The sequence below is a fragment of the Oscillibacter valericigenes genome, from assembly GCF_021531435.1.
Lineage (GTDB): Bacteria > Bacillota > Clostridia > Oscillospirales > Oscillospiraceae > Oscillibacter > Oscillibacter valericigenes_B.
The window spans coordinates 1-112,612 of sequence record NZ_JAFBIS010000008.1 but is presented as its reverse complement, the minus strand read 5'-3'; the positions used below and the strand labels follow the sequence as shown (position 1 = coordinate 112,612).

The window sequence follows — 112,612 nt, the reverse complement described above, 5'->3', positions numbered from 1 at the left end:
GCCCATCTTGCCCAGCACCCGTCCGTCGGGAGACAGGATGCCCTCCACGGCCCAGGCAGAACCGTTGGGGTTGAAGTCCACATCCATAGTGGGCACGCCGTTCAGGTCCACGTACTGCGTTGCAATCTGCCCGTTCTCGGCAAGCTTTGCCAGCAGTTCGGGAGCGCACAGGAACCGGCCCTCGCCGTGGGAGATAGGCACGTTCACGAAGTCGCCTACGCTGACTTTGGAAAGCCAGGGAGAGCGGTTGGAGGCCACCCGGGTGCGGACGATCTTGGACTGGTGGCGGCCGATAACGTTGTAGCTCAGAGTGGGACAGGTGTCGTCGGTGTCGATGATCTCGCCGTAGGGAACAAGTCCCAGCTTGATGAGAGCCTGGAAGCCGTTGCAGATGCCCAGCATCAATCCGTCCCGGTTTTTCAGCAGCTCCATGGTGGCGTCGGCCACCTCGGGGTTGCGGAAGAACGCGGTGATGAACTTGCCGGAGCCGTCGGGCTCGTCGCCGCCGGAGAAGCCGCCGGGGACGAAGATGATCTGACTCTGGCGGGCGGCCTCGGCGAAGCGCTTGGCGGAATCGGCCACGCCCTGGGCGGACTGGTTGTTCAGCACCAGAATTTCCGGCTCCAGCCCCGCCCGCAGGACGGCCCGGGCGCTGTCATACTCGCAGTTGGTGCCGGGGAACACGGGGATGAGGACCTTGGGCCGGGCCGCGCCGGTCTTGGGCGCGGTGCGGATGCCGGCGGGGGCCTCCAGCACGGGAACGGTCTCGGACACGGCGGCGGTGCGGTTGGGATAGATGTCCTCCAGCACGCCCTCGTTGAGAGCCAGCAGCTCGTCAATGGGAGCGCTGTCCTTGCCGATAGACACCACGCTCTCCGCCGTGGTGACGCCCAGCCGGGCGGCGTACTCGCCGGAGATGTCCTCCGTCAGCTCCGCCACGATTGCACCGGGCATGGCGCTGGAGTACCAGATGTCTCCGATGGCGTCAGCGGTGAAGCCAATACGGTTGCCGAAGGACATATTCATGACGGCCTCCGCCAGACTGTTCTCGACAGCCCAGGCGGCCTTCACCTTTCCGGCCTCAGACAGGGCGTGGAAGGCTTCCCACGCGGTCTGCTGGCTGTCGGCAGTGCCGTCACACAGGAACAGGTACACGGGATGGCCCGCCTCCTTGAACTCGGGGGACAGCACCTTGCCCGCCTTGGAGGGGGCGATGGCAAAGGAGATGAGGGTGGGAGGCACATCCAGATCCAGGAAGGAGCCGGACATGGAGTCCTTGCCGCCGATGGCGGCGATGCCCAGATCCAGCTGCGCGTCGAAAGCGCCCAGCAGGGCGGAGAAGGGCTTGCCCCAGCGCCGCGGCTCCTCCCGCAGCTTTTCAAAGTATTCCTGGAAGGTGAGATAGGCGGTGTGGTAGTCGCAGCCCGCGGCTACCAGCTTGGCCACGGAGGTGATGACGGAGCGGTAGGCGCCCGCATAGGGGTCCACGCACATCTGCTCGGCGTCAAAGCCCCAGGCCATGACGGAGCAATCCTCCGTCTCCTGACCGGGCAGAACGGGCAGCAGGGCGGCCATGGCCTGGGCGGGAGTGCGCTGTGTCTTGCCGCCGAAGGGCATCAGGACGCTGCCTGCGCCGATGGTGGCGTCGAACCGCTCGCCAAGGCCCCGCCGGGAGGCGGACTTCAGGCTGGCGGCGATGTCCCGCAGGCTCCTGGCGTCGCTGCGGCCCAGGTCCTTGCGCTCTTTTTCCTCCACCTGGACGGTGGTGTGCTTGTCAGCGCCGTTGGTGTCCAGGAAAGCACGGCTCAGGTCCACGATGGTAGCGCCGTTCCACTTCATGACCATCCGGGGGCTCTCGGTGACCACCGCCACCTGATAGGCCTCCAGGTTCTCCGCCTCGGCAGCGGCGATGAAAGCGGCGGCGTTTTCGGGAGCCACTACGACCGCCATTCGCTCCTGGGACTCGGAGATGGCCAGCTCGGTGCCGTCCAGACCCTCGTACTTCTTCCGCACAGCGTCCAGGCTGATCTCCAGGCCGTCGGCCAGCTCGCCGATGGCAACAGACACGCCGCCGGCGCCGAAGTCGTTGCAGCGCTTGATCATCCGGGTGACCTTGCCGTCCCGGAACAGCCGCTGGATCTTCCGTTCCTCGGGGGCGTTGCCCTTCTGGACCTCAGAGGCCATGGTGGTCAGGGACTTGCGGTTGTGGCTCTTGGAGGAGCCGGTGGCGCCGCCGATGCCGTCCCGGCCGGTGCGGCCGCCCAGCAGGATGACCACGTCGCCGGGGGCGGGACGCTCCCGGACCACGTTCTCGGAGGGGGCGGCGCCGACGACGGCGCCCACTTCCAGGTGCTTAGCGATATAGCCGGGGTGATAGACCTCGGAGACAATGCCGGTGGCAAGGCCGATCTGGTTGCCGTAGGAGGAGTAGCCGGCGGCAGCGGTCTGGGCCAGCTTCCGCTGGGGCAGCTTGCCGGGGATGGTATCCGCCACGGGGACGCGGGGGTCGCCGCAGCCGGTGAGCCGCATGGCCTGATAGACGTAGGCGCGGCCGGACAGGGGGTCCCGGATGCAGCCGCCGATGCAGGTGGCGGCGCCGCCGAAGGGCTCGATCTCGGTGGGGTGATTGTGGGTCTCGTTTTTGAACATCAGCAGCCAGTCCTGCTCCTCGCCGTCCACTGTGGCGGTGACATGGATGGAGCAGGCGTTGATCTCCTCGCTCTGGTCCAGATTGGTGAGCAGGCCCCGCTTTTTCAGCACTTTTGCGCCGATGGTGGCCATGTCCATCAGGGTCTGGGGCCGGAGGGCGGCCTTCTCCTCGCCGTAGACCTCCACCCGGGCGGCCAGATACCGCTCATAGGCGGATTTCGTGGCCTCGTCCAGAATCTCCACCTTGTCGATGTGGGTGGAGAAGGTGGTATGGCGGCAGTGGTCGGACCAGTAGGTGTCCACCACCCGCACCTCCGTGATGGTGGGGTCCCGGTGCTCGTCGTCCCGGAAGTGGGCCTGGAGGAATTTCAGGTCGTCCAGGTCCATTGCAAGGCCCAGCTTGTCAAGCAATGCGGCAAGACCCGCCTCGTCCAGGGCGGTGAAGCCGGTGATGGTCTCTACGGAGGTGGGGATGTCATACTCCATTTTCAGGGTCTCAACTGGCTCCATGGCGGCCTCCCGGGCCTCCACGGGGTTGATGACATAGTGCTTGATCTTCTCCACGTCGGCGGGAGTCACCTCGCCGGAGAGCAGGTAGATCTTGGCCGTGCGGACAGCGGGGCGGTCGCCCTGGGTCATGAGCTGGATGCAGGCCCGGGCGGAGTCGGCCCGCTGGTCGAACTGGCCGGGCAGGGACTCCACGGCGAAGGCGGTGAAATCCCCGGCGGGCAGGGCAGCGGTGGCGTCGTCCACCTGGGGCTCGGAAAACACGGTCTGGACCGCCCGCTGGAAGGTGGCCTCGTCCAGGCCCTCCACATCGTAGCGGTTGATGAGCCGCAGGCCGGTGAGGGCAGAGATGCCCAGCAGGGAGCGCAGCTCGTTCAAAAGGCCCGCGGCCTCCTGCCGCAGGGCGGGTTTCTTTTCCACATAAATGCGACGTACCATTTACTGTTCCTCCATGGCGGCCAGCGCGCGGCGGCCGATGTCGTGACGCAGATACTTACCTTCAAAATCCACCGTCTCCGCGGCGGCGTAAGCGTCCGCCAGGGCCTCTTTCAGCGTGGGAGCCGTGGCGGTGACGCCCAGCACCCGTCCGCCGCTGGTGACCAGACGGCCCTCGCCGTCCAGCTTGTCCCCGGCGTGATAGATGGTGACGTTGGCGGGCGTGGAGGCGGGGAAGGACATCACTTTGCCCTTCTCATAGTGGCTGGGATAGCCACCGGAGGCGAGAATCACGCAGGCGGCGGCGCCATCAAGCCACTCCACTTCCAGATCAGCCAAAGTCTCGTTTTCCACGGCCTGCATGACGGTCAGCAGGTCGGTTTTCAGCAGAGGCAGCACCACCTGGGTCTCGGGGTCGCCGAAGCGACAGTTGTACTCGATGACCTTGGGACCGTTGGGGGTGATCATCAGGCCGAAGTACAGGCAGCCCTTGAAGGGGCAGCCCTCGGCCCGCATCGCCGCCAGGGTGGGCAGGAAGATGGTATCCATGCAGACCTGGGCAACGTCGGCGGTGTAATAGGGGTTGGGAGCGATGGTGCCCATGCCGCCGGTGTTGAGGCCGGTATCGTTGTCTCCGGCCCGCTTGTGGTCCATGGAGGACATCATGGGGCGGATGGCGGTGCCGTCGGTGAAGGCCAGCACGCTGACCTCCGGACCGGTGAGGAACTCCTCAATGACGATCTCGTTGCCGGAGTCGCCGAAAGCCTTGTCCTCCATGATGGTTTTCACGGCGTCCTCGGCCTCAGCAAAGTTCTGGGGGATCAGCACGCCCTTGCCCAGCGCCAGGCCGTCGGCCTTGATGACGATGGGGAAGGAGGCGTTTTTCAGGTATTCCAGCGCGGCCTTGGGGTCGTTGAAGACCTCGTAGCTGGCGGTGGGAATGCCGTACTTCTTCATCAGGTTCTTGGAGAACACCTTGCTGGCCTCGATGCGGGCGGCCTTGGCATCCGGGCCGAAGCAGGGGATGCCCGCCTCATGGAGCCGATCCACACAGCCCAGGGCCAGGGGGTCGTCCGGGGCCACCACAGCAAAGTCAATGGCGTGGGCCTTGGCGAAATCCACGATGGCGGGAATGTCCTTGGCACCGATCTCCGGGACGCACACCGCGTCCTGGGCGATGCCGCCGTTGCCCGGCAGGGCGTAGATGGTCTCCACGCTGGGATTCTCTTTCAATTTCTTGATAATGGCGTGCTCGCGGCCACCGCCGCCGACGACCAGAAGATTCATGGAAGCTGCCTCCGTTCTTAATGATGGAACAATCTCATGCCGGTAAAGCACATCGTCATGTTATATTTATTAGCGGTAGCGATCACATGGTCATCCCGGATGCTGCCGCCCGGCTCGGCAATGTACTGCACGCCGGACTTCCGAGCCCGCTCCACATTGTCGCCGAAGGGGAAGAACGCGTCGCTTCCCACCGTCACGCCGGACTGGGTGGCGATCCAAGCCTTCTTTTCCTCGGCGGTCAGCACCTCGGGCTTGACCTTGAAGGTATTCTGCCACACGCCGTCGGCCAGGATGTCCTCGTACTCGTCGGAGGTGTAGATGTCGATGGCGTTGTCCCGGTCGGGTCGGCGGATGCCCGCCACAAACTGAAGCCCTAAGACCTTGGGATGCTGCCGCAGGTACCAGTTGTCCGCCTTCTGGCCCGCCAGCCGGGTGCAGTGGATGCGGCTCTGCTGGCCGGCGCCCACACCGATAGCCTGGCCGTCCTTCACGTAGCAGACGGAGTTGGACTGGGTGTATTTCAGGGTGATGAGGGAGACGATCATGTCGATCTTGGCGGCTTCGGGCAGGTCATGGTTTTCGGTGACGATGTTGCCCAGCAGCTCCTCGTCGATTTTGAAGTTGTTGCGGCCCTGCTGGAAGGTGATGCCGAACACGTCCTTGTACTCCTGGGGCGCGGGGACGTAATCCGGGTCGATTTGGACGACATTGTAGCCGCCCTTTTTCTTGGTTTTCAAAATTTCCAGGGCTTCGTCGGTGTAGCCGGGGGCGATGACGCCGTCGGACACCTCGGCCTTCAGGTAGTTGGCGGTGGCGGCGTCGCAGACGTCACTAAGAGCTGCCCAGTCGCCGTAGGAGCACAGCCGGTCAGCGCCCCGGGCCCGGATGTAGGCACAGGCAATGGGGCTGAGCTCCGCGCCCTCGTCTACGAAGTAGATCTTCTTGTCCACATCGCTTAGGGGCAGGCCCACGGCGGCGCCGGCGGGGGAGACATGCTTGAAGGAGGCGGCGGAGGGCAGGCCGGTGGCGGCTTTCAGCTCCCGGACCAGCTGCCAGGAGTTGAAGGCGTCCAGGAAGTTGATGTAGCCGGGCTTGCCGTTCAGCACCTTGATGGGCAAGTCAGAGCCGTCCTTCATAAAGATGCGGGAGGGCTTCTGGTTGGGGTTGCAGCCGTATTTCAGTTCCAGTTCGTTCATGGAAGCGCACCTCAATTTTCAGTAATTTGTTTACATAACATTTCTGCCGCCTGGGGGAGCAAGATCCATTCGGCCTGCTCCATTACCCGGCGCTGGAGAATCTCCGCCGTGTCGCCGGGGAGGATGTCCACGGCCTTCTGCAGCAGAATGCGGCCGCCGTCGGGAATCTCATTCACCAGATGGACGGTGGCGCCGGTGACCTTTACGCCGCGGGACAAAGCGGCCTCGTGGACCTTTAATCCGTACATCCCCTTGCCGCAGAAGGAGGGGATGAGGGAGGGATGGACGTTGATGATGCGGTCCGGCCACTGTTTTACAAAATCGGCGGACAAAATGGACAGGAACCCGGCCAGAATGATGACGTCCACCCGGTATTCCGCCAGCTTTTCGTTCAAAGCGGCCTCGAATGCCTCCTGGGTCATCTGCTTTTTGGGGACGGCCACGCCGGGCACGCCGTGGTTGGCCGCCCGGGTCAGGGCATAGGCGTTTTCGTTGCTGGCACACACCAGCACGATCTCCCCGTGGGGAATTTGCCCGGCTTCCTGAGCCAGCAGCAGATGCTCCAGATTGGTGCCGCCGCCGGAGACAAATACAGCGATACGGGCTGTTTTCTGATTCGCTTTCAAAATGGATTCACTCCAGTTGCCGGGCAGAAAGCCCTGGTTTTAGATAAATGTTAGTAGCGAGATAAAGTTCTTTTTGGTACTTTTTCTTTCAAGAAAAAGTATCAGCATAATGTCACCCGCTCCTCGCCGGAGACGATCTCGCCGATGACATAGGCACCGCAGTCCAGGGCGGCGATGGCGCGGTCCACATCCTCTTTCGCCACGATGACGGTCATGCCCACGCCCATGTTGTAGGTGTTGAACATGTCGTGCTCAGGGATATTGCCTTTGCTCTGGAGCATGGCGAAGATGGGGGGCGTTTTGACAGCGGCCTTGTCGATCTTGGCGGTGAGGCCCTCAGGCAGGCAGCGGGGGATGTTCTCGAAGAAGCCGCCGCCGGTGATGTGACTGATGCCCTTCACGTTGGCGGCCTCCAGGCAGCGCAGCACGGGCTTGACATAGATGCGGGTGGGCTCCAGCAGGGCCTCGCCCAGAGTGCGGCCCAGCTCGTCGGAGTAGACGTTCAGGTCGGTGTGCTCCACGTCAAAGACCTTCCGCACCAGGGAGAAGCCGTTGGAGTGGATGCCGGAGGAGGGCAGAGCCAGGATCGCGTCGCCGGGAGCCATGGTGTTGTGGTCGATGACCTTGGCCTTGTCCACCAGACCCACGGAGAAACCCGCCAGGTCGTAGTCGTCGGCGGCCATCATGCCGGGATGCTCGGCAGTCTCGCCGCCGATGAGGGCGCAGCCGGACTGGACGCAGCCCTCCGCCACGCCGGAGACCAGGGTGGCGACCTTTTCCGGCTCGTTCTTGCCGATGGCGATATAGTCTAGGAAAAACAAAGGCTTGGCGCCGCAGCAGATGATGTCGTTGACGCACATGGCCACGCAGTCGATACCCACGGTGTCGTGCTTGTCCATCAGCTGGGCGATGCGGATCTTGGTGCCCACGCCGTCCGTGCCGGAGACCAGCACCGGCTCCTTCATCCCGGCGAAGTCGGGGGCGAACAGGCCGCCGAAGCCGCCGATGTCGGAGACCACGCCAGGAATCATGGTGCGCTTGACATGGGCGCTCATCAGCTTCACGCCCTCGTAGCCGGCCTCGATATTGACGCCGGCGTCCCGGTAGCTGTCAGAAAAACTACGCATCTTCCTCTTTCTTCCTTTCACTGATCTTGCATTCAAAGCGGTCCTTGCCGGAATCCTGGGGGATCGCCGTGGGATAACCGCCGCCGAAGCAGGCGGTGCAGAAGCCGCCCTGGGTGTTGTCCGCCAGCTTTACCACGTCATTCAGGCTGAGGTAGCCCAGGGAGTCCACGCCGATGATCTCAGCGATCTCCTCCACGGTGTGGTGGTTGGCGATGAGCTTGTTCTTGTCGTCGATGTCGGTGCCGTAGTAGCATTCGGAGACGAAGGGCGGGGCGCTGACCCGCATGTGGATCTCCTTGGCGCCCGCCTTGCGCAAAAGGTCGATGGTGCGGCGGCAGGTGGTGCCCCGGACGATGGAGTCGTCGATGAGGACTACCCGCTTGCCCTCCACCACGGAGCGGATGGGGTTCAGCTTGATGTTGACCTCGTTTTCCCGCATGTCCTGGGTGGGGGAGATGAAGGTGCGGCCGATGTACTTGTTCTTGATGAAGCCCATGCCGTAGGGGATGCCGGACTGCTTGGCGTAGCCCATGGCGGCGTCCAGGCCGGAGTCCGGCACGCCGATGACGATGTCCGCCTGGACGGGGTGCTCCAGGGCCAGGAACGCGCCGGCCCGCTGGCGGGCGATGTGGACGCTGGAGCCGTCGATGACGGAATCGGGCCGGGCGAAGTAGATGAACTCAAAGACGCACAGCTTCTTGTCGGCTTTTCCGCAGTGGCTGGTGTCGGATTTCACGCCGTTCTTGTCCACCACCACGATCTCGCCGGGCAGGATGTCCCGCTCGAACCTGGCGCCGATGGCGTCCAGGCCGCAGGACTCGGAGGCGAACACCACGCTGCCATCCTTCAGATGGCCCATGCAGAGGGGGCGGAAGCCGTGGGGGTCCCGGACGGCGATGAGCTTGCTGGGAGAGGAGATGACCAGGGAGTAGGCGCCCTCAATGCGGTCCATGGCGGCGGAGACGGCCTCCTCGATGGAGGGGGCTTTCAGCCGCTCCTGGACGATGATGTAGGCGATGACCTCGGAATCCGTGGTGGTCTGGAAGATGGAGCCCTTGCTCTCCAGCTCCTGCCGCAGCTCGTGGGAGTTGGTCAGGTTGCCGTTGTGGGCCAGGGCCATGCGGCCCTTGTAGTGGTTCACCAGAATGGGCTGGACATTCCGCTTGTTGTCGGTGCCGGTGGTGCCGTAGCGCACGTGGCCCACGGCGATGTTGCCGGTGCCCAGGGCCGCCAGCCGCTCGGGAGGAAATACCTCGCTGACGAGGCCCACATCCCGCCAGGAGGAGAACACGCCGTCGTCGTTGACCACGATACCGGCGCTCTCCTGGCCCCGGTGCTGTAAGGCGTACAGGGCGTAGTAGGCGTAGGAGGCCACATCAGCGGCGGTTTTGGAGTACACGCCGAAGACGCCGCATTCTTCGTGAATGTGGCGTTCGGTTACATTGCTCTTATTCATCATGGGCCAGCAGTCTCTTCATGATCTCGGCGTAAGCGTCTTCCACGCCGCCCATATCCCGGCGGAAGCGGTCCTTGTCCAGCTTCTCATGGGTCTTGGAGTCCCACAGGCGGCAGGTGTCGGGGCTGATCTCGTCGGCCAGAACAATAGTGCCGTCAGCGGTCTTGCCGAACTCCAGCTTGAAGTCCACCAGGGTCACGCCGCACTCGGCCCAGAAAGCCTTCAGCACGTCGTTGACGGCGAAGGAGTACTTCTTGATGAGGTCGATCTCCTCCCGGGTGGCCAGATTCAGGGCCAGGGCGTGGTACTCGTTCAGCAGGGGGTCATGGAGGTCGTCGTTCTTATAGGAGAACTCGATGGTGGGCTGGTCGAACACGATGCCCTCCTCCACGCCGTAGCGGGAGGCGAAGTGACCGGCGGAGATGTTGCGGATGATGACTTCCAGAGGCACGATGGAGACCTTCTTCACCAGGGTCTCCCGCTCACTCAGCTCCTGGACGAAGTGGGTGGGAATGCCGGCCTTTTCCATCTTCGCCATCAGACGGTTGGTCATCTGGTTGTTGATGACGCCCTTGCCCACGATGGTGCCCTTCTTCAGGCCGTCCAGAGCGGTAGCGTCGTCCTTGTAGTCAACGATGACCAGGTTGGGGTCGTCGGTGGCGTAGACCTTCTTGGCCTTGCCCTCGTAGATCTGCTCTAACTTCTGCATGTCGGTGGTTCCTCCTATAAAAATGTATTAGTTGTTTGTCAGTTCAGCCTGTAATTTTGCCTCTTTTTCCGCGATCTGCTTCGCCATATCCTCCCGCGCCGCGTCCAGCTTGGCGGCAAGGGCGTCATCGCTGACGGCCAGGATCTGGGCGGCCAGTACGGCGGCGTTCTTGGCGCCGTTGATGGCGACGGTCGCCACGGGGATGCCGCTGGGCATCTGGACGGTGGCAAGCAGGGCGTCCAGCCCGTCCATGGCGCCGCCCTTCATGGGGATGCCGATGACGGGAAGGGTAGAATTTCCGGCGAAGGCGCCGGCCAGATGGGCCGCCATGCCGGCGGCGCAGATCAGCACGCCGAAGCCGTTTTTGCGGGCGCTTTTCGCAAAGTCCGCCGCGGCGGCGGGGGTGCGGTGAGCGCTGAGAATGTGGACCTCATAGGGGATGCCGAAAGCGTCCAGCTGGCCGCAGGCACCCTTGACCACGGGCCAGTCGGAATCCGAACCCATGATGATAGCAACTTTTTTCATGTCAGGTCCTCCTTTTGTATCACAGCTTTTTCCGCATGACGGTGTGGCGGAAGATGCCGTCGGCGAAATACTCGTTGGAACAGAACACCGGCTTACCGTCGATGTCGAAGTCCACCTCGTCCATGTTCAGCAGGGGAGAGCCCATGGGCACCTGGAAAATTTCCGCCAGGGCCGCGTCAGCCACCACGGGCCGCAGGTCCGTCAGGTCCAGATAGGGGTTCACATCGCAGAACTGCTGGAGGAAGTGGAAGATGGGGAGCTTCAGATCGTTGATGGTGTAGCTGCCCTGGGCCAGGGACTTTTCGATGACGTCCTCGCAGTAGATGGCGGGCTTGCCGTCGGCGGTGCAGAGCCGGGACACCCGGATGATGGGCGTGCCCTCGGGGATCTGGAGCTGGCCGGCGATCTTTTCGTCAGCGGCGCCGTCGGTGACCCGGACAAACGCCACCGCCGCCTCGTGGCCGCTCTGACGGATCATGTCCAGGAACTCCACCTCGATGTCCATGCGGGTCTGGGCGTTCAGAACGTGGCGGTTGATGATGGTGCCGACGCCGTGGCGGCGGGTGATGAAGCCCTCCCGCTCCAGGGAGGCCAGGATGTCCCGCAGCTGGGTGCGGCTGATGCCCAGGGATTCCGCCAGGACGCTCTCCCGGGGAAGACGCTGGCAGGAGGCGAACTCGCCTTCCTTCATGGCGGACAGCAGCTGGGCGCGGATGGTTTTGGACTGAGTGGGCTGACTGCTCATACCATTCACCTCATATCAAAAATAGGTACTACCCATTAAAGGTCGTACCTATTGTATCTGATTTCCCGCCATACCGCAATTAGCAGATTCGACAGATTGAAACAACCTTTTCCAGCGCGCTTTGGTGAGAGCGAAAGAAGGGCGGAAGCGTGCGGATTTTCGTGTAATTTACCAGTGGACAGATGTCCACAGGATGCTATAATGAGGAACATCTATTTTGAGACAGAAGGTGCACCACATGATGAAAATACTCATTTTGGGCGCCAGAGCCCGTTATGAGACGTATCTTCCGGCGCTGCCGTTTATCCGGCAGCAGGAACTGGTCTTTCTGGACAGGGACAGCAGCGAGGAAGAAATTCTCGCCCGGGCGGCGGACGCGGGCATCATCTTCGCGGATGCCATCGCGCCGGTCCCCGGCTCCCTCATCCGCCGGATGCCGGAGCTGAAGCTCATCCAGTCCGAGGGCGTGGCCTATGACAAGATCGACCTTGATGCAGCCCGGGAGCGGGGCATCTGGGTGTGCAACAACAAGGGCTGCAACGCCGGCGCCGTGGCGGAACAGGCCATCCTGCTGATGCTGATGCTCCTGCGCCGCGCCGTCACCGGAGACCGGGCGGTCCGGGAGGGCCGGCAGATGGAGGTCAAGGAGCAGTGTATGGCCGGGGGCCTGACGGAGCTGTCCGCCTGCCGGGTGGGACTGGTGGGCTTCGGCGACATCGCCAAAGCCACGGCGGAGCGGCTGGCTCCCTTCGGCTGTGAAATCTACTATTACAGCCGTACCCGCCGCCCCGCGGAAGAGGAGGCGCGATTCGGCGTGACGTATCTGCCGCTGGAGGAGCTGGCGGCCAGCTGCGACATCGTCAGCCTCCACTGTCCCGTGACGGCGGAGACCCGGAACATGGTGGACGACGCGTTTTTGAACCGGATGAAGCGAACCGCTTATCTTGTCAACACCGCCCGGGGAGAGCTGGTGGACAACGACGCCCTGTGCCGGGCGCTGACGGCCGGCGCCATTGCCGGAGCGGGCCTGGACACCATCGCCCCGGAGCCGGTGACGGCGGACAACCCCCTGGCAAGCCTGCCCGCGCCCGCCGGAGAGCGGCTGGTGCTCTCGCCTCATCTGGGCGGTATCACCGAGGCGGCGTTCCGCCGCAGCCACCTCCACATGTGGCGCAATGCCGAGCGGGTGGCCGACGGCCATGCGCCCGACAACATCGTGAACGGATTGGACTGACAGCATGAAAAACATCATCCTCATCGGCATGCCCGGCACGGGCAAAAGCGTGGTGGGCCGGGCACTGGCGGACCGCCTGCACTACACCTTCGTGGATGTGGACGACCTCATCGTCCGGGCCGCGGGCCAGACCTTGGCGGAGATTCTGCGGAGCCGGGGGCTGGACGCGTTTCTGGCCCTGGAGGGACAAATCGGAGAAGCGCTGACCTGTGAAAACACGGTCATCGCCACCGGCGGCAGCATGGTGCTGTCGGAGGGGGCCATGACCCATCTGAAGGAGAACGGCGTGGCCGTCTGGCTGGAAACGCCCCTCTCCCAAATTTCGGAGCGGATGCCGGAGGACCTGACGGACCGGGGCATCGCCGCCCCGACGGGCATGGACATCCGGCAGATATACAGGCAGCGTGAGCCGCTGTACGCGAAGTACGCTGACCTCATCGTCGCCAGCCGCCCCGGGGAAGACGACACCGCCCATCAGGTGGAGGAAGTCATGCGCACCGTGGGGATGCACCTGTAAAAAACCAACGGGACTGCCAAAAGGCAGTCCCGTTTTCTCATGCGTTGGGCAGTTCCATCTCCATTGGCATGTGGACAAAGCCCATGGACTCGTACAGCGGCATTCCCATGGCGGTTGCGTCCAGAGAGATAGCGGTGACGCCCCGCTTCCGGGCTTCCTCCACCAGCAGCTCCGCCATTCGCCGCCCCAGTCCCCGGCGGCGGTAGTCCGGGTGGGTGTAGATGTTCATCAGATACGCCTTCCGCCCGGAGGGATTGTGATAGGTGGGCATGACCCGGTAAAAGCTGACGCCTCCCGCGCCGATCCAGGTGTCGCCGTCGAATACCAGCCAGGCGGCGTGGCTGCCGTCGGCCAGGGCAGCGGTGTAGTAATCCCGGCTGGCCTGCTCCACAGCGGACATGTCCGTGTCCTCCAGCAGGCGGTTGGCGGCCAGCAAGACCTGAATGCGGGTCCGCACCAGCAGGTCCAGGTCCTCCAGGGTGGCTTTGTAAAAGTGCGGCTCCATAAGCGTTTCCTCCGTTCGTTTGTCCCATCATATAGCGCAGAAAAGAAAAAGTCAAAAATTTTATCGAAAGCCCTTGACTCTGATGTTACGTCAGTGAACTGGAACAGGCCCGCCGCCAGTATGCGGACGAGGCCAAGGCCCGCTGGGGCCATACCGACGCCTGGAAGGAGAGCCAGGCAAAGCCTGCCGAGGTGAACGCCCAGGCGGAGGGCATAAATGACATCTTCCGCCGTGCGGCTGCCATGCGGCAGGGAGACTCCGCGTCTCCTGAGGCCCAGGCCCTGGTCAAGGAATGGCAGGATTTCGTCAGCGCCAACTACTACGCCTGCACCGACGAAATTCTGGCGGGCCTGGGGGAGATGTATACCGCCGACGAGCGGTTCCAAAAGAATCTGGACCGCTTCGGCGAGGGCACGGCGGCCGTTCTCTCCGCCGCCATTCAAGTCTATTGCGGCAAATGAGAAAAACGCTGGCTTTCGCAAGCCAGCGTTTTTTTGTTTAGTTCCGGCGGAAACGGGACAGGAAATCCTTCGTCTCTTGTTTTTGGGGGTTGCCGAAGACCTCCTCCGGGGTGCCCTCCTCGCAGATGACGCCCTGGTTCATGTACACCACATGGTTGCTCACGTCCCGGGCAAAAGCCATCTCATGGGTCACTACCAGCATGGTCATGCCCTCCTGGGCCAGGGCCTGCATGACGTTCAGCACCTCGCCCACCATTTCGGGGTCCAGAGCGGAGGTGGGCTCGTCGAACAGCAGCACTTCCGGGTCCATGGCCAGGGCGCGGGCAATGGCCACCCGCTGCTTCTGGCCGCCGGAGATCTGCCGGGGCCGGGCGTTGATATAGGGGGCCATGCCCACCTTCTCCAGGTACTCCATAGCGTGGGCCCGGGCCGCTTCCTTGCTCTTTTTCAGGACCTTGATCTGGCCCACCATGCAGTTTTCCAGCACGGTCATGTTGTTGAACAGGTTGAAGGACTGGAACACCATGCCCACGTGGGAGCGGTAGGAGGCGGCGTTGACCTTGGGGCCGGTGATGTCTGTGCCGTGGTAGAGGATCTCGCCGCTGGTGGGGGTCTCCAGCAGGTTGATGCACCGCAGCAGGGTGCTCTTGCCGGAGCCGGAGGCACCGATGATGCTGGTGACGTCGCCGGGAGCGACGGTGAAATCAATGTCCTTCAGGACCTCATGGCTGCCGAAGGACTTGGACAGGTGGTTGACCTGTAAGATCATCTCAGGCATGTCCGGCACCTCTCTTCTGATCGTATTCCTTGCTCTTTTCATCGTAGGGGCTGCCCTCACCGGGATAGTTGTACATGCCGGTGGTGTGGGCCAGGGTGTCGGTGGTGGCAAGGTCATAGTTGTCGGAGCCGTCCATCTTCTTCTCCCACCAGCGCAGCAGCTTGGCGCAGACGAGAGTCATGGTCAGGTAGATGGCCATGGTGATGGTGGCGGATTCAAAGTAAGTGTACAGCGCGCCGGCCACGCCCTTGTGGACGAAGAACAGCTCCACCACGCTGATGACGGACAGCACGCAGGTATCCTTGATGTTGATGATGAGGTTGTTGCCGATCTGGGGCATGATGTTCCGCAGGGTCTGGGGCAGGATGACAGACATCATGGTCTGCACATGGGTCATGCCGATGGCCTTGGCGCCCTCGGTCTGGCCGGGGTCCACGGAGAGGATGCCGCCCCGGACGGTCTCCGCCATATAAGCGCCGGTGTTGATGGAGACGATGAAGAAAGCGGCGAACATGGTGCCCATATAGATATTGAACAGCTGGGCCGCGCCGTAGTAGATAAATACAGCCTGGATCATCATGGGCGTGCCCCGGAAGACCTCCACATAGATGCGCAGGAGAACCTGGCAGAACCGCACCACGAACCGCTTGAGGACGTTGTCCTTTTTAGAGACGGGAATGGTCTGCACAATGCCCACGCCCAGGCCAATGACGCAGCCGATGGCGGTGGAGATAATGGCGATGAACAGGGTGTTTCCGGCGCCTTCCAGGTAGGAGGGGCCGTACTTGCCGATCAGGTAGAGGATACGCTCCCAGAAGGACATGCTGCCCACGGAGGTCCCCACAAGCTGGGTAATGGCGTTCTGGACGGATGCCCACATAGAGGCTCAGCTCCTTTTCGTAAAAATGGGATGACCGCAGGAGGCGGCAAGAATGCCGTCTCCCGCGGTGAGAGGGTACGATATGCTTATTCGCTCAGAGGCTGCACAGAGATGGCCTCGTTCATCATGTTGGTGTAGTCATCCTCGGAGAGAGTGGCCAGCACGCCGTTGATGGCGTCCAGCAGCTCGCTGTTGCCCTTCTGGACGGAGATACCGATGTTGATGTCCTCGTCGGAGACCTCAAACTCGCCGTCGGTGCCGGTGAAGTCCAGCAGCTTCAGACTGGGGTTGGAGGCCACGGCTGCCAGGCCGGTAGGCTGGTCGGTGACGATGTAATCCACACGGCCGGAGGTCAGGGCCACGATCATAGCGGGAGCGGACTCCTGGCCGGGCAGGATGTTGGCGTCGGGGATCTGGGGCAGGCAGTTGTCATACCAGATAGTGTTCAGCTGGCTGGTGCAGGTGCCGCCGGCCAGGTCAGCCACGGAAGCGGCGTCGGCGTAAGTGCCGTCCTCGGGGACCACGGTGACGATGGTGGCGTAGTAGTAAGGATCGGAGAAGTCAACCATCTCCAGACGGTCGGCGGTGATGGACTGGCCGCAGATGCCGGCGTCCACGGTGCCGGACTGGATGGCGGGGATGATGGACTCCCAGTCGCTCTTGACGATCTCCAGGTTCCAGCCCAGCTGCTCGCAGATGTACTTGGCGATCATCACGTCGTAGCCGTAGGCATAGTCAGAGGAGCCGGAGATGGGCACGGCGCCGTTGGAGTCATCGGACTGGGTCCAGTTGTAGGGAGCGTAAGCGCACTCCATGGCGACCCGCAGGGTACGGGTCTCGGCGGGCGCTTCGGCGGAATCGCCGCCGCTCTGGGCGGGGGTTTCCTGCTTGGAGCCGCCGCAGGCGGCCAGAGACAGGATCATGGCCATTGCCATGAGCAGAGCTAAAAACTTCTTCATAGTAAGATCACCTTTCCAAAAAATAGTTTTCCGGTACTTCTGTCCGTATCGGGAGGACAAAAATTGGACCGCTTTGTCAAGCGGTCCATGGAAATCCGGAAAGGCGCCCGCGAGGGACGGTCCAACGGCCATTGATAGCGCTTCACAAAGGTTTGTGACAGTCCGGCGGATATTCTCCGACGGCCCAGCGGCGAAAGACCAGGCAGTCTCTCACAGCTTCGGCGGTTTTCCCTTTCCCGTCCGGCGGCTGCCTGGCCTTGCCGGAGGGTACTGATGAAACCCGCGCCTCTATCTGAGCGATTCAATTTTGGCTGTATCCTATCACTCTGCTTGGGCTCTGTCAACGCCTTTTTCCTGAAAAAACAGGAATTTTGTGCAGAACGCAAAAACTTTTTCAAAAAATTCTGCATGGCCTGTCATATAGTGATAGGGAATTACAGGGAACTTTTTCCTCCCAATATCGTCTTTATGGATAAAACAGGCTCAACGAAAGGGGGACAGCTGCGTGAGACGGACGCTGGCGGCCTGCTGTGCCGCCCATTTCCTGGTGGACTTTGCCTGCGCGTTCCTGGTTTTCCGCTTTCTGGGGCGGAGCGGGGAGCTGTCCGCGCTTTTGCTGGCTTATAATTTCTGCGCCTTCGCGGTCCAGATGCCCCTGGGACTGCTGGCGGACCGCTGGGACCGGGACGGCACCCTGGCCGCCGCGGGTGTTCTGACAGTGGCCATGGCCTATGCGCTGACGGCTTTCCCTTGGCTGGCGGCGCTGGCGGCGGGCCTGGGCAACGCCGCGTTCCATGTGGGGGCGGGGCTGGAGACCCTGTCTGTCTCCCGGAAGAAGGCGGGCCCGCTGGGGCTGTTTGTCTCCCCCGGCGCCGTGGGGCTGTTCTGTGGCACGGTCCTGGGAAAGGGCGGGGCTTTCCCCGCCTGGATTGCGGTGATTTTGCTGCTTCTTGCCGCCGCTGCCTTGCTCCTGACAAAAACGCCCCGCCCCGTCGCTGAAACTTCACCGGAGCTGCCGCCTTTTCGCACGGTAGGACTGCCGCTGCTGGCCCTGTTGGGCGTGGTGATCCTCCGCTCCTGGGTGGGCATGGGCCTGACGTTCCCCTGGAAAGGGGAGGGGCACTGGGCGGCGGTGCTGGTGCTGGCGCTGGCGGCGGGCAAAGCCGCCGGCGGGTATCTGGCGGACCGCTTCGGCTTTCGCAAAACCGCCGCTGTTTCCCTGGCACTTTCGGCGGTGCTGCTGCTTTTGGCGCCGGTGCATCCGATGGCGGGAACGGCGGCCATCTTCCTCTTTAACATGACCATGCCCTTGACGCTGTGGGCGTCGGCCCGGCAGCTGCCGTCGTTCCGGGGCTTTGCCTTCGGCCTTTTGACCTTCGGACTGTTCATGGGCTTCCTGCCCGCCGCATTTGGCGTGGGGCTGTCCGCTCCCATGGCGGCGGCAGGGGCGCTGGCGTCTCTGGCCTTGCTGCTCCCGGGCCTCGGAAAGGCGGTGGGAAAATGACCGCCTTTGCCGTCTCCCTGGGCCTGACCCTTTTACTGGAAGTGCCCGTGGCCTATTGCTGGGGCCTGCGGAGCCGCCATGACCTGACAGTGGCGGTGCTGGTAAATGTGCTGACCAACCCGGCGGTGGTGCTGCTGAACGGCTTGCTGTCTGCCGCACCTTGGTGGGCAGTGCAGCTGCCGCTGGAGGCGGCGGCTATCGCCGTGGAGGGCTTCTGCTACCGGCATTGCGGCGAAGACGTCCGCCGTCCGTACCTGCTCTCCCTCTGTGCCAACTGTATTTCCTACGGCGCAGGACTGGCGCTGAACGTGATTTTTTAAGGAGGTATCCGAATGAAAAAGTGGATTTCCCTGTGTCTGCTGGCAGTCTGCCTGCTGACCGTCCCCGCCCTGGCGGATGTGATCTGGGAGCCGGAAAGCTCTTTTTACGCGCTGCACCGTGGGGACTGTGAGCTGGAGCAGCGGGGCTACTGGGTCAACAGCCCGGAAGGCTATATTACCCTGTGGGATGAACCGGGCGGCACGCCCATTGCCAATCTTCCCAATGGAACGCTGCTCTTTATCTATTACCGCTATCAGGGCAGCCGGGGCGATTGGGGCATCGTGGAATATTCGGCGGAGACTCTGCGGGAGGCAGCCCTGGCTTTGGATGAAAGTGAGATTCAGGAAGACCGTTGGTTCGAGGTCTGGGTCCCCATGGAGGATCTGGTGAACCGCTACGACAACCAGAGCTTTCTGGAGGAACACGCTGGGGAACTGCTGGACGAAGAACGGACCCTCTCGGTTTCCGGCCTTCTGTACTGTACCTATGCCTACCCAGAGGGACCGCTGAACTTCCAACAGACGCAGGCGTTCGAGGTGGATGAACTGACGCTCTCGCCCATCTACGTAGATGAATCCGGCCGGGAGTGGGGACATGTGGGCTACTTCTATGGCGACCGGAACGTCTGGTTCTGCATCTCCGACCCGGAAAACCCGGACTTGACCGGACCCAGCCGGGAACCACAGCTCTACCCAGCGGCGACGGAGGCCCCGGAACTGCCTTCCGCGGGGACGGGAATGCCCGTCTGGGTCATCCTGGCGGTAGCGGCTCTCTGCGCCGTCACGGGATATTTGCTGTTCCGGATGCGGCGGAAAAAGACCTGACAGAACAACCGCCGCGTGTTATAATGGGCCAAAAAGCGGGCACGGCGGGGCCGTCCCGGGAAGGAGTTTTTCATGCAGGCTGCCGAATTTGCCATTCTGGACTGGATACAGGCCCACCTCCGCTGCGGTTTTCTGGACGCGGTGCTGCCGGCCATCAGCCGGACGGCCAACCACGGAGAGCTGTGGATCATTCTGGCTGTCATTCTGCTGCTCATCAGGGGCCAGCGGAAATACGGCGCTTCCGTGGCCTGTGGATTGATTCTGGACCTTGTGAGCTGCAACATCATTCTGAAACCCCTGATCGGCCGCATCCGCCCCTTCGCGGTGAATGGGCTGGTGGAGCTGCTGATCGCAGCTCCCACGGACGCGTCGTTTCCTTCAGGCCATACGGCGGCGTCCTTCGCGGCGGTGTTTGCCCTGAAAACGGCGGGCAGCCCCCTGTGGAAGCCCGCCCTGGCAGTGGCGCTGGTGATCGCCTTCTCCCGGCTGTACCTGTATGTCCACTGGCCCAGCGATGTGCTGGGCGGCGCGCTGCTGGGCGCGGCGGTTGGCTGGGCAGGTGCCAAAATCGTAGAAAAATCGGAAAATATCATTGCAAAAAGGAAAGCGGGACGATAAGTCCCGCTTTTCTTCAACATTACAGCAGCCCCTGGCTCACCAGGAACTCCCGCGCCACATCGTCCACGGTCCGGCCCACCACGTCCACCTGGTAGGTCAGCTCCGCCATCTGCTCCGTGGGGATCCTGCCCGCAAGCTGGTTCAAAATGCCCTCCAGCTCCGGGTATTGCTCCAGCACATCCTCCCGCACCAGAAAGGCGCCGTTGTAATCCGGGAAGAAGCTCTTGTCATCCTCCAGAATTTTCAGACCCACCTTGCGGTTCAGGCCGTCGGTGGCGTAGACCACGGTGACGTCGAAGCTGCCGTTTTCCACGGCGGTGTACTTCAGCCCCAGGTCCACGGACACAGGATCATGGAAGTTCAGACCGTAGAACTCCGTGAAAGGTCCGTACTTCATGCTGCCCTCCAGGGTGAAGAAGCCCTGCTCCGCGCCGAAGGTCAGCTGATCCGCCACGGGAATCAGGTCGCTGATGGTCTCCAGGCTGTACTGGTCGGCAATATTCTGGGGCACCGCGATGGCGTAGGTGTTGTCGAAGCCCAGTTTTTCCAGCAGCCGCATCCCGTATTCCTCCTGGGCCACCTGATTGACATGATCGTAGATACTCATGCCCTCCGGCACATCGGTGACGTCCTGGTGGAAGAAGGTGGTCAGCAGGGTGCCGTCGTAGGAGATCATCAGGTCGCAGGTGTGGTTATTGCCGTTCAGGGCGTTGAAATTATTTACCTGGGACATCTGGTCCTGGATGGTGACCGTCAAATCGGTCTGGTCCTCTACCAGCATTTTCACCATGTGGTGCATGAGCTGGGTCTCGGAGTAGTCGCCGTCATAGAGCATCAGATCGCCGCTGCTGCCCCGGCCGTAGGGAAGGAGCAGGCAGAAGGCCAGCAGGATAGCGGCCACGGGGACCCACATTTTCCGGGAGCCGCCCTTGTCCTTGCGCATCTGGTTTTCAAACCAGCCCATCAGCAGGTCCAGCACCACGGCAATGACCATGAGCACGCCGGTGGCGGCCAGGATGAGCTTCATGTCGGAGATGCGGATGGCCTGGGTGATGACGCCGCCCAAACCGCCGCCGCCCACGAAGGCCGCGAACACGGCGGTGCCGATGGCGTTGACCACGGCGATGCGGATGCCGGTGAACACGGTGGGAAAGGCCAGGGGAAATTCCACCATCAGCACCCGGTAGGGCTTGCTCATGCCCATGCCCCGGGCGGCCTCCTTGACGCCGGGGTCCACCTCCTGCAGGCCCAGACAGGTGTTCCGCACGATGGGGAGGAGGGAGTACAACGTGATGCCGATGATAACGGTGAGCTTGCCGGGGTCCAGAAAGACCATGATGATGCCAAGCAAGGCCAGGGAGGGGATGGTCTGCAGCAGGTCCACCGCCCGCAGGATGATGGGCCGGGCGGTCTTGGACACATAGGCCCAGATGCCCAGGGGCAGGCCGATGGCAATGGACAGGAGGCTGGCGGCCAGCACGAGAAAGAGGTGCTCACAAATCAGGGACCAGGTCATTTGCCCACCTCCTTCCGCAGGCCCCGGGGCGTGACCTTCCGCTGGAGCCGGTCGATGACCGCGCCGAACAGGATGGCCAGAACAGCCGCCGGGATAGCGCCCAGCAGGATGAGGGTGTTATTGTTGGAGGCCACGCCCTGATACACGAAAGTACCCAGGCCGCCCCGACCGATCATGGCGGCCAGCACCGTCCAGGAGACGGTGTAGATGGCGGCCATCCGGAGGCCCGCGATGATGGTGGGCATCGCCAGGGGCAGCTCCACCCGCAGCAGAGCCTGAAGGGGCGACATGCCGCAGCCTCGGGCGGCTTCGATGTACTTTGACTCCACCCCCAGGATGCCGGTGTAGGTGTTTTTCAGCACCGGGAACATGGCGTACACACTGAGGGCCACGATGACCGTGGAGGCGGTGTTGCCCCAGAGGATGAACAGCACGCCGATAAACACCAGACCGGGGATGGTCTGGAAGATGGACAAGACCGGCAGAATGACGCCGGACCACTTGGGGACCCGGGACAGCAAAATACCCAGCAGCAGGCCCAGACAAAAGCCGCAGGCCACGGAGACCAGCACATACACCGTGTGGACGCCGATGGCTTTTGCCAGCATGGCGCCGTAGGTCTGAAACAGGGCCGTCATTTGGCATCCCCCCACAGGTTCTCCGCCACCGACCGTGCCACGCTGGTTTTGGTCACGATGCCCGCGATGGTGTCGTCCTCGTTCAGGACTACCACGTAGTTTGCGCCGGAGTCCAGAAGGTAGTCAAAGCTCTCTCTGGCGTCGTCGCCCACCCGGACGGTCCGGGCGGTCTGGCGCACCATGGGTTCGATGCTGTTCAGTTCCCGGCCCCAGCGGCGGATGTCGCCGATGGAGATGGTACCGGCGTACCGTCCCTCCTCGTCGGTGACCAGCAGGGAGTCCACGCTGCTGCGGGCCATGCGCTCGGCGCACTCCATCACGCCACGGTCCTTTTTGACGGTGACAAGGTTCGTCCGCATGAAGTGCTCCACCGTGGAGGGGGCAGGGGCGTCGGAGGCGTGCTTGCCCAGGAAGTTCCGCACCAGGTCGTTGGCGGGATGCTCCAGCATTTCCTCCGGGGAGGCGATCTGGACGATCTCACCGCCGGACATGAAGATGATTGTGTCCGCCAGTTTCAGGGCCTCGCTCATGTCGTGGCTGACGAAGATGACGGTTTTGTTCAGCTTCTGCTGAATATTTTTCACCTCATCCTGCAAGGTCTCCCGGGTCATGGGGTCCAGGGCGCTGAAGGGTTCGTCCATCAGCACGATGGGAGGGGACGCCGCCAGCGCCCGCAGCACGCCGATGCGCTGCTGCTGGCCGCCGGAGAGCTCTGAGGGGTACTTGTCGGCGTACTGCTCCATGCCCACCAGCTTCAGCATCTCCCGGACGATCTCGCCGCACCGGACCTTGTCGTATTTCAGCAGCTTCGGCACCACACAGATGTTCTGAGCCACGGTCATGTTGGGGAACAGGCCGATCTGCTGGATGACATAACCGATGTGCCGCCGCAGCTCCACCTTGTCCTGAGACTGGATGTCCTTTCCGTCGATGGAGATGACGCCGGAGTCGATGTCAATGAGGCGGTTGATGGTCTTCAGCGTCGTGGTCTTGCCGCAGCCCGACGGACCGATCAGCACCACGAACTGCCCATCCTGAATGGTGAAGTTCAGGTCTTTCAGGATGGGCGTTTTGCCGTAGCTTTTGCAGACGTGTTCAAATTGGATCATTGATTACCTCCTTTGGCGCAATGAGGTTGTGGGCGGCCTCCGCAGCGGCGGGGCTGCCCACCAGGACGATCACGTCCCCGTCGTACAGCTCCGCGTAGGGGCCGGGAGACAGGATGACGGTCTGGCCCCGCCGGATGGCCACGATGGTGCCGCCGGTGGACTGCCAGAATTTCAGTGCTCCGATGCTCTGACCAATGAGAGGGGAGCCCTTGGGGATGGGGACCTCGTAGTTGGGGAGGGGTTCCCCCGCGGCGGCGAAGGTGTCCCGGCTCTTCATCAGGGCCGTCACCGTGTCGCTGAGGCGGCGGCTCAGGTCGGCGTATTCCGCCATCAGCTCCTTGAGCTGCTGCCGCAGTGCCCGGACGTCGGCGCTCTCCTCAAAGTTTACGATATACCGCCGGGCGCTGTCGGCGGAGAGGACCACGGCCCCGCTCTGGGGCTTCACTTCCACCACCTTCATGTCCGCCAGCAGACGCAGCGCCCGCCGGATGGTCTCCGGGGAGACGTTGTATTCCGAGGCCATGACGGACCGTCCGTAGATCCGGCTGCCCTCCGGCAGCTCGCCCTTGGCGATGCGGCGGGCCAGGTCCAGCGCGATCTGCAAATATTGAGAGGGAACAACGGTTTGCTTCATGGATACCACCACCTGTTTGAATTACGGAATGCGACCATTATATACTGCCAACTTTAATAAGTAAATAGATATGGCAGTTAATAATTTGTGAACAAATTCCAAAATTCCAAAAAAATCAAATAAAGATGGAAGAAAATAGGCGAAAAATGTACTGAAACCAACCCGCTCATTTTTCGTTCCAAATGCGCCGTCAGGAATAAAACGTGCTATAATCAAATCATTCAGCGGGAAAGGGGAGAACTGCGGATGGATGCCTGCCGGGAGTGTGTGGAGGCGCGGACGGCTCTGGCGGAGGAATTCCGCCGCCTGTGGCCGCTGTTTGTGGCCCTTGGAGATGAAAACCGCCAGCGGGTGTTTCTGGCTCTCCTGGAGGCCGACCAGGTGGGCTTGCGGGCGGAGGAAATTGCAAAGCGCACGAACCTCAGCCGCCCGGCGGTATCCCGCCATCTCCGCACGCTGCGGGCGGCGGGAGCGGTGGAGCTGTACCGGGATGGGACCAGAACATATTACTATCCCAATGCCGCCGCATCCTGCTGGGCGGAGCTGCGGAAGCTGAGCGGCCACATCTGCGCGGTGACGGAGAACGCTACCGCGGAAGGCTATCCCAATACAGAGGAGGAACTGTGATATGGAACTGATGGAAGCGATTCGCCGCCGCCATGCGGTGCGGCAGTATACGGACAGACCTTTGCCGCCGGAGGTGCTGGCGGCTCTGATGGAGGAGACCGTGGCCTGCAACAGGGAAAGCGGCCTGCATATCCAGCTGGTCCACGACGAACCGGAGGCGTTTCAGGGCTTTATGGCCCATTACGGCAAATTCCGGGGCGTCCGGAACTATCTGGCCTTTATAGGGCCAAAGGGCGCGGACGAAAAAATCGGCTACTATGGGGAGCGTCTGGTGCTGAAAGCCGCCCAGCTGGGCCTGGACAGCTGCTGGGTGGCCATGTCGTATCGCAAGGGGAAATGCCCCGTGACCGTGGAAGGCGGTGAAAAGCTGGTCTGTGTGGCGTCGCTGGGCTATGGCGAGACCCACGGCGTGCCGCACAAGAGCAAACCCCTGGAGGAAGTCTGCAAAGCGGACCGGGAGCTGCCGGACTGGTTCCGCTCCGGCGTGGAGGCCGCCCTGCTGGCGCCCACCGCCATGAACCAGCAAAAGTTCCTCCTGACTCTGGAGGGAGACACGGTGCAGGCGGAGTCCACCGGCGGGTTCTACGCCAAGGTGGACCTGGGCATCGTGAAATATCACTTTGAAGTGGGGGCCGGCAAGGACCATTTTACCTGGAAATAAAGAAAAAAGAGCGCGAAAGCGCTCTTTCTTCGTGCTCATATTACCACAAATCGGCTTAAAATTCAAGTCTTGTTCTGCTGTCACCGCCGCCGTATGCTGGGAGACGGAGGTGGGTATCATGGAGTTTTATATCGTTCCTCAGCCGCGGGAGACCATGCAGGCTTTGGCAGAAACAAACCGTAAAACGGCCCGGTACGGCCTGACGTTGATGCCGGAGCAGATGGCGGCTCTGGCGGAAAGCCGGACCCAGGCTCTGCTGGACACCGGCAGAGTGGAGTTGGGAGCGGGTATCCTGCCCCGGCTCATTGAGGTTTTTTGTGATTCGCCGCACCTGCACCAGACGGATTATGCGGAGACACTGGAAGCCTTGCAGACCGTTTTTTACCGCTGCAAAAATGAGGCCGGAGACCTGACGCCGGACGGGTATCTTCTGCGGCTTCTCCGCCGGGCCTTTGACAAGGCGGGAGGCAGCACGGACTATTTGGAGGGGCTTTCCCTTGCGGAGCTGGCCCAGTGGGTACGGGAGGAAAAGCATGGCACAGACTGATTTGATGGTCAGCTTGCCGGAATATGACCGGCAGGCATGGCAGATGAAGCTATGGGAGCTGCTGCGGCTCCAGACGGAACGATACACCTCGGGACAGAGCACATCCGTCCGGTCAGATACCGCGCAGATGCTGCTGCGCTCCATCTGCTTCTCGCTGGAGCAGCTCCATCAGGCCCAGCCGGAGCGGGATCTGCTGCGGAAGCCGTCGGATATTGTCCTGCGGGAGGCGGCGGAGGTGATACGCCGCCAGACGGCCCGGACGCGGCTTCAGTACCGCCGGGCCTGCGGCTGCCTCTACCAGGAGGAGAGCCTGTCGCTGCGGGATACCCTCCGGGGCATCGGCGGGTTTTTCCATGATTACGACCCCCGGTTTTTCGCGGCGGAGGTGCCCTGCGACATCGACTACCAGTTGGCCCATCCCGTGCCGGACAGCCTTGTAGGTGTGGCCTGGCTCCGGGATTACCTGGACCGGCTCCTGACAGAGGATACCATCCTTCGCCGCTTTCCTCCGGAGGCCGTCCGCCGGGTGTTGGCATCGTCCAGCCCGGACCACCGGGAACTGCTGGTGAACCTGTATGAGCCGGCGGCAGATGCCGCGCTGGGGGTGACGATGACGGAAGGGAGCCTCTTTACCCTGGACATCACGGCGGCGGGACAGGAGGCCCTGACCGCTCTGCTGATACCTCTCACGCCCGCCGGACGGCGGCTGGCTTTGGAACGGGCGGGGGAGACCCTGGCCCGCCGCCTGGAGCTGCCTGCCGGGGCTGCCGCGTACCTGCGGGAGACGGCTCTGGCTCTGGCGCCCCGTCTGGACGCTGTGCTGGATTCCGGAGGAGACTGGCAGGCTGTTTTTCCGGCGTTCACATAAACAGAAACCGCATTGTCAAATTGTCTTGCCATAGAGCATCATCCGCCCGCTTTGGCATATTTATATTACCGAAGTCATTTCGGGTGTTATGCGGAAGGGGCGTGATGGAAATAGGCTTGTTGGAGGACCTGGCCGGCCAGTTGGGGTGTATGTACCTTTCAGACCTGCACAGGGCGGAGCGGCGGCGGTTAAGCCGCTGTCTGCAAACTTTCCGCGCGGAAACATACAGCTTGTGGGAATGGAACGACGCGGCGCGGTATCTCACCGGAGCGGAGATCCGCTTTTCCGACCGGAAGGAAGCCAAAAAAATTCTGCTGAACGCCCTGGGCGGATAGCAGGAGCAAGCATAAAAAAGCTGCCCGGTACATTGTACCGGACAGCTTTTTTTGAATATCAGAAATGCTCGATGATGTCCACCAGCTCGGCGCCGATGCGCTTCTGGGCCTCCTTGGTGCCTGCGCCCACATGGGGCATGCAGCTGACGGCGGGGTGAGCGGCCAGTTCCCAGTTGGGGTCCTTCTCGCTGAGCCACACATCCAGGCCCGCGGCCTTCACCTTGCCGCTGTTCAGACCGTCCAGCAGGGCGGCCTCGTCCACATTGGAGCCGCGGGACACGTTGATGATGACCACGCCGTCCTTCATCTTCGCGATGGACTCGGCGTCCACCAGAGGCTTGTCGCCGCCGGGGGCGCAGAGGACGATGATGTCGGACTGGGCCAGCAGTTCATCCATGGAGACGAAGTGCATGGTGTCGCACTCACAGCCCTCGGGCTTGTTGCGGTGGACCACAGACAACACGTTCATGCCCAGAGCCTGGCCCTTGGCGCCCACCAACTGGCCGATGCGACCGTAGCCGATGACGCCCATGGTCTTGCCCATGACCTCAAAGCCCTTGGAGTAGGCCTTCTTCTCCCACTTCTTCTCCCGCATGGTGTGCCCGGCGATGGAGATGTTCCGGGCGCAGGAGAACAGCAGGGCGATGGCCAGCTCCGCTACGGCGTTGGAGGACGCTCTCGGCGTGTTCTTCACGGTGATGCCCGCGGCCTCGGCGTACTTGACGGCGATGTTGTCCACGCCCACGCCGGCCCGGATGATGAGCTTCAGGCGGCTGCCCTTGGCGGCGTCGATCTGGGGCTCCTTGATCTTGGTGGCGGAGCGGATGATGACCGCGTCGAAGTCCCGCAGGGCCGTTCCCAGCTGGTCGGGCTCATAGAACTGCTCCACGATCTCGTAGCCATCCTTGCGCAGCTGCTCCACAGCGCCGGCATCCATACCATCAGTGACCAAAACGCGCATTGACATATTCAATTACCCCTTTTTATTCAAATTTCCCGGCACACCCCAGGGGTGCCTAAAGTGAAAGTCGGAAAACCGCTCCATTGGGGGACAGAGCGCCACGCATTTTTGAATCATTTTTGCCGCAGCGTGTACGCGGCAAATATATCAGGATTAAGCGTGCTCAGCCTCGTATTTCTTCAGGAACTCGACGAGCGCCTCCACGCCCTCCTTGGGCATGGCGTTGTAGATGGAAGCCCGCAGGCCGCCCACGCTCTTGTGGCCCTTCAGGTTGTCGAAGCCAGCGGCCTTGGAAGCGGCAACCACGTCGGCGTCCTGCTCCTTGCTGGGGGTGACGAAGGGCACGTTCATGAGAGACCGGTCCTCCTTGCGGACGGCGCCAGTGAACAGCTTGCTCTGATCCAGGAAGTCGTACAGGATGGCGGCCTTCTCCTCGTTCTTCTTCGCCATGGCCTCCAGACCGCCGTTCTCCAGCAGATACTTGAACACCTTGCCGCAGCAGTAGATGGCCCAGCAGTTGGGGGTGTTGTACAGGGAGTCGGCGTCGGCGTGGGTCTTGTAGCTCAGGTAGACGGGGGTCTTGGGGTCCAGGTCCTCCCGCAGCAGGTCCTCCCGGATGATGACCACGGCCATGCCAGCAGGGCCGACATTCTTCTGCACGCCGGCCCAGATCAGGCCGTACTTGCTCACGTCGCAGGGACGGGACAGGAACATGGAGGACTGGTCGGACACCAGGATCTTGCCCTTGGTGTTGGGCAGGGTGTGATAGGTGGTGCCGTTGATGGTCTCGTTCTCGCAGATGTAGACGTAGTCCGCGTCCTCGGGAATGTCCAGGTCGGAGCAGTCGGGGATGTAGGAGAAATTCTCGTCCTTGGAGGAGGCCACGATCTTGACCTCGCCGTACTTCTTGGCCTCGGCGATGGCCTTCTTGGACCAGGCGCCGGTCTCCACATAGCAGGCCACGCCGTTCTTCATCAGGTTGATGGGCACCATGGCGAACTCCAGCGTGCCGCCGCCCTGAACGAACAGGACCTTGTAGTTGTCGGGAATGCCCATCAGCTTCCGCAGGTCAGCCTCGGCCTCGTCCCGGATCTGCTGGAACACCTTGGAGCGGTGGCTCATCTCCATGACGCACATGCCGCTGCCGCGGTAGTTCATCATCTCGGCGGCGATCTCCTCCAGAACAGGCTCCGGCATCATGGCGGGACCGGCGGAGAAGTTGTAAGTACGACCGTATTTCATAGCAAATTCCTCCATCTTTTCAAATTGAATGGGCGGCGGAGAGCCGCCGCCTGGGAAAAGGGCGACCTCTTCCTTTGATCCTGATTTCAGTATACGACAGGGGAACGGCAGAATCAACCAAATATTCAAATTTTTCAGTCTGGCTAAAAAAATGTTTGGCTTTTGTGCAAAAAGTCAATAAACAATGGGAAAGCCTCGGGGAATTTAAATGGAAGTACTGAAAAAGCCGCCGGACAAATGTGGCGAATCAGTTGAAATTGGATGGAATCTTTACTATAATAAAGGCGTGTGTAAACCTAAGGGAGCGATCCCAAGTTTAGGAAAGAATGAGGAGACGACCATGAGACCGGACGGAACCCGCGTCAAGGGATTGACGCCCATCGTACAGGCCCTGCCATACATCATGCCCAAGCGCTTTGACGCCCAGAACTGGGCCAGCGACTATGTGGATGAAGACATCGTCAAGACCTTCATCCGCCAGAAGCGGCGGGAGGGCCACCGCGTGACCCACATGAGCGTGCTGATCGCCGCCTACTACAAGGCGGCGCTGGAGAATCCCAAGGTGAACTACTTCATTATGAACCGCAAGGTGTACAAGCGGAACCATTTCTGCGTCAGCTTCGTCATCCTCAAGACCCGGGCGGACGGCACGCCGGACGAGACGACTTTGAAAATTTACCTGAACCCGGAGGACGATGTGTTCACCATCAGCCAGCGCATCCAGGAGCATATCGACCGGAACATGGAGGCCGTCCACAACAACAACACGGACAAGTTCGCCAACATCGCCTTTTCCATCCCCGGCCTTGCCCGGCTGGTGTTCGGCCTGGCCTACCGGCTGGACGTGTGGGGCCTGCTGCCGAAGAAGATCATCGACCTCAGCCCCTTCCACACCAGCCTGTTCATCACGAACCTGGCCTCCATCAACACCAGCTACATTTTCCACCACTGCTACGAGTTCGGCACCACCAGCGTGTTCGTCTGCATGGGCAAGCCCGTGCCCGACCCCCACGCCCCGGCGGGGAGCCGGAAGAAGCGGATGCCCCTGGGCGTGGTGATGGACGAGCGCATCGCCACCGGCATCGAATACTCCCGCTTCTTCGCCGCCTTTGAGCGGTATCTGAAAAAGCCGGAGCTGCTGGAGACCCGTCTGGACGGCAAGGCCGTCCCGGTGATGGCGTGAGGAGGGAGACCGTGGAAAACGGATATACGGAGCGGGCAAAGGCTGGGCTCCGGCTGGCGGCCCTGTATGTGCGGTCCATCGGCAAATGGCTGGTGCTGGCGGTGGCTGTGGGCCTTGTGTGCGGTGTGATCGGCACCGCCTTTCATGTGGGCGTCCATGAGGCGACGCTGCTGCGGGGCGAACATCCCTGGCTGCTGTGGTGCCTGCCCCTGGCCGGTCTTGTCATTGTCGGCTTTTACAAGCTGACGAAGACCGAGGGCCAGGGCACCAACGCCGTTATCGACGAGGTGCATCTGGGCAAGGGCCTGCCCATTCTGCTGCTGCCCGCCATTTTCCTGGGCACCGTGCTGACCCACCTGTGCGGCGGCTCCGCCGGACGGGAGGGCGCCGCCCTCCAGATGGGCGGCACCATCGGCTTCCACACCGGACGGCTGTTCCGGCTGGACGACAAGGACCTGCGCATCGCAACTCTGGCGGGCATGGCTGCCTTTTTCTCCGCCCTGTTCGGCACGCCCCTGACCGCCGCCATTTTCTCCATCGTGGTCATCAGCGTGGGCGTCATGTACCACGCCGCCATGTTCCCCTGCCTGACCGCCGCCCTGACTGCCTACGGCGTGTCGCTGCTGCTGGGCGTGGAGCCCACCCGCTTCACCGTGGAGATGCCTGCCCTGGCGGCGGGCACCATGCTGCGCGTCGGCGTGCTGGCGGTGCTGTGCGCCCTGGTGTCCGTCCTGTTCTGCGGCGTCATGCACACGGCGGAGCACCTGATGGACAGGTACTTTCCCAATGCCTGGATGCGGGTCGCGGCGGGCGGCTTTGCCGTCATCGCCCTGACGTACCTCTGCGGCACCACGGACTATAACGGCGCGGGCATGGAGGTGGTCACAGCAGCCGTGGAGCAGGGAACGGCCCATCCCGCCGCGTTCCTGTTAAAGCTGCTGTTCACCGCCGTGACCCTGGCCGCCGGGTTCAAGGGCGGCGAGGTGGTGCCCTCCTTCTTCGTGGGAGCCACTTTTGGCTGCGTGGTGGGGCCGCTGCTGGGGCTGCCCGCGGGGGCTTCCGCCGCTATCGGCCTGGTGACCGTGTTCTGCGGCGCCACCAACTGCCCCCTGGCGTCCACGCTTCTGTCCATCGAGCTGTTCGGGGACGCCGGCCTGCTGTACTTCGCCCTGGCCTGCGTCATCAGCTACATGCTCTCCGGGTACAGCGGCCTGTACTCCAGCCAGACGATTCTGTACTCCAAGCTGAAGGCCCAGTACATCAACGTCCACACCAACGAGCCCAAGCAGGACCCCGGCCTGACCCACGCCGGGAACGCCAACGACTAAAAACAGGCCTCCCGTGGCATACTGTGTAAAAACACGAGCCACGGGAGGTTTTTTTATGCAGTTTACCCAGATATTGGCACAAATCGGACAGACGACCCTGACGGCCCTGCTGTCCATCGTGGTGCTGTTCCTTTTGGCAAAGCTCATGGGCACCAAGCAGGTGTCCCAGATGACCATGTTCGATTATGTGGTGGGCATCACCATCGGCTCCGTGGCGGCGGAGCTGGCGACGGAGCTGGAGGAGCCCGCCAAGCCCCTGACCGCCCTCATTATTTACGGCGTGGTGGCCGTCCTAATTTCCATCCTGACCAACAAATCCGTGAAGGCCCGGGCGGTGGTGACGGGCAAGCCCCTGGTGCTGCTGGAAAACGGCGTCATCTACCGGGAGAACCTGAAAAAGGCCCGGCTGGACCTGAACGAATTCCTGACCTACTGCCGCATCGGCGGCTGGTTCGACCTGAATCAGCTCCAGTCGGCGGTGCTGGAGCACAACGGTGTGGTCAGCTTCCTGCCCAAGGAGACGGACCGCCCCGCCACACCCACGGACCTGAATCTGAACCCCAAGCAGGCCAAGGTGCAGATGCCCTTCGTCATGGACGGCAAGCTGCTGGAGGACAACATCCGTCAGGCGGGGAAGGAGGAAGCGTGGGTCCGGCGGAGCCTGCTGCGGCAGGGGTACAAGGACGAATCCGACGTACTCCTGGCCCTGTGGGACGGCGGCGAAAAGCTGACGGTGTTTCCGCTGCACCCGGAGAAAAAGTAACGCCCCATTCGCCGGGGGCATAGGCTGGCAGGGGTGATGCCATGCATAACTGCGACTGTGACCCGCTGGCTCTGACCACGGCGGTCAACACCCTGGCGGTGTCCATTGCCGCCAATCTGAACGACGGAGACCTGGCCCTGGCGGCGGCTGTTCTGACCCAGCTGGGGGACACCCTGGCGACCATCGCCGCCCAGCGGGAGCGGTGCGGGCCGGGGGAACCGGAAATATAGAAAAAGGACGCACTGAAAGCGCGTCCTTTTCATTTACAGCCCCAGCAGCCGCCGGGCCGTCTCCACATTTTTCCGCTCCATGCCCTGGAGCCGCTCCACCGCGGCGGCCTGGGCCTCGGGGTGGCTGGCCTGGGCTGCCGCCCGGTCGATCATCTCCCGCAGGTTTTCCTCCGTCAGGGCGTCCAGGTCCGTGAACAGCTCCTGCCCGATGTACCGCAGGAAGGCGGACACCTTGGGGTCGTACACCACGCCCGCCAGGGGGATGCCCTGCCCGGCGGCGAAGATGAGGGCGTGGAGCCGCATGGCCACCACCAGCTCCATCCGGCTGAGGGCGCCGATGATGGTGCCCGCCCCGCCGGCGTCGTCCAGAAAGTAGTGGGGAATGTCCAGCCCTGCGGCGGACTGCCGGGCGGCGATGGGGTCCTGGTGCTTTTCCACCGCCGCGAACACCGGGGTCAGGCCGTAGGTCTCGTAGGCGTATTTGGCTGCCTTGGCAAACAGGGGAGCTTTGCCCTCAAAGCCCTTCCACTGCCGCAGGGCGAAGCAGATATACCGCCCGTGGGGCGGGATGCCCGCCCGGAGCAGCACGCTGTCTGTCTCGTCGTCACTGGCCCGGCGCAGCGTCAGGGCCGGGTCCGCCGTCAGCAGAATTTCCGGCTGGGTCACGCCCATGGCCCGCAGCTCGTCCAGGGAATCCGGCTCCCGCAGGGTGATGGCGTCCACGCTCCGGTTCAGCACCTCTGCCGCCAGCTTCCGGTGGTTCTCCCGGGTGACGGGGCCGATGCCGCAGCCGTACATCTGCACCTGGCAGCCGCTTCTTTTTGCACTCTGGATGTTGTGCAGATAGAACCACAGGGAGCGGCGGGAGGTCACATCCTGAATAAGGCTGCCGCCGCCGTTGATATAGAGCTTTGCCCGCTTCATGGCCCCTCGCCACGCCGGAATGTTCATCCGGCTGACGGAGCGGACCCGGTAAGTCAGGCAGGTGCTTTTGGGATCCTTGGAGATGACCGTCACCGGCATGTCCGGGTCGATGCCCCGCATCTCCTGCAGAATGGCCTCCAGAATGGCGTCGTCGCCGGCGTTGCCCCGGCCATAGGCGCCGCAGATGACCACGCCGTCCCGGACGTTTTTGGGCCGGGCGTGGCGGCGGATGATTTCTTCATAGATGTGAAGCTGGGTGTCCACCGTCTTTTGAATGGAGAACTGGGTGGACGCCTTTTCGTAGAGCTTTTCGCCCATCTGGCGGCGAAGCCGGTCGTCATTGCCCAGAGCCGCCAGATGCTCTCCCAGAGCCGCCCAGTCGCCGGGTTGGAACAGAAAGCCGTTGACGTCGGTGTCGATGAGGTAGGGGATGCCGCCCACGGCGGTAGCCACCGTCGCCAGATGGAACCGGGCGCCCTCTGTCAGGGCGTAGGGGAAGGTCTCGGAAAGGGACGTGAGGGCGTTGATGTCCAGGGCGGAGTAGAAGCGGTCCATACCGCCGGAGATCCATCCGGCAAAGGTGACCTGCCGCTCCACACCCAGCTCTTTGGCGAGAGAGGCCAGCTTGTCCCGCTCCTCACCGTCGCCCGCGATGACCAGGCGAAGCCGTTTGCACTTCTGATAGCCCGCGGCGAAGCCCCGGACCAGGGTGGACATATCCTTGACGGGATTCAGCCGGGCGGCAATGCCCACCACCACGCTGTCCTCGTCCACGTCCGCCCCCAGGCCCCTGAGGTAGGGCAGCCGGTCGCCCTGGGGCGGCGCGGGGGTGAAGTCGATGCCGTTGTAGATGGCGTAGAACCTGTCCGGCGCAAAGCCCCGGGAGATCAGCAGGTCCACCATGGCGTCGGACACGCCGATGCGGTAGTCCAGGTGCCGCAGGGCCCAGGCGTTGATGGTGCCGAAGGTCAGGCGGCTGAGGGGGCGGCCCATGTAGTCCAGCTTGTAGTCGCTGTGGACGGTGGAGACCACCGGAAGGCCTGTGGAGGAGCGCAGCAGAGAACCAACCATGTTGGCCCGGGAGCCGTGGCAGTGGATGACCTCATAGCCGCCGGCCTTGATATAGTCTGTCAGCTTCCGCCGCAGCCGGGGAATGTTGTTGCCGCCCATGATTACCGTGGGGATGCCCATGCTCCGGGCCTCTTCTGCGAAGGGGCCGTCCCGGAAGCAGACCAGCTGGGCGGTGATGGTCTTGTTCAGGTTTTGCAGCAGGCTCAGAACGTGGGTCTTGGCGCCGCCGGAGTCGCCGCCGCTGATGAGATGGATGACTTTCATAGGAAAAAGACCTCGTTTCAAAAAATGGTCTTGTGGATTCTGAAAAAATAGTATACAATATTTCCCGAACATTGTCCACAACAAGAGAAAAACCGGGCTTTTGCCCGTGATGGAGGAACTATGGAACAGAAAGCAAAGCGTAAATTCAACATCGTGGATGTCATCATCGTGGTGCTGCTTGTGGCGGTGGTGGGCTTCGCGGCCTATAAGCTGCTGGGCTCCCGGAACTCCGGCCCCCGCGCCATGACCAAGGTGACCTATACGGTGAAGGCCGAGGGCGTACCCAAGGAAGTGTATGAGAACAGCAAGCTGCACCTGCCCTCTCCGCTGATGGCCTCCGGTGCCCTGGTGGGCGGCCAGATCGAGTCCGTGGAGAAAGCGCCTTACTATGTGCTGGGACCTGACGGCGAGTGGGTGGAGGACCCTGACCATGTGACGCTGTACTTCACCGCCACCACCGAGACCCCCACCGAGGCGGTGATGACCACCAAGGTCGGCGACCAGGAGGTTCGCATCGGCAAGACGGACTACATCCTCAAGAGTGAGTATATCGAGATCAAGGGCGGCACCATCGTGGACGTCCAGTGGGGCGAATAAGAATCAAAAAAACAGGCTGTGCGCACGCACAGCCTGTTTTTTTGTTACAGGGAACATTTTCCACGGGCCATGTACCGGCCCTGGGGCGTCTCGTCCAGGACCTTGCCGTTCTCCACGGCGAGATTGCCCCGGAGCCACACCTGCCGGATGCCGCCGGCGGTGACAAAGCCCTCGTAGGGGTTGTAGTCTACGTTGGTCACGCAGTCGTCCGCCCGGATGACGTGGCTGGCGCCGGGGTCGTAGACCACGATGTCGGCGTCGGCGCCGGGTTGCAGACGGCCCTTCCGGGGGAACAGGCCATATAGCTTCGCCGGGTTTTCGCTGAGGGCCAGGCACATCCGCTGGGCGGTGATGCGTTTGGCCGCCACGCCGTAGGAGTAGATCAGCTCGCCCCGGGTCTCCACGCCGGGCAGACCGCCGGGGATCTTGGTAAAGTCCTCCCGGCCCGCGTCCTTTTGCTCCAGGGTAAAGGAGCAGTGGTCGGTGGAGATGGTCTGGATGTCGCCCCGCCGCAGGGCCTTCCACAGAAGGGCCTGCTGCCCCTTTTCCCGGATGGGCGGCGCGCAGACATACCGGGCCGCCTGGGAGTAGTCCTCATTGAAGTACACGCTGTCATCCAGCAGCAGGTACTGGGGGCAGGTCTCCACGTAGACCTTCTGGCCCCGGTCCCGGGCGTGCTGCACCTCTTTCAGCGCCTCCTGGTTGGTAAGATGGACGATGACCACCGGGGCCTCCGCCGCCTGGGCGATGCGCAGCAGGCGGCTGACCGCCTCCGCCTCCAGGTAGGGCGGCCGGGTCAGAGGGTGGCAGGCGGGAGAGAACTGCCCGCTGTTTTTTCGCTCGGCGATCATGCCGTCGATGACCCCGGCGTTCTCACAGTGTACGCCGCAGATGCCGCCCAGGGATTTCAGCTCCTTCAGGGCCCAGTACATATCCCGGTCGCCCACCATCATAGCGGGATAGGTCATGTACATTTTGAAAGAGGACACGCCCTTGGCGAACATATCCGGCAGCTCCGCCCGGATGGACTCGTTCCAGTCGTCGATGGTCATGTGGAAGCCGTAGTCGCAGAAGGTCCGTCCGTCGGCCTTCTTGTGCCACAGGTCCAGGCCGTAGTGCAGGCTCTCGCCCTTGTTGGGGCAGGCGAAGTCGATGACGGTGGTGGTGCCGCCCCGGAGCGCCGCCCGGCTTCCGGTGTAGAAATCATCCGCCGTGGTGGTATTGCACACATCCAGGTCAAAATGGGTGTGGGCGTCGATAAAGCCGGGGAACAGCAGGCACCCGGTCACATCCACCACCCGGTCGGCGTCTGTTTTCAGATTTTTTCCCGCTTCCACGATTTTTTCGTCCTCGACCAGCAGGTCGGCCCGCTTCGTCCCCGTGCCGGAGACCACCGTGCCGCCCTTGAACAGCGTACGCATAAAAACCGCCCTCCATTTTTGTTGATAGATTCAGTATAGCACACCTGTTCTCAAATTACCAGACATACCGGAAAACAGCAAAAAATTTACAATAACCGGGCGAAAATTTTTCACGGAACTTTCCGCTCCGGGCTTTTTATTTCCGACAGATATGATATAATCATACCAATAGGCAGGTTTTGCCTGAAAACAAAAGGAGGTACACACATGAAGAGCAAGAAACTTCTGTCTCTGCTGCTGGTCCTGGCCATGATGTTCTCCCTGACGGTCACCGCCAGCGCGGAGGAGGCGGCGGTGATCTCTGCCGCGCCTGCGGATGAGATCGTCATTCTCCATACCAATGACGTCCATTGCAGCTATGAAGCCTATGACAAGGTGGCGGCTCTGGCGAAGGACGCCGATCTTCTGGTGGACGCCGGTGACGCCATCCAGGGCGGCGTGATCGGCACGCTGTCCAAGGGCGAGTACATCGTGGACATTATGAACGAGATCGGCTACGATGCGGCGGTCCCCGGCAACCATGAGTTCGACTACGACATGGACCAGTTCCTGAAGCTGGCCAAGGAAAAGGCTGAGTACCCCTATCTCTCTGCCAACTTTGTAGATAAGACCGGCAAGCCCGTGTTTGACGCCTATAAGCTGTTCGAGGTGGACGGCAAGAAGGTCGCTTTCGTGGGCCTGACCACCCCCGAGACCTTCACCAAGTCCACTCCGACCTATTTCCAGGACGGGAACGGCAACTATATCTACGGTTTCTGTGAAGGCGGCAACGGCCAGGAGCTGTACGCCGCGGCACAGAAGGCCATCGACGCGGCGGAAGCCGCCGGAGCGGACTACGTCATCGGCCTGGGACACCTGGGCATTGACGGAGAGTCCTCCCCCTGGACTTCCAAGGAAGTCATCGCCAACACCACCGGCTTTGACGCTTTCATTGACGGCCACTCCCACTCCACTTTTGCCGAGACCGTGAAGGATAAGGCCGGCAACGACGTGGCTTTCGCCCAGACCGGCACCAAGCTGGCCAACGTGGGCAAGATCACCATCAAAGCCGACGGCACCATCACCTGTGAGAACATCGACTTGGCCAATGTGACTGCCGACGCCGATACCACGGCTTACATCGCCGGTGTGACCGAGAAGTTCGACGCCCTGCAGAATACGGTGGTGGCCAAGACAGAAGTGGAACTGACCATCAACGGCGCCGACGGCAAGCGCGCTGTCCGCAGTGCGGAGACCAACCTCGGCGACCTGTGCGCCGACGCTTACCGCGTGATGCTGGGCGCTGATGTGGCTTTCGTCAACGGCGGCGGCGTCCGTGCCAATCTTGCCGCCGGCGATATTACCTACGGTGACATCGTCAACGTCCATCCCTTCGGCAATGAGGCCTGCCTGGTGAAGGTCACCGGCCAGCAGATCAAGGACGCTCTGGAGCTGGGCGCTTCCGCGTATCCCGGCGAGAGCGGCGGCTTCCTGCAGGTCTCCGGCCTGACCTATACCATTGACAGCACCATTCCCTCCTCCGTGGTGCGGGATGAAAAGAACATGTTTGTCAAGGTGGACGGCGCTTACCGCGTTTCCGACATTCAGGTCGGCGGCCAGCCTCTGGATGTGAACAAGACCTACACCCTGGCCTCCCACAACTATATGCTGAAGTCTCAGGGCGACGGCTATGCCATGTTCGGCACTGACAATGTGGAGATCATCAAGGACTGTGTGATGATCGATAACCAGGTCCTGATCAACTACATTGTGGAAGAGCTGAATGGCACCGTGGGGCAGGAGTATGCCGCCCCCGCCGGCCGCATCACCATCGTGACCGCGCCCGCCGAGCCTGAGCAGCCTGTGGAGCCTGCCAAGCCCGCGGAGCCTGAAAAACCCGCCGCCGAGAGCGGCACCTACACCGTGGTTGCCGGCGACTGCCTGTGGAGCATCGCCCAGAAGACCTACGGCACCGGCACCAAGTGGGGCGTCATCTACGAGGCTAACAAGGCCACCGTCAAGGATCCCGGCATGATCTACATCGGCCAGGTCCTGACGATCCCCGCCGCCTGAAAAGCTGCGTCCATAAAAGAAAGCCCGGAGCATCGCTCCGGGCTTTCTTTTGCGTGTTATTTCAAATCAGCATTTTTCTCGTAGGCTGCGATGACCGCGTCCATGACGGCTCCCCGGAAGCCCGCCTCCTCCAGGGTTCGGACGCCCTGGATGGTGGTGCCGCCGGGGGAGCAGACGGCGTCTTTCAGAACGCCGGGGTGCTTGCCGCTCTCCAGGACCAGCCGGGCGGAGCCCAGCACCATCTGGGCCGCGTATTCCATGGCCGCCGCCCGGGGCAGGCCGCAGGCCACGCCGCCGTCGGCCAGCGCTTCAATGAACAGGTCCACGAAAGCGGGGCCGCAGCCGGACACGGCGGAACCGGCGTCGATCAGCTTTTCCGGCAGAGGGGAGAACCGCCCCGCTCCGGCCATAGCGTCCAGGAATACTTTTTCTTCAGTTTGGGCAACGCCCTCGCCGCAGGCGTACAAAATCATACCCTCGCCGATGGCGGCGGGCGTGTTGGGCATGATGCGTATGACGGGGTAGTTCCCGCCTGCCAGCTCCTGGATGCGGGCGATGGTGAGGCCAGCCGCCATGGTCACCAGGATGAAGCGGCTCTCTCGCTTTGCCAGCACGGGGCCGATCTCCGCCAAGAGGTCCGCCATTATCTGGGGCTTTACCCCCAGGAAGATAAAGTCGGCGCTCTCCGCGATGGCCTCGTTGTCCGTCACCCGGCACTCCAGCTCCTCCGCCAAAGCCCTGGCTTTTTCCACGGTGCGGTTCGCCAGAAACACCTGGTCGCTGGGGATACTTTTGCAGGCGGCCCGGGCCAGGGCTCCGCCCATGTTGCCGGTGCCGATAAAACCTAAAGTTGCCATATTCAATCCACCTCTTTTTGACCGTTACGGCCATGTTTTTCCAGTAAAATGCGGATCAGGGAGACAACGGAGGCAAGCCCCGCCGGCAGACTGATAACACAGTAAAAAATGTCCTCCTGCCATCCTTCTCCCCGGTAGGGATAAGTTCCGGGCATCCACTGCCGGACCAGTCCTATGACGGGAAGGAGACCGAACAAAACCACAAAAAGCAGCAAGGCAGGGACCCGCTCCGGCTGCTTCCGGCCGTTCCAGCAGGCAGCGGCGATCAGCAGCATGCCGGCGGTGATCAGCGGATACCGCGCCGCGGGAACGTCCAGACAGCTCAGTAACGTCAGGACCGTCAGCACGGCGATCAACGCTATTTTCAGGGGCAGCGGCCTGATCCGGCGTCCGGCCGCATAGCAAAGACTGAGCCCTATCAGAATGCTGAGCAGAAAATCCGGCACGGCAGTTTTTCCTTTCTAGTGTCAGCGCACCTGTCCCTCGCCGTAAATGACGTACTTGCAGGAGGTCAGTTCCTCCAGCCCCATAGGGCCCCGGGCGTGCATCTTCTGGGTGGAGATGCCGATCTCGGCCCCCAGGCCGAATTCGCCGCCGTCGGTGAACCGGGTGGAGGCGTTGACGTATACCGCCGCCGCGTCCACCTGGTCCAGGAAGTGCTGGGCCTTGAAGTAGTTCTTCGTGATGATGGCCTCGGAGTGCCCGGTGCCGTGCTGGTTGATGAACCGGATGGCCTCGTCCATGTCCTTCACCGTCCGGACGGCCAGAATGTAGTCGTCGTATTCCGCGTCCCAGTCGCTCTCGGCGGCGGGCAGGGCACGGGTGCCAAGAATGTCCAGAGCAGCAGCGTCGGCCCGCAGCTCCACGGCCTTTTCGTCCAGCAGGGGCAGGGCCTTGGACCAGAAGTCCCTGGCGATGTCCTCCTGGACCAGCACGCACTCCACGGCGTTGCACACGGAGGGCCGGGAGCACTTGGCGTTGAACAGCACCTTGGCAGCCATGTCCAGGTCGGCCTCGTCGTCCACGTAGATGTGGCACACGCCCTCGCCGGTGCGGATGACCGGCACGCTGGCCTCCTGCGCCACCGCCCGGATCAGCCCCGCGCCGCCACGGGGGATGAGGACGTCCACATAGCCGTCCAGGTGCATCAGCTCGTTGGCCGTCTCATGGCTGGTGTCCTGCACCAGGGAGATGCAGTCCTCCGGCAGTCCCACAGAGTGAAGCGCCTCCCGCATGAGCTTGACCACGCAGCGGTTGGAGCGGATGGCCTCCTTGCCGCCCCGAAGAATGCACACGTTGCCGGATTTCAGGCACAGCGCCGCCGCGTCCACGGTGACGTTGGGCCGGGCCTCGAAAATGATAGCGATGACGCCAAGAGGCACCCGCCGCCGGCCGATGATGAGTCCGTTGGGCCGGGTCTCCATCTTCGTGACCTGGCCGATGGGGTCCGGCAGAGCGGACACCTGCCGCACGCCATCCACGATGCCGGCGATGCGCTCCGGGGTGAGGGTCAGGCGGTCCAGCATGGCGGGGCGCATCCCCGCCTCCTTTGCCGCCGATACGTCGGCTGCGTTGGCGGATAACCATTCGTCCTGCCGCTGTGTCAAAATGTCCGCGATGGCGGCCAGGGCAGCGTTTTTCTTCGCAGTCCCGGCGGTAGCCAATATGTAAGTTGCGTCCTTTGCCAGTTTGCCCTGCTGCTGTAATGCGGTCATACGCGTCCCTCCTCATATCCGGCGGCCAAAAACCGCGTGCCGATGTCTTTTCCCCCCACGATGCCGTAGAGGTCTTCCATCCGTTCTCCGTTGGTGATGACCATGTCGCACCCGGCGTTCATGGCGATGCGGGCGGCGGAGAGCTTGGTGGCCATGCCGCCGGTGCCCCGCCAGCTTCCCGCGCCGCCGGCCATTTCCAGGATCTCCGGCGTCAGCTCCTTCACCTGATGGAGGAGCCTGGCGCCGGGATACCGCTTGGGGTCGGCGTTGTAGAGCCCGTCGATGTCGGAGAGCAATACCAGCAGGTCCGCCCGGCACAGCTCCGCCACGATAGCGGACAGGGTGTCGTTGTCGCCCAGCACCTTGTGGTGCCCGGTCTCGATCTCGGCGGAGGACACGGAGTCGTTTTCGTTCACCACCGGGATGACGCCCATTTCCAGCAGAGCGGAGAAGGTGCTGCGCAGATGTTCCGCCCGGTCCGGGTCCTCCACATCGTCCCCGGTCAGCAAAATCTGGGCCATGGTGCGGTTGTACTCGGAAAAGAGCTTGTCGTAAATATGCATCATGCGGCACTGGCCCACGGCGGCGGCCGCCTGCTTCATCCGCAGCTCCTTTGGCCGCTCCGGGAGCCCCAGCCTGGCGGTGCCCACGGCGATAGCGCCGGAGGTCACCAGAATGACCTCATGTCCCGCGCCGCTGAGGTCGGACAGCACCCGTACCAGATGCTCCATGCTCCTGAGGTCCACCGCCCCGGAGTCATGGGTGAGGGTGGAGGTGCCCACCTTTACCACAATGCGCTGTTTTTTCTGTTCCATGGTATCAGCTCCCGGCTTTTGAAAAATATGAATCAGTATAGCACGGAGCAGTGGAAAAAGAAACCCCGGAGCGCGTGTAGTTTTCATAAAAATGGAGACAATACCGGGGAAAGTGAGGGATAATATGACCGAAAATACCAAGCCCGCCGAGCCGTCCGGGGAAAACGGCTCCGACGAGGCCAAGGAGACGACACAGAACCTCCTGGACTTCGGCTCCGCCCTGACCCGCACGCCTCACGGCACGGTGTACACCCTGACCATCATCGGTCAGATCGAGGGCCACTCCACCGCATCCAATACCTCCAAGACCACGAAATATGAGCACGTCCTGCCCCTTCTCGCCCGGCTGGAGGAGAGCGGGGAGGTGGACGGTGTGCTGTTCCTCCTGAACACGGTGGGAGGCGATGTGGAGGCGGGCCTTGCCATCGCCGAAATGATCGCCAGCATGACGAAGCCCACGGTCTCTATCGTCCTGGGTGGCAGCCACTCCATCGGTGTGCCGCTGGCGGTGGCGGCGAAGCGGAGCTTCGCGGTGCCCTCCGCCGCCATGACCATCCACCCCGTCCGCATGAGCGGCACCGTCATCGCCGCCCCCCAGACTTACAACTACTTCCAGCGGCTCCAGGACCGCATTGTGGCCTTTGTGTCCGGACACAGCCAAATCAGCGCGGAGGACTTCCAGACCCTGATGCTGAAAAAGGACGACATGGCCGCCGATGTGGGCAGCGTCCTCTACGGCGAGGAGGCGGTGCGAAAGGGCATCATCGACGCGGTGGGCGGCCTCTCCGACGGCCTTGCCTGCCTGTACCGGCAGATCGGGGAACGGAAAACAAAAGAATAAACGCAGGCGTCCTCCCGGCGGGAGGGCGCCTGCGGAGGGGTCCTCGGTGATGATCAGGAAGGTCATGTGCTGAGCCGCCTTTCTCCAAAAATCAAGCATTTATCTCGTTATATTTGGTATTGCCAAATATAGCAAGGACTTTTTTGCATATACTAAGCCAAAAGGGGAGATGAGGATGAAACCGCGGCGGCTTGCGCTGGGAGAACGGAATATCGTGGGCGCCCGCGTGACAGAGGCCAGACTTGCCGCCGGTATGAAGCAGGTGGAGCTGCTGGCGAAGCTCCAGACCCGGGGCGTGGAGATCAGCGTGCCCGCCCTGTCCCTTCTGGAGGGGCAGAAACGCCCGGTATCCGATGTCGAACTGAAGGCTCTGGCGGACATCTTCGGCGTGTCCGCGGACTGGCTGCTGGGACGGGAAGCGTAAATACAATTCGTGGAGACGGCATAGCGCCGTCTCTTTTTTAAGACAAAAAGTAAAATATACTTGACAAAAAGCTTGCAATGGATTACACTCACTGCATAACCTGAGATGAAAAAAGGAGAGACGACATATGGAACACTCTTTGGGATATAACCTCGGTATGCTGGTTGGAGTACTGGCGGGGGCTCTGGTGGGCGTGGGCATCATAGCACTGCTGTTCAAGCTGAAGGTCATGGACCTGACCTTTGACGAGCGGCAGGAGCGGGCCAGGGGACAGGCCTACAAGTACGGCTTCTGGACCTTGCTGACGTGCCTGCTGCTGTACGGCTTTTCCGACATGGTCCTGGGCCGTTGGTGCGATGTTCTCGCCGGTGCTATGCTGTGTGTCGCCGCGGCGCTGATCGTGTTCGGTTCCGTCTGCATCGTGAAGGACGCCTACCTGAGCCTGAAGGAAAAGCCCCGGACGGTGATGACGCTGTTGGCTGTTGTTTCGGTTTTGAACCTGGCTATCGGCGCCATGAATTGGAAAAACGGCCGGGTGTTCCGGGACGGCATCCTGACATACAGCGCGGCGAACGGTATCTGCGGCGCTATCACACTGACGATCCTGGTGGTATATGTGGTGAATTATCTGCTGGACAAGCAGGAGGCAGGGGAATGAAGAACCTGCGCTTGAAATCCGCCCGGGCGGCGCTGGACATGAACCAGCAGCAGCTGGCCGATGCGGTGGGTGTCTCCCGCCAGACCATCAACGCCATTGAAAAGGGCGACTACAACCCCACCATCAAGCTGTGTATCGCCATCTGCAAAACTCTGGACAAAACCCTGGACGAGCTGTTCTGGGAGTAAAAACACAAGGCCGCCTCTTTCGAGGCGGTCTTGCTGTCATTTTGTCAGCGTCAGCTTGAAATCGGGGCCGTCGGCGGCGACCTCCACCTGATAGCCCTGGGAACGGGCGAACCGGGTGATATTTTCCACCGCTACCTTGGCGTCAGCCAGGACCTCCAGTCTGGCGGGGGCGCCGTCCTTGATGGCCTTCTGGACCATGACGACGGGGGTGGGGCAGGAAAGCCCTCTGGTATCGATCATCACGCTTCCTCCTTTCCGGGGAGATGGAGCAGGGAGATGGCCAGCAGCACCACGAAGCCCAGCACCACGGCCACCATGCCGTGGGTGCCGATGCCGCCCACCTTGTACACGCCGTCCACCACGCTGTCGGGGTTGCCCGCCAGACCGAAGTTGTGGGCAACGGCGGCGCCCACGATCATGCCCAGCACGGTGACAGCGGAATCGCCGTTGCCCTCACCGGCCAGGATGAGCTGCCGCAGGGGGCAGCCGCCCAGCAGGATAGAGCCCCAGCCCGCCAGCGCCATGCCCAGGAAGGACCACAGGTACTGGCTGTGGGCGATGGGTTGAGATACGGCGGAAAGGTTGTAATTGCCCAGGATCAGATTGCCCACGGTGACGGTGACCCAGATGGCCAGAAAGCCGGTCAGCAGGGTGTAGTCCTTCAGCAAAAACACGTCCCGCAGGCCGCCGGCCATGCACAGGCGGCTCCGTTGGGCCATGATGCCCACCGCCAGTCCTGCGATGAGGGACACCAGCCAGAAGGCGTGCATGGAGCCGGGGCCTTCCTCGGAGAACTTCAGCAGCTGGGGCGCGGCCACCAGCAGCACCAGCAGAACGACCATCACGCCGGGGAGCATCAGGCCCTCACCCTTTCGGACAGAGTAGGCCCGGCCCAGGGAGAAGCCCTTCTTCAAAAAGACAATGCCCACCAGAATACCGGCGATGAAGCCCAGCAGACCGGCCACGGCGGTCAGGTCGCCGCCGCCCAGACGGATGACCATGCGCAGGGGGCAGCCCAGGAACACCAGCGCGCCGATCATCACGAACAGGCCCAGCACAAAGCGGCAGGCGGGGGAGGACCCGGCACGGCCCCGGAACTCCCTGGCGGCCACGGCGGAAAGCAGCGCGCCCAGCACGATGCCGATGATCTCCGGACGGATGTACTGCACCTTGGCGGCGCTGTGCAGGCCCAGAGCGCCCGCGATGTCACGCTCGAAGCAGGCGATGCAGAAGCCCATGTTCTTCGGGTTTCCGGCGGCGGTGAGGATCAGGGCGGCTACGCCCACCACCACGCCGGTCAGCAGGATCAGCCAGTGGTCCCGCAGCCAACGGTTTTCTTTCATTTCAAAATCTCTCCTCCTGTTTTTTCGGACAGCGGCTCATACGGAAAGCAGATAGATCCCGGCTACCTCCAGCCCGGCCTCCCGGAACCGCCGCTCCAGGGTGTCCCGCAGCTCGGCGGGAGCGCTCCAGGCGATGCCGCAGTCTGAGGTGACGCTCCGGGGCACGGGGATGAGACGGCCCTCCAGACCCTCCTGCCGGCACAGCCGCTCGGCGGACATGGCGGCGGCGGTGGTATGAAAGGCGGCCACAGTCCGCAGCTCCTTTTTCCGCATAACTTGTTCCTCCGTCCGTTATTCTATCAAAAGAATAACACATGGGAGATCAAATGTCGAGATCTGTTTTGAGTATCACGCTCCCGCCGGAATTTGGCCTTGAAAACCAGGCATTTCTCTGATATATTATTCTAATTATAGTATGTTGATTTCCGAGAGGTGAGCGTGTGTATTTAAAAGCATTGGAGATCCAGGGCTTCAAGTCCTTTCCGGATAAGACGGTCCTGAATTTTGGCGAGGACATCACCGCCATCGTGGGCCCCAACGGCTCCGGCAAGTCCAACATTTCGGACGCCATCCGCTGGGTCATGGGCGAGCAGAGCGCCAAGGGCCTCCGGGGCGCCAAGATGGAGGACGTCATTTTCGGCGGCACGGAAAAGCGGGCCCAGGTGGGTTTTGCCCAGGTGACGCTGGTCATCGACAACACGGAGCACATCTTCCCCGCCATGGAGGAGAGCGAGGTATCCGTCACCCGCCGCTATTACCGCAGCGGCGAGAGCGAATATTACATCAACCGCCAGTCCGTCCGCCTGAAAGACGTGACGGAGCTGTTCATGGATACCGGCATGGGCCGTGAGGGTTATTCCATCATCGGCCAGGGCAAGATCGACGAGATCCTGTCCGCCAAGAGCGGCGAGCGCCGGGAGATTTTCGAGGAAGCCGCCGGCATCTCCAAATTCCGCCATCGGAAAGAGGAGGCGGAGCGGAAGCTGGAGCGCACGGAGGAGAATCTGGTCCGCATCAACGACAAGATCGCCGAGCTGGAGCTGCAGGTCGGCCCCTTGAAGGACCAGGCGGAGAAGGCGAAGAAGTACCTGGTCCTTCGGGACGAGCTGCGCCTTTTGGAGATCTCCGTGTGGCTGAGCAACCTGGATGACCTGAAAGCAAATGCCCGGAAGCTGGAATCGGACCTCCGGGCCGCGGAAGCCCAGCGAAACGAAGCCCGCGCCGCCCTGGACGCCCTCTATGCTGAGGGCGAGCAGTTCGGCGAGAGAATGCGGGAAAAGGACATGGAGGCCGAGCGCATCCGTGCCGAAGCCGCCGAGCTGGACAGCCAGGTGAAGGAGCAGGAGTCCGCCGCGGCGGTGCTGGAGAGCACTATTGCCCATAACGAAGAGAATATCCGCCGTGCCCAGACGGAGCTGGCGGAGACGGACAGCCGCAACCAAGGCCTTGAAAAGCAGGCGGCGGAGCAGGAAGCCCGTGTCGCGGAAATCGACAAGGAGATCGAAGAGCTGAACACCGCCCTGGACGCTTTGCTGGAGCAGGCACGGACTGCCGCCGAGGAGGCGGGGGGCCAGCAGTCCGAGGCGGAGGCCCTCCGGGGCCGGGAGGCCATGGCCGTGGCCGCCGCTGCGGATGCCCGCGCTGAAGCTGCCGCCATCGCAGCGGAAAACGGCCAGATCCGGGAGCGGAAAGAGGCCGTGGAGCGGGACAAGGCGGACGCCGAAGCCAAACTTGAGGAATCCCGCAAAGAGGCGAAAGCCAACCGCCGCGCTCTGGAGGACGCCCGGGACGAGGCAACCGCCGTTGCCAACATCATCGCGGGCCACAGCCTGCGGATGGAGGAGCGGAAGAAGAAAGCCGCCGCCGCCGGCGAAGAGCGGGTCAAACTGACCATGGACGTCGGCGCGCTGGACAACCGCATCCGCCTACTGACGGAGATGGAGAAGGAGTACGAGGGCTTTTCCAAGGCCGTCAAGCTGGTGTGCCAGGCCCAGAACAGTCTGCGGGGCATCCACGGCCCCGTGGCGAACCTGATGAAGACCGACAGCCGCTATTCCCTGGCCATCGAGATCGCCCTGGGCGGCGGACTGCAGAACATCGTGGTGGACCGGGAGGAAGACGCCAAGGCCGCCATCAACTTTTTGAAGCAGCGGGACGGGGGCCGCGCCACCTTCCTGCCGCTGACCGCCATCCGGGGCGACGAGCTGCGCCAGAGCGGGGTGGAGAATGAGTTTGGCTTCGTGGGGCTGGCCTCCCGGCTGGTGACCTTCGACGCCAAGTATACGAATATCTTCCAGAACCTCCTGGGCCGGACGGTCATCGTGGAGGACATGGACTGCGGCATCGCCATGGCCCGGAAGTACAAAAATGCCTTCCGCATCGTGACGCTGGACGGCCAGGTCATCAACCGCGGCGGTTCCATGACCGGCGGCTCCACCAGCCGCAGCGCCGGCGTTCTGAGCCGCGCCGCCGAGCTGGAGAAGCTGAACGGCCGCGCCGCCGCCATGCATGAAAAGCTGGCCGCCGCCCAGAAGAACGAAGAGGCGGCGAACCGGGAACTGGCCGCCGCCCAGTATGAGCTGGAGACCGCCGAGGGCCAGCGCCGCCAGGCCGAGGACGAAGTCCTGCGGCTGGAGGGGGCCAAGAATCACTTTGACATTCTGCTGCGCTCCCTGGAGGAGAGCCTGGAAAACCTGGAGGGCGAGCTGGAGAGTCTGAACGGCCGCCTGAGCGACAATGCCCGGCGTGCCGCCGCCGCTGAAAAGGCTGTGGCGGAGCAGGAGGCCCTGGCGGAGAGCCTGCGGGCCCAGGCGGAGGAAGCCCTCTCCGGCCAGTCCGAGCTGCTGGCCCAGTCCGGTGCCCTGACGGAGGAGATCACCGGGAAGAAATCCGATTTGGCGGCCCTGACTGCCGAGCGGGAGGGCACCGTCCACCGTGCCGCCGACCTGCGCCAGCTGGCGCGGGAGCTGGCGGGAGACCGGAGCCAGAAAGAGGAGGCTGTCCGCGGTTACCAGAAGAACATTGATGAAGCCCAGCGTGAAATTGCCCAGTGCCGGGAGGCACTGGAGCGGCTGGCGGGCCAAGGCCAGACCTTCCGGGACCGTTTGAAGGCCCTGAATGATGAAAAAATCGCCCTGGAGGCGGAGCGCACCGCCAAGAACAAACAGAGCCAGGAGATGAACGAAAACCTGCTGGACCTGGAGCGGGTAGTCAGCAAGCTGGAGCAGAAGAAGGCCACCGGTGCCATGGAGGAAAAGCAGATCCTGGACCGCCTGTGGGAGACCTACGAGCTCAGCCACACCGACGCCCAGGCACAGCGCATCGAGCTGGAGAGCATCCCCAAGGCCAGCCGCCGCATCGGTGAGCTGAAGCGGGAGATCAATTCTCTGGGCGCCATCAACATTGGCGCCATCGAGGAGTTCGACCGGGTCAACGGCCGCTATACCTACCTGACCGACCAGCGCAACGACGTGGAGAAAGCCAAGGAGGAGCTGGGCGGCATCATCGAGGACATCACCAGCCAGATGACGGTCATCTTCGCGGAACAGTTCAAGCTCATCAACGAGAGTTTCCAGACCACTTTCACCGACCTCTTCGGCGGCGGTACCGCCCGTCTGGAGCTGGAGGACGAGAACGACATTCTGGGCTGCGGCATCGAGATCAAGGCCCAGCCGCCGGGAAAGACCCTCAAGACCATCTCTCTGCTGTCCGGCGGTGAGAAGGCGTTCGTAGCTATCGCACTGTACTTCGCCATTTTGAAGGTCCATCCCACGCCCTTCTGCGTCATGGACGAGATCGAGGCCGCTCTGGACGAGCCCAACGTCATCCGGGTGGCCCGGTACATGCGGACGCTGGCGGGGAAGACGCAGTTCATCGTCATCACCCACCGCCGGGGCACCATGGAGGAGGCCGACGTCCTCTACGGCGTCACCATGCAGGAGCAGGGGGTCAGTAAGATTTTGACCATCAATCTGAACGACATGGCGAAAGAGCTAAAAATCAAGTAAAAGGACGAACGTTATGGGCTTTTTTGACAAACTGAAAAAAATCACCACCAACCTGTTCTCCGGCTTCACCGAGGCGGACGAGGCGTTCTTTGAGGAGCTGGAGGAGACCCTGATCCTGGCGGACCTGGGCATGGACACCGCCCTGGAGGCGGTGGAGAAGCTGCGCCAACGCGTCCGCAAGGAGAAACTCCGCGACCAGGAGGAGGTCAAGGCCGCCCTGCGGGACATCCTGGTGGAGATGATGAATGTGGGCGACACCGCCCTGGATACGTCTACCCAGCCCAGTGTGGTGCTGTTCATCGGCGTCAACGGCGTGGGCAAGACCACCTCCATCGGCAAGCTGGGCAATCAGCTGAAAAACGAGGGCAAGCGGGTCCTGTTCTGCGCGGCGGATACCTTCCGTGCCGCCGCTGCCGACCAGCTCCAGATCTGGTCGGAGCGGGCGGGCTGCGAGATCGTCCGCCAGCATGAGGGCGCCGACCCCGGCGCGGTGCTGTTCGACGCCCTTCAGGCCGCCAAGGCGCGGGGCGTGGACGTGGTGCTGTGCGACACCGCCGGACGGCTCCACAACAAGGCTAACCTGATGGCGGAGCTGGCGAAGCTCTCCAAGATCATCGACCGGGAGTGCCCCGGCGCGGCCCGGGAGACGCTGCTGGTGCTGGACGCCACCACCGGACAGAACGGCCTTATCCAGGCCCGGACGTTCAAGGAGACGGCGGGTCTCACCGGCATCGTTCTGACGAAGCTGGACGGCACCGCCAAGGGCGGCATCGTCATCGCCATCGCCCGGGAGCTGGGCGTACCCGTGAAGTTTGCCGGCGTGGGCGAGGGCATCGACGACCTGCGCCCCTTTGACGCCCGCTCCTACGTGGAGGCTATCATCTGAACCCTGGGAGGGGAGCGGGCTCCCCGCCATAAACAGCCCCGATGCCGCGGCCACCAGCCCGCCCCGCGGGGAAATTGAAAAGAGGAACATACCATGACCAGACAAGACGGCCGGGCGCTGGACGAGCTGCGCCCCATTAAGATCACCACCGATTTCGTGAAATTCGCGGAGGGCAGCTGCCTCATCGAGTGCGGCGACACCAAGGTCCTCTGCTGTGCCAGCGTGGAGGACCGCACCCCGCCCCACGTCCCCGAGGGGGAGGGCTGGGTCACCGCCGAGTACTCCATGCTGCCCCGGGCCAACCGGGAGCGGAGCAAGCGGGACGTCTCCAAATTGAAGCTGTCCCCCCGCAGCGCCGAAATTCAGCGGCTGGTGGGCCGCTCCCTCCGGGCCGCCGTGGACATGACGAAGCTGGGTGAGCACACCATCACCATCGACTGTGACGTGCTCCAGGGCGACGGCGGCACCCGGACGGCCTCCGTCACCGGCGGATTCATTGCCCTGACGCTGGCCTGCCGGAAGCTGGTGGAGGGAGGCGTGCTGGGCTCCAGCCCCATCCGCCACTATGTCACCGGCGTCTCCGCCGGCATCGTGGGGGAGCAGGCCATGCTGGATTTGCAGTACAGCGAGGACAGCCATGCTCAGGTGGATCTGAACTGCGTGATGAATGAGCAGGGAGAGATCATCGAACTTCAGGGCACCGGCGAGGGCCGGGCTTTCACCCTGGCGGAGCAGCAGGAGCTGGTCCGCCTGTGCGCCAAGGGAAACCGCGAACTGCTGGCCATCCAAAAGCAAGTGCTGGGAGGAAAATTCTGATGAGCGAAAAATTTGTGCTTGCCACCCATAATCCGGGCAAACTGAAAGAGATGAGCGACATCCTAGCCCGCTTCGGCGTGGAGGTCGTCAGCCCCGGGGACCTGGGGATCACCGTGGATGTGGAGGAGACCGGCACGACCTTCGCGGAGAACGCCATGCTGAAAGCGAAGGCCATCTGCGCCGCGGCGAAGCTCCCCGCCATCGCCGACGATTCCGGCCTGTGCGTGGACGCTCTGAACGGCGGCCCCGGCGTGTACTCCGCCCGCTACGGCGGCGAGGGCCTGGACGATAAAGGCCGCTACACGCTTCTGCTGAACAACATGCGGGGCCAGACCACACGGGCGGCCCACTTCACCTGCTCCATTGCCTGCGCCTTCCCCAATGGAGACACCCTGACCGCCGAGGGCCGCTGCGACGGCTCCATCGCCTTTGCCCCCATGGGGAAGGGCGGCTTTGGCTACGACCCGGTGTTCTTTGTGCCGGAGAAGGCCAAGACCTTCGGTCAGCTGACAGCGGAGGAGAAGAGCACCATCTCCCACCGGGGCAAGGCCCTGAAAAGTTTTGCGGAAAAGCTGGAAACTTATTTGGGAAAATAAGCGTCTATCATCATAGATTGGAGAACAATATGGAACTGACAAGCAAACAGCGCGCCCAGCTGCGGGCCTTGGCCAACAGCATCGACACCATTTTGCAGATCGGCAAGGACGGCATCGGTGAGAACCTCATCAAGCAGGCCGACGACGCTCTGGAGGCCCGGGAACTCATCAAGGGCCGCGTTTTGGACAACAACATTGAATATGACGCCCGTATCGCGGCGGAGGAACTGGCGAAGGCCACCCGCAGCGAGGTGGTGCAGGTCATCGGCACGAAATTCGTCCTGTACCGGGAGAGCCACAGCAAGCCGAAGGAGAAGCGCATCCAGCTGGTGAAGCCCTCCAAAAAGAAGGCGAACCCATGAAGATCGGCGTTTACGGCGGCACGTTCAACCCGCCCCACCTGGGCCACCTGACGGCGGCCCGGTCCGTGTTTGAGCTGCTGAACCTGGACTTATTGCTGCTGATCCCCGCGGGATTGCCGCCCCACAAGGAACTGCCCGCAGGCTCTCCCACTGCCGTTCAGCGGCTGGAGATGACCCGTCTGGCGGGGGAGCAGCTGGGGCTGGGCGACAAGGTCCGCACCCTGGACATCGAGCTGGAGCGGGGCGGCAGGAGTTTTACCTCCGACACCCTGGCCCAGCTCAGGGAGCAGTACCCGGACAGCGAGCTGTGGCTCCTGATGGGCACCGATATGTTTCTGACCCTCCAGACGTGGCATGAGCCGGAGAAAATTCTCTCCCTGGCGGGCGTGGCCGCCTTCGGCCGCACGGAGGAGGACACCGAGGAGCTGTTTTCCGCCCAGCGGGACTATCTTTACAGGACTTATCCCCAGGCCCGCATTTTCACCCTGACGCTTCCCGGGGTCATCGACGTCTCGTCCACGGAGCTGCGGGAAAAACTGGCGAAGGGTCAGGGGGCGAACCTGCTGGCTCCGGCGGTGTACGGCTACATCCTGCGGGAGGGCCTGTACAATACGAATGCCGACCTGAAGCACCTGCCGTTGTCCCAGCTCCGCCCGGTGGCACTGAGCTATCTCAAGCACAAGCGCATTCCCCATGTGCTGGGTACGGAGCAGGAGGCCATCCGCCTGGCGGAGCGGTACGGCGCGGATGTGGAGAAGGCCCGCGCGGCGGCGCTGCTCCACGACTGCACGAAGAAGCTGGACATGCCGGCCCAGCTTGCCCTGTGTGAACAGTACGGCATCGAATTGGATGAATTGGAGCAAAAAGCGTTAAAGCTGCTCCACTCCAAGACCGGCGCCGCCATTGCAAGAGATGTGTTCGGCGTGGATGATGACATCTATTCCGCCATCTGGTACCACACCACCGGACACGCCCATATGACGAAGCTGGAGAAGATCATCTATCTGGCGGATTACATCGAACCCTCCCGGGATTTCCCCGGTGTGGATACTCTGCGCAAAGTGTGTTATGAGGATCTGGACAAGGGCCTGCTGCTGGGCCTGGAAATGACCATTGAGGAAATGACAGCGATGGGGAACCCCGTGCACCGCGCCACCGTTGAGGCGCGGGACTGGCTGAAAGGATAAAAAGAACCATGCAGAAAGAGACTGGAAAGCGTCTTGCGGGCGGGACGCATCAAAAGGAGAAGAAACCGAAAAAGCCCAGCCGGCTGACCCGGCAGCAGAAGGTACTGCTGGCGGTGGCCATTGTGCTGGCTGTGGCACTGGTGGCTGTGGTGGCCTGCCAGAGTTTGTTCGTCCGCCCGGACCTGGAGAAGAAACCCTCCAAGGCAGAGGAGCAGGAACAGATCGACTACGGCGAGGGCACGCCTCCCCGGGCCGACGGCGAGCGCAAGAGCGAGGACTACTACACCGTCCTCATCCTGGGCCGGGATACCGGCGGCGGCGGGAATACGGACACTATGCTCCTGGCAAGCTATGATGTGACCAATCAGAAGGCCACGGTCATGTCCATTCCCCGGGACACCATGGTGAACGTCTCCTGGGACATCAAGAAGATCAACTCCGTATACAATATGTATGGCGGAGGCGAGAAGGGCATCCAGGCGGTCTACAAGGAGGTCGCCCAGCTGGTGGGCTTTGAGCCGGACTACCAGGTGGTGGTGGAATGGGACGCCGTGGGCGAGATCGTGGACGCCATGGGCGGCGTGTACTTTGACGTGCCCCGGAACATGAACTACGATGACCCCACCCAGGACCTCCACATCCACATCAACAAGGGCTATCAGCTTTTGAACGGTGAACAGGCCATGGGCGTCATCCGTTACCGGCACGACAATACGGTAAACGGCAAGACCCTGGGCTATCCCGACGGCGACATCGGCCGCATCGCCACCCAGCAGGCCTTTTTGAAAGCGGTGGTGGAGCAGCTGCTCCAGGTGAAAAACGTCACCAAGATCAACCAGTTCGTCAAGGTGTTCCAGGACAACGTGGAGACGGATATGTCCTTCAGCAACATCCTCTGGTTCGCGCAGAAGGCCATTCTCGGCGGTTTGAATGCGGAGAATGTGAACTTCGTCACCATGCCCGGCAATTACAGCGCCTCCGCGTACAGCTATTCGGTCAGCAAGGAGATCGGCAGAAACAACTGGCAGTCCTATGTGACCCCCTACGCCGACGAGCTGCTGGAGCTGGTGAACACCCATCTCAGCCCCTTCAAGGAAGTGTTTACCATCAGCGACCTGGACATCATGTCCATCAATAAGGACGGCTCCATCAGCTCCACTACGGGCCACGTGGAGGACAGCCGGGCGGCGCAGCCGCCTCAGCTCCTGTACAGCACATCGACGCAGCCGGAGGAGCCCACCACCGATGAACCTGTGATCGACGGCGAGGACCCTGCCGCTTCCACGGACCCTGACAGCCCCAACAGCGGCGGTATCGTTGTCGTGGAGCCGGAACAGCCTCCTGCGGAGACCACCGACCCGACTCCTGACCCGGACCCCGCGGAGCCGGTTCAGCCTCCCGCGGAGCAGACAGACCCTGAGGCCCCCCAGCCTTCCGAGCCCCAGGACCCCGGATTTTCCATCATCGAGCCGCCTCCGGCGGCGTGAAGCAACGAAGAAAGGACGTAATATATGACACCGAAAGAATTAGCCATCATTGCCGCCAAAGCCCTTGATGAGAAGAAGGGCAAGGAGATCGCCGCCATCGAGGTGACGGAGCAGACCACGCTGGCGGACTACTTCGTCATCGCCACCGGTACCTCCAACACCCAGATCAACGCCCTGTGCGGCGCCGTGGAAAAGGCTATGGAGGAGCAGGCCGGGGAGAATCCCCTCCGCCGGGAGGGCTACCGGGACGGCACCTGGGTCCTGCTGGACTACGGCTGCGTAGTGGTCCACGTGTTCTCCGCCGAGGCCCGGGAATTCTACTCCCTGGAGCGGTTATGGCACGACGGCAAGCCTATGGATCTGAGCGAAGTGCTGACCAAGGACTGAGGGACTGCCTGTAACTTTTTGTCATCGGTTTGCAACTGAAAAGCAGTAGACATAACATTTTCCGGCCCCTATACTGTTGGCAAAACAGTATAGGGGTGGATTTTTATGGGAAAACGAATTTGGACCGCCGTGCTTCTGGCGGCTCTTTTCCTGACGGCCTGCGGCGCCCGTACGGAACAAGCGCCCGCTCCGGCGGACGGAAAGGGAGAGGAGGCCCCCACGACCTCTGAGGAGAGCGGTGCGGGACTCCTGGCTTCCGTGGACTTTTCCGCCCTTCGGGACACCATGACCCCGGAGGAATGGGAGGGACTCTCCCGCTATCTCCCGGTGCTGGAGGAGGACGCTGTGTTTCATTGGATCAACGGCGTGGAGCTGGCGGAGGACGCACCTTACCACAAGACCAGCGAAGGTGTTCGGGAGCTGGGGACTGTGACCCTGGCGGAGTTCCACAAAGCGAGATGGGCGTGGAACGGCGAAGCGCCGGAGGAGTTGGTCCTGAACAGACTGGCTGTCCGGGACACGGACGGGGACGGCGTCCCGGAGCTGGTGATGCTTTTCGATGAGTTGGGGTGGTATTACCTGATCTTCCACCAGGAGGGTGAGACTTTTTATGCTGTCGAGTTTCCCATCCGGTGGTTTGAGGATCTCCGGCAAAACGGCGTTTATCTCGGCTCCGGCGGGGCCGGCAGCAGTTGGTATTACCGGATGTCTTTCCGGGGCGGCGTGTTTGAACAGCAGGAGCTGAGCCACCGGGAGGAATGGGCCACCGGCGGCGAGTATGAGCTGGGCGGTGAAGAAGTGACCAAGGAGGCTTTTGACACCTGGCTGGCGGAGACCTTGGCGGACAGCGTTACCTGGTACGCCCCTGACGGCACCGTTATCCCGGAGAATATGTGATACCCGGCAAAAAGAAAGAAGATTTTCCGCATTTTTCTTGACAAACACCCGAAACCCTCATAAAATAGACGCGTTAGCGACTTTGAAGGGAAGAAAGCCCGAGCGTCCCGCCCAAAGAGAGCCGGCGGCTGGTGTGAGCCGGTGGGGGAGCCTGCGGTATACTGGTCCCGGAGTCTTTCGCCTGAACCGTGAGTAGGGCGGAACGGCTGGCCCCGTTACAGGCCCCCAAGGGCTGTCCAGTGGACGGCTGAAGCAGGGTGGTACCGCGTTTTCAACGCCCCTGACCGAAGATGGTCAGGGGCGTTTCAAATTTGCAAATCACATCCGAAAGGGAGAAAAATATGAAGTACGATTTTACCGCCATTGAGAAAAAGTGGCAGCAGAAGTGGCTGGAGGAAAAGCCCTTCACCGCCGTCACCGGGGACACCACCCGGGAGAAGTTCTTCGGCCTGATCGAGTTCCCCTATCCCTCCGGCCAGGGCCTCCATGTGGGCCATGCCCGGCCTTTTACCGCCATGGACATCATCTGCCGCAAGAAGCGGATGCAGGGCTACAACGTCCTGTTCCCCATCGGCTATGACGCCTTCGGCCTGCCTACGGAGAACTACGCCGTGCAGCACCATATCCATCCCGCCAAGGTGACTCACGACAACATCGAGAACTTCCGCAAGCAGCTCCACATGCTGGGCTACTCCTTTGACTGGGACCGGGAAGTCAACACCACCGATCCCAGCTACTACAAGTGGACCCAGTGGATCTTCCTGCAGATGTTCAAGAAGGGCCTGGCCTACAAAGCCTCCATGCCCGTGAACTGGTGCACCAGCTGCAAGATCGTCCTGGCCAACGAGGAGGTCGTGGACGGCGTCTGCGAGCGCTGCGGCGGCGAGGTCATCCGCAAGGAGAAGAGCCAGTGGATGCTGGCCATCACCAAGTACGCCGACCGCCTGATCGACGACCTGGACGACGTGGACTTCATCAACCGCGTCAAGATCCAGCAGAAGAACTGGATCGGCCGCAGCGAGGGTACCGAGGTGGACTTCACCGCCACCAACGGCGACAAGCTGACGGTCTACACCACCCGCTGCGACACCCTGTTCGGCGTGACCTACATGGTCATCTCCCCTGAGCATCCCTTCCTGGACAAGTGGAAGGACCAGATCAAGAACTGGGATGAGGTCGCCGCTTACCGGGACGAGGCCGCCCACAAGTCCGACTTTGAGCGCGGCGAGCTGAACAAGGAAAAGACCGGCGTCCGGCTGGACGGCATCGAGGCCATCAACCCCGCCAGCGGCAAGCAGGTGCCCCTGTTCGTCTCCGACTACGTCCTGATGGGCTACGGAACCGGCATCGTCATGGGCGTGCCCGGTCACGACCAGCGCGACTGGGAGTTCGCCACCAAGTTCGGCCTGCCCATCATCGAGGTGGTCAAGGGCGGCGACATCACCAAGGAAGCCTTCACCCTGAAGGACGACACCGGCATCATGGTGAACTCCGGCTTCCTGGACGGCCTGACCGTGAAGGAGGCCATCCCCACCATGAAGAAGTGGGTCACGGAGCAGGGCATTGGCCATCCCAAGACCAACTTCAAGCTCCGGGACTGGGTGTTCAGCCGCCAGCGCTACTGGGGCGAGCCTATCCCCCTGGTGAACTGCCCCAAGTGCGGCTGGGTGCCCCTGCCTGAGGACCAGCTGCCCCTGTTGCTGCCCGAGGTGGAGAGCTACGAAGTCACCGATACCGGCGAATCTCCCCTTGCCAAGATGACCGACTGGGTCAACACCACCTGCCCCCAGTGCGGCGGCCCTGCCCAGCGTGAGACGGACACCATGCCCCAGTGGGCCGGTTCCTCCTGGTATTTCCTGCGGTATATGGACCCCCACAACGACAAGGCCCTGGCCAGCAAGGAGGCGCTGGATTACTGGTCTCCCGTGGACTGGTACAACGGCGGCATGGAGCACACCACCCTGCACCTGCTGTACAGCCGGTTCTGGCACAAGTTCCTGTATGACATCGGCGTGGTGCCCACCAAGGAGCCCTACGCCAAGCGCACCAGCCACGGCATGATCCTGGGCGAGGGCGGCGAAAAGATGTCCAAGTCCCGTGGCAACGTGGTGAACCCCAACGACATCGTGGAGCAGTACGGCGCGGACACCATGCGCCTGTATATCATGTTCGTGGGCGACTTCGAGCAGGCTGCCACCTGGTCCACCGAGGCGGTCAAGGGCTCCAAGCGGTTCCTGGACCGCGTGTGGAACCTGGCGGAGGGCGCTGCTGAGAGCTATGACGTGACCCCTGCCAACGAGCCCATCATCCACAAGACCATCAAGAAGGTCACCGATGACATCGACAACCTGAAGATGAACACCGCCATCGCCGCCATGATGACCATGGTGAACGAGATGAGCGCCAACGGCGTCACCCGCGGCGACATGAAGTATCTGATCCTGCTGCTGAATCCCTTCGCTCCCCACATCACCGAGGAGCTGTGGGAGATGCTGGCCTTTGCCGCCCAGACCGGCAAGATGTGCTGCCAGGCGGAGTGGCCCGCGTACGACGAGAGCAAGACCGTGGCCAGCACCGTGAACATGGCCGTCCAGGTCAACGGCAAGCTGAAGGGCACCATCACCATGCCCGCCGACAGCGAGGAAAAGGCTGTTGTGGATGCCGCCATGTCTGTTGACAAGGTCCAGAAGGCCACCGAGGGTATGAAGATCGTCAAGACCATTCTGGTGAAGAACCGTCTGGTCAATCTGATCGTAAAGCCTCAGTAATATCCGCGCCGAGTGGCGCGTGCAAGTGTTTTTGCCGTTGGCAAAAACCTTGAAATGGGCGGGCTTTGCCCGCCCATTTGAGTCAAATGCGGGGTTCCCGCAAAATCGGTAGATTTTGTGGGGCGGTATGAAGATCGTCAAGACCATTCTGGTGAAGAACCGTCTGGTCAACCTGATCGTAAAGCCCCAGTAAATCGCGGAAAAAGGCATCTCAAACAAATTTTGTGGAAAAATCCTTGACAATTCCTCCGAAGGTCCGTATAATAGCTTTGTTAACGCCATAGATTATGGCCCTTAAAGTATCCTGGATTGAGCCGGATACCTCGGAGGGAGGGAAATATAGATGTCTGAAATTCATGTGAAGGACGGCGAGTCCATCGACAGCGCACTGAAGCGTTTTAAGCGTTCCTGCGCCAAGGCGGGCGTCATCGCCGAGGTCCGTAAGAGAGAGCATTATGAGAGCCCCAGCGTGAAGCGCCGCAAGAAGTCTGAGGCCGCTCGCAAGAACAAGAAGCGTTATTATTGATGCTGAAAAAGTGCTGTGCCGACAGGCACAGCACTTTTTTATTGCTTCCCCAGCTTGCCCATGATGTCCCTGACCTCCGGCCACATGAGAAACGCTGCGGAAAATCCCATGGACGCGCCCAGCTTCAGCTTTTGGTTCAGCGTCTCCGCGTCGTCGAACAGCACAAAGTGGAACTCGCCGCCCCGGGTGTAGGTGAAATACCGGGCGCACAGCTCCTGGGAGAAGAACACCGACGGCGACTCCCGCTCCATCAGCTTGCGGAACCGTTCTTCGTCCAGCGGTTCCCCCTCGCCGGAGCGGGCGGGCAGGCGGAAATCCATTCGCAGCCGCTGGACGTCCAGCGCCAGACGTCCCGCGCCGCCGTGGGCTTCGGCGGCATCCTGCAGCCGCTGGTTCAGGCTTCCGCCTGAAATGGCGGTGCAGATCAGGATGACGGTGCCGTCACCCGCGTTCTGGGCGTAACGCTCCGGCAGATACAGCGTTCGCCGCGCGGAGGCCAGCGCCGGCCCCAGCCGCTGGGCAAAGGCCAGCCGGTCCCGGCGGATGGGCTCCTCGAAGTCCAGCACCGCGCCGGTGTAGCCCCACCGCCCGCACTCCCGCTGCACCGCCGCGCACAGGGCGTCCGGGTCGCCGATCATCGGCGCCTCCCGGTCACTGACGGACAGCAGCCCGCCCCGGGTCTGGAGCGGCAGGCTTTGCCGCAGCAGGGTGGAGCCGGGGCCGATGCGGTAGGCCACATGGGCCAGTGTCCGGCCGTATTGGGCAGCCTCCCGGGCCTCGCCCGGCGTTACGGCCAGATAGAGCTGCACATCTCACGCCCCCTTGTATTGCCCCACGAAATCTGTTATGATGGACACAATACATTATGCACAGAAGGAGCCGCCTATGCCGTTTTCTCTCGTACCCCACCGCGTGTTCGGCTGTTACGCCGACATCACCCCGGATTACCTCACGGAGCAGGGGATCACCTTGCTGCTCAGCGACCTGGATTTCACTCTGGCCGCGAAAAAGACGCCCCGGCCGGATCAGCCCCTCCGGGACTGGATCGCGGATCTGGCGGCTCACGGCATCGGCTTTATGATCGTGTCTAATAACCGCTCCGGCAGGCGGGTGACGGAGTTCTGCGCGGACCTGGGCGTACCGTATCAGGGCCACGCCCGGAAACCCAGTCCCCGGGGCCTGTACGCCGCCATGGAGCGGGCGGGGGTGGACGCGGCCCACACCGCCATGCTGGGCGACAAGCTGCTGACGGATATGCTGGCCGCCAACCGGGCCGGGGTCCTGGCGCTGATGGTGGAGCCGGTGGGAGGCCCGGTCACCGCCTGGCAGAAAGTGCTCCACGCCCTGCAAGCGCCGTTCAAAGCGGCCAGCCGCCGCCATGCGGAGAAAATTGGATGAAAAAAACGGGGAAGTCGTGGAAAAATACTTGCAATCATGGGCAACATACGGTAAAATATCATCGGTAATTTTACTAGATATAGAATACAGAGAAAATGCCCTCCCGCAGGTCGTTTTCTCGTAGATTTGTGAGGAGGAAAAACTATGCCTACCATTACTGCCGGCGATTTCCGGAAGGGTATGATTTTCGAGATGGAAGGGAAGCCCATGGTGGTCGTGGACTTCCAGCACGTGAAGCCCGGCAAGGGCGCCGCGTTCGTCCGCACCAAGTACAAGAACGTCATCACCGGAACCATCCGTGAGGAGTCCTTCAACCCCACCGCCAAGTTCGAGCAGGGCGCTGTGGAGCGCAAGAACGCCGAGTACAGCTACAACGACGGCGACCTGTACTATTTCATGGACCCGGAGACCTTCGACATGACCCCGCTGAACAAGGACGTGCTGGGCGACGCCTTCCAGTTCGTCAAGGAGAACACCATGTGCACCCTGGTCAGCTACAAGGGCAGCGTGTTCACCGTGGAAGTCCCCAACTTCGTAGAGCTGGAGGTCACTGAGACCGAGCCCGGCGTGAAGGGCGATACCGCCACTAACGTCACCAAGAACGCCGTCCTGGAGACCGGCGCGCAGATCAAGGTGCCCCTGTTCATCAACGAGGGCGAGAAGATCCAGATCGACACCCGTACCGGCGAGTACCTGGGCCGCGTGAAGGAGTAAGACATAAAGGGGGGACTTCCGTCCCCCCTTTCTTCCCCCTTGGAAAGGGAACTACAACATTTTTTATCAAGAAAGGAGCAACCGCTATGGAAATCTCTGAGAAGGTCGCCTATCTGAAGGGCCTGGCCGAGGGCATGGAGCTGGACACCGAGAAGAAGGAGGGCAAGCTGCTCGCCGCTATCATCGATGTGCTGGAGGACATTGCTCTGGAGCTGGAGGACATCCAGGACGAGCAGGCGGAGCTGGCCGACGGCCTGGACGCCGTCAGCGATGACCTGGAGGATGTGGAAGACATCGTGTTCGAGGACTGGGACGACGAGGACGACGAGTACGAGGAAGACGAGCTGGACGAGGATGAGGAGTGCTACGCCACCACCTGCCCCACCTGCGAGGAGACCATCTACTTTGACGAGTCCATCCTAGAAGACGGCGAGGTCATCTGCCCCAACTGCGGCGAGAAGCTGGAGTTCGACCTGACCAGCCTGGACGAGGAACCCGAGGACGGCGAGGAATAATTCCCCGAGAATAGGAAACGCCCGGTGCCTGCGCACCGGGCGTTTTTATATGAGTTGGTATCATACAGGCCCCAGCCAGCTGTCAAAGCTGGTCTCACGAAATTCCTCCAGAGACTGCCGGAATTGGGGCGCCCACTGGGAAACCCGCCCCATTCCCACCGCCAGCGGGTCGATGCAGCGCAGCTTGGCAGGTATCTGGAGCCACTGGCCTTCCGCGGGGCGGCTGGGCCGGGATTCGATGTTTGTGTATCCCCGGTAACGCCGCCACAGCGGACCGCAGACCGCGTCCGCTTCCAGCCTGCGGATGACCTGGGGCTCCGTGCCGTACAGGTCCTCCGGGCCGATGACGTTCCGCTCCAGCGCCAGCCGCAGCAGCCGGGCCAGCACCTCCATGGAGAAGCGGTCCTCGTCCGCCACATAGATGCGGGCGGTGCCCAGGGCGTCCATGGCGAAACCGGCCGCTGTCTCCGGCGTGCGGAAAGCCAGCTCCGGCTGGCCATCCTCATTTTCCGCGACGGTCAGGTCCGCGTAATAAGACCGGGCCTTCTCAAAAGAGATCAGACCGTAGTTCCACAGGTTCCCAAGAGAGTATTCCAACCGGTCCGCCGACAGCCAGGGCGTGTCGTTGTCGGCGATGGGGTAGTCGTGGTAGTCCGCTACTTGAGAGACCGTCAACCCCTCCCGCTGTAAAATACGCCGGATTTCAGGGGAGCGGTCGATCAGCTCCGCTGTCCGAGCCTCCGTGGACTCCTGCCGCAGGTGGTCCCCGTTGAGGAAATCCACCACATGGGCAAAGACCGGGGTGGCGATGTCATGGAGCAGCCCCGCCGCTGCCTGGGCGGGGCTTTTGGTAAAGTGCCACACGATGAGCCCTACGCCCACGCTGTGGTCGAAGCGGGAATAGGGCGCCAGCTTTCGGAACCGGGGGAAGTCCGTGTATTCGCAGCCGCAGTTCATGCCCACGTTTCGCAGCCGCCGCATTTCCGGCGTTTCGGCCAGCTCCCGCAGAAAGGCAGGAAGATCGGGATGGTAGACCGGCCACAGGGCCTGCATGGCGCCCGCCCGGTTTTCCATCACTCCACCGCCTTTTTCTTCAGGCTGCACAGCCCCGCGCCGATGGCGGTGGCGAAGGTGGCGTTTTCGGGTACGATGTAGTGGATGCCGTAGAGCTTTTCAAAATTCTCAAAGTTGGGCTGCACCTGGTCCAGGGTGGTCATGGACCCGGTCAGCACCACAGTCCGGGTATCGCAGCACTGGCAGGCCAGCACCGTCATGGTGCCGATGGCCTGGAGCACCAGATTCACCGCCCCGGCGGCCAGGTCAGCGGGGGAGGCGTCCTCCGCCAGATTGCCGAAGTTGGCGGCGGTGAGGGTGGGGTCCAGCGTGGGAGCGGGGTGGCAGGTAATGTCGGCAATGGTCAGGTCCACCTGGCCCAAATCGCCGCCGGCGGCCAGCTTTTTGATCTGGCCGAACCGCTCCATGCCCACCAGCTTGCGGCACAGGCCGCCCAAGGTGCCGCCGCCGATGCCGCTGCCGCACAGGTGCCGCACGGTGCCGTCCTTTTCCGCCCACATGAAAGCGGTGCCGGTGCCCATAGTGACCACCACGGCCTTGTCCTGGCCGGAGAGCGCCAGCGCCCCGGTGCCGCTGGCGGAGAACTCGTCCACCTTGCAGGTGGGCAGGCCGTAAATGTCGCCCTCCACGTAGCTCGCGCCGACGCCGGTGAGGACGATCCGCCGCACATCTGTCAGGGTCAGTCCGTTGCTGGTGAGATAGTTGCCCAGGGCACCGTACAGGCTGGTCACCTGGTCATCCGCCCGCACCCGCAGCATAGAGACGATGCTCCCGTCGGTCCGGAGCCCCACGATTTTCGTGGTGGAGCCGCCGATGTCAATACCCAAAATCACATCCATGTGATGATCCCTCACTTTGAAAAGCGCCGGGGCGCTTTGATTCTCCCTCATCATAGGGGAGGGGAGCCGCCTTGTCAATCAGAATTGACAAATATTTGACGCGTTTTTTGAAAAACGATTGCTTTTCCGGGCAAAGCCGCTTATAATGCTTATAATCAAGCCAGGTGACAAGACACTTGCCCAACATGATACCGAGGTGTAGTTATGGATACGGAAAAGAAACTGAATATGACCATGCTCTGCGACTTTTACGAGCTGACCATGGGCAATGGGTATTTTCAGGCGGGCTATCAGGACCGGATCACATATTTTGATGTATTCTTCCGGGACGTCCCGGACAAGGGCGGCTTTGCCGTCTGCGCGGGCCTCAGCCAGCTCATTGATTACATAGAAAACCTCCATTTTGATGAGGAGGATATTGCGTACCTGCGGAGTAAGAATCTGTTTTCTGAGGAGTTTTTGAACTATCTCCGGAATTTCCATTTTTCCGGCGATATTTGGGCTATCCCGGAGGGCACACCCATTTTCCCCCGGGAGCCGGTGGTAACGGTCCGGGCCAAGGCTATCGAGGCCCAGCTCATTGAGACGTTCACACTGCTGACGGTGAACCACCAGAGCCTGATCGCCACCAAAGCCAACCGCATCTGCCGGGCGGCTCAGGGGCGGACGGTGCTGGAATTCGGATCCCGCCGGGCCCAGGGCACCGACGGCGCCATCTCCGGCGCCCGGGCGGCCTATATCGGCGGCTGCAAGGGCACGGCCTGCACCATCTCCGACCAGCTCTACGGCGTCCCCGCCGGCGGCACCATGGCCCACTCCTGGGTCCAGATGTTTGACAGCCAGTACGAGGCCTTTAAGACCTACTGCCAGATCTATCCCACCAACGCAACGCTCCTGGTGGATACTTATAACGTCCTGAAATCCGGCGTGCCCGACGCCATCCGGGCCTTCAACGAGGTGCTGAAGCCCCTGGGTATCACCAAGTGCGGCATCCGTCTGGACTCCGGTGACATCGCCTACCTCTCCCGGGAGGCCCGGAAGATGCTGGACGACGCGGGTTGGACCGAGTGCCAGATTTCCGCGTCTAACTCGCTGGACGAGTACATCATCCGGGACCTGCTGCAGCAGGGCGCCAAGATCGACATGTTCGGCGTCGGCGAGCGGATGATCACCGCCAGCAGCCAGCCGGTGTTCGGCGGCGTGTACAAGCTGGCCGCCGTGGAGGATGCCCAGGGCAACATCATTCCCAAGATCAAGGTCAGCGAGAACGTGGACAAGATCACGAATCCCCACTTCAAAAAGACCTACCGCATTTTCGATAAGGCTACCGGCAAGGCCGAAGCGGATTATATCGCCGTCTGGGACGAGACGGTGGATGAGACGCAGCCGCTGGAGCTGTTCGACCCCCGCGCTACCTGGAAGCGCAAGACCTACACGAATTTCGAGGCCCGGCCCCTTCAGGTACAGGTGTTCAAGGGCGGCCAGCTGGTCTACCAGCAGCCCTCCCTCCAGGAAATTCAGAAATACTGCGCGGAGCAGGTGGATACCCTGTGGGACGAGGTGAAGCGGTTCGAGAACCCCCATAAGTATTATGTCGACCTTAGCCAGAAGCTGTGGGACATCAAGCAGGAGCTCCTGCGCCAGCGCAGATAAGGCCCAGCGCCGCCGCGTTTGCGGCGGCGCTGTTTTTCCTCTCAACGAATTTACAGAATCATAGTTGAAGCATTCGCCCGTTTTGGTTATAATGATACCGGAAAGAGAGAAAGACCGGGAGGTGAAGAGCTGTGCATAAAAAGCTCCCCCATCCGCAGGAGCGGACAGAGCGGCGGATCTCCGCCGCGGCCAGCATCGGGATGTGCGTCCTGACGGTGTTGGCGCAGATCGCCACCACATTGCTGCTGACCTATTTCCTGCGGGAGAAAGCCAGCTATGTGTACAGCGTGCTGGAATTTATCGGCGCCATCATTGCCATCCGGGTCTACCAGCGTCCCGGCAGCCCCAGCTATAAGCTGGTGTGGATGTGCCTGCTGCTGGCGGTGCCGGTGGCCGGTATGATCCTGTTCTGCCTGTGGGGCGGCACCCATCAGGCCAAGCAGCTCAGCCTGCGGAAGGTCCCGCCCATCCCCCAGCGGGAGAGCCAGCGGATGGCCAGCGAGGCGAACCTCTCCCGGCTTACCCGGAAATCCCCGGCCTGGGGTCGGCTGGCGGCCTATCTGCAAAAACGGGGCTTTCTGCTGCACCGAAATACCGCCGCCCGGTATTTCGGGGACGGCGCCGCCTTTTTCGATGACCTCATTGCCCATCTCCGGCAGGCGGAGGTCTACATTTTCCTGGAATACTACATTCTGGCGGAGGGCCAGATCTGGGACCGCATTTTTGCGGTGCTGAAAGAGCGGGCCGCCGCCGGCGTGGAGATCCACATCATTTTTGACGATTTCGGCAACCTCACCCGGTTGTCTGACGCGACGCTCCAGACGATCCAGGACGCGGGCATTGAGGTGGAGGTGTTCAACCCCGTTCACCGTTATGTAAACCGCATTTATTTCAATTACCGGGACCACCGGAAGATCGCCGTCATCGACGGCCAGACGGCCTATACCGGCGGCATCAACATCGCGGATGAGTACGCTAACATCGTGGAGCGGTTCGGCCACTGGAAGGACAGCGGCGTCCGCATCGACGGCGAAGGCGCCTGGGGGTTTGCCGCCCAGTTTATGCAGATGTGGAAGATGATGGGCCGGACCTTTTCCAACGAGGATGACTACTACCGTCCCCGGCATGAGATGCCGGAGTGTCCCGGCTGGTGCCAGCCCTTCACCGACGGCCCCCTGAACAACCCGGACAACCCGGTGGAGGAGACGTACCTCCAGCTCATTTCCTCCGCCCAGAAAATGCTGTATATCACCACGCCCTATTACGCGGTGGAGGAGTCCATGCAGCAGGCGCTGTGTATCGCGGCGGACGCCGGGGCGGATGTGCGGCTGCTGGTGCCCGCCATCCCGGATAAGAAGTACGCCTACATGGTGGCGGAGACCTACTGGGGCGAGCTGCTGGCCCACGGCGTGAAGATTTACAAGTATGCCCCCGGCTTCGTCCACGCCAAGAGCGTGATGGTGGACCGGGAGGTGGCCCTGGTGGGCAGCACCAACATGGACTACCGGACCTTCCAGCTCCACTACGAATGCGCCGTGCTGATGTACCACATGCCGGTGGTGGAGGAACTGCTGGAGGACATGGACGATATGATGTCCAAGAGCAAGCAGTACACGCTGGAGGAGTGGAACAGCCGCTCCTGGATGCGGAAGATGTTTTCCTCCATTTTGCGGCTGGGGGCCATATTCCTATAATAAAGAGGGGACTGGCGTCCCCCCTTTAAGATTCCCCCCACCAGTGAATACGATTCACTGGTGAACGCGCCCAAGGCGCTTAGGTCAAAGTATTTTTGTCAGGCGCATGTCCTGACAAAAATGATTGAAATTGATTCTTTTGCCGGAGGCAAAAGAACCAGGGGCGTGCCCCTGGACCCCAGGGGGCGGCCATCGGCCGCCCATCATTTCTGAATGCACCGGAGGTTCCCATGTCCCGTGAACTGACGCCCCAGGAGATTGCCGAGCGCAGTCTCATCAAAACCTACCGCAAACAGCTCTGGAATCCGTTCATCGCCGCCGTGAAGCGGTATGAGCTGGTGTCCCCTGGGGACCGCATTGCCGTGTGTATCTCCGGCGGCAAGGACTCCGTGGTGCTGGCAAAGCTGATGCAGGAGCTGCAAAAGCACACGGACCAGCCCTTTGAGCTGACCTTTCTGGTGATGGACCCTGGCTATAACCCGGAGAACCGGGCGCTGATCGAGGAGAACGCCCGGACACTGGGCATCCCCATCACCATATTTGACAGCGATATTTTCGACGTCACGGTCCAGGTGGACAAAAACCCCTGCTACCTCTGCGCCCGGATGCGCCGGGGCTTTCTGTACGCCAAGGCCCGGGAGCTGGGCTGCAACAAGATCGCCCTGGGTCACCACTTTTCTGATGTGGTGGAGACGACCCTTCTGGGCCTGTTTTACGGCGCCCAGCTCCAGGCCATGCCTCCCAAGCTCCACAGCAAAAACTTCCCGGGCATGGAGCTGATACGGCCCCTGTACTGCGTCCATGAGGACGCCATCATCGCCTGGAAAAACTACAATCATCTGCGGTTCCTCCAGTGCGCCTGCCGGTTCACGGAGGAGCGGGACGCGGCGGAGGACGGCGTGGGGGAGAGCAAGCGGCAGGAGATGAAGCTGCTGCTGCGGGAGCTGAAAAAGACCAATCCCAACATTGAAAAGAGCATCTTCCGGGCCATCCACGGCGTCCAGCTGGATACGTTTCCCGGCTTTAAATACCGGGGCAAAGCCCATTCCTTCCTGGACTTCTACGATGACCCCGACCCACTGGGGGAGGATGACGCCTGACAGGAGAAAATATGGAGTATTACCGTTGTGAAAATCCGGACTGCGGCTTTGTGGCCGAAGCGGAGCCGGATTTTTGCCCCCGCTGCGGCGGAACGTTCTTCAACGCCGTGACGGAGGAGGAACTGACCGCGGCCAACTGGGTGTCCCTGGGCAATGATGCCGTGGATGATGCGCGCGGGACCGACGCCCTGGCCTGCTACCAGCGGGCCGTCGCCATGGATGACCCCCTGGGCCTGACGAATCTGGCCTGGTGCTTTGAGGCGGGGGTGGGCGTTCCGGCGGATCCCCGGCAGGCGGTGCTGCTGTACGCCCAGGCCGCGGCCCGGGATTACATACCGGCTCTGACGAATCTGGGCTACTGCTATGCCAACGGCATCGGCGTGGAACAGGATGACGCCAAAGCCGCGGAGTGCTTCCAAAAGGGCGCGGCGCAGGGCTTTCCCCGGGCCCAGTTCCTGCTGGGCGAGGCACACAGCCGGGGCGCGGGTGTGGAGCTGGATGACGCTGAGGCAGTGAAGTGGTACCGCTCCGCCGCCTGGCTGGGGTATCCGCCAGCGCAGACGGAGCTGGGCCGGTGCATGGAATTCGGCGCGGGCACTCCGAAGGACCTGGAGCAGGCGGTGCGATGGTACCGTGCCGCCGCGGAGCAGGGCCACGCTCCCGGCCAGTGCTGTCTGGGATTTTTGTATGAGATCGGCCAGGGCGTGGAGCAGAGCTGGGCGGATGCGGTCCGCTGGTACCGCGCGGCTGCGGAGCAGGGCTATCCCCGGGCGCAGTGCAATCTGGCCTGGTGCTATGAACACGGAAAAGGTGTGGAGAAGGATCTAAAGTCCGCTCTCTCCTGGTACCGCGCAGCGGCAGACCAGGGCTATCCCCGGGGGCTGTTTGCCGTTGCCCGGGCTTATGACTATGGCAATGGCGTGGAGCAGGACCAGGCGGAGGCCTGCCGCTGGTATCAAAAGGCGGTGGACGCCGGTTCCGCCGCGGCCATGTGCGATTTGGGCGTCTGCTACGAGCGGGGAGAGGGCGTCCCCCGGGACTATGAGAAGGCGGCGAAATTGTACCGCCGTGCGGCCGACGCCGGTAATCTGGCGGGCCAGTGCAACCTGGGCTACCTGTACGAGTGCGGCCGGGGCGTGGAACAGAGCTGGGAAGAGGCGGCGAAGTGGTACCGTGCCGCCGCGGTGAAGGGATTCGCCCGGGCGCAGTGCAACCTGGCCTGGTGCTATGAGCACGGCAAAGGCGTGGAGCGGAATCTGAAGCGGGCTGCCCATTGGTATCGCCAGGCGGCGGACCAGGAGGACCCCCGGGGCATGTACTGCATGGGGGTCTGCTGCAAGCGTGGCCGCGGCGTGGAGCAGGATTGGGCGGAGGCCGTCCGCTGGTATGAGAAAGCGGCGGACGCTGGCTATGCCGCCGCCCAGTGCAACCTGGGTGTGTGCTATGAGCACGGCGAGGGCGTGGAAGAAGACCTCTGCAAAGCGGCGGAGCTGTACCGTGCGGCGGCGGAGCAGGGCGACCCGGCGGGCCAGTGCAACTTAGGCTACCTGTATGAGAGCGGGAAAGGCGTGCCCCAGAGCTGGGAGGAAGCCGCCAAGTGGTACAAAGTGTCCGCCGATGCCGGCTACGCCCGTGCCCGGTGCAACTTGGGCGTGTGCTGTGAATTTGGCCACGGCGTGGAAAAAAACGTGAAAAAGGCCGCGGAACTATACCGCCAGGCGGCGGAGCAGGGCGACCGGACGGGCCAGTGCAACCTGGGCTACCTGTACGAGACCGGCGTGGGCGTGACCAAGAGCTGGAAGGAGGCTGTGCTTTGGTACCGGAAGGCGGCGGAGCACGAACTGCCCCGCGCCCAGTACAATTTGGCCTGGTGCTATGAAAATGGCCGTGGCGTGGAGAAGGACAGAGACCGGGCGCTGGAGCTGTACCGCAAAGCGGCGGAACAGGACTATGCGGACGCTCAAAAAGCGTTGGCCCGACTGTCCTGCAGCGGCCGGGAGAAAAAAAGCGGATTCTTCAAAGGATTTTTCGGTGGCCGAAAGGGGTAAAAAAAGTCAAAAAGAATTTCAGAAATCCCCTTGACAAAAAAACGAATTTCTGTATAATAATATCTGTTCGCTGCGGCGGACAGGTATAGCGGGTTTGTGTAAAGGTAGCACAGCAGACTCTGACTCTGTATGTGAGGGTTCGAATCCTTCACCCGCTGCCAGATGAAAAACCTCGGAACCACAATGGTTCCGAGGTTTTTTCTTGCATTTCAATGGATTGGCGGTTTTCTGAGGGCCCTTTTTTCATAAATAATATCAGAAAACCTCGCTACCACGCCCGCAGCTCCCAGAAAGCGACGGCGCTGGCCGCCGCCACATTCAGAGAGTCCACCTGGTGGGCCATGGGGATACGGACGGTGTAATCGCATTCGGCGATGGTGCGCTCCGCCAGGCCGTCGCCCTCGGTGCCCAGTACGATAGCCAGCTTCTCTTCCGCCGCCAGGTGGGGATCGTCGATGCTGACGGAGTCGTCACTCAAAGCCATGGCGGCGGTCTGGAACCCCAGCTTCCGCAGCCGTTCCAGTCCCGGCTCCGGCCATTCCGACGGTTCGCTGCCGATGCGGGTCCAGGGCACCTGGAACACGGTGCCCATGCTGACCCGGACCGCCCGGCGGTACAGCGGGTCGCCGCAGGTGGGCGTGACCAGCACGGCGTCGATGTTCAGCGCGGCGGCGGAGCGGAAGATAGCGCCAACGTTGGTGGAGTCCACGATCCCCTCCAGCACCGCCACCCGGCGGGCGTTTGCGCAGACGTCTTCCACGGAGGGCAGGGGCGGGCGGCGCATAGCGCACAGCACACCCCGGGTCAGGGCGTAGCCGGTGAGACCCTCCAGAATTTCCCGGCTGGCGGTGTAGACGGGGATTCCTTCGCAGCGGGCGATAATGTCCCGGCCCTGCCCGTCGATATGCCTGGGCTCCATCAGCAGCGACACCGGCTCATACCCTGCGTCCAGAGCCCGTCCGATGACCTTGGGGCTCTCCGCGATGAAAACGCCCTTTTCAGGCTCCAGCCGGTTTCGCAGCTGAGCCTCCGTCAGGCGGGCAAAAACGTCCAGCTCCGGCGCCGCGATGTCCGTGATTTTGATGATGTTCGGCATACGATCTCTCCAGTCGGAAAAGTTTTCACGATGGAGACATTATAGCCCTGGGTCACGGCGCTGTCAAACCTCCGGCAGCTCGTCCAGGGAGGCAAAGGTGAACCCCATGCCCTCCCACTTGGTCAGCAAGTCGTCCAGGATTTCCGCGTTGGTTTTGGAGGTGGAGTGGAGCAGGACGATGGCGCCGCCGTGGATGCGGGGCAGCAGTTTGGCGTAGGCCTGTTCCGCCGTGGGCTGGTTGTCCACATACCAGTCCACATAGGCCAGGCTCCAGAAGATGGTCTTGTACCCCAGCGCCTGGGCCTGCTTCAGGTTCTCCACGCTGTATTTTCCCTGGGGCGGACGGTAGTACATCGGCAGGTCCTCGCCCACCGTCTCCTTGTATAGCGCCGCCAGAGATTCCAGCTCTTTCTGGAAAGCCGCCTGATCACTAATGGCCGACATATCCGGGTGGTGGTAGGTGTGGTTGCCCACGATGTGCCCCTCCGCCGCCATCCGGCGAATGATGTCCGGCGCGGTCTCAATCATATTTCCCACCACGAAGAAGGCGGCGGGGGCGTTGTGCTTTTTCAGCGTGTCCAGAATGGATTCCGTGTATCCGTTCTCATACCCGCAGTCAAAGGTGAGATAGATGACCTTTTGGGAGGTGTCCCCCAGGTAGTAGGCGTCGTACTGGGCCAGATCCTCCACCGTGGCATTGCCCACCGGGGACTGCCCCTCGTTGGGGAAGGACAGTCCCCAATTGGCGGCGGATGCGGGGATGGCGGCGGAGGCGGACGCGGCCTCGGACCGGGACGTCACCCGGCGCTGGACGTACAGCGCCCCCGCCAGAAACAGGCAGGGAAGAAGCAGCATCAGGGAATTGCGGAGCAAACGGCGCATGAAAAGACCTCCTGTCAGCAGTGATGCCACCAGTTTGCCCGAAAATCCAGGAATTATTATTGTTATGTAAACCTTGCAAAGGCTGTCGAAATCTGGTATGATAAACGCCGGACGTGACACAAGACCGAGAGGAGATGACGCGATGATCGCCGCTGTCTGTATTGATGACCGGAACGGCCTGTTGTTCAACCGCCGGCGGCTCAGCCGGGACCGTGCCCAGCAGGAGGACCTGCTGGCCCTGTGCGGTAAAAAGCCGCTGTGGTTGGCGCCTTATTCCGCGCCCCTGTTCGACTGGGCACCGGAGCGGGTGCGGGTGGAAGAGAAGTTTCTGGAACAGGCCGCCCCCGGAGACATCTGCTTTGTGGAGGACCGCCAGCTCCCGGCGGAGAAGCTGGAGGGCCTCATCCTCTACCGCTGGAACCGGGCCTATCCGTCGGACGTGCGATTGGAGCTGGACCTGTCCCGGTTTGCGCTGACGGAGCGGGCAGAGTTTTCCGGCACCTCCCATGAGACCATCACCCGGGAACGGTATACGAGAAAAGAGGACTGACCATGGCAAAGCAACAGACGAAAACCATCCATTTGACCGTGAAGCAGGCGCTGCTGGTGGTCGTGCTGCTCATCGTGGTGAGTGCGGTACGCTGGTATCTGACGCCCCCGGCGGAGACCTATTCCATGGAGAATATCCCGCCCTATGACGGTACGCCCTACGTGGTCCTCAACGACAACCAGCCCTCCTTCACCGAAGAGGACATGACGGATGTCTCCTACGAGTTTTACAGCGACCTGGACGAGCTGGGCCGCTGCGGTGTGACGGAGGCCTGCATCGGCCGGGACCTGATGCCCACGGAGAAGCGGGGGGACATCAGCTCCGTGAAGCCCACCGGCTGGGTGCAGAACCAGTACGACTTTGTGGACGGCAAGTCCCTGTGGAATCGCTGCCACCTGATCGGCTTCCAGCTGGCGGGAGAGAACGCCAACGAGTGCAACCTCATCACCGGCACCCGCTACCTGAACGTGGAGGGGATGCTGCCCTTTGAGAACCTGGTGGCGGACTATGTGAAAGAAACGGACAACCACGTTCTCTACCGGGTGACCCCGGCCTTCCAGGGCACGGAGCTGGTGGCCCGGGGCGTTCAGATGGAGGCGTACTCCGTGGAGGACAGCGGCGACGGCGTCTGCTTCAACGTGTTCTGTTACAACGTTCAGCCCGGTGTGGAGATCGACTACGCCACCGGCGACAACTGGCTGGCGGAGGAGGCTGCTGCCTGATGGAAAGCCTTTGGAAACAGTTTGACCGTCTGGTGGTGTTCGACACGGAGACCACCGGCATCGAGTTTGGCAGGGACGCCATCATCGAGCTGGGGGCCGTGTCTCTGGAGGAAGGCGGGGAGACCGGCAGCATGGACCGGCTCATCCGCCTGCCGGAAGGGAAATCCCTGCCGCCCTTCATCACGGACCTGACAGGCATCACGGATGAACAGCTTCAAAGCGAGGGCGTGGCACCGCGGGAGGCCGCCGGGGATTTCTGCGCCCTTCTGGAGGGGGCGGAGCGGCCCCTGCTGGTGGCCTATAACGCCCAGTTCGATTTGAATTTTCTCTTTTGGTTTCTCCGGCCCTTCGGCCTGGTGGAGGTGCTGAAAAAGCCCCGGTTTCTGGACGCCCTGACAGTCTACCGGGACCGCCGGGACTATCCCCACAAGCTCTGCAACGCCATCGAGACCTATGGCCTGACGGACGCGGTCAACAGCCACCGGGCGGTGGACGACGCCCGGGCCACGGTCCAACTGCTGGAGGCTATGGCGGCGGAGCGGGACGACCTGGCACAGTACATCGACCTTTTCGGCACCCACCCCAAATACGGCGTCTCCGGCCGGAAGATCTCCTCTGTGACCTACCGTTCCCAGCCCTATCAGCGGACAGTTCCCCTTTATGAATTAAAATAATGCTGAAAAAACATGGACGGCATTTGCCGCCCGTGTTTTTTCATATATCACAAGATTTCTCTTGACCTTCCATTGGGTGGAAGGTGTATCCTCAGCCCGTACCAAAAAAATTTCCAGCTTTCACCTTGACAAACGGCAAAATTGTGCTATTGTACTAATTGACTAAGACAATGGGCAAAGAAAAATGATAGGGCCTGAAGAAAACGGCTGCGCCGTACCGTTATAGAAAGCGGAAGAACAGCCGTCAGGCCGGAATAAGGAGAACTTGTATGAATGAGATCATGGATCAGGAGGAGCAGTTCCTCCCGGAGAAGAAGCAAAGAAGATTCCATCTCGGCAAGAAGGGCCGGGTCTTTGTGGTGCTGCTGGCCGTGGTGGTTTTGGCTACTTCGGTGCTGCCCCGGCTGGGGGGCGGCACCGAAGCGGCGGAGACGTCCTACACGGTGGAGCAGGTGGTCCGCCGGGACCTGTCGGTATCGGTCAGCGGTTCCGCCACGCTGGAGCCCGCGGACTCCTACCAGGTGAATACCCTGATCTCCGGGGCCATTCTCAGCGCCCCCTTTGAGGAGGACGATCTGGTGGAGGAGGGCGCGCTGCTTTACGAGCTGGACAGCGGCGACGCCCGGAATTCCGTCAGCCGGGCGGGACTCTCCGTGCAGCAGGCCCAGTTGAGCTATGACCAGGCCAAAGAGACCCGGCGCCCCACGGCCCCCATCAGCGGCACCATCAGCGAGGTCTATGTCCACAACGGCGACGACGTCACCGCCGGCGCCGCCCTTGCGAAGATCGTCGCCAGCATGGACCTGTCCATTGACTTTTTGTTCCCCTATGTGGCCCCGTCCGAGTTTTACGTGGGCCAGAAGGCCACGGTGTTCGTGGGCAGCTTCGTGGAACCGGTGAGCGGCACCGTCACAGCGGTGTCCAACAGTACCGCCGTCACCAGCAACGGCATGGAGGGCAGCAGCGTCCGGGTGAAGGTGGAGAACCCCGGCGTCCTGTCCGACGCCTATACCGCCTCCGCTGTCATCGGCAGCTACACCAGCTATGGCAGCGCCGCCATCAATATGCCCGCCGCCGCCACGGTCTACGCCGCCGGCAGCGGTTCCGTCAGCGGCTTTGACAAGCTGATGGGCAGCACCGTCACCAAGGGCGAGGTCCTCTGCACGGTGGACTCCGCTGCCATCCGGGACCAGATCGAAACCGCCCGGCTGACACTGGAGAGCGCCAATCTGTCCGCCTCCTCCGCCAGCGGCAGCCTGGATGACTACAAGATCACCTCTCCCATCTCCGGCACGGTCATTGAGAAGAACTTCAAGGCCGGGGACAAGGTGGACGGCTCCGCCAGCGGCACCCTGGCTGTTATCTACGACCTGAGCTGCCTGAAAATGCAGATGAACGTCAACGAGCTGGACATCGGCAAGGTGAAGGCGGGCCAGACGGTGGACATCACCGCCGCCGCTCTGCCCGGTGAGGCCTACACCGGCACCGTGGAGCGGGTCAGCGTCAACGGCACCACCAAGGACGGCTTCACGACCTATCCCGTCACCATTGCCATTCCGGAGTTCGGCGGCCTGATGCCGGGGATGAACGTCTCCGCCTCCATCCGGTGTGACACGGCGGAGGACGTCCTCACCGTGCCCGTGGCCGCTGTGGACCGGGGCGGCACGGTGCTGGTTGCTCCCGCGGAAGCCCTGGGAGAGGACGGTTCTTTGGCAGACCCCTCCAGACTGGAAGAACGCGCCGTCATTTTGGGCCGCAGCGATGACGCCTACATTGAGATCACCTCCGGCCTGACGGAGGAAGACCGGGTGGCGTACCAGGCCGCTCCCGTCCCGGAGGGCTGACCATGGCGCATCTCATTGAACTGAAAGACGTATACAAGATTTATCCCATGGGCGGCGAGGCCGTCCACGCCCTGGACGGCGTCAGCCTGACCATTGACCGGGGCGAGTTCGTGGCCATCGTGGGTCAGTCCGGCTCCGGCAAATCCACTGCCATGAACATCATCGGTTGTCTGGATGTGCCCACCTCCGGCACCTACCGCCTGGGCGGTGTGGACGTGTCCACCATGGATGACGACCGGCAGGCGGAAATTCGCAACAAAATGCTTGGCTTCGTGTTCCAGCAGTATAACCTCATTCCCAAGCTGACAGTCCTGGAAAATGTGGAACTGCCCCTGCTGTACGCCGGTATTTCCGGCCAGGAGCGCCGGGAGCGGGCTGTGCAGGCCCTGGACCGGGTGGGCCTGGCGGATAAACAGAAGCACCTGCCCAACCAGCTCTCCGGCGGCCAGCAGCAGCGGGTGTCCATTGCCCGGGCGCTGGCGGGGAAGCCCTCGGTCATCCTGGCGGACGAACCCACTGGCGCTCTGGACTCCCGGACGGGCCGGGAGGTGCTGGAGTTTCTGCAGAAGCTCAACGAGGAGGGGGATACCGTGGTCCTCATCACCCATGACAATGCCATCGCCCGAAAGGCCAGGCGCATCGTCCGCCTTCAGGACGGCCGCATCATCTATGACGGCGACGCCGCCGCTCCCCAGGCGGTGGTGCGGGCCGAGGAGGAGCAGGTATGAATGTCACCCAATCCTTCAAGCTGGCGCTGAAGTCCCTGCGGACCAGTAAAATGCGGGCATTTCTCACCATGCTGGGTATTGTCATCGGCGTGGCGTCGGTCATTATCATCATCTCCCTGGGCAACGGCCTGACGGGTATGGTGGAGCAGCAGGTGCAGAAGCTGGGCGTCACCCAGGTGATGTTTTACACCTGGGGCCGGGGCGACGGCAGCACCATGGAGCTGGACAGCCAGGAAGTCATGGACTTCATTGACAGTCACCCGGAGACATTCAGCGGCGTGACCCCCTGGGTCAGCGGCGGCCAGGGTGTGCGGCAGGGGAGCAACGAGTTCAAAAAGACCGGCATCTACGGTGTCAGCGAGGCTATGTACCGGCCGGAGAACGGAACTACCCTGGATGGAGAGCCACTGGCAAAGGGACGGTATCTGCAATACGTGGATGTGACCCAGCGAAAGAACGTCTGTGTCATCGGGGCTTACCTGGAGCAGGAGGCTTTCCGGGGGGACGCCCTGGGAAACACGCTCTATATCGGCGGCGTGCCCTATACCGTCATCGGCGTAATGCAGCGGCAGCAGACCACGATGACCGAAGGCAGCTCTGATGACCGGGTCTACATCCCCTATGAAAACGCCATGGCACTCTCCGGCAGCCGCACCGTGACCCTGTATCAGGCCACGGCGGTCTCCCGGGACACGGTGGGCCAGGCCAAGGCCCTGCTGAACGATATGCTGTGGAATTTCTATCAGGATGAAGACGCCTATTACATCGAGACGATGCTGGACCAGGTGAACCTGATCAACGCCATGATGGGCGTCGCCATGGCGGTTCTCATTGCCATCGCCGCCATTTCCCTGCTGGTGGGCGGCATCGGCATCATGAACATCATGCTGGTGTCCGTCACGGAGCGCACCCGGGAGATCGGCATCCGCAAGTCCCTGGGCGCCAAACGCCGGGACATCCGCCGCCAGTTCATCATCGAGGCCGGCACCACCTCCGCCCTCGGCGGCCTGGTGGGTATTCTCTTCGGCTATCTGATGGCGGTGGCTGTGGGCTCCCTCTTCGGCGGGATGCTGGTGGAGTCCCTGGGAGCGGCCAGCGGCGTCACCTTCAACGCCACGCCCACTCTGGGGGCCATTCTGGTCAGTTTCGGCGTCAGCGTGGGCATCGGGATGCTGTTCGGCTACCTCCCCGCCAACAAAGCGGCCAAGCTGAATCCCATTGACGCTCTGCGGTACGAATAAGATGCAAGCAGGGGATACCGTTTCAACGGCATCCCCTGCTGAAATTTTCCCCTTTCCGCGCAAACTTTTTTCCCCGGTTCTCCGTCTAACAGACAGAACGAACAGAAAGGACCATGCCAACGTGTCACATATCCGGGAAACACAACTGACAACGTATCTTGTGGAAAATCAGGCGCGGTTTTACCGTCTGGCATACAGCTATCTGCATAACAGGGAAGACGCTTTGGACGCGGTACAGGCCGCTGTCTGCAAAGCACTGGAGAAACAGGACAGCTTGAAGGATGCGGACGCCATGCGCACCTGGTTTTACCGCATTTTGGTCAACGTGTGTACAGACCAGCTCCGCGGCCGGAAGCGGGAGGCTCTGGCGGCGCCGGAGGATTTGGACCCCGGCAGCTACGAGGACCCGCTTCCGGGGGATGATGCCCTGGCCCGCAGGGTGGAAGCCCTGCCGCCGGAACTGCGGACGGTCATCGAGCTGCGGTTTTACGAGGAGCTGCCGCTGAAAGAGATCAGCGCGGTTCTGGGCTGTCCTCTCAGCACGGTCAAGACGCGGCTGTACACCGGATTGAAAAAACTACGTGTCTCACTGGAAGGAGAAGAGGTATGAACGAATTCAAGGAAGCGAAACAGGTATATGAGGAGACGCCTATTCCCGCCGAGCTGGACCAGCGGGTCCGGGCGGGCATCCGGCAGGGAAAGGCCAAGCGTGCCCGCCGGGCCTGGGGACGGCGGCTGGGCACCGTGGCCGCCTGCTTTGCGGTGGTCGTGGGTGCGCTGAACCTGTCGCCCACCATGGCGTCCGCCGCCGCCGACATTCCGGTGCTGGGCGGACTGTTCCAGATCCTCACCGTCCGCAGCTATACGGATGAAAACGCGGACCGCACGCTGGAGGTGGAGCAGCCCGCCGTGACTGGCTCGGATTTCGCCGACGCCGTCAGCGCGGAAATCCAGGAGCGGGTGGACGCCAAGACCGCCGAAGGCGAGCAGCTTGTGGCAGAGTACAAGGACGCGTTCCTGGCCACCGGCGGTTCCCAGGAGGAATGGGAGCAGCACGATATCACCGTCAGCGTCTCTTATGACATCAAGTCCCAGACCGATACCGTGGTCTCTTTCCTGGTGGAGTCCAATGTGTCGTTTTCCAACGCCTATTGGGAGCGGACCTATTATAACCTGGACCTGGCGGCGGACAAGGATCTGACTCTCCGGGACCTGCTGGGCGAGGACTGGGTGACCATCTGCAACGACAGCATCCGGACCCAGATGGCCGCGGACCCCTCCGTGTACTTTGATGAAAGCATGGGCGGCTTCACCACCGTGGATGAGACCACCAGCTTTTATATCGCCCAGGCCGGAAACCCCGTGGTGGTGTTCCCGCCCTATGCGGTAGCCCCCGGTGTCATGGGGTATGTGGAATTTGAGATCAGCCGGTAATATGATACAAAAGGACCCGAACCATCCGGTTCGGGTCCTTTTGTATATATAGAGAGGGGAGGGTAAACTCAAATCAGGCCCTGGGCCAGCATGACGTCGGCCACCTTCTTGAAACCGGCGATGTTGGCGCCCACCACCAGGTCGCCGGGGACGCCGCACTCCACGGAGGCGTTGAAGATGTTGTGGAAGATGTTGGTCATAATGTCCTTCAGCTTGGCGTCCACTTCCTCGAAGGTCCAGGAGTAGCGCATGGAGTTCTGGCTCATTTCGAGACCGCTGGTGGCCACGCCGCCGGCATTGGCTGCCTTGGCGGGGGCGAACAGGAGTCCGGCCTCCTGGAACACATGAATCGCCTCGGGACGGCAGGGCATATTGGCGCCTTCGGCCACGGCCATAGCGCCGTTCTTCACGATGATCTTGGCGATCTCGCCGTCGATCTCGTTCTGGGTGGCGCAGGGCAGGGCGATGTCGCAGGGCACGTTCCAGATGTTGCGGAAGCCCTCGGTGTAGGTGCTGCCGGGGACCCGCTCGGCGTATTCCTTGATACGGCCGCGGTGACCCAGCTTGATGTCCTTCACCACGTCCAGGTCAATGCCGTTGGGATCGTGGATATAGCCGTTGGAATCGCTCATGGCCACGACCTTGCCGCCCAGCTGGGTGGCCTTCTGGCAGGCAAAGATGGCCACGTTGCCGGAGCCGGAGATGACCACGGTCTTGCCTTCGAAGCTGTCCTTGCGCATGCACTTGAGCATTTCCTCGGTCAGGTAGCACAGGCCGTAGCCGGTGGCCTCGGTACGCACCAGGGAGCCGCCGAATTCCAGGCCCTTGCCGGTGAGGACGCCGGCGTCGTAGCTGCCGCGGATGCGGCGGTACTGGCCGAACAGATAGCCGATCTCACGGGCGCCCACGCCGATGTCGCCGGCGGGCACGTCCACGAACTGGCCGATGTGACGGTTCAGCTCGGTCATAAAGCTCTGGCAGAAGCGCATGACCTCGCCGTCACTCTTGCCCTTGGGGTCGAAGTCGCTGCCGCCCTTGGCACCGCCCATGGGCAGGCCGGTGAGACTGTTCTTCAGGATCTGCTCAAAGCCCAGGAATTTCAGAATAGACATATTGACAGTGGGATGGAACCGCAGGCCGCCCTTGTAGGGACCGATGGCGGAGCTGAACTGGATGCGGTAGCCGCGGTTGACATGGACCGCGCCCTTGTCATCGATCCAGGGCACCCGGAAGCAGATCATGCGCTCCGGCTCCACGAAGGTCTCAATGATGCCCTTCTGTTCATACTCAGGATGCTGTTCCACGATGAGGTCCAGGCTCTCCAGGACCTCCAGCACGGCCTGATGGAATTCCTTCTGATCCGGGTCCCGGGTGACGACCTGGGTATATACCCGCTGCAAATACTCGCTCTTCAACATGATTCGTATGCCCCTTTTTCTTTCTTTTGGTGTTTAGCGCATTGAATTTTCCCACTCAATAGAATATCGGAAAACATGGATTTTGTACAAGACTTAAAATTCCTAAAATGTAAAACGATTATACGAGCCGATTTCTGCAAATTTTACAAAAAAATCAGCACCTTTTCCAACAGTGGACAAAGGCACTGATTTTTGTTTCCGAGAGAGGTACTACCTTATAAAGCCATATGTGTTTTAAAGCGTGCTCATGGCGTCCCGCGTCCGGTCTGTAACGGCCCCCTCAAAGACCCGGGTGCCGTGGCCGTGGAGGGTCTCCAGCGCGGCGGCGGCCAGGGTGCAAGGGGTCTGGCCGTTCATGGACAGGTCCATGTCGAAGATGAACTTCACCTCCGGGTCCTGCTGGGCGCCGGGGGCGTTGTTCTGGATGCGGCCCGGACCGGCGTGAATTTTGGCCTGGCAGGAGGAGTCCAGCTTCAAAAGCAGGTCGCTGGAGCAGTTCACCACCTGATCCTCCCGGATGTCCGGCTCCCGCAGGGCGCCGGTGTAGGCGGGAGCGAACAGCTCCGCCCAGGGGACGTCCTCCAGCCCCAGCTTCTGGCGGGAAAAGAGGTTGATATAGCGGATGCCCACCCGCTGGAAATAGGCGGGCTTGTACAGCTTGATAAACGCCGCCAGCGGCTTGTCCAGATGGCGGGCAAACTCCTCCCAGCCGGTGTAGCGCAGGGTGGACAGGGCAATGAAATCCTTGGTGAGGTTCAGCTTCCATTTGCCGTCGGCGGAGAGGAAGTGGTAATTCGTCACCGGCGGCTGCTGTTCCACTCGGGGATTTGGGCCGCCCAGCCCGGAGACCTTGGGCGGCGTCGCGTCCTGCCGGCGGGCATACTGGGGGAAATCCTCCCGGATAGCCTCCTGAAAGTCGGCGGGCTCCACGGTGTTGATGGTGAGGATGGTGGGGAAGCGGAGCTGGCAGATGACCTCATGGGCGGGAGAATTGGGGTAATGGCTCCTGGGCCGGTCGGAAAACAGCATAGTCGTATGCTCCTTTGCGTTCTTGATACCCTTATTCTATGCCCCGTGCCCGCAAAAGTCAAATAGATGCCTTACAGATAAAACCGGTGGCAGCCGATGGTTTTGCAATATGTCCGGTTGGCGTTGATCCACAGTCCCTGGGACAAAGCCGGCGCGTAAAAGTACAGCGCGTCTCCGATGACGTTTTCCCCGGCCAGCACCCGCCGGGCGGCCTCCATAGCCTGGGCGGTGGGGGCCTTGTAGACGGTGCCGTTGGAGACCGGCTCGAACTGCACGCCGTCCACCCGGTCGAAGATGACGCCGGGGATGGTGTCGGGGAACTCCCGGCTGGCCACCCGGTTCAGCACCACGTTGCCCACGGCGATCTGGCCCTCCAGACACTCGCCGCCGCTTTCGGCGCTGATGATGCGGCTGAGCCAGTAAAAGTCCGCCGCGTCGTGGGCCGCCCCGGCGGAGGTCACCGCCGCGCCGCCCAGGTACGGGTCCCACTCGGCGCTGCCGCCCAGGGCCTCTGTCACCAGCCGCAGGGGGACGTAGGTCCGGCCGTTTTCCACCGTGACCCGTCCGGCATATTCCCGGCCGCCGATGGTGATGGTGTCCGCCGCCGGGTCCGCCGCCAGCCGTAGGGAGCCGGACACTGCCACGGCCTCCTGTTCCGCGCTGTCCCAGGAGACCGTCCAGCCGCCAAGAGCGTCCAGCAGATACCGCAGGGGGACATATGTAACGCCCTGTTCCACGTAGGAGCCGCTTTTCAGCACCGTGCCATCCGCCTGAACGGGCACGGCCCTGGCCGCCTGGACGGGGAGGGAGAGGGACGCGGCGGCCAGCAGGCCGCACAGAACTTGTCGCTTCATTGCGTTTTTTCCTTTCTGTGGTTTTTTCCGCAATCCATGGTACAGGAATCTCCCTGCTGGAAGCAACCCTCAAAACCTGGTATCCATCCCAGGATCCTCCAATGCTGTTGACAATATCGTAAAACGATATTACAATCAAAACATAGAATATCGTGTTTCGATATTGGAGGAGACGCCCATGGCGAAGGAACCCCTGAAAGTTCTGACGGAGAGCATGTTTTACGTCCTGCTGAGCCTGCTGCGGCAGGAGCGGTGCGGCACGGAGATCGTGCGGTTTGTGGATGACACCACGGCGGGCCGGGTGCCCCTGGGCCCGGGAACGCTGTACACCATTTTGGCGAAGTTCCAGGAGGAGGGGCTCATCCGGGAGACGGCGGTGGAGGGCCGCAAGCGGACCTATGCCATCACAGACCGGGGACGGGCCCTGTATCGCCAGGAGCTGAGCCGCCTGAAGCTCTGCGTCGCCGACGGCGACAGGGAGGGAGGATGACCGATGAAGTGGAACCGCTGGCGGGACGTCCCGCCCTGCAGTACGTACGACATTCCCGGCATGGAGGAGTGGCTGTCCCGGCAGGCCGCCCGGGGCCGGGAGCTGACAGACTGGTGCAATTTCCGTAACGCGCCGTCCCGGGACTGCCGGTTCGCGCTGGAACCGGCGGAGAAGGGGCAGTACAAGCCCACGGAAGAGCAGAGGGAGGCCTACGGCGAGGCGGGCTGGGAGTTCGTCTGTTCCAGCAGCCTGTTTCTGGTGTGGCGGTCCACCCGGCCTGACGCCATGCCCCTCCGCACGGACCCCACCGCCGACAGCTGGGCCTACGGACGGCTGTGGGAGCGGGTCAGGAACAGTACCCTGTGGGCAATCCTGGCGCTGCTGGGCGTCCTCATCTTTTGGATCCGACAGGGAGGAAACTGCTTCTTCCTGAGCACCATCCGGGCGGGAGGTACGTGGAAATTTCTGCTCTTTCTGGCGGTGGAAGCGGTGACGGCCGCGCACCTGCTGCTGGACCTGCGCTGCTTCCGCCAGCTGCTGGACAGCCTGCGCTGCGGCTTTCCCATGCCCCGCCGGCGTATCCGGCCCCGCCGCAGGGCCCTGCTGCTGTGCGTTCCCCTTGCCCTGGTCCTGCTGAACCTGGTCAGTCTGGCAAAGATTGTGACAGGCAGCGCCGGCGTGCCGCTGTCAGAGGACCCGGTGCCCTACATCGAGGCGGAGACCCTGGGCGGTCGGGGCGGCAATGTGACGGTGGAACGGCGGGAGGACTTGCTGGGGGAGAGTGTTACGGTCTGCCAGGGTGAGCCGGACGTGGTGTGGAAGCGGGACCCCCAGCCCAGCAACCTCCCCGGCACGGACATCCTGCGGATCGTCTGCGACACCCAGCAGGAGACGGTCACTCTCCGGCTCCCGGCTCTGGCGGGGCCGCTGCTGCGGGAGTTCACTGTCCGCATCGAGGAGGAAGCGGGGGAGCCGCCTCAGCCCATAGGGGAGAATACCTATTACCTGCTGGATGAAAACGGGATTCAGCATTTGACCTTCCGAAAAGACGGGCAGGTGTTCTGCATTCGCACCAATGCCCCGGCGGACCTGCGGGCTCACCTGAATGACTTCACCGCCCTTTTGACGGACTGAGGGGGAGGACTATGAGAAAGAAAAAATACAGTTTAAAGCCCGCCGGGGACTGGGAGACCGGCGCCCTGGAGGCATGGCTGGAGCAGGAGGCCGCCAAGGGCTGGCGGCTGACGGCTTGGGTGAGCTGGTTTGCCGTTCTGGAACGGGCGGAGCCTGCCCCATGCCGCGTCCGCATCCAGCCCCGGGAGCCGGAGGCCAGGGAGAACTGGGAGGCCCGCCTGGAGGTTTACCGGGACCTGGGCTGGACCTACGCCGCCCAAATGGGAGACTACGAGGCGTACTACTGTGACGACCCCGCCGCGGCGGAGCTGGAATCCGACCCCGTAGCCCAGAAATGGGCCTGGGACAAGAGTTTGAAAAGCGCCTTGCGGCAGGGCTGGCTGGAGCTTTTCCTGTTCGCGGCGCTGGCGGTGCTTATTCTGTACTTGTGGCTGTCGGCAGGGAACAAGGTGGAGTGGTTCCTGAAAATGGGGCCGGAGCTGGTGCTGGTAGGTCTTCTCTGCGCCGTGGGGGTATTCGGCGGCGTTCGGAAGCTCCTGGGCGTTTGGCGGACCCGGGACCTGCTGGACGCGGGCGTCGCCCCGCCCCACACGGGCAACTGGCGGAACAGCCGCCGCCTGATGGCAGTGACATCCTTCCTGCTGCTGCTTTTCTGGACCGTGCATCTGGTGGGCTTGGGAATGACGGGCAATGCCGCTTACAGGTCACTGGACAATCCGGAATTGCCCTATGTGGCTGCGGAGGTTCTGGACCCCGCGCTGACGTCCTCCATCCGGGAGGATTCCAGCTTTGGCACCCTGGAGCGGGCTCCCCTGGCCCCCGCGCGTTATAGCGTCAGAGAGTTCTTCCCCGAACAGAAACAAGTAACGACCACTTACGACCGCCTCATCTTCTCCGCCCTGGCGGGTCCGCTGTACCGGGAAAAGCTGGAGAAATATCGGGAACAGTGGCCGGACGCGGCATTGACGGTGCCGGACCGGGCGGGCTTCGACCAGGCCGTCCTGCTGGAGAGCGGCGAAGTCTCCGTTCTGCTGGCCCGCCGGGGAAAAGCAGTGCTGACCGTCTGGACCAACACAGGCGCCGACCTCTCCGCCCACCTGGATGACTATGCCGACCTTCTGACGGATTTCTGCTGAAAAGGAGCGCCGTCGTGAAACGGAACGAGGACCTGGTCAGGAATGCTGATTACAAAGAGGTCCGCCCTGCGTCCGCCTATGATGCGGCCGCCGCCGACCTGTCAGCCTTGTGAACACAAAAATACCCGCGTGCTGAATAGCACGCGGGTATTTTATCGGTTATTTATGCCAATTTACTGTGCAATCTATCCGCAATGGCATCCAGGAATGTCTCGCTGTCTACGCCGGTGGCCCGGAATCCGGGCTCCACCAGACCCAGCAGATCTTTCGTCATCACGCCGTCCATCAGCGTCTCCAGAGAGGCGTCCTCCATGGCCTGGCCGAATTTCACCAGGTCTTCCAGACCGTCCAGCTCACCCCGGCGCTTGAGGGCGCCGCTCCAGGCGAAGATGGTGGCGATGGGGTTGGTGGAGGTCTTTTCCCCCTTCAAATAGCGGTAATAGTGGCGGGTGACGGTGCCGTGGCTGGCCTCGAACTCCATGGTGCCGTCGGGGGACACCAGCACGGAGGTCATCATGGCGAGGCTGCCGAAGGCGGTGGCCACCATGTCGCTCATCACATCGCCGTCGTAGTTTTTCAGCGCCCAGATAAAGCCGCCCTTGGAGCGGATGACACGGGCTACCGCGTCATCAATGAGGGTGTAGAAATAGGTCAGGCCCAGCTTTTCGAACTCTGCCTTGTAGGTGGACTCGTACTCCTCCTCAAAAATGCGCTTGAACGCGCCGTCATAACCCTTGGCAATGGTATCCTTGGTGGAGAACCACAGGTCCTGGCGCTGGTTGATGGCGTACTGGAAGCAGGAGCGGGCAAAGGCCCGGATGCTGCCCTCCTTGTTGTGCTGGGCCTGCCAGACGGCGGGGCCGTCCACGGTCTGGACGGTCAGCGTCTTTTCCGCGCCGCTCTCGCCCTTGAAGGTCAGGGTCGCGGTGCCCGGCTCGTCAGTCTCCAGATCCACAGCCTTGTACATATCGCCGTAGGCGTGGCGGGCGATGGTGATGGGAGCCTCCCAGTTCTTCACCACAGGCTTGATGCAGGGCAGTACGATGGGGGCGCGAAACGCGGTGCCGTCCAGAATGGCCCGGATGGTGCCGTTGGGGGACTTCCACATCTCGGTGAGCTGGGGATATTCCTCCATCCGCTGCCGGTTAGGTGTAATGGTTGCACACTTTACAGCTACGCCCAGCCGCTTCGTGGCATAGGCGGCGTCGATGGTCACCTGGTCTTTTGTCTCGTTGCGGTGGAGCAGGCCCAGATCGTAGTATTCGGTTTTCAAATCCACAAAGGGGAGAATGAGTTTTTCCTTGATCATGGCCCACAGTACGCGGGTCATCTCGTCACCGTCCATCTCCACCAGGGGCGTAGTCATTTTGATTTTTTCCATAATAGAGTAACCTCCGGAATTTCAATTATTTTCGCCGCGGCACCCTCCAGAGGGGCCTCTCTTGCCCCTTTGGGGCAATTCACCTTCTGTACGTGGCGAAAATACATTGACTCAGCCGCCTTTACCCGCAAGGGGTATGCGATATCCGTAAGGCGCTGAAGCGCCAACGGCTATCCAAGGGCGGCGGTCACCAGTGACCAATGTCACTGGTGGAAACAGCCGAAGCGCCGCTAGCGGCGGATAAAGCGAGGCTGTTTCGAGGAAGCGGCACGATTGGCGGCCCCAAAGGGACCGGGAATCGTAATGCCGCGACGGTGTTGGGGAATCTACTGCGCAGCCGTTAGCAGCTTTGCTGCTTTACGGATGCGGCGTCCCCCTTGCGGGGAAAGGGGGGACGAAGTCCCCTCTTTAGGAACGCTTGGCGTAGAAATTCATCAGACACCCATCCAGGATGATCTGTTTTTCGTCCTCCGTCAGGCCCTTGACATGGAGCAGAATATCCTCCACACCGCCATCGGCCTTGATGACCTTGGCGGGGATGTCCTCCACGCCGTTCTCAATGGCCTTGCGGATACCCGGAACGAACACACAGTCGCCGGGCTCATATGTAAAGGCGATTTCCTTGTCGATGGTAAAGGGCAGGATGCCCCAGTTGATGCAGTTGGAGCGGTAGCGCTTGGTGGCGAATTCGTAGCAGATGTTGGCGAAGCCGCCCAAAACCTTCTGGCAGGAGGCTGCCTGCTCTCTTGCGGAGCCGTCGCCGGGCTTGTTTGCGAACACGCAGGAGCCGAACTGGGTGGAATCCATCAGCGCGTCAGCGTTACCGACTTTCTCCAAAACGGATTTAAGCTGTAAAGGCTTTTCGCCTGCCAGACGTGCCGCTTCCAGTTCCCCCACGGCCTTGGCCCGGCCCACATAGGCGGGCTCCCGGCGGGAAAGGGTGAACTCCGCCAGCCGCAGGGGATTGGAGCGGTAGGAGGAGGTCTCGCCGGAGGGGATCAGCTCGTCGGTGGTGGTCACGGGGTCGTGGAGCACCGCCGCCAGCTCCACCAGCAGGTTCTCCGCCAGAGGATTCATTTTGGGCCAGTCGGTGATGTTGGGGCCCATCCGCAGCTCCACGGTGGGGTCCGCCTTGCCGAAGCCGTAGTAGACCCGCTTGTCGTAGACGCTCTTGTCGAAGTGGTATTCCCGGTGAACGGGGGTGTAGTCGATGTCCGTGGCGGCGGTGATCTTGCCGCCGTTTGCGGCAGTGGCGGCGATGGACCGGGCATCCATCAGGCACACGCCGGCAAACTGGCCCTCGGCGGGCTTGGAGCCCTCCCGGTTGGGGAAGTTCCGGGTGGTGTGCCGCAGGGAGAGGCCGTTGTTGGAGGGCACGTCGCCCGCGCCGAAGCAGGGGCCGCAGAAGCTGGGCTTGATGACGGCACCGCTTTGCAGCAATTCGGCGGTGGCGCCGGTCTTCATCAGCTCCAGGCTGACGGGCACGCTGGTGGGGTACACGTCCAGGGTAAAGTAGCCGCTGCCGCAGCTGCTGCCCCGCAGGATGTCCGCCGCCTCCTGGATGTTGTCGAACAGGCCGCCGGCGCAGCCCGCGATGACGCCCTGGTCGGCCCAGACGCCGCCGTCGTGGACCTTGTCGGTCAGCTTGACGTGAGCCTTGGGATACCGGGCCTGGGCGTCGGCCTCCACCTTCGCCAGAATTTCCCCGGCGTTCTCCTGGAACTCGTGAATGGTCCAGGCGTTGGAGGGGTGGAAGGGCAGGGCAATCATGGATTCGGCCTTGGCAAGGTCGAGCTCAATGTACTTGTCGTACCAGGCGTACTCGCCGGGATGCAGCTCCTTGAAATCCTCCGGCCGCTGGTGGGCCTCGTAGAAGCCTTTCGTTACCTCATCGGTCTCCCAGATGGAGGAGAGGCAGGTGGTCTCCGTCGTCATCACGTCGATGCCGTTGCGGAAATCAATGGGCAGGCCCGCGATGCCGGGGCCGGCAAATTCCAGCACGCAGTTGTTGACAAAGCCGCTGGCGAACACTGCCTTCACCAGGGCGATGGCGATGTCGTGGGGACCGATACCCCGAGGCGGCGTATTTTTCAGATATATCAGCACCGTTTTGGGATATTGAATGTCCCAGGTGTTTTTCAAGAGCTGCTTGGCAAGCTCCGGGCCGCCCTCTCCCACTGCCATAGTGCCCAGGGCACCGTACCGGGTGTGGGAGTCGGAGCCCAAAATCATGGCGCCGCACTTCGCCATCTGCTCCCGGGCGTAGGAGTGGATGACGCTCTGGTTGGCGGGAACGTAGATGCCGCCGTACTTCTTGGCGGCGGACAGGCCGAACACGTGGTCGTCCTCGTTGATGGTGCCGCCCACGGCGCACAGGCTGTTGTGGCAGTTGGTCAGGGCATAGGGAATGGGGAACTCCTTCATGCCGGAGGCCCTGGCCTGCTGGATGATGCCCACGTAGGTGATGTCGTGGGACAGCATGGCGTCAAACTTGATTTTCAGATTTTCAGGGTCGCCGCCGGTATTGTGAGCCTGCAGGATATTCCAGGCCATGGTGTGCCGGCGGCCCTCCGCCGGGGAGATGGGAGCGTCCGCGCAGGGAACGCCGTTTGCGAAAAATACGCCGTGGTCGTGTAACGTGATCATGGAGAAGACCTCCCGTCCAGAATCTTGCCCCTTAATATACCATATTGTAAAACGATTGCAAAGATATTTTGCAGGAAAAAGCAGATCGACTTGCAGATTCGGCGGACTGAACAAGAAAAAGGCGGGAAAAACGCAGGATTTTTCCGTCGTGATGCCATATTGACAGAGGAATTCGTTTTGTCAACGGAGCGTTGCTTGCAAAGTTACGTGGATTCGGGTATTCTGTGGGCGAGGTGAGCAATATGGAAGGACGAGAGATGGGCGTTCTGCTGCGGCATCTGCGGCAGGAGGCGAACATGACCCAGCGGGAGCTGGCGGAGACGCTGCATGTCAGCGCCCAGGCGGTCAGCAAATGGGAGACCGGCGCGGGCTGCCCGGACGTGAGCCTGCTGGCGGCGCTGGCGGAGCGGTTCGGCGTCAGTGTGGAGCGGCTTTTGGCCGGTGATTTGGGACTCAATGAGTTGGATGGAGGCAATATGAGGAGACTGAAATTTTATGTATGCCCGGACTGCGGTAATATTCTGACCGCCACCGGCGGCGGGGAGCTGCACTGCTGCGGCCGGAAGCTGGAGCCTTTGGCGGCCCGGCCTGTGGACGAAGAACACGCTGTCACGGTCCAGGAGGTGGAGGAGGACTGGTACATCACCTTCTCCCATCCCATGGAAAAGGGCCATTTTATCCGCTTTGCCGCTTATGTAGCCACAGAGCGGGTGCTGCTGGTGCGGCTGTACCCGGAGCAGGGCGGCGAGTTCCGCATCCCCCAGCTGCGGGGCGGCGGGAAACTGTACCTCTGCTGCAGCCGGGATGGGCTGTTTGAAGTGAAAATATGAGAAAACGCCCCTCCAGACACTGAACGGCCGCGGAAGCGGCCGTTTTTTCATACCGGGAGACGGAGGGCACGGAGAGCGGCAAGGTACAGTGCGACCAGAGCGAAGCCCAGGAGCAGACCGCCCAGCAGTTCCTCGCCGGAGAGCAGGCTGTCGATGGAGACGCCGAATACCTGGGAGATGGCTTTCAGAGAGTCGATGCCGGGAATGCCCCGGCCGGATTCCCATTTGCTGACGGCGGTGCGGGAGACATAGAGCCGCCGGGACAGCTCCTCCTGGGTGCAGCCTCGCTGACGGCGCAGAGCCTGTAATTTTTCGTGTAGTTCCATACGCGCCTCCTTTGAGGAGGGTATAGCGCAAAAACCGGCCTGCCGCATGTGCGGCAGACCGGTTTGTTTTAAATCAACCCCTGAATGAGAATGACCAGGATCAGAATGGGGAGAACGACGGAGAAATAGAACTTCATGGCAGTCCTGGCCGGGCCTTTTTCCGGGAGCTTCAGGCCGGAGCCGGTGTTGGCCTCCGCCAGATACTTGTCGAAGCCCCAGCCCCATTTGGTGACGCAGAACAGCAGGTACACCAGGGAGCCGATGGGCAGCAGCAGGTTGCTGACGATGAAGTCCTCGCTGTCCAGCACGTCCTTGCCCAGGAGGGGGTGGAAGCCGCTCCACAGGTTGTAGCCCAAAACACAGGGCATACTGGCAATAAGGATGAACACGCAGTTGATCAGGACCGCTTTTTTCCGGGACCAGCCGAAGTTGTCGATGCAGGAGGAGAGCAGATTCTCGAACACGGCGATGACCGTGGAGAAGCTGGCGAAGGTCATGAACAGGAAGAACAGCGCGCCCCACAGGCGGCCACCGGCCATGTTTACGAACACCTTGGGCAGGGTCATGAAAATCAGGGCGGGGCCGGCGTTAGGCTCCACGCCGAAGGAGAAACAGGCGGGGAAGATGATGAGGCCGCTCATCAGAGCCACAAAGGTGTCCAGGCAGCAGATGCGGACGGATTCGCCGGTGAGAGTGTGATCCTTGCTCATGTAGCTGCCGAAGATCTCCATGGCGGCGATGCCGAGGCTCAGGGTGAAGAACGCCTGGTTCATGGCGGCGGTGATGACGGAGCCAAGGCCTGCTTCCATGGCCCGGCCGAAATCAGGCAGCAGATAGAACTTTACGCCCTCGGCGGCGCCGGGCAGCAGCAGGCTGTGGACCGCCAGCACCAAAATCAGGCACAGCAGGCCCAGCATCATCACTTTTGTGATGCGCTCCAGGCCCTTCTGCAGGCCAAAGGAGCAGACCAGGAAGCCCGCCAGCACCGTCAGGACCATCCAGACGGTCATCTCCGTGGGGCTGGACAGCATGGCACCGAACACGCCGTCAATGGCGCCGGCCTCCAGGCCGGTAAAGGTGCCGCCGGCGAACTTGAAGAAGTAGCCCAGCATCCAGCCGGAGACGGTGGTGTAGTACATCATCAGCAGGTAGCAGCCGATCACGCAGAACCAGCCGTGGATGTGCCACTTGCTGCCCTTCGGCTCCAGGGCCTTGTAGCCCAGCACGGCGCTCTTGCGGCTGGCGCGGCCCACGGCCAGCTCCATAGACAAAATGGGCACGCCCATCAAAGCCAGGGACAGCAGGTAGAACAGCACGAACACACCGCCGCCGTTAGCGCCGGTGACATAGGGGAATTTCCAGACATTTCCGATACCGATGGCGCAGCCCGCGCTGACCAGCAGGAAGCCCAGACGGGACTGGAAGCTTTCTCGATTCATAGGGGTCTCCTCACTCCTTTTTAAACAGTCCCAAAGGGACGATTTTTATGGTAAAGGACTACTATTGGAAAGTCAATGGGTTTCCGCGGGAAAACTTCCGGCGTATCCACTAAAATACGATATTAAAATAAGAAAAAGTTATGATAGAGGAGAGGGAGGGCTTTCCGTGTCGGGAAAAAGGAGCGGCCCCCGATGGGGACCGCTCCTTCATGCTTATACGTAGCTCTGGCTGCCCACGTCGAACACGCCGCGGGTGGTGATGCGCAGGGAGGGGATGACCGGCAGGGCCATGAAGCTCAGGGTCATGAAGGGGTCGATGCCCCGGCTGACGCCCAGGGCATAGGCCTTTTCCTTGGCGTCTTCCAGCTTTTCGTTGACGGTCACCAGCGGCTCGTCGCTCATGATGCCCGCAATGGCCAGGGGGACCTCCGCTGCGGGGGCGCCGCCGTCCCAGACCACGATGCCGCCGTTCAGCTCCACCACCCGGTTGACAGCGGCGGCCATGTCCGCCTCGTTGGTGCCCACCACGATGATGTTGTGGGAGTCGTGGGAGATGGAGGTCGCCACAGCGCCGGACTTCAGGCCGTAGCCCTGGAGGAAGCCGATGCCGATGTGGTGGGTGTTCTTGTGGCGCTCCACCACGGCGATCTTCAGCACATCGTACTCCACGTCGATGCGGTCGGAGTACCCGGCGTCGGTGGTGGTGATCTCGCCGTTCACCATGCCGATGATACCCCGGGGGCGGTGCTCCGTGAAGTCCTCCGCCGTCAGGGTGCCCACATGGAAGGTGCTGTGGGCCCGGTCCACCAGGTATTGCTCGATCTCCGGGACGGGGAAGTCCTTCACCACGCCGTTTTCCACCAGCAGCTCACCTTTTTTGTAGACCTTTTCGATATTGAAGTCCTGGAAGTTGTCGATGACCACGAAGTCGCCCAGATAGCCGGGGGCGATGGCGCCCCGGTTGTTCAGCAGGAAATACCGGGCGGCGTTGTGGCAGGCCACCTTCACGGCGGTGATGGGGTCCACGCCCAGGCCGATGGCCTTTTTCACGATATAGTCGATGTGGCCCTTTTCCAGCAGGTCGTTGGGGTGCTTGTCGTCGGTGCAGAACATGCACCGCTCGCTGTATTTGTCACACAGCAGAGGCACCAGCGCTTCCAGGTTCCGGGCGGCGGTGCCCTCCCGGATCATAATGAACTGGCCCCGCTCCAGCTTGGCGATGGCGTCGTTCAGGTCGTGACACTCATGGTCGGAATACACGCCGGCGGCGATGTAGGCGTTCAGATCGTTGCCCACCAGGTCCGGGGCGTGGCCGTCGATCTTTTTGTGGTGGGCCTGGGCCGCCACGATCTTCTCCACGCACTGGTCGTCCCCGGCGATGGTGCCCACGAAGTTCATCATCTCCGCAAGGCCCTGGACACGGGGGTGGTCATAGAAGCTGTCGATGGCCCGGTAGTCCAGCACCGCGCCGGACTCATCCAGCGGCGTAGCCGGGACGCAGGAGGGGAGCATGAACCGCACATCCACCGGCAGGTCCTCCGTGGCCTGGAGCATGTACTCGATGCCGTCGGTGCCCATGACGTTAGCGATCTCGTGGGGGTCGGTGATGACCGTGGTGGTGCCGTGGGGCAACACCGCTTTCACGAACTCCCGGGGACTGACCAGAGAGCTTTCCAGGTGGATGTGGGCGTCCAGAAAGCCGGGGAGGACGATCTTGCCCGTCATATCGGCCTCCACCTTGCCGGAGTAAGTGCCCATGCCCACGATGAGGCCCTCTGCCACGGCGATGTCCGCGTGGCACAGTTCGTTGGAGAACACGTTGACGTAGGCGGCGTTTTTCAGCACCAGATCCGCCGGTTCCCGGCCCGCCGCCGCGTTGATGATGCGGCGCTTCTTCAGCAGCTTCCGGTTGATCTTGCCAGCGTAGCTTTCAGACATAGAACCACTCCTTCTGATCATTTTTTAGGTATTAAATTTGATTATGATAGACATAAAAGATAATAATGCCTTTGTTAGAGTGAGTATACGCTAAAACCGGCGGTTTGTCTACTGAAAAAACGGGAAAATTTTTATTGATAGCGGTAACGCTGGCGGGTGTATTCATCCACACAGTGAAAAAAGAGCGTCTGGTCGTGAAATTCCAGCAGCTCAAAGCCCTCTACCGGGTGGAAGGATACGATATGCTGGGCCGTATCCACCCATATGCGCCAGATCGGGGAATTTTGATCGTTCATGGCAGCCTCCTTTTTCGACTTTTTCTTCATTCTATGCGATTACCGCATAAAAATCAATATGCGATTTTTGCATATCATACAATGAAAAGGAAATCAGACGGGGAGGGAAACGCCTATGTATCAGCGGCTTCGGAACCTGCGGGAGGACCGGGATTTGAACCAGACGGAAGTGGCGGCGGTGCTGCACGTCTCCCAGACCACCTATTCCCGGTATGAGAGCGGCACCCTGGACATCCCCAGCGCGTCCCTCATTGCCCTGGCCCGGTTTTACGGTACCAGCGTGGACTATCTGCTGGGACTGACAGACGAGTTTGCACCGTACCGCAGATAAAGGAGGGGGCAGCATGGATGACAAGGAACTGGTGAGCCGCTTTTTCACGGAGGGCTATGAACATCAAAACTTTGATTTTATCCTGGAATGCCTGGCGGAAGATTACCTGGACCACAGCCCGGCGGGGGCCAGAAGCAACCGGGACGCGGTTGGCATTTTGAAGTCTGTTTCCGGGACGTTTGGGGATATGCACGTCACCATGGAGGATATTTTTTCGGAAAACGGGATGGTGGGGACGAGGGTCCGTTACGAGGCCGTCCACATCGGAGAATGGATGGGAATTGCCGCCACGGGCCGGCGGATTTCCTTTGAAGCCCTTGAGAATTTCAAAGTGGCTGACGGGAAAATTGTGGAATCCTGGGGGTATTGGCCCGACAAAGAAATCGAACGTTTGCTGAAAGAGTAATATCCCATCCATTGCGAAAACGCGGCGGATGGGGTATACTATCTTAATTATGAAATGATTTCCGGGAGGACGTACCCATGAAACTCATGGTCATCGACGGCAATTCCATCATCAACCGGGCCTACTATGGCATTCGGCCCCTCTCTACCCGGGATGGGCTGTACACCCATGCCATCTTCGGTTTCCTGACGACCCTTTTGCGGCTGGAGGGGGAGGAGACGCCGGACGCGGTGTGCGTCACCTTTGACGTCCATGCGCCCACCTTCCGCCACACCGCCGACGCGGACTACAAGGCCACCCGGAAGCCCATGCCGGAGGAGCTGCGGATGCAGGTGCCGGTGCTGAAAGAGGTGCTGGACGCCCTGAACATCCCCCGGTACGAGATGGAGGGCTGGGAGGCCGACGACCTCATCGGCACCATCTCCCGCAAGTGCGAGGCCGCCGGATGGGAGTGCGTGGTGGTCACGGGAGACAAGGACAGCCTGCAGCTCATCACGGACCGCACCAAGGTGAAGCTGGTGTCTACCCGTATGGGCCAGACCACCACCAAGGACATGACGCCGGATACCTTCCGGGAGCAGTATGGCTTCGAGCCCATCCACATGATCGACCTGAAGGCCCTGATGGGGGACTCCTCCGACAATATCCCCGGCGTGCCGGGCATCGGGGAAAAGACCGCCATGGACCTCATTCAAAAATATGAGAGCATCGACACGCTGTATGGAAAGCTGCCGGACATTGAGGCCAAGCCCGCCGCCATCCGCAAGCTGACGGAGGGGGAGGAGAGCGCGCGGCACTCCTATTGGCTGGCCACCATCGTCACCGATGCACCCCTGGAGTTCAAGCCGGAGGACAATCTGGTGAAAGAGCCGGGCGGGGCGGCGTACCCGCTGTTTTTGCGGCTGGAATTTACGAAGCTCATCGAAAAATTCGGCCTGAAGCCGGAAGAGACGGCGGCGGAGCCGAAAAAGGCCGATTTCACGGTCACGGTGGAGCAGGTGACGGACCAGGCGAAAGCGGACGAGCTGCTGGCCGCCTGGCGCGGGGCGGACCATGTGTCCCTGCTGGCCCTGCCGGACCTGACGGGCATCACAGTGGTGTGCCAGACCGGAGCGGATACCGCTGTGACGGCGGAACTATTCTTTGAGAAATTCTCCGGGGACTGGAACGGGCTTTTGCGCTCGCTTTTTGCCGGGGACATCAAAAAGGTGTCCCACAACGTGAAGGACCTGATGCGGACGTTGCTGGAAAACGGCCTGCCCGCCGAGGGGTTCATCTTCGATACTGCCCTGGCGGCCTATCTGCTGGACGCCACGGCGGGAAGCTACGATTTGGCGCGGCTGTTCGTGGCTTATTTTAACGAGGAATTGCCCAAGCCCTTGTATCTGGAAAAGGAGGCGTTCTCCCTGCTGGGGGACACCGCCCAGGCGGAAGCGTCCTTTGACAGCTACGCCGCGGCAGTGGATGCGCTGTATGACGCGCTGGCTCCCAGGCTGAAAGAACTGGATATGTGGGAGCTGTTTGAGACCGCTGAGCTGCCGCTGTGCCACGTGCTGGCGGAGATGGAGCTGGCGGGCTGCCGGGTGGACGCCCGGGCCCTGGCGGAGTTCGGCGAGATGCTGTCCCGCCGGGCGGCGGAGCTGGAGCAGGAAATTTACGATATGGCGGGAGAGTGCTTCAACATCAACTCCCCTAAGCAGTTGGGCGAAATCCTCTTTGGAAAGCTGGGCCTGCCCCACGGGAAAAAGACCAAGACCGGCTGGTCCACCAACGCGGATGTACTGGAAAAGCTGCGGTATGAGGCACCCATCGTGGGGGCGGTGCTGGAATACCGCCAGCTTACCAAGCTGAAATCCACCTACGCCGACGGTTTGTTAAAGGCGCTGGACCCGGACGGGCGGGTGCGGACCAACTTCCAGATGACCGTCACCGCCACCGGGCGGCTTTCCTCCACGGAGCCGAATCTGCAGAATATCCCCACCCGTACGGACCTTGGCAGCGAGATTCGCCGCATGTTCGTGCCCGCCGACGGCTGCGTGCTGGTGGACGCGGACTACTCCCAGATCGAGCTGCGGCTGCTGGCCCACATGGCCGGGGATGAGGGAATGCGGGAATCGTTCCGCGCCGGCGGCGATTTCCACGCTGAGACGGCGGCCAAGGTGTTCCATGTGGACCGGGCGGCGGTGACACCGGAGATGCGCCGCAGCGCCAAGGCGGTGAACTTCGGCATCGTGTACGGCATCTCCGCCTTTTCCCTCAGTCAGGACATCGGCGTGTCCGTTGCGGAGGCCAAGGCATATATGGAGGCGTATTTTGCCACCTTCCCCGGCGTGCGGAAGTATATGGACGAAGTGGTGGAAAAGGCCAGGGAAATGGGCTATGTGGAGACTCTGCTCCACCGCAGGCGTGACCTGCCGGAGCTGAAATCCTCCAATTTCAACCTGCGGTCCTTCGGCGAGCGGGTGGCGCTGAATATGCCCGTTCAGGGCACGGCGGCGGACGTGATGAAGCTGGCCATGGTTGCCGTCCACAAGCGGCTGAAAGCGGAGAATTTACAGGCCCGGCTGGTGCTCCAGGTCCACGATGAGCTCATCGTGGAGTGCCCGGAGGAAGAGGCAGAGACGGTGGCGAAGCTGCTGGAAGAGGAGATGGAGCACGTGGTGTCCCTGTCCGTCCCCCTGACCGCCGAGGCCCACTGGGGCAAAAACTGGCTGGAGGCCAAGGGCTGATACACGATGGGACATTTTGGATTTTCCTATGTGGGGCTGGTGTGTTTGCTGGCCCTGTTTATCCCCAACCTGTTTTGGACAAAAAACAAGCCGAAAGACTACGACCCCTCCGGAGAAAACCGCGTCCTGCTGGCCTTTGAGCGGGTGGGGCAGGCATGGGTCACCTGCGCGGCGCTGGTGTTTCGGGATTTCAACTGGCATCCCTGGAGGGCCTGGTCCTGGTGGCTGGTGGGCACGGCGGCGCTGCTGGTACTGTATGAGGTCTGGTGGTTCCGGTATTTCCGGAGCGAAAAGACCATGCGGGATTTTACCGCCGGTCTGCTGGGCGTTCCGGTAGCGGGAGCCACATTGCCGGTCCTTGCGTTTTTTCTGTTGGGGATTTACGGAAAGGTGATTTGGATGGTGTTGGGCGTGGTGATATTGGGCATCGGACATATCGGTATCCATTTGCAGCACCGGCGGGAGGCCGCGATCAAGCAAGGAGGAACGAACAATGAGTGAACAGATGCATGTGCGTATCGTACCCATGAACGGAGACCATCTGGACGAGGTGGCGGAGCTGGAGCGCATCTGCTTCTCTACCCCCTGGTCCCGGAATATGCTGGCGGAGGAGTTGGATAACCTGCTCTCCGCTTTCCTGGTGGCGCTGGATGACAACGACCGGGTGGTGGGCTACGCCGGGCTGCAGGTGGTGCTGGACGAGGGCTATATCACCAATATCGCCGTGCGGCCGGAGTGCCGACGCCGGGGCATCGCGGGAAAGCTGCTGCAGGTGTTTCTGGACTTTGCAGAGGGAAACCACCTGGCATTTTTGACCCTGGAGGTGCGGGCCTCCAACTATGACGCCATCGCCCTCTACGGCGCCCGGGGCTTCCGGGGCGTGGGCCGGCGGAAGAATTACTATGAGCATCCCAAGGAGGATGCCATCATTATGACAAGGGAGTTTAACACCGATGGAACTGAGGATACCGTCCCCGGAGCAGCTGCGGACCGTCTATGACCGGGATTTGAAAGAGGCGTTTCCCGCGGCGGAGCTGAAGCCCCTGGGGAACATGGAGCGGATGTGGGCCGAGGGCTGGTACAGGCCTTGGTGTCTGTTTGACGGGGACAACATCGTGGGCGAGGCGTTTTTGTGGCTGGGACATCCCGGCTGGGCGCTGCTGGACTACCTGTGCGTCTCCGCGCATAGCCGCAACGGTGGCCTGGGCTCCGTCATCCTGCAGAAGCTGCGGGAACGGGAGGCGGACACGGTCATTTTCGGCGAGAGCGAGGCCCCGGCGGACGCCCCGGACCCGGAGATGGCGGAGCGGCGGCTGGGCTTCTACGCCCGCAACGGCCTGCGGATGGCAGGCTATGACACCGAGATGTTCGGCGTCCACTACAAGACGCTGTACCTGGCCGCCGGTGAGGTGGACGAGGCGGAGCTGATGCGCCAGCACCGCTTCGTGTACGAAAACACCTTTGCGGCGGATAAATTCCACAAATACGTCCGCATTCCCTATGACCCGGACGCGGCGCCGGGGGCCAAGGTGCCCTGGCAGCAGTGAGAGAAAGAAGTGACATAAGTTGAAAATTCTGGCTTTTGAATCCTCCTGTGACGAGACCGCCGTGGCGGTGGTGGAGGACGGGCGGCGTGTGCTGTCCGATGCCATTGCGTCTCAGGCGGATATGCACGCACTGTACGGCGGCGTGGTGCCGGAGATCGCCTCCCGGAAGCATGTGGAGGCCATTGCCGCCCTGACGGAAAAGGCACTGGCCGACGCGGGCTGTACCCGGGCGGACATTGACGCCGTGGCGGTGACCTACGCCCCCGGACTGATCGGCGCGGTGCTGGTGGGGCTCAGCTTTGCAAAATCTGTGGCCTACGCCCTGAACGTGCCCCTCATCCCCGTTCACCACGTCCGGGGCCACATCGCCGCAAATTACCTGGCGTTCCCGGAGCTGGAGCCGCCTTTCTTGGCGCTGGCCATCTCCGGCGGAAACACCCTCATCGTGGATGTGCGGGACTACACGGACATGGTCATCTTGGGCGCCACCCGGGACGATGCGGCGGGGGAGTGCTTCGACAAGGCGGCCCGGGTGCTGGGCCTGCCCTATCCCGGCGGCAAGCCTTTGGACGACCTGGCGAAGGGGTCTGAGGGCGGCGTTTACAAGCTGCCCCACGCTCATGTAGACGGCGCGCCGCTGGATATGAGCTTCTCCGGCCTGAAAACGGCGGTGGTGAATCTGGCCCACCACGAGGAGCAGGTGGGAGAGGAGTTGGACCGGGCGGCGCTGGCGAAGGACTTTGCCCAGGCCGTCAGCGATACCCTGGTGCCCCGGGTCATGGAGGCCCTGAAGCAGACCGGCTACAAGACCATGGCGGCCGCCGGCGGCGTGGCGGCCAACTCCGTCATCCGGGGAGACCTGGAGCGGGCCTGCGAAAAACAGGGCTGCAAGCTGTATCTGCCGCCGCTGAAGCTGTGCGGCGACAACGGCGCCATGATTGGCGCACAGGGGTATTACGAGTACCTGGCAGGCCACACGGCGGGGATGGAACTGAATGCTTACGCCACGCGGGATATTGCCGATTGACAGAATGTATAAAAGAATGGGAGGGAGCAGGCCGCGGAATCGGCTTGCTCCCTCTGTATAAATGCGGCCCTTTGTGCATGGCTGGATACTATCTTTGCATAATATTGGGAAGGAACTTTCCTTTTTCGATGAAAATGCGGAGGGATTTCAGTAAAAAGCTGTTGGAGGAGGGAAAATACGTAGAAAAATGGATAAAGGACTGCGGGATATATTTTTATGTAAATTTTGAACGAGAGAAAAGATGGCTGTGAAATCCCTGTTACAGAGGATGTAAAAAACTGGATAAAATTAATTAAAATGTTGAAATAAAAAGAAAAATCAGATGTGGAAAACTGTGTGGAAAATGTGAATAACTCCTTGTAGAAGGATGTTATAAATTGTTTTATGTAAATTGAATATATGAAAAAAGAATCGAGATAGATGGAATAAACAGGAAAATAATTTTCGGATTATATAGAAAAATATCGAGAAATATCGTCGTTTTTTTGCAGGACCGAACGAAAAATTTACGAACGGGGAAAAGCCACACACCAAAAGAATGCAAGAGATCATGCAACTATACAAATAGTAATATGCAAAACAAGAGCGTATATCGACCGGATTTCTCCGCGCGAAATGGGTGTTGACGCTGAGGAAAAAATGTGGTATCATCTAGCGTGCTTGAATATTATGCTACTGTAGCTCAGTCGGTAGAGCAGCTGATTCGTAATTTCTATATCACCCCGCGTACAAGTTGATAAGCTGGAATAGCTCAGTCGGTAGAGCAGCTGATTCGTAATCAGCAGGTCGTCAGTTCGAGTCTGATTTCCAGCTCCAAAAGCACCCGAAAACGGCGGTTTTCGGGTGCTTTTCGTTCTAAAATGTTCTTGTTTTCTGCCCCTCATTTTCTGTGCTTGACCCACAATGCGCTGATTACGAATCAATTTTTTGAAATTGAAATAGTCTGAGCACATGCGCAAGCCCCGCGTTTGACCCACACGGGAGCGAAACGCAGAAAGCACCGGAGTTTTCCGGTGCTTTCTCTGCTTCTGTGGGGAGGGTTTACATGGACTGTACCATGAAACTGCCCATCTTTTCCGCGGCCTCTTCCTGCATTCTGTCGGTGGCATGGGCGTAGACGCTCAGGGTGAAGCCTGCGTCGTAGTGGCCCAGCATACTGGATACTGTTTTTACATCGACACCGTTTTGAAGCGCCATGGTCGCGAAGGTGTGTCTGAGATCGTGGAAACGAAGTTGTTCCAGACCTGCGTCTTTCAGGATCTTTCTATGAAGGTTGACCACGGAATCGGGGAACCACATCTCTCCGGTCTTGGGGGAAGGGAACATATAGGGATTGTCCGGATGCTTCTTATGCTCCTGTACCAGCAAGTCCACTGCTTCCTGGGGGATGGAGATTTTTCGGACAGATGTCGCTGTCTTGGGCCGTGACACCTTGATAGCACCGCCCTCGGCACGAACCGCCTGTTTGGACACTGACAGCGTTTTGTGCTCAATATCCAGGTCACTCCAGAGCAGAGCCACCAGTTCCCCCTTTCGTAGACCGCTGGTCAGTTCCAGAAAGAACATGGGAAGCATTCCACGGGCATCGGCTGCCTTGAGGTACGCACCGATATCTTCCTGCCGAAGAATTTTCATTTCCTTTTTCTCTATTTTGGGTATGATGCAGTCTTCGGTGGGATTGCGCATGATGAGCCGTTCTTTTCTGGCACGTTCAAAACAGTTGTGGAGCATCATGTGAAGTCCACGCACATAGGAACTGCTCAGACCAGGTTTCTTCGCTTTCAGAACCTCTCGTACCCGACCATGGTCTTTCAGGTCGTTATAGAGTTTTTGAATGTCCCTGGCAGTCAACTTGTTCAGTTTGATGTGTCCGATGTATGGAATGACGTGGCAGTCGATGAACCGCCGGTAATACGCTGCTGTGGAAGGCCGGACATTGGGTTTGGAGTATAGTTCAAACCATGTCTGCACCCACTCTCCCACGGTGTAGTCATCTGAGCGGATAATATCCAATTCACGGGTTTCCTCCAGAGCTTTCCGGAGTTTTTCCTTTACCTCTGCCTGCGTTTTACCAAGAACACTTTTTACGATACGTTTTCCAGTCTCAGGATCATAGCCTGCCGTATACCGCCCTTCCCATCTTCCGTCAGACCGTTTGCGGATACTACCTTCTCCATTTGCTCTGCGTTTTGCCATTTGCTTTCACCTCCCAGGGGTTTTATTCTTTGATTTGCATCGCATTTCATGCACCGCAATGTTGGCATCGCTGACCATCAGTTGTCACACTCCTCCATTTTGATTTTTGCAAACACACAATAGCGGAAGAGCAAACAGAAAGCCAACAAAAGATTGGATGCCAGAGAATATTCTACGAAAGCAACAACGTGGTCTGTGATAAAACGTGAGGTTGGGGTCAAAAGGACGTTTTTAGATTTTGAAATGTTGATATGCACAAAAATGGTTCGAAATTAAGCCTCAAATGCCGGCCAAAGCAGGCTGAAGTTGGGCCTGATTTTGTGTACCATGCACAACCGTCAATTTCAAAATACCCTTTTGACCCCGGCATCAAAACGTAGGCATAACCTCTACCTCATGGTCATATTCCAACCGCCATATTGCTGTTCCTCATGGTCATTCTCCTTGTGACCATGGGCGAGGCGCTTCTCTCGCAGTTGTTCACGGAGTTTGCGGTCGGCATGGATGAGCCCTGTGCCGCTCTGCGGCAGGGACTTGTCCTGAAAGACGTTCGCCATGTGGTGGAGCAGCCTCGTCACCGCAAGGAAAACCTCCGACGCTATCGAAGCCCTTTGCCTTTCCAGAAGGCACTGCGCATAGCTGTGTCCCTGCTCCGCCGCCTGGGTTAGCCATTGGATACCCGCATCCTTGTCCTGCTCAATCACCTTGCCTTGGAGCAGTAGCTTCCCCAGCAGATACTGCGCATGAGGATTTCCAGCCTGGGCGGATGTGTAGATGTGATCCATGGCCTTGCGGATATCCCTTCTTACCGATTCGCCTTTCAGATATTCTTTGCCCAGACGGTAGGATGCATAGTGGTTTCCATTGTAGGCGGCGTGCTCCAACCACTGGATTCCAAGCTCGGAATCATGGACGCTGGCATCATCAGAGAGATATAGCTTTCCCAGAGCATACTGGGCGGGAGCGTATCCCTGCTTCGCCGCTTTGTCAAACCAGTACCGGGCCATCACCCAGTCCGGCGGCAGCAACGGACCATCTCGGCACAGCTTTCCCATGAAGTATTGAGCACGAACATTGCCGTTCTCTGCCAGCTCCCGCATACTCTCCACGGCATCATCCCGCTCCGCCAGTGAAGAGCCTTCATCCTGTATATCCATGCGCAGCGTCCAGAAGTCCCAGGGCCCATTTTCATCTTCATCCACCTCATCACTCTGCCGCAGGGCATCATCCTCGAAGGTGATCTCTCCCAGCCGGATAGTCTTCGCCTCCTGAATGACCGCATTCTTGATTTGGCGGAATTCCTTCTGCCGTGACAGCGGCGGGCGGTGCCGCTCCTTCTCAGAATAGAAATCTTCCACCTGACTTTGTAGCTGCCACCACTTTTCGTAGCACTCGGCCACGGTAGGGAGCTGCTCCATCTGGTCCACGATTTCATCCACCAGAGCCTTTTGCTTCTTGGGAAGATAGCCGTAGGACTTCTTCCCCTTGACCGTTTCCAGTTGGAGTGCCAGCTCCTGCATGAGACGCTCCGCCTCCGGGTGGTCGCAGATCCTGTTACGCATCTGCCGAACCAACTCCCGCATGGCCTGCCGCGCTTCCCGTACCAGCTGGTCACGGGAAACAGTTTTCTGCTCATAGAGGTGCAGCATCTCTTGTTGAAAGATGTCGTTGGTGAGTTTGGATTTGATTTGCCGGATGCCGTCCTGAGACAGATACGCCTGCCCGGGTTTTACGGACCACGCCATCATGTGCACATGGGGATGGTCGCCTTCATCGTGAAATGCCGCGTACCAACGAAAGTCCTGGGGCGGAATGTTCATGGCGGCGGCGATGTCGTTGCGGTGGGCGCGGAGAAGATTTCTCCACGCCCCGGCATTGTCATAGCCCAGTCGTTCTGCGTCCTCCCGTTTCAAGGAGATGATGTGCGTCCATACGTTTCCCGTGTAGTTCTCCAGTTCCGCCATGGCCTTGTCCAGCTCCACACCATCTTTGTCACCGAAGAGCCCATGAGAGCCGAGCCGTTCCGCTCTCGGCCGCGTTGCGATGTACTTCATGTAGCCATCTGATTTTTGAACGTCACTCCAGTTTTCCTCCAACGCCTGAGAGATGAACGTCGAGGCGTTGGCCTTGGTGGGATGCTCCTGGTAGTCAGCATATTCATCCAGCTTCCTTGCGTCAGGAAAATCCTTCACCAGTTTTACGATAAGCTGCTCCTGTTTTCGAGTGGGAGGGCGGTCATCCTGAATCAACTCTACTCGTTCGCGGGTGGCGATGTATCGCATGTAGCCGCCTGCTGAGTGTCCACCTCCACACTTGATGTACGGACTCTTGACGATCAGCCTTGCCATCCGTCATCATCCTTCACAGATTCCCGCACCCGTTTTTCGAACGAGATGCGGCCATTGGTCTGCTTCACATTCCGGACGCTCTCCGCACGGCGTCGGCGCAGTTCTTCCTCGCTGAACTGAAAGCTGTCCGCGATGATCCCGGAGAGCATATCCAACTCCACCGCCTGTTTGTAGACCAGCAACGCCATTTTGTTTTCCAACTGACCCACCCGACCGTCCAGATAGGACTGGATGGAGGTTGGGAGGAACAGCCCGGCGTCGTTGGCACTGAGATAGTCCAGGTAGAAATCAATGGCCCGCTCAATGAATCCGGTGATGCTGCGGCTGCCGTCCTCCTGATACCGCTTCTCCAAAATTGCCTTTTTCTCCGGCGTCAGGTAGAGAGCGAATTTTTCTTTCTTGCTCAAAATGATTCCTTTCCAGGGCATGACCCCCATTTTTTCTTTGTGGTTGTAGGCTTTCGGGGATGACGACCGCAGAAGTGATAGCGCCCTTTCGATTTTGACCCCACTTTGGAACTCCCCGAAAACCCCCGTAACTGCCCGCACTGCGGGCAGAAGTGACTGAACAGAGCGCCACACTTGACGCCTGTTCTTTATCCCGCTTGTCCTTTCGTCCTCCGAAGAGTCGTGAAAGGCTCCCGAAAACCGCCTCAAAAACCCTTGCAGGGGCTGGGACTCCACTCAGCCCCGAGGAAGCGCACACAGCGGCTCACAGGGGCGAACACGGCCTTGTTTTCGCAGTTCCTCCGCCACCTGCTGACGCTCCGTGACCTCCTCCAGTTTCACCATCTGCCGCTCGTAGGAATGGTTGATGACTTCCTGGATCGGCAGGATGGTGTAGAGCAGGTTCCCATTGCGCTTTTGTCCATTCCGGGTGGTGACCTCAGTCGGTTCCGTAGTGATGAGACCGCGTTCTTCCAACCGCAGCGTGTATTTGCGTACCGTGTTCTCACTCATCCCAACTGCCTCGCCGATGGTTTTGTAGCTGGGCCAGCACTGGTGCGTTTTGCGGCTTTCGCACCGCCGCAGGTAACTGTACACCGCCAACTCACCGGGGCTCAGTCCCAGGAGGAACACCTCGTTAGGCAGAGAGAAAAAGTTCCCTTTGCGAGTATGCTTCATGCGCTGCCTCCCGTATGCTCCGATACCCATCGGATGAACTGTTCCTTGGGAACCACGATGCGGTTCCCGATTTTTAGCGTGGGGAATCCATCTTCGTGCATCAACTCGTACCCACTACTTGGTGACACACCCAACACCTTTGCTACTGTTTCCGCATTCAGGAACAGCGGCAGCTCGTCATAACTTTTGTACGAGGATTCCTTCATGTCTGTTACCTCCCTGTGATTGATTTTTAGCTTTTTATCTGGTACGCTGAGGGTAACATACTCAGGAAGCCGCTTCAATGGATTTGGGCGCGTTCGGGTAAATGTCGATTCTCTATCGGGTACAAGGGGGATGTTATGGAAGAAAAGATGGAGCGCATAGAGATACCATTCACCTACACCTACGACCAATTCACAGTGTTCTTTCATGATGACCATGTTTTTGTTGGAGAGAGGGATGTTCCTATCGGACAGTGCTGCGTGGATATCATGAACTTGGATGAGCAAGTTCTCCATGAAATTAATCGGAGAGTGAGGGAGTTTGTCCCGGCCGCTCAGGCACTCTTGGCAGAAAAAACAGACAGCGCCGCAGCCTCCGCACAGGAGAAGCTGAACGCTGTCTGGGATGTTGTGTTTACATTACCAGTGTACCGGGAATTGAAGATGGATGAGGAGAGCAATTACCACACCTTAGAGCGGCTCCTTGCGGACGAAGAGAAGTGGGCACAGGTGCAGGACCCGGCTTCAGAGGGCCATGCGCTTTACCAGGGAATGATCATTGCCCTGGCGGATTTCGCCAGCGAACTTATGAGGCTTCGCCAGCAAATCGCCATTATGACAGAGAAATATTTTGAGCCGCTGAAGCGGAGAAACAGCGGGGCCTATGCCGAGGCGTACTCCTTCTTCTACGCCCAGATGCTCTCCGTAGCCGCGCATCTTTTTGGCGAGGATTTCACCCAGAGTTTCCCCATGGAGGTGAGCTTCGTTCCTATGATGCACCAGACGAAGGAGGGCGAGATCTTTATAGCGGAGAAGGCCACCTTCAACAGCCTGACGGACTTCCTGCGGACGGAATTCTACCGGGGATTAGCTGTGGGCAACGCACCCCGCCGCTGCCATAACTGTGGAAAGTATTTTCTGCTGACAGCAGGATATAACACCTGCTACTGCAACAACATTGCCCCCGGTGAGACGGAACGCACCTGCCGCAAGGTGGGCGCACACCGGAAAGAGGCCCAGGGCAAGGCAAACCGCACCCCGGCTCAGGTGGAGTATGACCGAGCCTATAACCGGCTGAAGCAGAGGAAGAATCGGAAGAAGATCAGTGTGGAGGAGTGGAACGCCGCTGTCGCGGAGGCGATGAAGGTGTTGGAGCAATCGGAGCATGGCAAGCTCGATGACGAGGAGATGCGGAAGCGCTTCGAGGCGTTTTGAAAGAAAAGACAGGCTGGAAGTTCAGCCTGTCTTTTTTGTTTATGCGGCGCAATTTTTGCGGCCAGATTCTTCTTGTAGCGGCTACACATAGCAGTACGGTGTGCCCCGTGGAGATTTGGGATGCGCCGTGCTATACTGATAACAGATCAGAGAACTTGCTTTCAAATAAAAACGATGAAAGATTTTTGAAAAAATGGTGTGAGGAATTGCGGTTCAACTGCATTTATAAATTAGTTAGTTATAGGCACTTAGATAACGGGTGGGTGGTATTATGCTGGCGGTTCTGTTGGTTGCGTTAGAGAGCGACGAGGACAGACAGAAATTTATAGAAACCTTTGAACAGTATCATGCCCGAATGGAGCGGACAGCTAAAGATAGCTTATATTATGAAGAGGCGGAGTGTCAGCAATCTGATAATTGAGCAAATGGATCGATTCAGAAAAGAAAATGTGGATGCCTTAGCAGAGTATGAAAAGCTAAAAAAATGCTAAAAAAGGCGGCAGGCAAGTAATACTTGCCTAAATGTAAACCGCACACGGTTTACATTTAATGGGATTTTGATTAAATTTGGAGATGAGAGAATGGAATTGTCTCAGAAATTAAAAGTCCTAAGGAAGAAAAAGGGACTGTCCCAGTTTGAGCTTGCTGAAGTGCTGTGTGTGTCCAGGCAGGCTATAACAGGATGGGAAGCAGGAACATCGAGACCGTCGACAGAAAATCTGCAGAGTCTGAGTAGGCTATATAATGTCCCGCTGGAAATGCTCCTGGATGATACAGTAACAGCGGAGCCAGAGCTGGAGAAGATACCTGTAGCGGAGTTGCATGAAGAAACCGGGGAATTGGAACAGGAAAAGGGCAAAGATGGCAGACGGTATAAATTACTTACTGTTATTATAATTTTTGGCTTTCTGCTGGTTCTGCTCGCCGTCAGCGCACAGTCATACAGAGGGATAAACCAAGATAAATCAGAAGCACTAACCTTTAACGAGATGGAAAGCGAGATCATAGATACTACCGAGGAAACAACAGAAGTATCACTTGTTGGAATTGATTAAGAAGGGGGTGAAGAAGATGCGCAGGTTTTTGTGTATGGTAATGACCGGGGTGATGATGCTCGGATTCTTATGTACTAGCGCCGGAGCTGTTGAAGAAGTGAATGTGATTTCGGGGAAATATGAAACGGCGGAAACCGCCATTATGCGGGCAACAGGAACTCTTAATTGTACTATAAAAGCGAATGGGAGCATATCAGTGAATCCAGCTTTCTCGTTGGCAGCAGGGGAAACTGTTCGAATTCGCGCAAACTACTCGCCGGAAGATGCCAGCTTGGATTTCGGATTGATTGATTCAGAAGGAGTATTCCATTATATCAATGTGAAGACAGGCAGTATTGATAAAACGATTGAGGTTCCGGAGAATGGAAGCTATACGCTGATGATCAGAAACAATTCGAGCAAATCGGTCATAGTAACTGGAATCGTGAGATATTGAGACAAGAGAACCGTCGGATGAATCGGTAACACCTTTCAAAGTTAATAGGCCATCAGCCACTTGTTACCGCAGAATGTAAGTAAGAGGCTAACTTTGAAAAAGAGAGGAGCAAATTGTGAAAAAGATTGTTTCTGTTGTGTTGGCTTGGATGATGTTAATTGGTACAACGGTAACGGCATCTGCCGCTGAAGCGGATCACGAAAAGCAGTTAGGGAATGATATTGCATATCTTGAACTTGACGAAGCTTCGCCCGATATGCAGAAAAAAATTTTGAAGGCTAGAGAACAGATTATCTATAACACAGACTGGGTTGCTGATGGTTACAATGGAGCGGTTATGGATGCTGAGACCGGGGAAATTATAGAGGTCCTGCCGCATTTCTCTGAGATTTTTCCTGATTGGGATGTACCTACTGAAGAAATTACAGAGTATGAAGTAGATGCACTGCCACAGATTGGTGTAGGCCCAGATGATTGGCTGCGCTTCTGTTCCAAACGAGTTTATTTGGAAGAGGCGTCACAGAGTCAGAACGCAGATTCATTTGAGACTTTTCAGAATGACCCTTATGAATATGGAACGTGCCTTGCTTTAGGTGCGACTTCGTTATCTTCAAGTGAAACCTACAATGTTGGGGTAACAAACGCATCAACAGGTAAGAGCTTGCTTGTGAAAACAAGACTTTCTGAAGGAATCTTAGCTATTCTGGATGGTGTGTATGATGAGATGCTTAGCTGTAGAGCAAGCACATATAGTGATCCAGGTTGGGCAACGATGGTTATTCAGGGACGGTATCGCGTTTCTGATGTTAGATAAGTCCCTTATGTTTAAGAAGTAATCGAAGAACCTTTGAGTGATAAAAGGAGGAACTTGCATATGAAACTTAAGCGTCTATTGAGTTGTTTCCTTGCACTTGCAATGATGACCTCAATGGTCAGTTTTCAGACGTCCGCTTACGAAGGTTCCAGCAATAATGAGGGATATACGATTGACGAACCGTATGAGTATCCTATCGAGCCTGGGACCGATGAATGGTTTGCAATAGAGAGTCATGCAGAAAAGGTCGAAATGCTGCAAATTCCTCAAGATGTACTAAATGAAATGACAACAGAAGCTCTCGTGGAAAGCGTTGTCAATTACCCTTATTTTCCAGATATGGATTCCTTCTCGACACAGGAACTTGGATACGAGACTGTTCGGAATGGTTTTAATGGATTACAGGAGCTTGAAAGTAGACCAGATGGAATGCTCTGTTTAGCAGAATACTATGAAGAGCAGCAAACTACTCGTTCGTCAGGTATGAGCTATGTAGTCAGAAGAGCAATCGAAATAACTCTGGAAGAAAACAGCGAAGAATGGGAGAATCAGCAAAATATTGAAATTACAAGGGTTTCGCTACCAAGAACTCCCAGTGGAAATCAGGTGACAAGCAGTTGGTGTCATTATGACAGATCAGAAATGACCGCAGGTGATCGTACAGAAATAAATGAATATGTTCGAGATGCGTATGGCCTTGAGCCGTTAAGACAACCTACAACAAAGTATAATTGTCACTCGTATGCTTGGTACAATCGCTCCAGTTCTAACTTGTGGTGGATTGATTGGCCTGATGATTTTATGGAGGACGACTACTACGAGGAAAATACGGGAATAATCAAATCTGGAAATATTGCTGTGTATAGAATGAGCGCATCAAGCACAGAGTATCTGCATTCTGCAGTTGTAACTAATGTTGGTTCTGGTAGCGGGTCTAATCCTCCTATCACCGTAACATCTAAATGGGGAAATTGGGGGTTGTACTCTCATATGTTGTATAACTGCCCTGCAGATTATGGTCGTAATATGCTGTTTTATCAGGAAGCATAAGGACTAAGTGTCTGCGATAAGAGCACATAAAATGATGAATAAAAAGGGCGGTGTAGGGTGATATGATATCACCTTACACCGTCCTTTTTATAACGGTTTACCCGTTTGTGCCCATACAGGGCATGAACGGGTAAACCGTTATACGGTTAGTCTTCTAAATAATGTATCCTGAATAATAGAAAAAGCCTTGTGGTTCAAGACATAGAAGCCCATTCGTGGTATAATAGCTTATATGAAGAGGCGGAGTGTCAGCAATCTGATAATTGAGCAAATGGATCGATTCAGAAAAGAAAATGTGGATGCCTTAGCAGAGTATGAAAAGCTAAAAAAATGCTAAAAAAGGCGGCAGGCAAGTAATACTTGCCTAAATGTAAACCGCACACGGTTTACATTTAATGGGATTTTGATTAAATTTGGAGATGAAAAAATGGAATTGAATCAAAAAATAAAAACCTTAAGAAAGGAAAAAGAACTGTCTCAATTGGAACTGGCCGAAATGCTGTGCGTGTCCAGACAGGCTATATCTAGCTGGGAGGCAGGGACATCAAGACCATCGACAGAGAATTTGCAGAGCCTGAGCAAATTATTTAGTATCCCTTTGGAAATTCTTCTGGATGACACGGCGACAGAAGAGCCGGAGAAGGTTCCTCTAAAAGATCGGTTGGAAGAAGAACACCGAGAGCCAGAACTTGGAAAGGGTAAACAGCGCAAGCTGTTTGCCATTGTAATTTTATTGTTATTGGTGGTCCTGACCGCTACAGTTGTACGTATACTCTCGGGAACAGAGAAAGAAAATTCAGATAAAATCAATTTTAGCGAAATGGAAAGTGAAATTCTGAGTGATACCGAGGGCGATACCGTAGAACTTGGAGAGTTAGACGAGTCTGATTAAGAGGGAGGTGAAGCAGATGCGGAAGTTTTTGTGTATGGTATTGACCGGAGCGATGATAATCGGATGCTTGTGTACCAGCGCCGGAGCAACTGATGAACTCGGTGCGAAGACAGGAGAACTTGAAGCAACGGAGACAATTACCGCACGGGCGACAGGGACTCTTGACTGTACCGTAAAGGCGAACAGCAATGTATCAGTGAAACCCGCTTTTTCGATGGCGGCTGGGGAAACTGTCCGGATCCGAGCAAACTATTCGCCGGAAAATGCCAGTGTAGACCTTGGATTAGTCGATTCAGATGGAGTATACCACTATGTCAATGTGACAACAGGCAGCATTGACAAAACAATTGAGGTCCCGGAGAATGGCAGCTATACGTTGATGATCAGAAACAAGTCGAGCAAATCGGTTGTAGTGACTGGGATTGTGGGATATTAAATAAAAGGTAACTGTTCAGCAGGGGTAAAAATTTGAATCGTCAAAACGTAGAAAATGAGAGCACGGGTGCAGTCAGCAGGACACAC

The 112,612-nt window shown here is 60.5% G+C and carries 114 protein-coding genes, 2 tRNA genes, 1 riboswitch and 1 other annotated feature (1 of these 118 cut by a window edge); of the genes, 69 read left to right on the top strand and 47 right to left on the bottom strand.

Annotation, left to right across the window (positions count from 1 at the left end):
- The 9 genes from JQM68_RS06405 to JQM68_RS06365 form a co-directional block, all read right to left on the bottom strand.
- Positions 1–3,594, bottom strand: the 5' portion of a protein-coding gene (locus tag JQM68_RS06405; RefSeq protein ID WP_235222163.1) for a phosphoribosylformylglycinamidine synthase. It extends 96 nt beyond the left edge of the window; only the first 3,594 of its 3,690 coding nucleotides appear in the window; its start codon is at positions 3,592–3,594; the stop codon falls past the left edge of the window.
- Positions 3,595–4,878, bottom strand: coding sequence for a phosphoribosylamine--glycine ligase (purD, locus tag JQM68_RS06400; protein WP_235222162.1), 1,284 nt, complete (start codon positions 4,876–4,878; stop codon positions 3,595–3,597). It abuts the gene before it with no gap.
- A gap of 17 nt (positions 4,879–4,895) precedes the next feature.
- A complete protein-coding gene (locus JQM68_RS06395; RefSeq protein ID WP_235222161.1) occupies positions 4,896–6,074 on the bottom strand; it encodes a phosphoribosylaminoimidazolecarboxamide formyltransferase in 1,179 nt (392 codons plus the stop codon).
- Positions 6,075–6,085: 11 nt separating this feature from the next.
- Entirely contained in the window at positions 6,086–6,700 is a 615-nt protein-coding gene (gene purN, locus JQM68_RS06390) for a phosphoribosylglycinamide formyltransferase (protein ID WP_235222160.1), read from the bottom strand.
- 101 nt (positions 6,701–6,801) lie between these two features.
- Entirely contained in the window at positions 6,802–7,827 is a 1,026-nt protein-coding gene (gene purM, locus JQM68_RS06385) for a phosphoribosylformylglycinamidine cyclo-ligase (protein WP_235222159.1), read from the bottom strand.
- Entirely contained in the window at positions 7,820–9,286 is a 1,467-nt protein-coding gene (purF, locus tag JQM68_RS06380; protein WP_235222158.1) for an amidophosphoribosyltransferase, read from the bottom strand. The genes purM and purF overlap by 8 nt, the downstream gene beginning before the upstream one ends.
- Complete coding sequence (gene purC, locus JQM68_RS06375) at positions 9,276–9,992, bottom strand: phosphoribosylaminoimidazolesuccinocarboxamide synthase (protein WP_235222157.1); 717 nt, start codon at positions 9,990–9,992, stop codon at positions 9,276–9,278. The genes purF and purC overlap by 11 nt, the downstream gene beginning before the upstream one ends.
- 27 nt (positions 9,993–10,019) lie before the next feature.
- Positions 10,020–10,517: a 5-(carboxyamino)imidazole ribonucleotide mutase gene (gene purE, locus JQM68_RS06370; protein WP_235222156.1), complete on the bottom strand. Its 498-nt coding sequence runs from the start codon at positions 10,515–10,517 to the stop codon at positions 10,020–10,022.
- 19 nt (positions 10,518–10,536) lie between these two features.
- A complete protein-coding gene (locus JQM68_RS06365) occupies positions 10,537–11,262 on the bottom strand; it encodes a GntR family transcriptional regulator (protein WP_235222155.1) in 726 nt (241 codons plus the stop codon).
- A gap of 238 nt (positions 11,263–11,500) precedes the next feature.
- Between JQM68_RS06365 and JQM68_RS06360 the strand changes: the two genes are divergently transcribed.
- Both JQM68_RS06360 and JQM68_RS06355 read left to right on the top strand, forming a co-directional pair.
- Positions 11,501–12,496 carry a 2-hydroxyacid dehydrogenase gene (locus JQM68_RS06360; RefSeq protein ID WP_235222154.1) on the top strand — a complete coding sequence of 332 codons (996 nt, stop codon included), beginning with the start codon at positions 11,501–11,503 and terminating at the stop codon, positions 12,494–12,496.
- A gap of 4 nt (positions 12,497–12,500) precedes the next feature.
- The gene (locus tag JQM68_RS06355; protein ID WP_235222153.1) at positions 12,501–13,013 is read left to right on the top strand and encodes a shikimate kinase; all 513 of its coding nucleotides are present in this window, start codon (positions 12,501–12,503) and stop codon (positions 13,011–13,013) included.
- Between the two features lie 37 nt (positions 13,014–13,050).
- Here JQM68_RS06355 and JQM68_RS06350 read toward each other — a convergent pair whose 3' ends face one another.
- Positions 13,051–13,518, bottom strand: coding sequence for a GNAT family N-acetyltransferase (locus tag JQM68_RS06350; RefSeq protein WP_235222152.1), 468 nt, complete (start codon positions 13,516–13,518; stop codon positions 13,051–13,053).
- Between the two features lie 98 nt (positions 13,519–13,616).
- On the opposite strand from JQM68_RS06350, the gene JQM68_RS06345 reads away from it, so the two are divergent.
- A complete protein-coding gene (locus JQM68_RS06345; protein ID WP_235222179.1) occupies positions 13,617–13,979 on the top strand; it encodes a TipAS antibiotic-recognition domain-containing protein in 363 nt (120 codons plus the stop codon).
- Between the two features lie 37 nt (positions 13,980–14,016).
- Here JQM68_RS06345 and JQM68_RS06340 read toward each other — a convergent pair whose 3' ends face one another.
- From JQM68_RS06340 to JQM68_RS06330, 3 genes are all read right to left on the bottom strand, one after another.
- The gene (locus JQM68_RS06340) at positions 14,017–14,757 is read right to left on the bottom strand and encodes an amino acid ABC transporter ATP-binding protein (RefSeq protein WP_235222151.1); all 741 of its coding nucleotides are present in this window, start codon (positions 14,755–14,757) and stop codon (positions 14,017–14,019) included.
- Entirely contained in the window at positions 14,750–15,580 is an 831-nt protein-coding gene (locus tag JQM68_RS06335; protein WP_235222178.1) for an amino acid ABC transporter permease, read from the bottom strand. Before JQM68_RS06335 ends, JQM68_RS06340 begins: the two co-directional genes overlap by 8 nt.
- Positions 15,581–15,723: 143 nt before the next feature.
- Positions 15,724–16,596 (bottom strand): transporter substrate-binding domain-containing protein, encoded by an 873-nt coding sequence (locus JQM68_RS06330; protein ID WP_235222150.1) that lies wholly within the window; start codon positions 16,594–16,596, stop codon positions 15,724–15,726.
- A gap of 127 nt (positions 16,597–16,723) precedes the next feature.
- A riboswitch (Lysine riboswitch) is annotated at positions 16,724–16,895 on the bottom strand.
- A 206-nt stretch (positions 16,896–17,101) separates the two neighbouring features.
- On the opposite strand from JQM68_RS06330, the gene JQM68_RS06325 reads away from it, so the two are divergent.
- The 4 genes from JQM68_RS06325 (at position 17,102) to JQM68_RS06310 (ending at position 19,863) form a co-directional block, all read left to right on the top strand.
- Positions 17,102–18,100, top strand: coding sequence for an MFS transporter (locus JQM68_RS06325; RefSeq protein WP_235222149.1), 999 nt, complete (start codon positions 17,102–17,104; stop codon positions 18,098–18,100).
- A complete protein-coding gene (locus JQM68_RS06320; protein ID WP_235222148.1) occupies positions 18,097–18,420 on the top strand; it encodes a hypothetical protein in 324 nt (107 codons plus the stop codon). Before JQM68_RS06325 ends, JQM68_RS06320 begins: the two co-directional genes overlap by 4 nt.
- 12 nt (positions 18,421–18,432) lie before the next feature.
- Positions 18,433–19,245, top strand: coding sequence for a hypothetical protein (locus JQM68_RS06315; protein WP_235222147.1), 813 nt, complete (start codon positions 18,433–18,435; stop codon positions 19,243–19,245).
- Between the two features lie 72 nt (positions 19,246–19,317).
- On the top strand, positions 19,318–19,863 hold the full coding sequence (locus tag JQM68_RS06310; protein WP_235222146.1) for a phosphatase PAP2 family protein: 546 nt from the start codon (positions 19,318–19,320) through the stop codon (positions 19,861–19,863).
- 19 nt (positions 19,864–19,882) lie between these two features.
- Here JQM68_RS06310 and JQM68_RS06305 read toward each other — a convergent pair whose 3' ends face one another.
- From JQM68_RS06305 to JQM68_RS06290, 4 genes are read right to left on the bottom strand one after another with little or no spacing between them, the layout of a single operon-like run.
- Positions 19,883–21,379 carry a glycine betaine ABC transporter substrate-binding protein gene (locus JQM68_RS06305; RefSeq protein WP_235222145.1) on the bottom strand — a complete coding sequence of 499 codons (1,497 nt, stop codon included), beginning with the start codon at positions 21,377–21,379 and terminating at the stop codon, positions 19,883–19,885.
- Positions 21,376–22,017 (bottom strand): ABC transporter permease, encoded by a 642-nt coding sequence (locus JQM68_RS06300; protein ID WP_235222144.1) that lies wholly within the window; start codon positions 22,015–22,017, stop codon positions 21,376–21,378. The genes JQM68_RS06305 and JQM68_RS06300 overlap by 4 nt, the downstream gene beginning before the upstream one ends.
- Positions 22,014–23,126, bottom strand: coding sequence for a betaine/proline/choline family ABC transporter ATP-binding protein (locus tag JQM68_RS06295; protein ID WP_235222143.1), 1,113 nt, complete (start codon positions 23,124–23,126; stop codon positions 22,014–22,016). Before JQM68_RS06295 ends, JQM68_RS06300 begins: the two co-directional genes overlap by 4 nt.
- Entirely contained in the window at positions 23,113–23,760 is a 648-nt protein-coding gene (locus JQM68_RS06290) for a TrkA C-terminal domain-containing protein (RefSeq protein ID WP_235222142.1), read from the bottom strand. Before JQM68_RS06290 ends, JQM68_RS06295 begins: the two co-directional genes overlap by 14 nt.
- Before the next feature lie 246 nt (positions 23,761–24,006).
- On the opposite strand from JQM68_RS06290, the gene JQM68_RS06285 reads away from it, so the two are divergent.
- The 5 genes from JQM68_RS06285 to JQM68_RS06265 all read left to right on the top strand — a co-directional run bounded on the left by JQM68_RS06285 (position 24,007) and on the right by JQM68_RS06265 (position 26,798).
- Entirely contained in the window at positions 24,007–24,387 is a 381-nt protein-coding gene (locus JQM68_RS06285) for an ArsR/SmtB family transcription factor (protein WP_235222141.1), read from the top strand.
- A 1-nt stretch (position 24,388) separates the two neighbouring features.
- On the top strand, positions 24,389–25,048 hold the full coding sequence (locus JQM68_RS06280) for a nitroreductase family protein (RefSeq protein ID WP_235222140.1): 660 nt from the start codon (positions 24,389–24,391) through the stop codon (positions 25,046–25,048).
- A gap of 118 nt (positions 25,049–25,166) precedes the next feature.
- The gene (locus JQM68_RS06275; protein ID WP_235222139.1) at positions 25,167–25,595 is read left to right on the top strand and encodes a DUF6323 family protein; all 429 of its coding nucleotides are present in this window, start codon (positions 25,167–25,169) and stop codon (positions 25,593–25,595) included.
- A complete protein-coding gene (locus JQM68_RS06270; protein ID WP_235222138.1) occupies positions 25,582–26,463 on the top strand; it encodes a DUF6179 domain-containing protein in 882 nt (293 codons plus the stop codon). The genes JQM68_RS06275 and JQM68_RS06270 overlap by 14 nt, the downstream gene beginning before the upstream one ends.
- 104 nt (positions 26,464–26,567) lie before the next feature.
- Positions 26,568–26,798, top strand: a complete 231-nt coding sequence (locus JQM68_RS06265) for a hypothetical protein (RefSeq protein WP_235222137.1) — start codon at positions 26,568–26,570, stop codon at positions 26,796–26,798.
- Positions 26,799–26,856: 58 nt separating this feature from the next.
- On the opposite strand, the gene JQM68_RS06260 is transcribed toward JQM68_RS06265, so the two are convergent.
- Both JQM68_RS06260 and serC read right to left on the bottom strand, forming a co-directional pair.
- Positions 26,857–27,765, bottom strand: coding sequence for an NAD(P)-dependent oxidoreductase (locus JQM68_RS06260; protein WP_235222136.1), 909 nt, complete (start codon positions 27,763–27,765; stop codon positions 26,857–26,859).
- Positions 27,766–27,912: 147 nt separating this feature from the next.
- A complete protein-coding gene (serC, locus tag JQM68_RS06255; protein WP_235222135.1) occupies positions 27,913–29,001 on the bottom strand; it encodes a 3-phosphoserine/phosphohydroxythreonine transaminase in 1,089 nt (362 codons plus the stop codon).
- Positions 29,002–29,341: 340 nt separating this feature from the next.
- Between serC and JQM68_RS06250 the strand changes: the two genes are divergently transcribed.
- Genes JQM68_RS06250 through JQM68_RS06235 form a run of 4 tightly spaced genes read left to right on the top strand, consistent with a single transcriptional unit; the run spans position 29,342 to position 32,505 of the window.
- Entirely contained in the window at positions 29,342–30,184 is an 843-nt protein-coding gene (locus tag JQM68_RS06250) for a hypothetical protein (RefSeq protein ID WP_235222134.1), read from the top strand.
- Positions 30,185–30,195: 11 nt separating this feature from the next.
- Positions 30,196–31,512, top strand: a complete 1,317-nt coding sequence (locus JQM68_RS06245) for a chloride channel protein (RefSeq protein ID WP_412758458.1) — start codon at positions 30,196–30,198, stop codon at positions 31,510–31,512.
- A 55-nt stretch (positions 31,513–31,567) separates the two neighbouring features.
- Positions 31,568–32,275 carry a DUF421 domain-containing protein gene (locus tag JQM68_RS06240; RefSeq protein ID WP_235222133.1) on the top strand — a complete coding sequence of 236 codons (708 nt, stop codon included), beginning with the start codon at positions 31,568–31,570 and terminating at the stop codon, positions 32,273–32,275.
- 41 nt (positions 32,276–32,316) lie between these two features.
- Positions 32,317–32,505 carry a DUF6774 domain-containing protein gene (locus JQM68_RS06235; RefSeq protein ID WP_235222132.1) on the top strand — a complete coding sequence of 63 codons (189 nt, stop codon included), beginning with the start codon at positions 32,317–32,319 and terminating at the stop codon, positions 32,503–32,505.
- Positions 32,506–32,538: 33 nt separating this feature from the next.
- Here JQM68_RS06235 and csaB read toward each other — a convergent pair whose 3' ends face one another.
- A complete protein-coding gene (gene csaB, locus JQM68_RS06230; protein WP_235222131.1) occupies positions 32,539–34,764 on the bottom strand; it encodes a polysaccharide pyruvyl transferase CsaB in 2,226 nt (741 codons plus the stop codon).
- Positions 34,765–34,884: 120 nt separating this feature from the next.
- Between csaB and JQM68_RS06225 the strand changes: the two genes are divergently transcribed.
- Positions 34,885–35,361, top strand: coding sequence for a DUF4330 family protein (locus JQM68_RS06225; protein WP_235222130.1), 477 nt, complete (start codon positions 34,885–34,887; stop codon positions 35,359–35,361).
- Positions 35,362–35,405: 44 nt separating this feature from the next.
- On the opposite strand, the gene hydA is transcribed toward JQM68_RS06225, so the two are convergent.
- Entirely contained in the window at positions 35,406–36,782 is a 1,377-nt protein-coding gene (hydA, locus tag JQM68_RS06220) for a dihydropyrimidinase (RefSeq protein WP_235222129.1), read from the bottom strand.
- A 207-nt stretch (positions 36,783–36,989) separates the two neighbouring features.
- On the opposite strand from hydA, the gene JQM68_RS06215 reads away from it, so the two are divergent.
- Positions 36,990–38,834 (top strand): 5'-nucleotidase C-terminal domain-containing protein, encoded by a 1,845-nt coding sequence (locus JQM68_RS06215; protein WP_235222128.1) that lies wholly within the window; start codon positions 36,990–36,992, stop codon positions 38,832–38,834.
- Between the two features lie 56 nt (positions 38,835–38,890).
- Here JQM68_RS06215 and proC read toward each other — a convergent pair whose 3' ends face one another.
- The 4 genes from proC to proB are packed head-to-tail and all read right to left on the bottom strand — an operon-like array spanning position 38,891 to position 42,221.
- On the bottom strand, positions 38,891–39,691 hold the full coding sequence (proC, locus tag JQM68_RS06210) for a pyrroline-5-carboxylate reductase (RefSeq protein WP_235222127.1): 801 nt from the start codon (positions 39,689–39,691) through the stop codon (positions 38,891–38,893).
- 2 nt (positions 39,692–39,693) lie between these two features.
- Entirely contained in the window at positions 39,694–40,137 is a 444-nt protein-coding gene (locus JQM68_RS06205; RefSeq protein ID WP_235222126.1) for a hypothetical protein, read from the bottom strand.
- A gap of 21 nt (positions 40,138–40,158) precedes the next feature.
- The gene (locus tag JQM68_RS06200; protein ID WP_235222125.1) at positions 40,159–41,406 is read right to left on the bottom strand and encodes a glutamate-5-semialdehyde dehydrogenase; all 1,248 of its coding nucleotides are present in this window, start codon (positions 41,404–41,406) and stop codon (positions 40,159–40,161) included.
- Entirely contained in the window at positions 41,403–42,221 is an 819-nt protein-coding gene (gene proB / locus JQM68_RS06195) for a glutamate 5-kinase (RefSeq protein ID WP_235222124.1), read from the bottom strand. The genes JQM68_RS06200 and proB overlap by 4 nt, the downstream gene beginning before the upstream one ends.
- 124 nt (positions 42,222–42,345) lie before the next feature.
- Here proB and JQM68_RS06190 point away from each other — a divergent pair, with 124 nt between their 5' ends.
- The 4 genes from JQM68_RS06190 (at position 42,346) to JQM68_RS06175 (ending at position 44,332) form a co-directional block, all read left to right on the top strand.
- The gene (locus tag JQM68_RS06190) at positions 42,346–43,062 is read left to right on the top strand and encodes a ClpP family protease (RefSeq protein ID WP_235222123.1); all 717 of its coding nucleotides are present in this window, start codon (positions 42,346–42,348) and stop codon (positions 43,060–43,062) included.
- Positions 43,063–43,237: 175 nt separating this feature from the next.
- A complete protein-coding gene (locus JQM68_RS06185; RefSeq protein WP_235222122.1) occupies positions 43,238–43,486 on the top strand; it encodes an XRE family transcriptional regulator in 249 nt (82 codons plus the stop codon).
- Between the two features lie 127 nt (positions 43,487–43,613).
- Positions 43,614–44,144: a hypothetical protein gene (locus tag JQM68_RS06180; protein ID WP_235222121.1), complete on the top strand. Its 531-nt coding sequence runs from the start codon at positions 43,614–43,616 to the stop codon at positions 44,142–44,144.
- On the top strand, positions 44,141–44,332 hold the full coding sequence (locus tag JQM68_RS06175; RefSeq protein ID WP_235222120.1) for a helix-turn-helix transcriptional regulator: 192 nt from the start codon (positions 44,141–44,143) through the stop codon (positions 44,330–44,332). The genes JQM68_RS06180 and JQM68_RS06175 overlap by 4 nt, the downstream gene beginning before the upstream one ends.
- A 36-nt stretch (positions 44,333–44,368) precedes the next feature.
- On the opposite strand, the gene JQM68_RS06170 is transcribed toward JQM68_RS06175, so the two are convergent.
- Genes JQM68_RS06170 through JQM68_RS06160 form a run of 3 tightly spaced genes read right to left on the bottom strand, consistent with a single transcriptional unit; the run spans position 44,369 to position 45,948 of the window.
- Positions 44,369–44,572, bottom strand: a complete 204-nt coding sequence (locus JQM68_RS06170) for a sulfurtransferase TusA family protein (RefSeq protein ID WP_235222119.1) — start codon at positions 44,570–44,572, stop codon at positions 44,369–44,371.
- Positions 44,572–45,675 (bottom strand): YedE family putative selenium transporter, encoded by a 1,104-nt coding sequence (gene yedE / locus JQM68_RS06165; protein ID WP_235222118.1) that lies wholly within the window; start codon positions 45,673–45,675, stop codon positions 44,572–44,574. The genes JQM68_RS06170 and yedE overlap by 1 nt, the downstream gene beginning before the upstream one ends.
- Before the next feature lie 36 nt (positions 45,676–45,711).
- The gene (locus tag JQM68_RS06160; protein WP_235222117.1) at positions 45,712–45,948 is read right to left on the bottom strand and encodes a DUF3343 domain-containing protein; all 237 of its coding nucleotides are present in this window, start codon (positions 45,946–45,948) and stop codon (positions 45,712–45,714) included.
- A gap of 167 nt (positions 45,949–46,115) precedes the next feature.
- On the opposite strand from JQM68_RS06160, the gene smc reads away from it, so the two are divergent.
- From smc to rpsU, 11 genes are all read left to right on the top strand, one after another.
- Positions 46,116–49,682: a chromosome segregation protein SMC gene (gene smc, locus JQM68_RS06155; RefSeq protein WP_235222116.1), complete on the top strand. Its 3,567-nt coding sequence runs from the start codon at positions 46,116–46,118 to the stop codon at positions 49,680–49,682.
- A 13-nt stretch (positions 49,683–49,695) separates the two neighbouring features.
- The gene (ftsY, locus tag JQM68_RS06150; RefSeq protein WP_235222115.1) at positions 49,696–50,568 is read left to right on the top strand and encodes a signal recognition particle-docking protein FtsY; all 873 of its coding nucleotides are present in this window, start codon (positions 49,696–49,698) and stop codon (positions 50,566–50,568) included.
- A gap of 93 nt (positions 50,569–50,661) precedes the next feature.
- A complete protein-coding gene (gene rph, locus JQM68_RS06145; protein ID WP_235222114.1) occupies positions 50,662–51,384 on the top strand; it encodes a ribonuclease PH in 723 nt (240 codons plus the stop codon).
- The gene (locus tag JQM68_RS06140) at positions 51,384–51,980 is read left to right on the top strand and encodes an XTP/dITP diphosphatase (RefSeq protein WP_235222113.1); all 597 of its coding nucleotides are present in this window, start codon (positions 51,384–51,386) and stop codon (positions 51,978–51,980) included. Before rph ends, JQM68_RS06140 begins: the two co-directional genes overlap by 1 nt.
- A gap of 29 nt (positions 51,981–52,009) precedes the next feature.
- Positions 52,010–52,342, top strand: coding sequence for a ribosome assembly RNA-binding protein YhbY (gene yhbY, locus JQM68_RS06135; RefSeq protein ID WP_235222112.1), 333 nt, complete (start codon positions 52,010–52,012; stop codon positions 52,340–52,342).
- On the top strand, positions 52,339–53,529 hold the full coding sequence (gene yqeK / locus JQM68_RS06130) for a bis(5'-nucleosyl)-tetraphosphatase (symmetrical) YqeK (RefSeq protein WP_235222111.1): 1,191 nt from the start codon (positions 52,339–52,341) through the stop codon (positions 53,527–53,529). Before yhbY ends, yqeK begins: the two co-directional genes overlap by 4 nt.
- An 8-nt stretch (positions 53,530–53,537) precedes the next feature.
- Positions 53,538–55,016, top strand: a complete 1,479-nt coding sequence (locus JQM68_RS06125; protein WP_235222110.1) for an LCP family glycopolymer transferase — start codon at positions 53,538–53,540, stop codon at positions 55,014–55,016.
- Between the two features lie 24 nt (positions 55,017–55,040).
- Entirely contained in the window at positions 55,041–55,403 is a 363-nt protein-coding gene (gene rsfS, locus JQM68_RS06120; RefSeq protein ID WP_235222109.1) for a ribosome silencing factor, read from the top strand.
- Positions 55,404–55,508: 105 nt separating this feature from the next.
- On the top strand, positions 55,509–56,300 hold the full coding sequence (locus tag JQM68_RS06115; RefSeq protein ID WP_235222108.1) for a hypothetical protein: 792 nt from the start codon (positions 55,509–55,511) through the stop codon (positions 56,298–56,300).
- Positions 56,301–56,373: 73 nt separating this feature from the next.
- Positions 56,374–56,585, top strand: a binding site (T-box leader).
- A gap of 56 nt (positions 56,586–56,641) precedes the next feature.
- On the top strand, positions 56,642–59,068 hold the full coding sequence (gene leuS / locus JQM68_RS06110; protein ID WP_235222107.1) for a leucine--tRNA ligase: 2,427 nt from the start codon (positions 56,642–56,644) through the stop codon (positions 59,066–59,068).
- A gap of 343 nt (positions 59,069–59,411) precedes the next feature.
- Positions 59,412–59,594: a 30S ribosomal protein S21 gene (gene rpsU / locus JQM68_RS06105; RefSeq protein WP_021750944.1), complete on the top strand. Its 183-nt coding sequence runs from the start codon at positions 59,412–59,414 to the stop codon at positions 59,592–59,594.
- A gap of 38 nt (positions 59,595–59,632) precedes the next feature.
- Here the strand turns inward: rpsU and JQM68_RS06100 are convergent, their stop codons facing one another.
- Positions 59,633–60,403: a hypothetical protein gene (locus JQM68_RS06100; protein ID WP_235222106.1), complete on the bottom strand. Its 771-nt coding sequence runs from the start codon at positions 60,401–60,403 to the stop codon at positions 59,633–59,635.
- Between the two features lie 76 nt (positions 60,404–60,479).
- On the opposite strand from JQM68_RS06100, the gene JQM68_RS06095 reads away from it, so the two are divergent.
- The 3 genes from JQM68_RS06095 (at position 60,480) to JQM68_RS06085 (ending at position 62,221) form a co-directional block, all read left to right on the top strand.
- Positions 60,480–60,992: a YqeG family HAD IIIA-type phosphatase gene (locus JQM68_RS06095; protein WP_235222105.1), complete on the top strand. Its 513-nt coding sequence runs from the start codon at positions 60,480–60,482 to the stop codon at positions 60,990–60,992.
- Positions 60,993–61,136: 144 nt separating this feature from the next.
- Complete coding sequence (gene efp, locus JQM68_RS06090; protein ID WP_235222104.1) at positions 61,137–61,706, top strand: elongation factor P; 570 nt, start codon at positions 61,137–61,139, stop codon at positions 61,704–61,706.
- 86 nt (positions 61,707–61,792) lie between these two features.
- On the top strand, positions 61,793–62,221 hold the full coding sequence (locus JQM68_RS06085) for a CD1247 N-terminal domain-containing protein (protein ID WP_235222103.1): 429 nt from the start codon (positions 61,793–61,795) through the stop codon (positions 62,219–62,221).
- Positions 62,222–62,281: 60 nt separating this feature from the next.
- Here the strand turns inward: JQM68_RS06085 and JQM68_RS06080 are convergent, their stop codons facing one another.
- Positions 62,282–63,295 (bottom strand): HD domain-containing protein, encoded by a 1,014-nt coding sequence (locus tag JQM68_RS06080; RefSeq protein WP_235222102.1) that lies wholly within the window; start codon positions 63,293–63,295, stop codon positions 62,282–62,284.
- Positions 63,295–64,134, bottom strand: coding sequence for an acetate and sugar kinases/Hsc70/actin family protein (locus tag JQM68_RS06075; protein WP_235222101.1), 840 nt, complete (start codon positions 64,132–64,134; stop codon positions 63,295–63,297). The genes JQM68_RS06080 and JQM68_RS06075 overlap by 1 nt, the downstream gene beginning before the upstream one ends.
- A 204-nt stretch (positions 64,135–64,338) precedes the next feature.
- Between JQM68_RS06075 and JQM68_RS06070 the strand changes: the two genes are divergently transcribed.
- The 5 genes from JQM68_RS06070 (at position 64,339) to JQM68_RS06050 (ending at position 70,790) form a co-directional block, all read left to right on the top strand.
- Positions 64,339–65,787 (top strand): nicotinate phosphoribosyltransferase, encoded by a 1,449-nt coding sequence (locus JQM68_RS06070; protein ID WP_235222100.1) that lies wholly within the window; start codon positions 64,339–64,341, stop codon positions 65,785–65,787.
- A 131-nt stretch (positions 65,788–65,918) separates the two neighbouring features.
- Complete coding sequence (cls, locus tag JQM68_RS06065; protein WP_235222099.1) at positions 65,919–67,481, top strand: cardiolipin synthase; 1,563 nt, start codon at positions 65,919–65,921, stop codon at positions 67,479–67,481.
- Positions 67,482–67,711: 230 nt separating this feature from the next.
- Positions 67,712–68,581, top strand: a complete 870-nt coding sequence (locus tag JQM68_RS06060) for a tRNA lysidine(34) synthetase (RefSeq protein ID WP_235222098.1) — start codon at positions 67,712–67,714, stop codon at positions 68,579–68,581.
- An 11-nt stretch (positions 68,582–68,592) separates the two neighbouring features.
- Complete coding sequence (locus JQM68_RS06055; protein ID WP_235222097.1) at positions 68,593–70,629, top strand: tetratricopeptide repeat protein; 2,037 nt, start codon at positions 68,593–68,595, stop codon at positions 70,627–70,629.
- Positions 70,630–70,716: 87 nt separating this feature from the next.
- Positions 70,717–70,790: transfer RNA gene (locus JQM68_RS06050), tRNA-Gln, on the top strand.
- A 107-nt stretch (positions 70,791–70,897) separates the two neighbouring features.
- Here the strand turns inward: JQM68_RS06050 and JQM68_RS06045 are convergent.
- Together JQM68_RS06045 and JQM68_RS06040 are read right to left on the bottom strand one after the other, a co-directional pair.
- Positions 70,898–71,725: a TrmH family RNA methyltransferase gene (locus JQM68_RS06045; protein ID WP_235222096.1), complete on the bottom strand. Its 828-nt coding sequence runs from the start codon at positions 71,723–71,725 to the stop codon at positions 70,898–70,900.
- A gap of 63 nt (positions 71,726–71,788) precedes the next feature.
- Entirely contained in the window at positions 71,789–72,607 is an 819-nt protein-coding gene (locus JQM68_RS06040; RefSeq protein ID WP_235222095.1) for a polysaccharide deacetylase family protein, read from the bottom strand.
- 142 nt (positions 72,608–72,749) lie between these two features.
- Here JQM68_RS06040 and JQM68_RS06035 point away from each other — a divergent pair, with 142 nt between their 5' ends.
- The 8 genes from JQM68_RS06035 to JQM68_RS06000 all read left to right on the top strand — a co-directional run bounded on the left by JQM68_RS06035 (position 72,750) and on the right by JQM68_RS06000 (position 79,800).
- Positions 72,750–73,157 (top strand): ribonuclease Z, encoded by a 408-nt coding sequence (locus tag JQM68_RS06035; protein WP_235222094.1) that lies wholly within the window; start codon positions 72,750–72,752, stop codon positions 73,155–73,157.
- Between the two features lie 2 nt (positions 73,158–73,159).
- Positions 73,160–73,879, top strand: a complete 720-nt coding sequence (locus JQM68_RS06030) for a DNA/RNA non-specific endonuclease (protein WP_268821431.1) — start codon at positions 73,160–73,162, stop codon at positions 73,877–73,879.
- Positions 73,879–74,553 carry a 3'-5' exonuclease gene (locus JQM68_RS06025; protein ID WP_235222093.1) on the top strand — a complete coding sequence of 225 codons (675 nt, stop codon included), beginning with the start codon at positions 73,879–73,881 and terminating at the stop codon, positions 74,551–74,553. Before JQM68_RS06030 ends, JQM68_RS06025 begins: the two co-directional genes overlap by 1 nt.
- 269 nt (positions 74,554–74,822) lie before the next feature.
- Positions 74,823–76,397: an efflux RND transporter periplasmic adaptor subunit gene (locus JQM68_RS06020; RefSeq protein WP_235222092.1), complete on the top strand. Its 1,575-nt coding sequence runs from the start codon at positions 74,823–74,825 to the stop codon at positions 76,395–76,397.
- Positions 76,398–76,399: 2 nt separating this feature from the next.
- Positions 76,400–77,125 carry an ABC transporter ATP-binding protein gene (locus tag JQM68_RS06015; protein ID WP_235222091.1) on the top strand — a complete coding sequence of 242 codons (726 nt, stop codon included), beginning with the start codon at positions 76,400–76,402 and terminating at the stop codon, positions 77,123–77,125.
- Positions 77,122–78,366 (top strand): ABC transporter permease, encoded by a 1,245-nt coding sequence (locus JQM68_RS06010; RefSeq protein ID WP_235222090.1) that lies wholly within the window; start codon positions 77,122–77,124, stop codon positions 78,364–78,366. The genes JQM68_RS06015 and JQM68_RS06010 overlap by 4 nt, the downstream gene beginning before the upstream one ends.
- 121 nt (positions 78,367–78,487) lie before the next feature.
- The gene (locus tag JQM68_RS06005) at positions 78,488–78,976 is read left to right on the top strand and encodes an RNA polymerase sigma factor (protein ID WP_235222089.1); all 489 of its coding nucleotides are present in this window, start codon (positions 78,488–78,490) and stop codon (positions 78,974–78,976) included.
- Positions 78,973–79,800: an RsiV family protein gene (locus JQM68_RS06000; protein WP_235222088.1), complete on the top strand. Its 828-nt coding sequence runs from the start codon at positions 78,973–78,975 to the stop codon at positions 79,798–79,800. Before JQM68_RS06005 ends, JQM68_RS06000 begins: the two co-directional genes overlap by 4 nt.
- A gap of 68 nt (positions 79,801–79,868) precedes the next feature.
- On the opposite strand, the gene gdhA is transcribed toward JQM68_RS06000, so the two are convergent.
- The 3 genes from gdhA to JQM68_RS05985 all read right to left on the bottom strand — a co-directional run bounded on the left by gdhA (position 79,869) and on the right by JQM68_RS05985 (position 83,101).
- On the bottom strand, positions 79,869–81,218 hold the full coding sequence (gene gdhA / locus JQM68_RS05995; RefSeq protein WP_235222087.1) for an NADP-specific glutamate dehydrogenase: 1,350 nt from the start codon (positions 81,216–81,218) through the stop codon (positions 79,869–79,871).
- 234 nt (positions 81,219–81,452) lie between these two features.
- On the bottom strand, positions 81,453–82,247 hold the full coding sequence (locus JQM68_RS05990; protein ID WP_235222086.1) for a TIGR04255 family protein: 795 nt from the start codon (positions 82,245–82,247) through the stop codon (positions 81,453–81,455).
- Positions 82,248–82,318: 71 nt separating this feature from the next.
- Positions 82,319–83,101: a cell wall hydrolase gene (locus tag JQM68_RS05985; protein ID WP_235222085.1), complete on the bottom strand. Its 783-nt coding sequence runs from the start codon at positions 83,099–83,101 to the stop codon at positions 82,319–82,321.
- A gap of 178 nt (positions 83,102–83,279) precedes the next feature.
- Between JQM68_RS05985 and JQM68_RS05980 the strand changes: the two genes are divergently transcribed.
- Genes JQM68_RS05980 through JQM68_RS05970 form a run of 3 tightly spaced genes read left to right on the top strand, consistent with a single transcriptional unit; the run spans position 83,280 to position 85,861 of the window.
- A complete protein-coding gene (locus tag JQM68_RS05980; protein ID WP_235222084.1) occupies positions 83,280–83,591 on the top strand; it encodes a PadR family transcriptional regulator in 312 nt (103 codons plus the stop codon).
- Positions 83,592–83,594: 3 nt separating this feature from the next.
- On the top strand, positions 83,595–84,725 hold the full coding sequence (locus tag JQM68_RS05975) for a DUF2812 domain-containing protein (RefSeq protein ID WP_235222083.1): 1,131 nt from the start codon (positions 83,595–83,597) through the stop codon (positions 84,723–84,725).
- 11 nt (positions 84,726–84,736) lie between these two features.
- Positions 84,737–85,861, top strand: coding sequence for a DUF2812 domain-containing protein (locus tag JQM68_RS05970; protein WP_235222082.1), 1,125 nt, complete (start codon positions 84,737–84,739; stop codon positions 85,859–85,861).
- 163 nt (positions 85,862–86,024) lie between these two features.
- Here the strand turns inward: JQM68_RS05970 and JQM68_RS05965 are convergent, their stop codons facing one another.
- Both JQM68_RS05965 and JQM68_RS05960 read right to left on the bottom strand, forming a co-directional pair.
- On the bottom strand, positions 86,025–87,242 hold the full coding sequence (locus JQM68_RS05965; RefSeq protein WP_235222081.1) for an NADP-dependent isocitrate dehydrogenase: 1,218 nt from the start codon (positions 87,240–87,242) through the stop codon (positions 86,025–86,027).
- 408 nt (positions 87,243–87,650) lie between these two features.
- The gene (locus JQM68_RS05960) at positions 87,651–89,888 is read right to left on the bottom strand and encodes a hydratase (protein WP_235222080.1); all 2,238 of its coding nucleotides are present in this window, start codon (positions 89,886–89,888) and stop codon (positions 87,651–87,653) included.
- Positions 89,889–90,130: 242 nt separating this feature from the next.
- Between JQM68_RS05960 and JQM68_RS05955 the strand changes: the two genes are divergently transcribed.
- Positions 90,131–90,718, top strand: a complete 588-nt coding sequence (locus JQM68_RS05955; RefSeq protein ID WP_235222079.1) for a helix-turn-helix domain-containing protein — start codon at positions 90,131–90,133, stop codon at positions 90,716–90,718.
- Between the two features lie 47 nt (positions 90,719–90,765).
- Here the strand turns inward: JQM68_RS05955 and JQM68_RS05950 are convergent, their stop codons facing one another.
- From JQM68_RS05950 to JQM68_RS05935, 4 genes are all read right to left on the bottom strand, one after another.
- Entirely contained in the window at positions 90,766–91,044 is a 279-nt protein-coding gene (locus tag JQM68_RS05950) for a helix-turn-helix domain-containing protein (protein WP_459558688.1), read from the bottom strand.
- Between the two features lie 68 nt (positions 91,045–91,112).
- Positions 91,113–92,483 carry a sodium-dependent transporter gene (locus JQM68_RS05945; RefSeq protein WP_235222078.1) on the bottom strand — a complete coding sequence of 457 codons (1,371 nt, stop codon included), beginning with the start codon at positions 92,481–92,483 and terminating at the stop codon, positions 91,113–91,115.
- A gap of 213 nt (positions 92,484–92,696) precedes the next feature.
- Positions 92,697–94,421: an adenine deaminase gene (gene ade, locus JQM68_RS05940; RefSeq protein ID WP_235222077.1), complete on the bottom strand. Its 1,725-nt coding sequence runs from the start codon at positions 94,419–94,421 to the stop codon at positions 92,697–92,699.
- A gap of 131 nt (positions 94,422–94,552) precedes the next feature.
- The gene (locus tag JQM68_RS05935) at positions 94,553–94,717 is read right to left on the bottom strand and encodes a hypothetical protein (RefSeq protein WP_235222076.1); all 165 of its coding nucleotides are present in this window, start codon (positions 94,715–94,717) and stop codon (positions 94,553–94,555) included.
- A 115-nt stretch (positions 94,718–94,832) separates the two neighbouring features.
- Between JQM68_RS05935 and JQM68_RS05930 the strand changes: the two genes are divergently transcribed.
- From JQM68_RS05930 to JQM68_RS05895, 8 genes are all read left to right on the top strand, one after another.
- Entirely contained in the window at positions 94,833–95,048 is a 216-nt protein-coding gene (locus JQM68_RS05930) for a helix-turn-helix domain-containing protein (RefSeq protein ID WP_235222075.1), read from the top strand.
- Positions 95,049–95,061: 13 nt separating this feature from the next.
- Positions 95,062–95,454, top strand: coding sequence for an ester cyclase (locus JQM68_RS05925; protein WP_235222074.1), 393 nt, complete (start codon positions 95,062–95,064; stop codon positions 95,452–95,454).
- 77 nt (positions 95,455–95,531) lie between these two features.
- Positions 95,532–98,183, top strand: a complete 2,652-nt coding sequence (polA, locus tag JQM68_RS05920) for a DNA polymerase I (RefSeq protein WP_235222073.1) — start codon at positions 95,532–95,534, stop codon at positions 98,181–98,183.
- 6 nt (positions 98,184–98,189) lie between these two features.
- Complete coding sequence (locus JQM68_RS05915) at positions 98,190–98,684, top strand: hypothetical protein (RefSeq protein ID WP_235222072.1); 495 nt, start codon at positions 98,190–98,192, stop codon at positions 98,682–98,684.
- The gene (gene rimI / locus JQM68_RS05910) at positions 98,677–99,183 is read left to right on the top strand and encodes a ribosomal protein S18-alanine N-acetyltransferase (RefSeq protein WP_235222071.1); all 507 of its coding nucleotides are present in this window, start codon (positions 98,677–98,679) and stop codon (positions 99,181–99,183) included. The genes JQM68_RS05915 and rimI overlap by 8 nt, the downstream gene beginning before the upstream one ends.
- Positions 99,137–99,730, top strand: a complete 594-nt coding sequence (locus JQM68_RS05905; protein ID WP_235222070.1) for a GNAT family N-acetyltransferase — start codon at positions 99,137–99,139, stop codon at positions 99,728–99,730. The genes rimI and JQM68_RS05905 overlap by 47 nt, the downstream gene beginning before the upstream one ends.
- 19 nt (positions 99,731–99,749) lie before the next feature.
- Positions 99,750–100,757, top strand: a complete 1,008-nt coding sequence (gene tsaD / locus JQM68_RS05900) for a tRNA (adenosine(37)-N6)-threonylcarbamoyltransferase complex transferase subunit TsaD (protein WP_235222069.1) — start codon at positions 99,750–99,752, stop codon at positions 100,755–100,757.
- Between the two features lie 740 nt (positions 100,758–101,497).
- Positions 101,498–101,573: transfer RNA gene (locus JQM68_RS05895), tRNA-Thr, on the top strand.
- Positions 101,574–101,798: 225 nt separating this feature from the next.
- On the opposite strand, the gene JQM68_RS05890 is transcribed toward JQM68_RS05895, so the two are convergent.
- From JQM68_RS05890 to JQM68_RS05870, 5 genes are all read right to left on the bottom strand, one after another.
- Positions 101,799–102,953 carry a tyrosine-type recombinase/integrase gene (locus tag JQM68_RS05890; protein ID WP_235222068.1) on the bottom strand — a complete coding sequence of 385 codons (1,155 nt, stop codon included), beginning with the start codon at positions 102,951–102,953 and terminating at the stop codon, positions 101,799–101,801.
- A 389-nt stretch (positions 102,954–103,342) separates the two neighbouring features.
- A complete protein-coding gene (gene mobP3, locus JQM68_RS05885; RefSeq protein ID WP_235222067.1) occupies positions 103,343–105,301 on the bottom strand; it encodes a MobP3 family relaxase in 1,959 nt (652 codons plus the stop codon).
- Positions 105,289–105,708 (bottom strand): hypothetical protein, encoded by a 420-nt coding sequence (locus JQM68_RS05880; protein ID WP_235222066.1) that lies wholly within the window; start codon positions 105,706–105,708, stop codon positions 105,289–105,291. The genes mobP3 and JQM68_RS05880 overlap by 13 nt, the downstream gene beginning before the upstream one ends.
- A gap of 276 nt (positions 105,709–105,984) precedes the next feature.
- Complete coding sequence (locus JQM68_RS05875) at positions 105,985–106,425, bottom strand: helix-turn-helix domain-containing protein (protein WP_235222065.1); 441 nt, start codon at positions 106,423–106,425, stop codon at positions 105,985–105,987.
- On the bottom strand, positions 106,422–106,631 hold the full coding sequence (locus JQM68_RS05870; RefSeq protein ID WP_235222175.1) for a helix-turn-helix domain-containing protein: 210 nt from the start codon (positions 106,629–106,631) through the stop codon (positions 106,422–106,424). Before JQM68_RS05870 ends, JQM68_RS05875 begins: the two co-directional genes overlap by 4 nt.
- 342 nt (positions 106,632–106,973) lie before the next feature.
- Here JQM68_RS05870 and JQM68_RS05865 point away from each other — a divergent pair, with 342 nt between their 5' ends.
- The 8 genes from JQM68_RS05865 (at position 106,974) to JQM68_RS05830 (ending at position 112,526) form a co-directional block, all read left to right on the top strand.
- A complete protein-coding gene (locus JQM68_RS05865; RefSeq protein ID WP_235222064.1) occupies positions 106,974–107,843 on the top strand; it encodes a DUF6076 domain-containing protein in 870 nt (289 codons plus the stop codon).
- Between the two features lie 271 nt (positions 107,844–108,114).
- Positions 108,115–108,264: a hypothetical protein gene (locus JQM68_RS05860; RefSeq protein ID WP_235222063.1), complete on the top strand. Its 150-nt coding sequence runs from the start codon at positions 108,115–108,117 to the stop codon at positions 108,262–108,264.
- Positions 108,265–108,424: 160 nt separating this feature from the next.
- A complete protein-coding gene (locus tag JQM68_RS05855; RefSeq protein ID WP_235222062.1) occupies positions 108,425–108,898 on the top strand; it encodes a helix-turn-helix transcriptional regulator in 474 nt (157 codons plus the stop codon).
- Positions 108,885–109,334, top strand: a complete 450-nt coding sequence (locus tag JQM68_RS05850; protein WP_235222061.1) for a hypothetical protein — start codon at positions 108,885–108,887, stop codon at positions 109,332–109,334. Before JQM68_RS05855 ends, JQM68_RS05850 begins: the two co-directional genes overlap by 14 nt.
- 115 nt (positions 109,335–109,449) lie before the next feature.
- Positions 109,450–110,148, top strand: coding sequence for a hypothetical protein (locus JQM68_RS05845; protein ID WP_235222060.1), 699 nt, complete (start codon positions 109,450–109,452; stop codon positions 110,146–110,148).
- Positions 110,149–110,208: 60 nt separating this feature from the next.
- Complete coding sequence (locus JQM68_RS05840) at positions 110,209–111,198, top strand: hypothetical protein (protein WP_235222059.1); 990 nt, start codon at positions 110,209–110,211, stop codon at positions 111,196–111,198.
- A gap of 427 nt (positions 111,199–111,625) precedes the next feature.
- Complete coding sequence (locus tag JQM68_RS05835) at positions 111,626–112,090, top strand: helix-turn-helix domain-containing protein (protein WP_235222058.1); 465 nt, start codon at positions 111,626–111,628, stop codon at positions 112,088–112,090.
- 16 nt (positions 112,091–112,106) lie between these two features.
- Entirely contained in the window at positions 112,107–112,526 is a 420-nt protein-coding gene (locus tag JQM68_RS05830; RefSeq protein WP_235222057.1) for a hypothetical protein, read from the top strand.
- The last annotated feature ends 86 nt before the right edge of the window (positions 112,527–112,612 follow it).

Coding starts and splice junctions, on each gene's coding strand:
- JQM68_RS06330 (WP_235222150.1), bottom strand. CDS start 16,596: ATGAAGAAGTTTTTAGCTCTGCTCATGGCAATGGCCATGATCCTGTCT.
- JQM68_RS06190 (WP_235222123.1), top strand. CDS start 42,346: ATGACCGAAAATACCAAGCCCGCCGAGCCGTCCGGGGAAAACGGCTCC.
- JQM68_RS06020 (WP_235222092.1), top strand. CDS start 74,823: ATGAATGAGATCATGGATCAGGAGGAGCAGTTCCTCCCGGAGAAGAAG.
- JQM68_RS06225 (WP_235222130.1), top strand. CDS start 34,885: ATGGAACAGAAAGCAAAGCGTAAATTCAACATCGTGGATGTCATCATC.
- JQM68_RS06015 (WP_235222091.1), top strand. CDS start 76,400: ATGGCGCATCTCATTGAACTGAAAGACGTATACAAGATTTATCCCATG.
- JQM68_RS06040 (WP_235222095.1), bottom strand. CDS start 72,607: ATGCGCCGTTTGCTCCGCAATTCCCTGATGCTGCTTCTTCCCTGCCTG.
- JQM68_RS06000 (WP_235222088.1), top strand. CDS start 78,973: ATGAACGAATTCAAGGAAGCGAAACAGGTATATGAGGAGACGCCTATT.
- JQM68_RS05855 (WP_235222062.1), top strand. CDS start 108,425: ATGGAATTGTCTCAGAAATTAAAAGTCCTAAGGAAGAAAAAGGGACTG.
- JQM68_RS06115 (WP_235222108.1), top strand. CDS start 55,509: ATGGGAAAACGAATTTGGACCGCCGTGCTTCTGGCGGCTCTTTTCCTG.
- JQM68_RS06395 (WP_235222161.1), bottom strand. CDS start 6,074: ATGAACGAACTGGAACTGAAATACGGCTGCAACCCCAACCAGAAGCCC.
- JQM68_RS06095 (WP_235222105.1), top strand. CDS start 60,480: ATGCCGTTTTCTCTCGTACCCCACCGCGTGTTCGGCTGTTACGCCGAC.
- JQM68_RS06355 (WP_235222153.1), top strand. CDS start 12,501: ATGAAAAACATCATCCTCATCGGCATGCCCGGCACGGGCAAAAGCGTG.
- JQM68_RS05985 (WP_235222085.1), bottom strand. CDS start 83,101: ATGAAGCGACAAGTTCTGTGCGGCCTGCTGGCCGCCGCGTCCCTCTCC.
- JQM68_RS06300 (WP_235222144.1), bottom strand. CDS start 22,017: ATGACGGCCCTGTTTCAGACCTACGGCGCCATGCTGGCAAAAGCCATC.
- JQM68_RS06275 (WP_235222139.1), top strand. CDS start 25,167: ATGGAGTTTTATATCGTTCCTCAGCCGCGGGAGACCATGCAGGCTTTG.
- JQM68_RS06305 (WP_235222145.1), bottom strand. CDS start 21,379: ATGACCTGGTCCCTGATTTGTGAGCACCTCTTTCTCGTGCTGGCCGCC.
- JQM68_RS05930 (WP_235222075.1), top strand. CDS start 94,833: ATGTATCAGCGGCTTCGGAACCTGCGGGAGGACCGGGATTTGAACCAG.
- JQM68_RS06175 (WP_235222120.1), top strand. CDS start 44,141: ATGAAGAACCTGCGCTTGAAATCCGCCCGGGCGGCGCTGGACATGAAC.
- JQM68_RS06140 (WP_235222113.1), top strand. CDS start 51,384: ATGAGCGAAAAATTTGTGCTTGCCACCCATAATCCGGGCAAACTGAAA.
- JQM68_RS06260 (WP_235222136.1), bottom strand. CDS start 27,765: ATGTCAATGCGCGTTTTGGTCACTGATGGTATGGATGCCGGCGCTGTG.
- JQM68_RS05870 (WP_235222175.1), bottom strand. CDS start 106,631: ATGAAGGAATCCTCGTACAAAAGTTATGACGAGCTGCCGCTGTTCCTG.
- JQM68_RS05890 (WP_235222068.1), bottom strand. CDS start 102,953: ATGGCAAAACGCAGAGCAAATGGAGAAGGTAGTATCCGCAAACGGTCT.
- rsfS (WP_235222109.1), top strand. CDS start 55,041: ATGACACCGAAAGAATTAGCCATCATTGCCGCCAAAGCCCTTGATGAG.
- purF (WP_235222158.1), bottom strand. CDS start 9,286: ATGATGAATAAGAGCAATGTAACCGAACGCCACATTCACGAAGAATGC.
- JQM68_RS06215 (WP_235222128.1), top strand. CDS start 36,990: ATGAAGAGCAAGAAACTTCTGTCTCTGCTGCTGGTCCTGGCCATGATG.
- JQM68_RS06250 (WP_235222134.1), top strand. CDS start 29,342: ATGAGACCGGACGGAACCCGCGTCAAGGGATTGACGCCCATCGTACAG.
- JQM68_RS05875 (WP_235222065.1), bottom strand. CDS start 106,425: ATGAAGCATACTCGCAAAGGGAACTTTTTCTCTCTGCCTAACGAGGTG.
- JQM68_RS06290 (WP_235222142.1), bottom strand. CDS start 23,760: ATGAAGCAAACCGTTGTTCCCTCTCAATATTTGCAGATCGCGCTGGAC.
- purM (WP_235222159.1), bottom strand. CDS start 7,827: ATGCGTAGTTTTTCTGACAGCTACCGGGACGCCGGCGTCAATATCGAG.
- JQM68_RS06280 (WP_235222140.1), top strand. CDS start 24,389: ATGGAACTGATGGAAGCGATTCGCCGCCGCCATGCGGTGCGGCAGTAT.
- JQM68_RS06185 (WP_235222122.1), top strand. CDS start 43,238: ATGAAACCGCGGCGGCTTGCGCTGGGAGAACGGAATATCGTGGGCGCC.
- JQM68_RS06025 (WP_235222093.1), top strand. CDS start 73,879: ATGGAAAGCCTTTGGAAACAGTTTGACCGTCTGGTGGTGTTCGACACG.
- JQM68_RS06160 (WP_235222117.1), bottom strand. CDS start 45,948: ATGCGGAAAAAGGAGCTGCGGACTGTGGCCGCCTTTCATACCACCGCC.
- JQM68_RS05830 (WP_235222057.1), top strand. CDS start 112,107: ATGCGGAAGTTTTTGTGTATGGTATTGACCGGAGCGATGATAATCGGA.
- csaB (WP_235222131.1), bottom strand. CDS start 34,764: ATGAAAGTCATCCATCTCATCAGCGGCGGCGACTCCGGCGGCGCCAAG.
- yedE (WP_235222118.1), bottom strand. CDS start 45,675: ATGAAAGAAAACCGTTGGCTGCGGGACCACTGGCTGATCCTGCTGACC.
- purD (WP_235222162.1), bottom strand. CDS start 4,878: ATGAATCTTCTGGTCGTCGGCGGCGGTGGCCGCGAGCACGCCATTATC.
- JQM68_RS06180 (WP_235222121.1), top strand. CDS start 43,614: ATGGAACACTCTTTGGGATATAACCTCGGTATGCTGGTTGGAGTACTG.
- proB (WP_235222124.1), bottom strand. CDS start 42,221: ATGGAACAGAAAAAACAGCGCATTGTGGTAAAGGTGGGCACCTCCACC.
- JQM68_RS05935 (WP_235222076.1), bottom strand. CDS start 94,717: ATGAACGATCAAAATTCCCCGATCTGGCGCATATGGGTGGATACGGCC.
- JQM68_RS05835 (WP_235222058.1), top strand. CDS start 111,626: ATGGAATTGAATCAAAAAATAAAAACCTTAAGAAAGGAAAAAGAACTG.
- JQM68_RS06085 (WP_235222103.1), top strand. CDS start 61,793: ATGGAAATCTCTGAGAAGGTCGCCTATCTGAAGGGCCTGGCCGAGGGC.
- JQM68_RS05915 (WP_235222072.1), top strand. CDS start 98,190: ATGGGACATTTTGGATTTTCCTATGTGGGGCTGGTGTGTTTGCTGGCC.
- JQM68_RS05990 (WP_235222086.1), bottom strand. CDS start 82,247: ATGCTGTTTTCCGACCGGCCCAGGAGCCATTACCCCAATTCTCCCGCC.
- rimI (WP_235222071.1), top strand. CDS start 98,677: ATGAGTGAACAGATGCATGTGCGTATCGTACCCATGAACGGAGACCAT.
- JQM68_RS06350 (WP_235222152.1), bottom strand. CDS start 13,518: ATGGAGCCGCACTTTTACAAAGCCACCCTGGAGGACCTGGACCTGCTG.
- JQM68_RS05955 (WP_235222079.1), top strand. CDS start 90,131: ATGGAAGGACGAGAGATGGGCGTTCTGCTGCGGCATCTGCGGCAGGAG.
- mobP3 (WP_235222067.1), bottom strand. CDS start 105,301: ATGGCAAGGCTGATCGTCAAGAGTCCGTACATCAAGTGTGGAGGTGGA.
- purC (WP_235222157.1), bottom strand. CDS start 9,992: ATGCAGAAGTTAGAGCAGATCTACGAGGGCAAGGCCAAGAAGGTCTAC.
- JQM68_RS06240 (WP_235222133.1), top strand. CDS start 31,568: ATGCAGTTTACCCAGATATTGGCACAAATCGGACAGACGACCCTGACG.
- rph (WP_235222114.1), top strand. CDS start 50,662: ATGACCAGACAAGACGGCCGGGCGCTGGACGAGCTGCGCCCCATTAAG.
- ftsY (WP_235222115.1), top strand. CDS start 49,696: ATGGGCTTTTTTGACAAACTGAAAAAAATCACCACCAACCTGTTCTCC.
- JQM68_RS05960 (WP_235222080.1), bottom strand. CDS start 89,888: ATGATCACGTTACACGACCACGGCGTATTTTTCGCAAACGGCGTTCCC.
- JQM68_RS06235 (WP_235222132.1), top strand. CDS start 32,317: ATGCATAACTGCGACTGTGACCCGCTGGCTCTGACCACGGCGGTCAAC.
- JQM68_RS06360 (WP_235222154.1), top strand. CDS start 11,501: ATGATGAAAATACTCATTTTGGGCGCCAGAGCCCGTTATGAGACGTAT.
- JQM68_RS05945 (WP_235222078.1), bottom strand. CDS start 92,483: ATGAATCGAGAAAGCTTCCAGTCCCGTCTGGGCTTCCTGCTGGTCAGC.
- JQM68_RS06365 (WP_235222155.1), bottom strand. CDS start 11,262: ATGAGCAGTCAGCCCACTCAGTCCAAAACCATCCGCGCCCAGCTGCTG.
- JQM68_RS06035 (WP_235222094.1), top strand. CDS start 72,750: ATGATCGCCGCTGTCTGTATTGATGACCGGAACGGCCTGTTGTTCAAC.
- JQM68_RS06010 (WP_235222090.1), top strand. CDS start 77,122: ATGAATGTCACCCAATCCTTCAAGCTGGCGCTGAAGTCCCTGCGGACC.
- gdhA (WP_235222087.1), bottom strand. CDS start 81,218: ATGTTGAAGAGCGAGTATTTGCAGCGGGTATATACCCAGGTCGTCACC.
- JQM68_RS06285 (WP_235222141.1), top strand. CDS start 24,007: ATGGATGCCTGCCGGGAGTGTGTGGAGGCGCGGACGGCTCTGGCGGAG.
- leuS (WP_235222107.1), top strand. CDS start 56,642: ATGAAGTACGATTTTACCGCCATTGAGAAAAAGTGGCAGCAGAAGTGG.
- yhbY (WP_235222112.1), top strand. CDS start 52,010: ATGGAACTGACAAGCAAACAGCGCGCCCAGCTGCGGGCCTTGGCCAAC.
- JQM68_RS05965 (WP_235222081.1), bottom strand. CDS start 87,242: ATGGAAAAAATCAAAATGACTACGCCCCTGGTGGAGATGGACGGTGAC.
- JQM68_RS06295 (WP_235222143.1), bottom strand. CDS start 23,126: ATGATCCAATTTGAACACGTCTGCAAAAGCTACGGCAAAACGCCCATC.
- JQM68_RS06045 (WP_235222096.1), bottom strand. CDS start 71,725: ATGCCGAACATCATCAAAATCACGGACATCGCGGCGCCGGAGCTGGAC.
- JQM68_RS06315 (WP_235222147.1), top strand. CDS start 18,433: ATGAAAAAGTGGATTTCCCTGTGTCTGCTGGCAGTCTGCCTGCTGACC.
- JQM68_RS06310 (WP_235222146.1), top strand. CDS start 19,318: ATGCAGGCTGCCGAATTTGCCATTCTGGACTGGATACAGGCCCACCTC.
- JQM68_RS06335 (WP_235222178.1), bottom strand. CDS start 15,580: ATGTCCTTCTGGGAGCGTATCCTCTACCTGATCGGCAAGTACGGCCCC.
- proC (WP_235222127.1), bottom strand. CDS start 39,691: ATGGCAACTTTAGGTTTTATCGGCACCGGCAACATGGGCGGAGCCCTG.
- JQM68_RS05840 (WP_235222059.1), top strand. CDS start 110,209: ATGAAACTTAAGCGTCTATTGAGTTGTTTCCTTGCACTTGCAATGATG.
- JQM68_RS06320 (WP_235222148.1), top strand. CDS start 18,097: ATGACCGCCTTTGCCGTCTCCCTGGGCCTGACCCTTTTACTGGAAGTG.
- JQM68_RS06060 (WP_235222098.1), top strand. CDS start 67,712: ATGTCCCGTGAACTGACGCCCCAGGAGATTGCCGAGCGCAGTCTCATC.
- JQM68_RS06030 (WP_268821431.1), top strand. CDS start 73,160: ATGGCAAAGCAACAGACGAAAACCATCCATTTGACCGTGAAGCAGGCG.
- JQM68_RS05975 (WP_235222083.1), top strand. CDS start 83,595: ATGAAGTGGAACCGCTGGCGGGACGTCCCGCCCTGCAGTACGTACGAC.
- rpsU (WP_021750944.1), top strand. CDS start 59,412: ATGTCTGAAATTCATGTGAAGGACGGCGAGTCCATCGACAGCGCACTG.
- JQM68_RS06125 (WP_235222110.1), top strand. CDS start 53,538: ATGCAGAAAGAGACTGGAAAGCGTCTTGCGGGCGGGACGCATCAAAAG.
- JQM68_RS06340 (WP_235222151.1), bottom strand. CDS start 14,757: ATGCCTGAGATGATCTTACAGGTCAACCACCTGTCCAAGTCCTTCGGC.
- serC (WP_235222135.1), bottom strand. CDS start 29,001: ATGAAATACGGTCGTACTTACAACTTCTCCGCCGGTCCCGCCATGATG.
- JQM68_RS06200 (WP_235222125.1), bottom strand. CDS start 41,406: ATGACCGCATTACAGCAGCAGGGCAAACTGGCAAAGGACGCAACTTAC.
- hydA (WP_235222129.1), bottom strand. CDS start 36,782: ATGCGTACGCTGTTCAAGGGCGGCACGGTGGTCTCCGGCACGGGGACG.
- JQM68_RS06055 (WP_235222097.1), top strand. CDS start 68,593: ATGGAGTATTACCGTTGTGAAAATCCGGACTGCGGCTTTGTGGCCGAA.
- JQM68_RS06070 (WP_235222100.1), top strand. CDS start 64,339: ATGGATACGGAAAAGAAACTGAATATGACCATGCTCTGCGACTTTTAC.
- purE (WP_235222156.1), bottom strand. CDS start 10,517: ATGAAAAAAGTTGCTATCATCATGGGTTCGGATTCCGACTGGCCCGTG.
- JQM68_RS06265 (WP_235222137.1), top strand. CDS start 26,568: ATGGAAATAGGCTTGTTGGAGGACCTGGCCGGCCAGTTGGGGTGTATG.
- JQM68_RS05970 (WP_235222082.1), top strand. CDS start 84,737: ATGAGAAAGAAAAAATACAGTTTAAAGCCCGCCGGGGACTGGGAGACC.
- JQM68_RS05950 (WP_459558688.1), bottom strand. CDS start 91,044: ATGGAACTACACGAAAAATTACAGGCTCTGCGCCGTCAGCGAGGCTGC.
- JQM68_RS05905 (WP_235222070.1), top strand. CDS start 99,137: ATGGAACTGAGGATACCGTCCCCGGAGCAGCTGCGGACCGTCTATGAC.
- JQM68_RS06080 (WP_235222102.1), bottom strand. CDS start 63,295: ATGGAAAACCGGGCGGGCGCCATGCAGGCCCTGTGGCCGGTCTACCAT.
- JQM68_RS05925 (WP_235222074.1), top strand. CDS start 95,062: ATGGATGACAAGGAACTGGTGAGCCGCTTTTTCACGGAGGGCTATGAA.
- JQM68_RS05860 (WP_235222063.1), top strand. CDS start 108,115: ATGCTGGCGGTTCTGTTGGTTGCGTTAGAGAGCGACGAGGACAGACAG.
- JQM68_RS05980 (WP_235222084.1), top strand. CDS start 83,280: ATGGCGAAGGAACCCCTGAAAGTTCTGACGGAGAGCATGTTTTACGTC.
- yqeK (WP_235222111.1), top strand. CDS start 52,339: ATGAAGATCGGCGTTTACGGCGGCACGTTCAACCCGCCCCACCTGGGC.
- JQM68_RS06075 (WP_235222101.1), bottom strand. CDS start 64,134: ATGGATGTGATTTTGGGTATTGACATCGGCGGCTCCACCACGAAAATC.
- JQM68_RS06270 (WP_235222138.1), top strand. CDS start 25,582: ATGGCACAGACTGATTTGATGGTCAGCTTGCCGGAATATGACCGGCAG.
- polA (WP_235222073.1), top strand. CDS start 95,532: ATGAAACTCATGGTCATCGACGGCAATTCCATCATCAACCGGGCCTAC.
- JQM68_RS06170 (WP_235222119.1), bottom strand. CDS start 44,572: ATGATCGATACCAGAGGGCTTTCCTGCCCCACCCCCGTCGTCATGGTC.
- efp (WP_235222104.1), top strand. CDS start 61,137: ATGCCTACCATTACTGCCGGCGATTTCCGGAAGGGTATGATTTTCGAG.
- ade (WP_235222077.1), bottom strand. CDS start 94,421: ATGTCTGAAAGCTACGCTGGCAAGATCAACCGGAAGCTGCTGAAGAAG.